Below are 95392 nucleotides of genomic sequence, written 5' to 3' on the forward strand. Positions count from 1 at the left end.
TGGCGTCGTCAGCATCAGGCCGTAGCCAGGCGTTGCCATTACAAGCGCAGAGGCGTGCTGCTGGCATGAATTACAACTGTAGTATTAAGACGAAGGAGCCGAACGCCACATACAGGAAGTGGACGCCGGCGAGTCCGAAGACCTCGACCGGGAAGAACGCCGCTATACCGAGCGGCACCATCACCGCGAGCGTGGTGAAGGCTCCGGCGGCGTTGATCCTCCGCCAGAAGAGGCCCACGAAGAAGACGGCGACGACCGGGGGCGAGATGTAGCCGAGCACGGACTGCAAATACTGCACGAGGGTGGGGAAGTTCGCTATCTGCGGGGCCCAGATCATGGCGAAGATCATGAACGCCGCCGTCGAGATGCGCCCGATGTATACGAGCGACCGCTCGGTAGTCTGCGGCCGGAAGCTCCGGACGAAGTCCATCGTCACCAGGGTCGAGAGGGCGTTCAGGATGGAGTCCACGGTGGACATGATTGCGGCCAAGAGGGCGGCCAGAATCACGCCTCTCAAGCCTATCGGCAGCAGATCGAACGCCAGCGAGGGGAAGACGAGGTCCGGGTTGTCCAGATCGGGGTAGAGCACGAGAGCCATCGTCCCGGGCAGCACCATGATGAAGAGTATGGGCAGCTTGAGCAGGATCGCAAAGAGCGCCCCCCACCGGCCGTGGTCCAGGTTGCGGGCCCCCAGCGTGCGCTGCACTATCACCTGGTTGGTGCACCAGAAGTAGAAGCCGAGGATGACGGCACCGGTGAAGATGCCCGGCCAGGGCGTCAGCTCGTCGCCCAGGGGCCGGATCAGGCTGAAAGCCTCCGGGGGTGCGGCCTCCTCTACCGCGCTCCAGGAGGGGATCGCCATGAAGGTCATGACCGCCACTATGGTGCCCCCGATCAAGAGCACTATCCCCTGGATGGTGTCCGTGATCACGACCGCCTGCAAACCGCCGAAGATGGTATACATGCCGGCGAGCGCCGCGATCACGACGATGCTCACCCACAGCGGGACCTCCGGGTAGAGCGTCTGGAGCACGATCCCGCCCCCGTACAGGGCGACGGAGAGGTCCACGAAGACGTTCGTGAAGATCAGGAACCCCGAGAAGGCGAGCCGCGAGTTGTGGCCGTACCGGCGGTCCAGAAACTCCGGCATCGTGTAGACCCGGCTCCTCAGATAGAAGGGAAGGACGAAGATAACGAAGAAGATCAGGGCCACGGCCGCCAGCCACTCGAAGTTGTAGACGGCGATGCCGTTGTTGTACCCGGAGCCCGCAAGCCCTATGAAAGAGGCCCCGGACTGGTTGGTGGCGAGGAGCGAGAGGCCGATCAGCGGCCAGATGAAGTTGCGCCCGCCGAGAAAGTAGTCGTCAGAGTCCTTCTTGCCCCGCCCGACGATAAACCCGATTATCCGCGTGGCGACTATGTATACGAGGATTATCGCTATGTCTATGCCGCCAAGATCGAAATCCGGCATGCTTCCCACCCCTCTCCGTCCGGGCCGGTACTCCACCGGCATCACACATCTTCTCTTTCCCGCTCTCCCGGAGATTTAAGCCCGGCGGTTAGCGGGATATTCGATGCGGGTAAGAACACCTCCGGAGGAACCGGAGCGAGGAGCCGCCCATGGCTGGAGACGACGAGCGCATCATCCTCGACGACCGGCGGATGATGATCCTGACGGCCGCCGGCACGCTGGCCTTCTTGGTGGTGGTGTTCTTCGTGTTGCTGATCGGAGGTGTGCCGCCTTCCACCGCGCTCCTGTGGATCCTCATCATCGCGCTTCTGAGCGCTCCGGTGGAGTTTCTAGTGCTCTCGCGGCTCGGGCGCAGGCTGTAGCTAACCGCGCTCCTTCGTCCACAGCAGGTACCCCAGTCCCGCCCAGGAGAGTCCGAAGAGCACTGAGAGCCCCAGATCCACACCCCGGTACATCCCCCCGAAGAGCAGATCCAGCGGAATGAAGACGGCCACGACGAACGGGTAGAAGTTCCAGCGCGGCAGGGTCTCGTTGTAGAAGGTGGAGTAGCCGATCAGGACGAGTCCGAAGGCCAGGATGAGGAATCCGAAGGAGGATGCTGCCCGCCCGGCTTCGAGCCCGAACGCCTCCGCAACCAGCCCCCCTCCCAGCATCCCGAGCCCGATGAACCCTTGGACGAACCCGGCCTCGCCCACCCCGCCCATGCCCCCGGCGTAGAGCGCGTGGAAGCCGAACATCCCGGCCAGCAGCAGAACTACGGCGCCGATGAGCAGGGCGGCCGCACTCCCCGGAGCCGCCCCGGTGAAGTTGAGAACCGCGCCCGAGCTCCAAAGCAGCCCGCCCAGAGAGCACGCCGGCCCGCTCAGCCGCAGCGATCCTTCCCTCAATTTCTTCCCCGTGCCGACCGGTCCGACTCGCCGGACACCGCCCGGGCGTAGCAGTTACGGAGCACGCTGCGCCGAACCACAAGCCCGTGCATCCGCCACTCCAGATCCCGCAGCATGAGGTGCGCCACCAACGCCGCATACCACCGGGACCGCCCGCGGACCTCGCGGCGCATATCCTCTATCCGGTACCTCTCCTGCAGCAGCGCCTCGATCTCTCCCTCCACGAGCTCCAGCTGCCGGCGCAGCTCCTCCGGGCCGGCCACACCTACCACGCTCCTTCCGCCCCCTCCCCATAAATATATCCTACCGCTACAGGCCGAGGCTCAGGCCGTAGCGGTGGGCGGCGGTGCTCTGCACGTCCTGCACGGTCTGGAAGACCACCTTGAGCATGCTCTGCTGCGTCCTGGTGAGCCGGTCGGGATCTATGCGGTTGTTCGGCTCCTCTCCGCGCTCTATGGCCTCCAGGTGGTGCACGAAGCGCAGCTCCGAGAGGTAGTTGTAGGCGTCCAGAGCGTTCTCGGCGGTCTGGCGCATCTCCGGCAGCGTTCGGGCCACGTGCCGGAGCCGGTCGGCGGTGTTGGCGGAGTCCAGATAGAGCACCTGCATGGCGAACGCCCGCGCGAGGTCCACCACCGGCCGCAATCCCTGCGCCTTGACGTCGAAGGTGTGGCGGTACCGGCCGCTGCGGTCCAGCACGAAGCGCCGGAAGAAGGAGAGCGGCGGCCGGTGCGAGAGGGCGTTGCGCACCATGAACGGCAGGAAGAGGCGCTCCCGCTCCAGAGCGGCTGCGATCCCGGCCTTCAGCTCCTCGACCAGCGCTCCTTCCCCGTAGAGCCCGCGCAGATCGAAGAAGATTCCGGCCTCCATCAGTTCCTGCGCCTCGGACTGCAGCACCCACCGCCGGAAGGTCTCCTTCCAGCCGGAGAGCGTTCTGCGCCACCTGGGGTTGCGGGCCATCACTTCTCCCGCGCAGAGCGCGAATCCGGCCTCCGCCAGCGCAGCGTTCGCCCTTTCGGCGAACGACCGGAACCAGCTCTCCGCGGCCTCCGCCTCCCCGGGCGAGGCCGGGTCGGCGTAGATGAGGGCGTTATCCTGGTCGGTCAGCAGGCTCATCTCCCGCCGCCCTTCGCTTCCGAGCGAGAGCCAAGCCCACGGCAGCGGAGGCGTCCCCGCCTCCTCCTCGACCAGCGCCAGCACCCGCAACATGAGGCGGTCGTTGATCTCGGTGTTGATGGTTATGAGATCATCCGGCTGCACGCCCTGCCGGTAGAGCCGGATGAGCAGCGCGGCCTTCTCCGCGTGCATGCCCTGCAGCTCGGAGGCCGAACCCGCCCGCTCTATGCGCTCGACCATGAACGCCGGGCTGTGCCCTTGGGCCCGCGTGATGTCCTGATCGGAGACGACCCCGATCAGGGCCGATCCCCCGCCGTCCGTGACGACCACGTGCTCCGCCCGGCGCTGCATGATGGCCATGAGCGCCTCGAAGACCGGAGCGTCCTCCCGCAGGCGCACCACGTCCCGGTTCATAACCAGCTCCACGGGTGTTCCGGCCGGGGCCGCCTCGGCCACGACCCTGTTGCGCAGATCCGCGTCGGAGAGAACGCCGGCCACCCGGCCATCCCGCACGACCACCGCCGCGTCCGCCCCCCTCTCCCGCATGGCGCGGGCCGCTTCCCGCACCGGCGTCCCCGGAGAGCAGATCACGGGGTCCCGGCGCACCACCTCTCCCAGCCGGGTTCCGAAGAGCAGCCGCGCCCCGGAGGCGTCCAGCGGCACCCGGCTGGCGCGGATGTAGGCGCTGAGATCGCTGTCGAAGAAGGCAGCGAAGGCGTCGTGATCCTCATACAGCCGGCGGAAACGCTCCGCACCCAGCAGGCAGCAGACGGCCGGCTCAACGACCCGGGCCTCGTAGGGCAGAGGACCGCCCCGGACCAGACCATAGGAGCCGAAAACGTCCCCCTCGCCGCACTCGTCCACCAGCCTACGGGTCTCCGAATCCGTCAGGCGCACGACGCCAGACTCCACGAGGTACAGGTAGTCGTGGGCGGTCTGCCCCGGCTGCAGTATGACCTCTCCGGGCTCGAAGTACCTGATCACGACCTCGCCCAGCAGCGAGCGGCGTTCCCCGGGCGGCAGGCGGTCGAAGGGCGGAGTACGGTCGAGCAGCCCCGCGACGCGCTCTGCTATGGCGGAAGAGCCCACGCGGTCTTTACGGCCGGGGGGAGATCAGCGCAGAACCGTGCTGTCGTCGGGTATGACCTCGACCGCGTCCGGGTCGGTGTGGAAGACGCGTACCTGCACGGTAGAAGCAGCGAGCAGCACGCCCACAAGCCCGCCGCCCCCGAGCTCCTGCGGCCGGGCCGGCTCGACCCACCCCACCTCGGCGTTGCTGAGATCCTGGTCCGTGGTCACGAAGCGCTGCAGGAAGAGGCTCGCCGGGACGCGCAGCAGGAACGAAGCTGCGATGCTGGCCAGGATCAGCAGGTACAGGTCCCACCCGGAGGTGAGGCCCAGGTACAGCCCACCCCCGATGAACGCCAGGAAGAAGAGCGCAGCCAGCAGGTTGGCGGCCACGATCGTGGTCCCGCAGTTGCGGTGGATGGCGAGCTTCCTCTCCCCGGCCCGGAGCCGCCTGAGCGCCTCGCGCGCAGCGCTCTCGACCTCCTCCATCGAGCGAACGCCCTGCACGAAGAACCCGTCGTCGGTGGAGAAGCCGTTGAACCGCCGGTGCGGCTCGCGCTCCATCATCACGGCTATGGTGGCGTGCTCCAGGGCGTGGTTGCGGCGCAGGATCCTGTTTCCGAACATGCTCCTGAGCTGCTTCGGGTAGACGAAGAGGCTCCCCACTGCCCTCAGCGAGTAGAGCACCGGCAGGATCAGCAGGAAGGCCACGAACATGACCGCGAGGAACACAAAAACAACGAACAGCGTCATCGCCTCACCTAGCCTCCGAAGTTTGCCGCCGCAGGGAGATTATACCCGCCGGGACACCACATACCGAGAGGAGATTCACCCTCGCCACGAAAAGGGCAGCGCGACCTCTCCCGGCGCGCTCAGATCCTCGGCCAGCTCCAGCGCCGCGAGCGCGACCTCCCGGTGCTGCGTCCGGTCCCCGGGCCGTCCCATCGGGTGGTTGTAAGGGAACGGAACGCGGGCGACCCGCGGGGCCCCCACCCCATCCTCCATGGCTACGGTCACGGTCGGTATCCCCCGCGCCTCCACCGCTCTCGCTACCAGTCCCACGGACCGGTGACAGAGCGGTCACGAGGGGGTGAGGAAGGCGAGGTGCACACCGTCGTCCGCGAGCTTCCCCGCCACCTCGGGTGCGGTCTCCTCGGCCAGCGGGACGGGATCGTGTATGGCACCCATGAAGCTGAAGTGCCGCCGGTTGAGCCGTCCCACCACGCCCTTGCGCTCCAGCCCCCGGAAGGTCCACAGGGGGAAGACGCCGTCCAGATCCTCGCCACGCTCCGGGGCGTGGTAGGCGTGGGTCCAGGTCAGCTCGCCGGCGTCGTTCGGGATCTCGCGGTACGAGCAGTCCCCGAGAGGGTCGTCTATGTCGAAGCGGGGCTGATCCGGCAGGTGCACCCCGCCGGTGGTGACGAGCGCCACCTTGCAACCGGAGAGCGGGCGCCGCAGGGGAGCGAACGGCAGCTCAGACATTGAAGCGGATGAGCAGCACGTCGCCGTCCTCCACGACGTAGTCGCGGCCCTCAAGCCGTATCTTCGCCGCCTCCCTCGCCCGCGCCCAGGAGCCGGCCTCAACCACGTCCTTCCAGTGGCCCACCTCGGCCGCGATAAAGCCGCGCTCCATGTCGGAGTGCACCCTGCCGGCCGCCCGCCGGGCGGTCGAGCCCCGGGCGATGGGCCAGGCCCGGCACTCGTTCTCGTTGGCGGTGAAGAACGTGATGAGCCCCAGCAGCCGGTACGCCGCCCGGATGAACTCCTCGAATCCGGTAGACTCCACCCCCACGGCTGCAAGATACTCCCGGGCCTCCTCCCCGGGCAGCTCGGCCAGCTCGGCCTCCAGCCGGGCCGAGATCCGCACCACTCCCGCTCCCTCCTGCGCGGCCAGCCGCTCCACCGCGGCGCTGTGGGCGTTGCCCCCGGCTATGGAATCCTCGTCCACGTTCGCCACGTAGAGCACGGGTTTGGCGGTTATTAGCGTGCCGAGAGCCTCCTCCAGCGGCCCGGACGCCGGGTAGGTGCGCGCGGGCCTGCCGGCGGCGAGGTGCTCCCGCAGCCCGGCGAGCGCCTCGGCCTCGGCGACCGGCTTCCTCTCGCCGCTCTTGGCGGCGCGGGAGACGCGCTCGATGCGGCGCTCCACCGTGTCCAGGTCCGCCAGCACCAGCTCGGCGTTCACGGTCTCGATATCCTCCACCGGGTCAACCCGGCCGGCCACGTGCACCACGTTCTCGTCCTCGAAGCAGCGCACCACGTGCGCGATGGCATCGCACTCCCGGATGTGCGCCAGAAACCGGTTGCCCAGTCCCTCACCTTCGCTCGCGCCCTTCACGAGCCCGGCGATATCCACGAAGTCCACCGTCGCCGGCACGACCCTCCGGCTCCCGATGGTCTCCGCCAGCGCTTTCAGCCGCCCGTCCGGCACGGCGGCCACACCCGGGTTGGGGTCTATCGTGGTGAACGGGTAGTTGTGCGCCTCGGCCCCGCCCCGGGTGAGGCTGTTGAAGACCGTGGACTTGCCCACGTTCGGCAGCCCGACTATCCCTACCCGCATACCGCGTTTAGAGTAGCTGCGATCACCCGGCTATTGTAGCAACCGGAAGCGCTTGGGAAGCGGTATCCGGCCGGTCACCCCCGCGACGCCGAGCAGGATCAGGGCCAGCCCCGCAAGCTTGGGGACCGTAACCTCCTCCCCCAGCAGGAGCGCTCCGTAGAGAAGGCCCATCGCCGGCACCAGATACGTGACCATGAGGGTCTTCGTCGCCCCGACGTTCGCGATCAGGCGGAAATAGATTATGTAGGCTATGCCGGTGCTCCCGATCCCGAGCCCCAGCAGAGCCGCAACCGCCACAGCCCCGGGCCGGCCGTCCGGCAGCCCAAAGAGCAGCGCGAACGGCAGCACGACCAGGAACCCGGCCAGGTTCTGCCCCACGGCGGGGATCAGCGGCGGCACGCCCTCCAGGCGGGCGCGGGCGTAGAGGCCGCCGGTGGCGTAAGCCGCCGCACCCAGCAGAACGGCCAGATGCCCCAGCAGGGCCCACACCCCTCCGGCTCCGCCCCCGCCGCCCCCGACGAGCACGGCCACGCCCGCCACCCCGATCAGCAGCCCCGCGAACCCGGCGACGCCCAGCCGGTCCTCCGGCAGGCCGGGCAGGAGCAGTACCAGCGTCGCGGCGAAGAGCGGCGTGGTGGAGTTCAGGATGGCGGCGGCCGAGCTTGAGATCCAGAGCTCCCCCCACGAGATGGCGAAGAACGGCAGCGCGGAGTTCACCACCCCCAGCAGGAGCAGCGGCTTCCAGAGCGAGTACATGCGCTTCGCGCTGAATCCCGGCTGGCCCGGGAAGAGGCGGCTCAGCAGCGGCAGCAGCGCCAGGACGGCGCAAACGCCGAGGAAGGTACGCGCGGCGACCAGAAAGACGGGCGTCACCTCGGCCACCGCGACCTTGATGAACATGAACGAAGCCCCCCAGAGGGCCGCCAGGGCCAGCAGCAAAACGAAGTCCTTAAGCCTCATGCGCAGAACGATACACCCGCCCGGCAGCGACAACCACCCGGTTCTTGCCGCGCCCGGACCGGGCTACTGCTTCATCCCCTCCCGCTCCCGGCGCCTCAGGGCCAGCGCCCCGCCCAGCGTGGAGAAGAGAACGAGAACCGCTGCCTGGACCACCGCCGCAACGAGCAGGCTCAGCAGGAAGAACAGCCAGGCTTCATCCGGGGTAATCGGGGCACCCATCCACTCTTCTATGGTGCGCGCGACCTCCTCCATGCCCAGGCCCCGCACGGCCACGGTAGATCCGACCGCGGCCCCCATCACGTAGACCGGGGTTGCGATGCAGCCGGCGACCAGTCCGGCGGAGGCTCCCCGGCCCGGACTCTCCCCCCGGGCGGTGCCCGCGGCCCGCTTGCCGCAGTAGTAGCCGATGAACCCGGCTATCAGGATGGCGGAGAACGCGCCGAGCAACCCGGAGACGAACCCGGCTACCCCGCCAATGGCTCCCCAGTTGAGCCCGACCCGGACGGTCTCGTTCTGTGTCAGACGGTTCACCGTTCCCATTCTACAGCCACCGGTTACCTTACGGGCGGGCCACGGCCCGCCCGGCGAACGCACCCAGCCCGAAGGCCGCCAGAACCCCGAGGAGCGAGAGGTACCCGCCCAGCACCTCTCCCGCCCCCAGCAGGCCGGCGGGCGCCACAGGCCGCAGCGTGAGATACACGCCGCCGGCCACAGCCCAGAGTACCAGCGCCGCCAGAACGGTGTGTCCCGCCATGGGCCGGGTGAGCACCCAGCCGCCGGTCCCGGCCAGCAGGAAGCAGGCCGCGTAGAGGGGCCAGCCCGCCACGTACCCCGCGAGCGTGCCCGCGCCCCAGCCCGCAGCAGCCCCGAAGAGCAGGGCGCGCAGCAGGTGGCTCAGGAGCAGCGTCCCGGAGCGCGGTCTCTCGGAAGATCGGCTCATGGAAGCGGAGGATACAGCAGAGGCGGCACACCCCGCCAGCGGGTAAAATACCTCTGCGGTATAAGAGGCGACGCGGGGGATAGACGACGGAAGCGACCGAAGCAGGGAACCCGAACGAGAGCATCCGGGTAGCGATAGTGGACGACCAGCACCTGTTCACGAGCGGATTGGGGCGTCTCGTCGCCGTGCAGCCGGACATGGAGGTGGTCGGGGAAGCGCACAACGGGGAGGAGGCCGTCGCCCTGTGCCAGGAACTCACCCCCGATGTGGTGCTGATGGACATCTCCATGCCGGTCATGGACGGCGTCAGCGCGACCCGCAGGATAAAAGAGCTCGTCCCCTCCACCAAGATCCTCATCCTCACCGTGCACGCCGACGACGCGCACGTCTTCCGGGGCATCCGGGCCGGGGCGTCCGGGTATCTGCTCAAGGACTGCACGCCGGAAGACCTGGCGCGCGCCATACGCACCGTGCATGCCGGAGACACGATCATGGCCCCGGACATAGCGCGCAAGATGCTCGCGGCCTTCGAGCACATCGGCAACCGGAATGCGGGTCTCACCCCCCGCCTGACCGAGCGGGAGATGCAGGTGATCACGGCCCTCGCCCAGGGCAAGAGCAACAAGCAGATCGCTCACGCTCTGGGCATCTCGGAGAAGACCGTGCGTAATCACGCCTCCAACCTGTACAGGAAGCTGCACCTCTACGACCGCACCCAGGCGGTGCTCTACGCCATCCGGGAGGGGCTGGTGGACCTGAACAGTCTGGACGATCCCAATAAGAGGTAGCGAAGCGGCGCATTTTACAGCCCACCGGGCGAGGTAGTAAGCTTTGGATTCCGGAGCGAGCAGAGAGGAGACTGATATATGAGCGAGCCCCGCCTCGTATGCAGAGTGTGCGGCATCGTTTTCTCCGAGCGGCAGGCCCGCATAAACGTCGTGGACCCGGAGGAGGATAGCAAGGACCGGCTCCAGTGCCCTAGATGCGGCTCCCTTCAGATCGAGCCCTACACCTTCGACCCCGAAGCCCCGATGCCGGATCTCTACGAGGAGGAGCAGTAGGCGCCGCCTACCCCTCCCGGTTCCTCAGCGCTACGGTGGTGGTAAGCCTCTGGCTCCCTTCGTCCGCCACGACCTCCAGCGTTATGCGAACCATGCGCGCCGATGCGGGGTCTACGGGTGCGCCATTCTCGCTCAGGTACTCGAAGGTGAGGGAGCCTATGGACTCGGCGACTGCATCGGGATAGGCGGGCCGGCTGCGCGCGAGCCCGGCCTCCGTAAAGAAGCTCCGGTACCGGCTGTACCGGCCGAGCGCGTCGGTGCTGTTGCCGGCCGGCCTGTAGAGCCCGTAGCCTATGAGCTCGCACCGGGAGCCGGGAACCACGGCCGGGTCCGGACACTCGACCCTCCGGTCCCCGTTCAGATCGTTCCCGAAGACGATCAGCTCCGAGTTCGACTGAGCCAGCAAGACCCGCCCGTCTCCGCCGGCTTTATCCACCGGGTAAGCGGCCCGGATCTCGCGCCTCATCCACTCCAGCCCCACGCGCGCATTCTGGACGGTCTCGACCTTGTCGTTGCCGACCTTGAACACCCGCAGGCTCATATCGAAGACGGCGTAGAGGGCGAACATGGACGCCGTCATGAGCAGGATCGTTACCAGCAGCTCGGCCAGGGTGAATCCCGTCTCGCTCTTCAGAAGACGCTCTTTCACCCGGCACCTCCGGCTATATCTCCTCCACGGGTCTCGCCACAGTCGCCGTCTTTCATCGAGACGCGCGAGGTGGCGGAAGACACCGTCATGCGGCGTTCTGGATGCGGACTGCCCCTGACCGTCACGCAGATGGAGGCGCTCGGCGACATGTAGAAGGTCATGGCCCCGTAGGGCTTGAAGCCGAGGGTGCGGGTGGGCGCGCCGCCGGTCTCCGGAATGTCCTCTGGGGCCGGCGAGACCCACCAGCCCTGGTTCTGGTCGTCGTTGTTGAGCGGGTCGTGATCCCGCACCTTCACGTTGGCCGGGAAGTAGCGGGGGATGCTCTCGGTCACGTTGCCGGCGGTTACCGCGTCTCCCCCGGCGGAGTAGGTGCGGTCCAGCTTCACCAGGTAGTAGTCCGGCCCTTCCTCTTCGCCCGCGCGCTCCGGCACCAGCACGACGCGCCACTCGACGAGCTGGTTGGTCGCCCGGGCATGGGCCAGCCGCAGGTCCGCCTCCAGCTGCCGGGCGGCGGCCTCCACCCGGCGGGCCTCCAGCAGGCTCAGCCACCAGAGCACGGCGATGGCGATCAGGACCCCCATGATGGCGATCACGGCCAGCAGCTCCGGCAGGGTGAAACCGCCCTCACCCCGCCGGAGGCGTGCGCCAGTCCGAGAGACCCGGCATCCCATGCATAGAACATCGGTCCGCGAAGTGCGCAACTTTAACTGCACCGGGACGAATGTCCCGGGCGGATCCGGGTCTCCTGCTCTATGTACTCGTCCTCTCTGACTGAATAGATTTAGATGGAGAGGAAACCTCCGGAAAGGAAGCGCCATGACCAATCAGCCGTTCGCGGTGCCGCCCACGAGCACCGCAGCCCGGGACACGAATGTGTTGGGCCAGAGAGTGGTGGCGACCATCATAGACGCCGGGATAATCACGGTCGCGATCTTCGTGATCTCGTTCGTGCTGGGGATTCCGGCCGCGATCATCGGCAGCGACGCGTTGCTGGTGCTGGTGAACCTGCTCGTCTTCCTGCTCTCGTTCGTGATCGCCTTCGGCTACTACATCGTCCTGGAGGGCAGGTCCGGACAAACCATCGGGAAGAGGATCTGCGGGATCAAGGTCGTGGACGCGGACACCGGCCAGGTTCCGGGCATGCAGGCCGCCGTCCTGCGCAACGTGCTGCGCGTAGTGGACGGCTTTATGGCCTACCTGGTCGGGTTTATAGTGGCCATAACCAACGACCAACACCAGCGACTCGGGGACAAGGTAGCCCGCACGCTGGTAGTCCGGGCCTAGCAGCGCCAAAGTCCAGGGCGGGGGGGCTGCGCGGAGCCCCCGCTCTTTTTACCTGCGCTCCAGGAACTCTATGCGGTAGCCGTCGGGGTCGCGGACGAAGAAGAGCCGGGTGCCGCTGCTGCCCATCTCGTGCGGCTTGCTCTCGAAGTCCACGCCGCCGGCCCGCTCCAGCCGCTCGGCCAGCGCGTCGAGGTCCTCCACGGCGAAGGCGACGTGGCTGTAGCCCTCGCCGAGCTCGTAGGGGCGCTCCCGGTCGTAGTTCAGGGTCAGCTCCAGCCGCGGCTCGGGCTCGCCGGGCACGGCGAGGAAGGCGTTGACGGCCTCGTCCCCGATCGGGCTCTTGCGCACGAGCTCAAGGCCCAGCTTGTTGACGTAGAAGTCTATGCTGCGGTCCAGGTCGTAGACCCGGTAGCAGGTGTGCAGGTACTGCATAAACTCCGGCCTCCTCTCGTTCTCCTCCACCGGACAGTATAAGCGGTCCGCAGGTTCCGCACCTGCGAATAGCTGGGCACCGTCTTTTGAAGTATCCTTTCCGGGACATGGAACCCGGCCGCAGCATAAGGGGAATCGCGGGCGTTCAGGCCCGGCGGGCGACCAGGATCGCCCAGGTCGGGGCGCGCTACGGCTTCGGATACATCTTCGGCCGGCGCCTGCTCCCGCCCTTCCGCCGCCGGCAGGACCCGGGCCGCCTGGGTCTGAGGATGAGGCTGGCTCTGGAGGAGCTGGGACCGATCTTCGCGGAGTTCGGGAGGTTCCTGGGCGCCCGGGGGGATATAGTTCCTCCGGACGTCGCCCGCGAGCTGAAGCGCTCGGAGACCGTGGTGAAGCCCGAGCCTTTCAGCCGCGTCCGCCACCATCTGGAGCGCGAGCTCGGCAACCGGCTGGAGCGACTCTTCGTGGCGTTTGAGGAGGTCCCGATCCGGGCGGGTTCCCTGACCCAGGCACACCGGGCAGTGCTGCCCGGCGGCCGGCCGGCGCTGGTCGTGGCGGCCCGTCCGGGCATCCGCGGCGACCTGCTGGCCATGCGCCCGGTGGCGGAGCTGGTCCGCCGGCAGCAGGGCGACCGGCTCCCGGTCAACCCGGTCGAGCTGGTGCAGGAGTTCATCTCGCACGTCAACCACCGCCGGGATATGCACCTCGCCGGGCGCACCGCGATCCGGCTGGCGGAGCTGGAAGGCGTGTCGCTGCGCGTTCCTGCCTTCTACCGGCGCTACACCACCGCCCGGGCCATAACGCTTGAGGCCCCGGACGCCCGCCCCGAGCCGCTGAACCGGGAGGCGGCCGGGAGACTGGGGCGAATCCTCATACGTCTGGCTCTGTTGGAGGGCATCTTCTTAGCGGACCCCGCGCCGGAGAGGTTCGTGCTCGCCGCGGGGGAGCTGTGGCTCGCCGATCCGACCGAGACCCTCGCCATAGACCCGGAGAGGATGCGCGGCCTCGCGGAAGTCCTGGCCGCGGTGCGGCGGGGAGACGCCGCCGGCATAACGCCCGTGCTGCCGCTCACCGGCTGCCACGTGCCCCGGGACGCCTACCTCTTCAACCGCGAGATGCGCGAGACGCTGGGGTTTTTCGGAGGACCGCTGTGGCGGGAGCATCCGCTGGAGCGTATAGCCTCCCGTGCTCTGGAGTCTGCCCGGCGCGGCGGCGTGCGGCTGCCGCCGGATCTGGCCCTGATGCTCGACTACCTGGTGAAGGTCGAGGAATTCGTCCGGGAGCACGAACCCCGTTTCTCCGGTGTGGAAGCCGCGGCCGGAGCGGCCGAAGAGCTCATCTCGCGCTACCGCGATCCGCAGTACCTGCTGGCGCGCACGGCCCGGCGGCTGGCCCAGTTCGACACCTATACCGACTACCCGCGCCAGATTCACACCGTTCTCAACGAGCTGCGCGACGGGGAGATCCAGGTCCGGTTCCGCCATCAGGGGCTGGAGGAGCTGATCTCGCGGGTAGACATCCTCGCCAACCGACTGGTCTTCGCGCTCCTGATAGCGGCGCTGATCGTCGGGTCGTCACTCATCGGGATCTTCGGCGAGGCAGATATCAGGGTTCTGGGCATCAACATCTTCGGCCTTCTCGGGTTCGTGCTCGCGGCCCTCTTCGGGCTCTTGCTGCTGGCCGGAATCGTACGGTCGAGGCGGCTCTAGGGGCCGGAGGCCGGACGGAAGAGCCCGAAAACGGCGGAGTAGGCGTGCAGGCGGGTGCCGCCGGCGGCGGGACCGATCTCCCCGCCGCTGAAGCAGCCGCCCGCCGGAACATCTCCGACCAGCTCCCGGAGCACGCCGGTCTCGAAGCCCGGCCGTCCGTACAGCCCGCGCCCCCGGGCCACGCAGGAGAACAAGAGAGCTCCGGAGAAGCCGCCGAGACCGCCGAGCGCCTCCCGCAGGTCGGCAGCGGCAGAGGCGGCGTCCCGCAGGTGGAGCCGGAGGCGGGCTCCCTCAGAGACCCGCTCGGAGACGGCTATCGCCCCCGAATTTGGGTCCGCACCGATGAGATCCCGGATCAGGAAATCTCCCCGTCCCGGACGCTCCAGAAACTCGTCTCCCGGAATGCCGGCGTACAGCGCGGTCCGGGCGAGCTCCCGGTCCCTCCCGTCCAGGGACCGCAGCACCTTCCGCAGCGCCTCCAGCGCCTCCGTCCCGTCCAGCTCGTAGATGATGTTGCCCTCCGAGCGCGTCACCCGCATGAGGGGTCCTACCGGGCGGCAGCCCTGGGAGGCTACCGCCTCCACCTCCACATCGCCCGAGAGCGCCACGCCCACCGTGCCGTCGAAGAAGACCCGGTCCCCCAGAAAGAGAGCATTGCCGCCGCGGGCGGAGGAGCCGCTGGCCAGACCGCCGATCTTCGCCGGGCCGGGGTAGGCGTAGTCCAGCCCGGCCAGCAGCTCCGGCCGGAAGGTGAACGGGTCCGCCAGCAGTACGAAGTGCCGCTCGCCGGCCGGCACCCCGAGCGCCTCATGCCAGCTTCCGGGCGGTCCGTCGAGGTCGGGGAGCGTGCTCGGGTTCAGGCGGAAGGGGAGTACTTCCACCCCGGGCAGCCGGGCCGCGACGAGCGAGACGGCGGGACGGTGCTCGATCTCCTCCCCGCCCCCGACCACACCCGCGGCCGAGCAGCCGGCGAGCACCCGCGGCGACAGGTGCTCCGAGAGCTCCTCGCAGACCCGGGGGAAGGCGTCGGCGAAGCGCGGGGAGATGAAGACGAAGAGCAGATCCGGAGAGCCCGGCCCCAGCTCCTCCCTTATCTGCTCGGCGCACTCCCGGATCGCGATCTCGGCCGTGATCCAGCGCGAGACCGCCGACGCCCACCTCATCTCCACCACCGCTTTCTCCACCGCCGGGAGAGCACCGCACGCCGCCGCAGAAAGAGGATGAAGAGCACCCCTCCGAGCAGCGCCGGAAAGGGGAGCCCGGCGGCTGCCGTGACGGCCGCCCAGAAGGCGAGCGAGATGAGGGCGCTGTCCAGCAGCATGGGACGCGGGACCGTGCCCCGCCACCAGCCTCCTAGCGCCAGGAGCAGCGCCGCGGCCAGAGTCCCGGAGAGCGCCCACCCCAGATAGTTCTCCACCGGCACGCCGTAGTACGCGCCACCCTCCGGCCACACCCAGAGCCCCAGCCGGACCGCCCCGGGGTCCAGCACGCCGTCGAGGGCGACGAGTAGCAGCGCCGCCGAGAACACCCAGCCGGCCCTGCGGCCGGGGGTGTCGGAGGCGCGCGGCTCCGCAGCGGCCACGGCCCCGATAACGAGCGGGACGTAGGCGACCGGCAGCGCGTACGGCACCAGACCCGCCAGCTTCGGCCCGAGCCCGGCCCCGTAGGAGAACTCCCCGTAGGGGAAGCCGGTGAGCACGCCCGTGATCTCCACGGCGAACGCGAAGAGCGAGAGCCCGGCCAGCGAGATCACCGCCCGGCGAACGCCGAGGCGCAGAAAGAGAGCCGCAATAGCCGGGGCCGCGATCACGGCGACGGAGATCACCGAAGCGGTGCCAGAACCGGGGGTCTCCGGGAAGCGGACGGCCAGAACGCCCGCCAGGAAGAAGGCCGGGCACAGCACGAGCAGGTGCCGGGGCAGAACTCCGCGCATATCTCTACATGGTAGCCCAACACCGGCGGGCTGGTATATTTGAGGCGTGACCGCCCGGCTCTTCCATATCTCCCGGCCCGTGCTCTGGATTAACGCCCTCGGCACGGGCGTCATCGGGATGTGGCTCTCGGGCCACCTCTGGACGTGGGCGGCGCTGCCCGTCCTGCTCTGGCTGACCCTGCCGTTCAACCTCCTGATCTACGGCGCAAACGACATCTTCGACCGAAAGACCGACGAGAAGAACCCGCGCAAGGGCTCCTTCGAGGGCGCGCGCATCACCGGGGCGGAGATCCCGAAGATATGGACCGGGATCGCCGCCCTGAACTTGCCCTTCCTCGCCTACTTTGCGCTGGCACTGCCGCCCGCATCCCTCCTCTGGGCGCTGCTCTACACTGCGCTCTTCGTGCAGTACTCGGCCCCGCCGCTCCGCTTCAAGTCCCGCCCGTACCTGGACTCACTGAGCAACGCCGCCTATGCCTTACCGCTCATCTTCGTGCCGCTGGCGCTGGGAGATTCGCCGGTGTGGCCGGCGGCGCTCGGGCTTATGGCCTGGAGCGCGGCCAAGCATACCTTCGACGCCGTGCAGGACATCCGGGAGGACCGGGCGGCGGGCATACGCACCACGGCCACGCAGCTCGGGCCGCGCGGCGTGGTGCTCTGGAGCGGGGCGTGGTGGGCGCTCTCCGCCCTCCTCTTCGCGCTGGTGAACCTCCCGGTGGCGCTGGTGAGCGGCGGCTATGCCGCCGCCCTCCTCTACGCTCTACACCGGCGCCCGACCCCGGTGAATGCGCACCGGCTCTACCCCCTCTCCATAGCCTTCCCCTACATCGCCGGGACCGTTGCCGGGGTGCAGCTCGTGGCCGCCCTCTCGCTGGGGCTGTACCCGTGAAGATAGTGGTGGTGGGCGGCGGGATCGGAGGACTCGCCGCAGCGGCCCTCCTCTCCCGCGCCGGACACCGGGTAACCCTGCTGGAGGCCACAGAGCGGCTCGGCGGCAAGAGCCGCCGCATCGAGCTCGACGGACAGATAATCGATACCGGTCCCTCGTTCCTAACGCTGCCGGGCGTCTGGAAGGAGTTCCTGCGGCGCTGGGACGCTCTCGGAGGAGGCAATCCCCCGGCGGCGGAGGTGGCGGCTCTAAAGCTGCGGCGGCTGCCGGGACTCGGGACCTACTACCACCGCGGCGGCGCGGTCCCGCTGCCGGTGCCGGAGGGTCATCCCTGGCACCCAGCGTGGCGGCGCTTCGAGGAGCTGCACGGTCCACTGGGGCCGGAGATCCTGCACCTGCTCACGCTGCACCCGCTGGACCGCCGGACGCTTCCGGCCCTGAAGAGGCTGCTCGGCATCTACGGACCACGCCTGACCACCCGGAGCTATCTGAACGGTCTGGGCTGGCTCCCCGGCGGGCTGCGTGAGATCCTGGCCATACACACCCTGAATGCCGGTGTAAGCCCGGCGCGCACCCCGGCCCTCTTCGCCAGCCTCCCGGCGGTGATGGCACGGGAGGGCATCTGGGTCCCGCACGGCGGCGTGTACGAACTCGTGCGGGCACTGGAGCGCCTCTGCCGCGCGGGCGGGGTCGAGATCTTCACGAACGCCCCGGCAGAGCACCTCTCCGAGGGAGAGGTGCGGGCGGCCGGGGACGTATATCCGGCGGACGCGGTGGTGAGCGCGGTGGACGAAGATCGGCTCGCGCGGCTGCTGGAACCGGGGAAGAAGATTCCCCGCCGCAAAATGTCTTGTTCGGGAGTGGCCATATACGCCGCGCTGCGCGAAGGGCTCCCGGAGAACCTCCCCCCGCACACCGTAATCCTCCCCGAAAATCCGGACGAGCTGTACCGCAACCTCGAGGCCCGCACCGAGCCGCACCAGGCGATGGCGTTCGTCAACTACTACCGGCCCGGCGAGGTGTACCCGCAGAACGAGAAGCCCGTGCTGGCGCTGCTTCTCACCGCCCCGGCGAACGGCCGGGAGTACGGACTGGAGCGCGGTTTCGTGCGGCGCGAGGTCGAGCGCGTGAGCCGCCTCCTGGGACTCTCCGGGCCGCTGGCGGAGCTGTTCAGGGAGTACGCGATCCTCGACCCCCGGTACTTTGGCGCGTGGGGCAGCCCAGGCGGGGCTCTGTACGGCCCGGCGCGGCCGGTGTGGAGGAGCGGCCCTCTGCACCGCCCGCGGTACACCGACCGCCGACGGCCCTGGCTCTGGAGGGCCGGGGCCTCGGTGCATCCGGGCGGGGGCCTTCCGGCGGTGCTGGGCGGGGTCCTGGTCTCTACCGAGCTGCTGCTCGAAAGGGCGGGTTAGCCCCACTCCGTGTGCAGGTTCGGAGGCTCCCGCAGCGTCCGTAACACCACGCAGTACTGCTCGGTCTTCTCCCGCAACGCCGCCAGCTGTTCGGGTGCAGCCTCCGGGGCGTCTATCTCGAACCGGGTCCGGATCTCCTCAAACCCGACCGGTACGTCCCTCGAGACGCCCAGCGTTCCGCGCAGGTCCAGATCCCCCTCCACCGTCACCTCTATCCGTCTGACCGGTACGCTCATGGCCTCGGCAACCATCTGGCAGGTGACCTGAGCGCAGGCGGCCAGCGCTCCGAGCAGGAGGTCTCCCGAGCAGGCGGCGGTCCCGGCTCCGCCCACCCCACTGTGCGCCTGCGCCTCATAGACGGCGCGCCCGATGTCTACCGAGCAGGCCATGGACGTGTCCGCCTGACTGCCCCGCGCCGTCAGGGTTATCCGGGAGGCGCCGGGGTCGCGGCGGTACCTCTCCTTCAGCGGTTTCTGGATCGATCTGAGATCACCCATTCAAACCTCCTCACTCATTTTTCCACCTCGGGGAGCGTGCGGGAGGCGAGGAGCAGCAGGACGAGACCGTAACCCGCCAGCACCGCGAAGTTGACCCACACGTCAGCCAGCGTCCCGCCCGGCTCTATCATCTCCTGGATGACGTTGTTGGCGTAGAGCACCGGGAAGGCGTGCCCGAGCCATCCGGCCCAATCTGGCAGCTCGCCCACATCCACCAAAAAGCCGGAGAGGAAGACGGAGGGGAGTATGATCAGGGGCACAAACGGGAAGACCTGCCCCTCCTTGCGGGCGAAGGTCGAAACGAAGATGCCGAGCATGACGCTCGCTATGGCGAGCAGCCACACGACCGCAAAGAGCGTGGCGAGAACGTCGGCGTCGTAGTCCAGCTCGAAGAGCCACAGCACCTCTCCCAGCGCGACGGCGGCCTGAAGCGTCGCCAGCCCCAGAAACCCGAGCACGTACCCGCCGATGACCTCGGCCCGCCGGAAGCCGTTTATGAACATCCGCTCCATGGTGCCCGCCGTCCGCTCCTGCACGAGCGCTATGGCGCACAACAGGAACGCCAGGAAGTGGACGATGAAGGCCGCCGCCGGGACGGCGTAGCGCCCGGTGTCGAAGCCCTCCGGGAAGGTGTCGAAGAAGAGCTTGAGGAAGTACACGATGACCAGCGGCCCGACTATGGTGAGCACCAGGAACCGCGGGTTGCGCCGGAGCTGCCCCAGCACCCGCCTCCCGACGACGAAGGTCCTTCTCATTACGCCTCCTCCCCGATGATGGAGAGCACGACCTGCTCCAGCGAGTCGGCCTCGACACTCACGGCGGAGACGCTCTCGCGCAGCCCGTAGGCGTGCAGCGCCTCCGCCAGGTCCTCGGCCCGCCCGCCGATGATGCGCTCCTCTTCTCTCTCGTCTTCCCGGACGAGGAGGCGGGTCCTGCCGCGCTGCAGGATCTCGCGCGGCTCGTCGCAGACGACGACGCGCCCCTGCCGGAGGACCGCCACCCTATCGCACAGAATCGCTTCGTCCATGAGGTGCGTGGTGATGAACAGCGTGGCGCCTCCCCGCGCGAGCTCCCGGAAGGCGGCCCAGAAGCGGCTCCTCAGCCGCGGGTCCACCCCGGCCGTCGGCTCGTCCAGGAAGAGCATCTCCGGCCGGTGGACGAGCGCGCACGCGAGCGAGACCCGGTTCTTCATGCCGCCGGAGAGGGTGTGGACGGGATCATTCGCCCTCTCTTCCAGCTCGACGAACCGCAGCGCCTCCCGCGCCCGCTCCCGCAGGCCCCGGACGCCGTGGGCCGCCCCGAAGAACTCGACGTTCTCCAGGGCCGGGAGATCGTCGTAGAGCACGGGGGACTGGGGCATGTACCCGATCCGGCGCCTCAGCTCCGGCCTGTCCTTCAGCGGGTCGAGCCCGAGCACCCGCGCCCGGCCCCCGCTGGGACGCAGCGCTCCCACGAGCGCCTTTATGAGGGTGGTCTTCCCGGCACCGTTCGGCCCGACGAGCCCGAAGACCTCGCCCCTGCCCACCGAGAGGTCCACGCCCCCGAGCGCCTGGACCTTCTTGCCGTACCGCTTCTCGAGCCCCTCTACCTCTATGGCGTCCATCTTCACTTCCCTTCCGGCCTCAGCCCTTCCAGGAGCATCCGTACCGCGTTCTCTACGTGCTCTTCGTCGGTGAGGCCGTCTTCCCTTATCGCGGGGAAGAAGACCTTGCCGCCGACCTGCGGGAGCAGCATCCCGATAAAGGCCCGCGCGCTGGACCTGACATCGTGCGGGCGGAGCCTGCCGAGCTCGACCTGGTGGGCCATGTAGCTCTTGAGGAAGCCGAGGATCCGCTTTATGACGGCGTTGCCGAAGACCTCCGCGATCTCGGGCCGCCGCATGGCCTCTCCCACCAGCAGCCGCGCCATCCTCTGGGCCGCCGGGTTGTCGAAGGTGGAGAGATACCTCTTGGCTATGAGCGGCAGCACCTCCTCCGGCGGGCGGTCGAGCAGCCGCGCCGGATCCCGGACCGCGCGCAACACCGGTATCCTCGCCCCCAGAACCTCCCTGAAGAGCGCCTCCTTGTCCGGGAAGTACCAGTAGATCAGGGCCGGAGACCGCAGCCCCGCAGCCCGCGCAATGCTCTTTATCGTGGCCCCCCGAAACCCCTTCGTCGCAAACTCCTCAAACGCCGCATCCAGAATCCGCTCCCTCCGCCCCACTAACCCTCCGCATACACGCCCGATCGACTATCCAACCAACAGTCTGCCACTGATTGAACGATTAATCAAGTAGAGGTTTTGGGGTTGGGGGACAAAACGGGTAACATTTGGCACCGGGGGAGCTAGAGAGCACGGGAGCGAGAGATGGAGTTTCCCGCCAACCGTCCGGACCTACCGGACATACTGGTTGAGGAGGATCTGGGTTCGGAGGACACGCCGCGCGAGCTGCAATTCTTCAGCCGGGGGATCATGACGCAGAGTCTGATGCGGCTGGGGCTGCCGCCGGAGCGGGCTCTGGAGCTGGTTTTGAGCATCAAGTCGGAGCTACAGGAGCGGGGGATCAAGCGCATCCCCCACTCCAGGCTGCGCCGGATGATCCTGGAGCGTCTGGAAGATCTGGAGCCTGAAGAGGCGCGTTATCCGGACCGGTTCCGTTATCTGGAGGAGCAGGGCGGTGCGCTGGTCGTGCTCATCGGGGGGACCACGGGGAGTGGGAAGACGACCGTGGCGGTGAAGGTGGCGCACCGGCTGGGGATAGAACACGTGGTGGGCACGGACTCTCTGAGGGAGGCGCTGCGTTCGGCCATCTCGCCCGGCATCGCGCCGGCGCTGCACGAGTCCAGCTACACCGCCTGGCAGACGCTCGCCAAGTTCGCCGGGGACGGCCCGGAGGTGCAGCGGATGGGCTTTCTGGAGCATGCCCGGCCCGTGGCGACCGGGATCAACGGTCTGCTGCGGCGGGCGCGGGCCGAAGACGTCCGCATCGTCATAGAGGGCGTGCATGTGGTTCCGAGCCTGCTGGAGGACACCTTCCGGGAGGCTCCGAACGTGATGATGGCGGTCGTCAACGTTCCGGACGAAGAGGAGCACCGGGAGCGCTTTCAGTCCCGCTCGTATGAGAAGTCGCTCAGGAAGTCGGCGGCGGAGTATCTGAAGCACTTCCCGGCCATCCGCGAGATCCACGACTTCATAGCCGAGGACGCCCAGAAGCACGGTTTTCCGGTCATAGACTCCCGGGATCCGGAACGGGCGGCTGCGTTGATCATCGAGCGGCTGTGGCGGCGCATTCTGGCCGCGGATCTCTGAGCTAGCCCTCCTCGCTCCTCAGCTCCGAGAAGGCGAGGCTCCGCGCCAGGTTCAGAGCGGCGCGGAGGCTGGACGGGCTGGCTTTACCGGTCCCGGCGATATCGAAGGCGGTGCCGTGATCCACGCTGGTGCGAAAGAACGGCAGTCCGACCGTTACATTCACGCCGGCATCGAATCCGGAGAGCTTGACGGGGATGTGTCCCTGGTCGTGGTACTGAGCAACCACGATATCGAACTCGCCCCGCGCTGCGCGCATGAAGACCGTGTCGGGCGGCCAGGGACCGCTGGCCTCTATCCCCTCTTGGCGCGCCCGGTCCACGGCCGGAGCGATGTGCTCGGCGTCCTCGCTTCCGAAGAGGCCGCTCTCGCCCGCGTGCGGATTGAGGCCGGCTACGGCGACCCGGGGCCGGTTGAAGCCCAGCCGCAAGAGCGCCTCGTGCGCGAGCCGGATCACGGCCAGCTCCCGTTCTTCCCGCACCCGCTCGATAGCCTCGCGCAGCGAGACGTGGGTGCTGGCATGGATCACCCGCAGGTTATCCGCCACCAGCATCATGGCGTAGTCGCGTGTCGAGGTGAGTTCGGCCAGGATCTCGGTATGACCCGGGTATCTGTGTCCGGCCAGGTGCAGAGCCTCCTTGTTCAGCGGAGCGGTCGCGATGGCCCGCACCCGGCCCTCCAGCGCCAGCTCCGTCGCGAGCCGCAGGTACTCAAAGGCCGCAGCCCCGGCGCGCGCGTCCAGCTCGCCGAACGGCAGGTCGCGCGGCAGGCGGGTAGGGGAGATCACATCCACGCTCCCCGGCTCGAAGGCGGCTTCTTCCGGACCGGAGACGGCGTTGATGCGCAGGTCCGTGCCCACGACCTCCGCGGCCCGCTCCAGAATGCGGGCATCTCCGACGACCACGGCCCGGTTCTCCCGGTGCACGGCGGGGTCGGCGAAGACCCTGGCTATGATCTCCGGCCCGATGCCGGCCGGATCCCCCATGGTTACGGCCACGAGCGGGTGAGACAAGGCTACTCCTTCCTCGCTCCGGTGAGAATCCGCAGGGCCCGGCGCAGCGTGTCCGGCCCTCCGAAGGCCCCGGCCTTCGTAACGACCGGCCGGGCCCGCGGCCCGATAACCGTCCCGGCCGGTACTCCGGCCTCGATCTCGTCCGCTAGAAGTATACCCCGGCCCCCGAGCCGCCGAACGACCTGCACCGCCGTGTCCCCGCCGGTCAGCACCAGCCCTTCGAAAACCTCCTCGTCCGAGAGACCGGATACGACCTCGGCGAGGGCTCCGGAGATGACCGCCGGGTCTCCACTGTCATCGGTCGAGTAGAGAGCGGCGCTCTTCCCGGCCGCCAGCGCTCCCCGCGCCCGTCGACGAGCGGCCTCCACCGCAGCAGCTTGCCCGCTCCCGGAGGCCCGCCGTGAGTCCAGTGGCACCGGCTCCACGTCCGGCGCCTCCAGCAGGCGTCGAAGCTGTTCCCGCGACACGTCGCTGAGGCTGCCGACGACCACCAGGGCGTTGCGAACCCGCGGAACCCCTGTGTACCCGGCGCCCGGCCCCGGGTACACCGCGCCGAGCGCCAGCGCCAGCCCCGCGGACCCGGCCCACAACACCTCCTCCGGCTCGGGGACGACCCGCACCAGCGCCTCCAGATGCTCCTGTGCCTCCGCGTCGGCCACCACCCAGACTGCCTGTGAGAGGGCGCGCCGCACGGCGGCCGGGTCCGCGAGCTCCGGGGTCTTTAGGAGGGAGATCCGCTCCAGACCGCCCGCGGCGAGCAGCGCCGGGATGCGGCTCTCGCGCACGGGCGTGCGTGGGTCGCGGGCGAGGTCGGTCTCGTGCACCGGCACGCCACGCAGAAGCTGCACCCCGCCGCGGGTGGTGCGCCCGCCAGCGGGGAAGGCCGGAGCGACGATCGCCCGCTCCCGCCCGCCGGCCGCAAGAGCCGCCGCCAACTCGGCCGCCACCGGGCCGCGCAGGGTCGAGTCCAGCTTCTTGTACGCGATCCCGGCCTCCCGCAGCACCGCTCCGGCTTCAAGGACCCGCTCGCGGGCCGCCTCCGGAGGCAGAGCGCGCGAGTCGGTGTCCACCACCGCTGCGTCCAGATCACCGGGCGGGCTCTCTCCCCTGAAGACGACGGCGGTGCGGTAGCCGGCCCGGGCGAGCTGCACACCTGAATCGGCGGCGCCGGTCAGGTCGTCGGCGACCATCCCGAACCTCAAGGCCGACCGCTCCCTCCCGGGATTAGCTCCTCGAACTCCTTGCGGGGATCTACACCCCGGCTCATCTGCCAACGATAGATCAAGATGACAAAGACAGGCGTCAGGATCGCCGTCGTGACCGTGGAAGCCGCAACCTGCGCCGTTGCAACCTCGGCTACGGCCTCGTAGGCCGGGTCCGCCAGCGCAACGGCGGCCGGAGTCGCCACGGCGTTGCCCGCGGTGGAGGCCTCGGCCGCCCCGGAGACAACGTTCCGCTGCCGGCGCGGCCGGCGGCGGATCAGGTACCATCCGTAGAGGAAGGCTATGGCGCCAAAGCCGGAGATCACGACCGTCATCACCCCCAGCAGAATACCCGGCGGCCCGGCCGTCAGGATGGTCCCGAAGTCTATGCTCGCTCCCAGCGGGAAGGCGAAGAAGGGTATCAGCAGCCGCTGGCCGGGCTTCAGGAAGTTACGGATGTCCTCATCCAGATTCCCCAGCACGAAACCTGCCAGTATCGGCACCAGCACGGCCACCAGGGCCAGCAGCGGTATGTCCGCCAGCCCTGCCACACCGAGCGCCACCAGCGTAAAGAACGGACCGTCGTTTATAGAGATCACCGAGACCGCACCGGTATCGGTTTCGTTGCCGAACTCCTCGGTGAGGGCTACGAAGAGTCCGCCGTTGGAGTTGGTCATCGCAGCGATTATGGCGACGGGGACCAGCCCGAGCAGAGTTCCGTCCGGCATGAGTGCGGCGACCGCCAACCCCACGGCGACCCCCGCCGCCAGCTTGCCGAGCAGGATCGCAGCTCCCTTCTCCAGCGGCACCCCGGCAGCACGCGCCGGGATCTGAGCCCCCATACAGAACAGGAAAGCCCCGATGAGCGCCAGGGCCCCCTCCTTAAAGAGCGCGGTGGTGAAGCCCCCGATCTCCAGGGCCTCGGGGAAGAACGTATTGAGCGAAGCCCCCAGAAGCAGCGGGACGATCATCAGCCCACCGGGGATACGCTCTACCGTAGCGAGTATCCTCACCCGTCCCTCCTAACCGAAGATCGCATTCGCGATTAGCAGTGCGACTAGCGAGACCGCCCACACGATGGTGGTCGGAACGGACCAGGTGAGGATCTGCTCCTTCACGTCCCTGATACCAAGCGAACGATTAATTACCCAGAACATACTGTCATTAAAGTACGAGAAGACTATGGAGCCGAGGCAGGCCGCCTGCGCCGCCAGAATCAGGTTCACATCCAGCCCGGAGACGATGGGGGCCGAGATGGAGGCCCCGGTTATCATGGCGACCGTGCCGCTGCCCTGAATTATCCGCACCAGACTGGAGATTACGAACGGCAGCAGGATCGCCGGCAGCGCCGTAGCCGCGACGAGCTGCCCCAGCTCGTCTCCGGCGCCGCTCTCCCGCAACACGTTCCCCAGAGCGCCGCCGGCTCCCGTCACAACGAGTATGATCCCTGCCGAGCGTATCCCCTCCTCCATCCGATCCAGAGCGTTGGAGCGCTGCACGTGCCCGAACAGCCCGTAGATAGCTATCAAAAGACCTATCCCCACGGCTATTACCGGATTACCGAAGAACTGGGCGTACTCGAAGACTCCCCCCTCCAACTCCAGCGCAGCAACGGTCGTGTTGGCGAAGATCAGGAATATGGGGACCAAGATGGGAGCGAGCGATCGGCCCAGCGGCGGCAGATCCTTGGCCTCCTCCTGCTCGACGAACTCCTGGAAGGTCCGTGGCCTCTCGGGACGCACCCAGCCCTCGCCGGTCTCATCCGGGAGTTGGTAGATACGGCGGCCGAGCCACCGGGCGTAGAGCACGCCCGTTATGGCTATGGGAATCCCGAATGCCAGCCCCGCGAGCAGCATCGTCCCGACGTCCACGCCGTAGATCCCGGCCACCCCCAGCGGTCCGGGGGTCGGCGGAACGGCGTGGTGGGTGGCCGTAAGCCCGATCCCGAGTGCCACCCCGAGCGCGATCACGGACTTGCCGGTCCTGGTAGAGAACGCCTTGGCCAGCGGCGTCAGGATCACGAATGCCGAGTCCACGAAGACCGGTATGGAGACGACATAACCGGTGAGCGCCAGCGCCCACTCCTCCTTCCTGCGCCCCAGCCATCTCAGGAAGCTGTAGGCCAGCCGCTCCGAAGCGCCCGAAACCTCCAGAATGCGCCCCAGCATGACGGCCAGCCCGATAACGAGTCCTATCACCGCTAGCGTGTTGCCGAACCCCTCGGTTATGGCGGTGGCAACCTCCACCGGCGCGAGCCCTCCGATGAGCCCGGTGAGCGACGCCGCGATCAGGAGTGCCGGGAAGGCATGCACCTTCGTGCGCACCACCAGAAAGACGAGCGCGAATACACCTATGAGAAGACCTAAGGCGGCTTGTACTCCCGGATCCAAAACCCCTCCTCGATCTACGCTGCCTTACGAATCACCAAACGGCGTTAGATACCCTTCCGTGTCGAACTCCAACTCCTCCGACTCCCCGACACGCCGGGCACCTCCGGTAGCCAGAGCCTCGTCTAACAGATTCTCCGAGACGTATACGTCTCGGAGGTGCAAGGTGTTCGGGATGCGCACGAAGCGGGTCTCCTCCGGCGGCACGCCCCAGTTGCATCGGATGGCGGCCTCTATCGCGGCGCGGTCGCTCTCCAGCACCGGCGGTATCTTGCCCCGCTCGACGAAGGTGCTGGTCAGGACGTTCTCGTTGGTGACACCAAAATCTATACCCTCGAAGAGGCGGCGGGTGGTGAAGTCCGCGAGTCCCACGCCCAGCGCGTTGCCCCCGGTCTGCTGGCTGAGCCGGCTCACGATGAGATACTTCACCCGCGGGCTCTCAGGTTCCTCCACGCCGGGTATCTTGAACCGCCCGATGATGTTGGTGTCCATGCCGGTGCCGGAGTAGTTCTTGCCCAGCTCGTCCACGAAGAGTACGTCCACATCTTCCACGGGCAACTTCGGCATCATGGCCGCAGCTCTCCGTAGCAGCTCCGCCTCGCGCCGTGGTATCTCCTCCGGAGGGATGGCCTCCAGTACCGAGATCTCGTCGTAGCCGTTCTCCACGATGCCCACCCCGAAGAGCACCCGTCCCGACTCCAGCACCCTGCACCCCGCCTCGACCATGAAATCCCTGATGCCCCGTACTCCATGGGAGTGCAGAACCAGCGCCTGCTCGTGCTTGCCGAGCCCGATGGAAGCCATCTTCAGAAGTCCGCTCTCGATCTCCGCCCGGAAGTCGGTGTGGGGCTTGATCCTCCCGACCAGAACGACGCCGTCGGCCCCGGCGGCGAGGCGGTCCATGTATACCGGAATACCGTGCCCGGTCTCCCCGATCCTCACGACCTCCATCGAGGACCGGATAGGGGCACCGCAGAACTTCTCCGTGATCCCGAGGCTCCTCAACACCTTCACCTGCCCCGCAGCGGTGGCCCCGCCATGGCTCCCCATCGCCGGGACGATGAACGGTTCGGCCCCCCTCTCCCCGAGAAAGCGCACCAGAGCCCGCAGGATGATCGCCACCCCCGCAATTCCCCGGCTCCCAGCGGTGACGGCGACGCGCATGCCGGGCCGTATGCGCCTGGCTATCTCCTCCCGCGCACACTCCCGCCGCAGCGCAGCCTCTACGTCCCCCACGCGCTCGCCGGAGAAACGCTGCCTGACCCTCACGACCCTGGGAAACTTCATGGCGCCCTCCTACACCAAATGGATCCTCGCAGAAGTAGCCTCCCGGAGAGCCTCCAGAGCCTCCTCCGGCACGGCCCGGTCGGTTATGAGATCGTCCACGACCTCCACCCCGGCTACCTCGAAGAAGGCCGGATCCCCGAACTTGCTGTGGTCGGCGAGCAGCACAACCCTCCGGGCAGCCCGGATCATGGCCCGCTTGATCTCGGCCACGCCGATCCCGGCCTCGCTGAGCGACCCGTCCACCACAGCGTGGATGCCAAGCAGGAGTACGTCCACATGCAGCCGGCCCAGGAACTCCCGCGCCACAGGACCCACCAGCGTGAAAGACCCCTCCCGAACCTCGCCGCCGGTGACTATCACGCGAGACCCGCCACCGGAAGCCAGCGCCGCAGCGATGCCGACGTCGTTGGTCACCGCCGTGACCTCCGGCCCTCCCTCCGCCACCGCCTCGGCCGCACAGAGCACGGTTGAAGAGGAATCGAAGATCACGCTCTGCCCCGCCTCCAGCAGCGAGACGGCATGCCGGCCTATGCGCCGCTTCTCATCGGGATTCTGGCGACTGCGGTCCGCGAAGAGCGGCTCGAAGGCCGTGCGCCCGGAAACCACAGCCCCCCCGCGCGTCCGGCGTACCCGCCCACCAGCACTCAGCTCGTCCAGATCCCGCCGCACAGTAGACTCGGAAACCCCGATCTCACCAGCCAGCTCCGAGATCGAGGCCGCCCCCCGCCGCAGCAGAATCGCCAGCAACTCCGCCCGCCGCTGCGCCGGTATCTTGTGCAAAGACCCCCTCCCCAAATCCACCAACCTCCTGACTCCGGCAATATATCATTTTCTGTCATTATCGATCAAGTTATTCCAGAATTAGCCATCCTTTGGCAAGGAGGGGTTGCGGGGATAATCCCCGGGTCCTCCCGGGGGGTTTTTGCGCCGGGCTATCTCGGGCGTTCGGGGGTTGGGGGAGTAGCGGCTGTGACCAGGTTACGGATCTCGCGCAGGGCTACAGAAAGGGTGGAGAGGTCGAAGACGCCGCCGGAGTTTATATCGGCGAGCACCTGCAGGGTACGGTCCACGGCCCGGCGGTTCTCCTCGGCCCAGGCCTCGATACGCTCCGGGGCGGGGCGGTTTTCGGGGGCGGTGAGGAGCACTTCGGCGGTGAGTTCGGCCTGCAGGTTGTATAGGTCGTCGCGCAGGGCGGCGCGTGCGAGCGTCTGCCAGCGGGTATCGCGGGGCAGCGCCTCGATATGTTCGCGCAGCCAGTGCAGGCGGAGCCGGTCGCCCAGGTGGAAGTACACGGCGGCGGAGGTCGCCACCGGGTGGCCGGTGGCGGCCGCCACGTCCACGATATCCAGTGCGGAGAACATGGCGCTAAGGGTTGCGAGCCGGTTGGCGAGATCGGCCGGGACGCCGTCTTCGGCGAGCTGCCGGGCCCGCCTTTCCAGTACCTTCCGGTCGCCATCGAGCATGAACTGCGGGATATGTTCGGCGAGTTCGGCCGCGCCGGGAGCGAAGTACGCGATCGTCTTCCGGATCTCCAGCGGGGGGCGCCGGTTGCGCAGGAGCCAGCGCGTGGCGCGTTCGACCAGCTTGCGCGCCTCGAGCAGCATGCGGGTCTGCGTTGTGGCCGGGATGCGGCCGTCCAGGGCTTCGATCTCGGCCCAGAGCTCGCGCATGCTGAAGATCTGGCGCGCTGCGGTGTAGGCGCGGGCTATGTCCGGGAGGGCCGCGCCGGTCTCCTCGCTCATCCGGTAGGCGAAGGTGGTGCCGGCCCGGTTCACCATGCCGTTGGTGACGTGGGTAGCCGTGATCTCGCGCCGCAGCCGGTGCTCTTTCATCCGCTCCCGGAAGCGTTCCTGTAGCGGGTGCGGGAAGTAGCGGATGAACTCGTCGAAGAAGTAGGGGTCGTCCGGCAGGTCGCTCTTCAGCAGCCCGTCGTAGGTCGAGATCTTAGTGTATGAGAGCAGGACGGCAAACTCCGGGGCCGCAAGCCCCCCGCCCTCCGACTTGCGTTCGGCGATCTCCTCCTCCTGCGGCAGGAATTCCAGCTCGCGGTTCAGCACCCCGGAGCTCTCCAGGGCCCGGATGTAGCGGGCGTGCACCTCTGCCATCGAGTTCGCCTGAGCCACGGAGTTGCTGATCGCCTGCGTCTGCAGGTAGTTGTCGCGCAGCACGAGGGAGGCGACCTCCTCCGTCATCTCCTCCAGCAGCTCGTTGCGCTGCTTTTCGGTCATGTCCCCGCTCTCGACCACTGAGTCCAGCAGGATCTTGATGTTCACCTCGTGATCGGAGCAGTCCACTCCGGCGGAGTTGTCTATGGCGTCCATGTAGATGCGGCCGCCGCCGAGCGCGTACTCTATGCGGCCCCGCTGCGTGAAGCCCAGATTGCCGCCCTCGCCCACGACGCGGCACCGGAGGTCGGCCGCATCGACCCTGACCGCGTCGTTGGCCTTATCTCCCACCTCGGCGTGCGTCTCGCCGGAGGCTTTCACGTAGGTACCGATGCCCCCGTTGAAGAGCAGGTCCACCGGAGCCTTCAAGAGCGCGCTTATGAGCTCGTTCGGCGTCATCCGCTCGGCGTCCACGTCCAGAAGCTCCCTCACCTGCGGCGAGAGGGGGATGGACTTGGCCGTCCGCGGCCACACGCCGCCGCCCTCGGAGATCACGCGCGGGTCGTAGTCCGCCCAGGTGGACCGGGGCAGCTCGAAGAGGCGTCTGCGTTCTTCGTAGCTCCGCTCCGGGTCGGGGTCGGGGTCCAGGAAGATGTGCCGGTGGTCGAAGGCTCCGACCAGCCGGATATGCCGGCTCTGAAGCATCCCGTTGCCGAACACATCCCCGGACATGTCTCCGATCCCGACGACGGTGAAGTCTTCCTCCTGGACGTTCATCCCCAGCTCGCGGAAGTGCCGCTTGACCGACTCCCACGCGCCGCGCGCGGTGATACCCATCGCCTTGTGGTCGTAGCCTGCCGATCCCCCGGAGGCGAAGGCATCGCCGAGCCAGAATCCGTACTCTTCGGAGATGCCGTTGGCTATGTCCGAGAAGGTCGCGGTCCCCTTGTCCGCGGCGACCACCAGATAGGGGTCGTCGCCGTCGTAGCGTACCACCCGCTCGGGCGGCCGGACCTCGCCGTCCACGAGGTTGTCCGTCACGTCGAGCATCCCGCGCACCAGGGTCTTGTAACACTCAACGACCTCCCTCTGGAGCGCCTCGCGCCCGCCGTCCGCGGGCGGCCGCTTGACAACGAAGCCGCCCTTGGCGCCGACGGGCACGATCACGGCGTTCTTGACCATCTGGGCCTTCATGAGGCCCAGGATCTCGGTCCGGAAGTCCTCCCGCCGGTCGGACCACCGGATGCCGCCGCGCGCGACCCTGCCGCCCCGCAGGTGCACGCCCTCGGTGCGCGGCGAGTAGACGAAGATCTCGAACATCGGCCGCGGGAGCGGGAGCTCGGGTATCCGCGAGGGGTCCAGTTTGAGCGAGAGATAGGTCTTGGGCTCCCCGGCGCGGTCTTCCCGGAAGTAGTTGGTGCGCAGGGTAGCCTGAATGAGGTTCAAAAAGCTCCTGAGTATGCGGTCCTCGTCCAGGCTCGCGACGTGCTCCAGAGCGGACTCTATCTCGCCCCGGAGCCGTTCGGACTCCTCCGCGGCCCGCTCCCGCCGCTCCGGATCGAAGCGGGCCTCGAAGAGCTCTATCAGGAGCCGGGCGATGCGCGGATTGGCAGAAAGGGTGTCCTCCATGTAGTTCTGGCTGAAGGTGGTCTCCGTCTGGCGCAGGTACTTGCAGTAGGCGCGCAGGACCGTTATCTCGCGCCAGGTGAGCCGGGCGCCGAGCACGAGCCGGTTGAAGCCGTCGCTCTCCGCGGCCCCATGCCAGGTGCGGGCGAAGGCATCCTGGAAGATCTCCCGCACGCCGTCGGCCCGGAACTCGCCGTCCCCGCGGTGGATCAGACCGAAGTCGTGGATCCAGACCGGCTCCCCGCCGGCGGGTTCTATCCTGTACGGGCGCTGGTCCAGCACCTTCACGCCCATGTCCTCCAGCAGCGGCATGACTTCGGAGAGCGAGATCTGGTCCCCCCGCCGGTAGAGCCGGAAGCGCAGGAAGTCTTCGGGCTCCTCCAGCCGGTGGTAGAGCCTCATGCCCAGGTCCTCCCCGGACCCCAGACTCTCCATCTGCTCGATGTCCGCCGCGGCGGTGCGGGTCAGATACTCGTCGCGGTAGCCGGGCGGGAAGGCGTTGCGGTAGCGGTTGAAGAGCTCGGTGCCCCGCTCCTCGCCGAAACGCTCCACGAGCGCGCCGTAGAGGGTGTCCGGCCACTCGCGGGTGGCCTCCACTATCCTGGCTTCTATCTCGTCTATGTCGTAATCCCGGGGTGCGCCCGAGTCGGTGTAGACGATAAAGTGCAGCCGTGCCAGCACCGACTCCGAAAGGTGCACCGAGAACTCCACGCTCCGCCCGTTAAACTCCCGCTGCAGGATCTCCTGGATCCGCTGGCGGGTCTGGGTGTTGTGGCGTTCGCGCGGCAGATAGACCAGGCAGGAGAGGAAGCGGCCGTAGGTGTCGCGCCGCACGAAGAGCCGCACCCGCTGGCGCTCCTGCAGATGGACTATGCCCAGCGCGATGTCGTAGAGCTCCTCCTCGGAGATTTGCAGGAGCTGGTCGCGCGGGAAGGTCTCGAAGACCTCCAGCAGCGCCTTCTCGTAGTGGCTGTTCGGCGGGAAGCCCGTCCGCCGCATGACGTTCTCGATCTTGCGCCGGATGAGCGGTATGTCCCGCGGGTTCATGCTGTAGGCCGCCGAGGTGTAGAGCCCCAGGAAGCGCCGCTCGCCGCAGACCTCGCCGTTCTCGTCGAACCGTTTGACACCCACGTAGTCCAGGTACGAGGGCCGGTGCACCGGGGAGCGGGAGTTGGCCTTAGTCAGATTGAGCAGGTGCCTGGAGCGGGCCAGCCGCCGCACCTCCGGCGGCAGCTTGGCGAAGCTCCGGGATCTCGGCTCCCGGCCCTCCTGCCGCAGGATGCCCAGCCCCGTGCCCGGCACGGTGCGCAGCACATCCTCGCCGTCCTCGACGGCGAGCTCGTACTCCCGGTAGCCCAGGAAGGTGAAGTGGTGGTCGTCCAGCCACCTCAGGAAGGCGCCGACCTCGGAGACCTCCTCCCGGTCTACCGGCGGCGGGTTCTTCTCGAACTCCTCAACGATCTCGCGGATCTTCCGGCGCATCCTGGGCCAGTCCTCGACCGCCGCCCGTACCTCGCCAAGGACGCGCTCCAAGTTCCATCGCAGCTCCTCCAGCGCCTCCGGCTCGGTGCGCCGGTTGACCTCGATGTGTATCAGGGACTCCTGAAGAGCATCCTCAGCGTCCGGCGGCAGCAGCTCCAGCAGCCTCCCCCGGCCGTCACGCCGCACCCGGACGATGGGGTGGTTCATGAAGTGGATCTCATACCCCAGACGCGTGATCTCCATGCTTGTGGAGTCCACCAGAAACGGCATGTCGTCGTTTACGATCTCGATCGCCGTGTGAGTGGACTGCCAGCCGTACTCCTCGTGCCGCGGGTTGTACACCCGCACCTTCGCCTCGCCGGGTCTCCGCTGGCGCATGAAGTTCCAATGCGCTACCGCCGCCCCGTATATGTCCACCGGCGAGCGCTCTACCAGATCCTCCTCCGCGGTCCAGCCGTAGTACTGGCGCACGAATTCCTCAACCCGCGGGGCCTGATCTTCCGGCAGCAGCTCCCGGACGCGGGCCGCTACCTTGTCTAGAATCTCTTTCTTGGTCGGCACTCTGCAAAACCTCCTTTGCGGCCCGTAGCTTATCCTCCGCGCGCCGCCGCGTCATCCGGCGGCGAGCCTGGCCTCCGGAGCGCCCCGTTTCTCGTCTAGCATCCCCTCCTCCGTCTGGGCCACGAGGCGGGTCCCGGTCAGGTCGCCGGTCACGTTGCACATGGTGCGCGCCATGTCCAGGATGGCGTCTATCCCGGCCACCAGCGCGACCGCCGCGAAGGGCAGCCCGGCCTGAGTGATGGCGAGCGAGAGCATGATGAGCCCGGCCCCCGGCACGCCCGCCGTCCCGATGGAGGCCAGCACACCCACCAGCACCACGCCGAGGAGCTGCCCGAAGCCGAGCTCCACACCCGAGACGCCGGCCACGAAGACGACCGCGGCTCCGACGTAGAGCGCCGTGCCGTCCATGTTCACCGTCGCGCCGAACGGCAGGGAGAAGCCGTGAACGCCCTTCCTGACCCCCATGCTCTCCGCCGCGCGGATGCTCACCGGCAGCGTCCCGCTGCTGGAGCGGGTGACGAAGGCGGTAAGCATCGGTTCCCTGGCCGCGAGGAAGAAGCGCCGCAGGCTCACGCCGAAGAGCAGCAGGAGCAGGGCGTAGAAGCCGATCTGAAGCGCCACGCCACCGTACACCACGCCGGTAAGCCGGGCGAGGGGGAGCAGCGCCTCGGCGCCCACCTCTCCGAGCGTCACCGCGATGAGGGCGAAGACGCCCACAGGAGCGTACTCCAACACGCCGCGCACGATGAGGAACATGACCTCCGCCCCGGCGTCGAACAGGCGGCGGGCCAGGCCGGCGAGCTCGCGCAGACGTTCGTCTGCGCTGCTCTGCATCGCGCCCAGCGCCAGCCCCACGAGAACGGCGAAGAAGATCACGGCCAGCACGTTCCCCTCCACCATCGCCGCAAACGGGTTCTCCGGCACGATGTTCAGCAGCGTCTCGCCTATCGGGGGTGCCTCGGCGGGCTCTTCTCCGGCCGCTCCCGGCATGCTCAGCCCGCCGCCGGGCCGCACGAAGAGCGCCAGTGCTATCCCGAGCGTGATCGCAACGACGGAGGTGAGCATGTAGTAGAGAAAGACCTTGCCCCCGATCCGCCCGAGCCGCGCCGGGCCGATGGAGGAAACCCCCACCACCAGCGTGAAGAGCACCAGCGGCACGATGAGCATCTGCAAAAGCCGCAGGAAGAGATCTCCGAGCGGCTGCAGCACCTCCGCCCGCGGCCCCAGGATGAGCCCGGCCGCCGCGCCGAGCACCAGTGCGATGAAGAGCTTCCAGATCAGGGGGAAGTCGAGGTACCGCCGCAAGAGAGATCGTCTCTCCCCGGATTCCATCCCCTTCACCTCCTCTCCTGCAGAGCCTCGAAACTATTGTCTCATATCCCCGTCCTCTCGTACCGCTCTATCCGCTCCCGCACGCGGTCCGGGACCGGGATGGCCCGTCCCTCCTCTACGCAGTAGGAAACGTAGATTATCTCGGCCTCCAGGTAGGGGCTGCCCGGCCGCTTGTCTTCGTGCGGGTAGATCTCGAATCTCGCCGTGAAGCTCTTGTTGCCCAGGCGGGGAACGGCGACGTGCACATCCAGCAGTTCGTCCAGCCGGGCGGGGCGTTTGAACTCCAGCGTAGCCCTGACGAGCGCGAACTCGAATGCATCATCCCCCACGACCAGGATACCCAGGTTTCTGAAGTACTCCGTGATGGCCACGTCGCAGTAGGTCATATAGTGGCTGTTGAAGACGATCCCCTGGCCGTCGATCTCCGAGTACCGCACCCGCAGAGTGTGGTAGAAGCGCGCCGGTTCGGCCAAAGCTCCCTCCTCTCCCGAAGACACACATCGCCCCCAGTATAGGCGAGGGGCACACCTCACCCGCCCGGTGCGGACTTGCGCCGGACGGTGAGCAGCACCAGGCCGGCCAGCAGCAGCCCGCTCCCCAGCAGCGCCGGGCCGGTGAGCCGCTCGCCGAGCACGAGCACGCCCAGAAACCCCGCCGTGAGCGGCTCCGCGAGCGAGAGGGTCGCGGCGGTCGCCACCGGGATATACCCGAGCCCCCGGCCGAAGAGCAGGTACGCCACGGCCGTCGCGACGAGCCCCAGGTGCAGGGCGACGGCCGTTCCACGGGGCTCCACCACCCAGCTCAGGTCCCCGGCCAGCAGGAACGGCGAGAGCAAGACTCCCCCGAGGCTGAAGGTAACGGCCACCACGGTGACGGAGGGGATCACGTCCAGCAGCCGCTTGCTCGCCGTGGCGTACGCCGCATAGGAGAGCCCCGCTCCGAGCGCCAGCAGAACTCCGGCGGCATCCACGGTTATCCCGCCTCCGGCCCCCACCAGAAGCCCGCAGCCGAGCACGGCCAAGACGGTCGCCGCGGCCCAGCGGGCCCCGGGACGCTCGCCCCGGAAGAGAAAGCCGAGCAGACCCCCGAAGACCGGTGCGCTCCCGATGGCGACGATGGTACCCGCGGCCACGCCGGTGAGGGCGACGCCGTTGAAGAAGCAGATCTGGTAAGCCGCTATGGCGCCGGCGGCCACGGCGGTCGCCGGACGCGTCCAGCGGTGTCCTCCTGTGCGCAGGCTGCCGCTAAAGAAAGCGAAGGCCAGCAGAGCGGCCCCGCCGAGCGCGATCCTCACCGCCCCGACCGTCTCCGGCTCCGCACCGGCCGGGGCGAATGCCTGTGCCGTTCCGGTTGTGCCCCAGAGCACCGCAGCCGCCAGCACCAGCCAGCGGCCCGCAGCCTCGCTGGACACGCGCATACCCGCTCCCGGCATCACCCGGGTATTCTAACGAGGATCAGGGCCGGCGTTTGCCGTTGCGGGAGATCTCGGCGACGAGGTCCAGAAGCTCGTCCGGGCCGTAGGGCTTGCGCAAGATCCGGGCGGAGCCGTGAGAGCGGTCCTTCAGAGACTTCGCCTCCGGGTCCTTCTTGGCGGCCGTGAGGACGACCGGGATCCTGTTCGTCTTAGGCATCGCCTTGAGACAGTGACAGGTCTCGACGCCGTTCAGCTGCGGGATGGAGACGTCCACGATGATCAGGTCTACCCTGTGGGAGATGGCCTCCTGTATAGCCCGTCGGCCGTCCGGGACCCGGATCACCCGGTGCCCGGCTCCGGTCAGCGTAGCGGCGGCGTTCTCCAGAGCCTCTGGATCGTCGTCCGCGACCATGATGGTCATCCGCTCCATACTTAGCGCGTATTTATACACCCTGGCGAGGTGAATTGCACAACCCTGGCACTTCATTTATACGCCGGGGCAGAGCGCGCTACACCCTCCAGAAACAGGAAAGACACGGAAATTAAGATAAACTTAACCTCGGCAGATAAGAGCTAAACTCAAAAGAGGGCAAAGGCGTGGCACGCAAAACGGCGGACGAGAAGTACCACCGGCGCGGATTCAAGCTGCGCCGGGAGATTCAGGCGCTACTCGACCGGGACTACCGCTCGGAGATCGTGGACCACATCAGGGAGCGCGGCAACGTCCTGCAGGCGGACGGCCTGACGCTGCGCATCGCCGATGAGTTCGGGTTCTGCTACGGCGTGGACCGGGCGGTGGACTATGCCTTCCAGACCCGGGCCAGGTTCCCGGACCGCAGGATCTTCATCACCGGGGACATGATCCACAACCAGTCCATGAACGACCGGCTGCGCGAGATGGGCATCGAGTTCCTCTCGCAGGGCTTCGACGGCCGTCCGGATGAGGCGTTCGAGCGGCTGACCCCGGAAGACGTGGTCCTGCTCCCCGCCTTCGGTGCGCCGGTGCAGTGGGTTAGGAAGCTGCGTGAGCGGGACTGTATCATCGTAGACACCACCTGCGGCTCGGTGCTCGCCGTCTGGAAGCGTGTGGCGCGCTACGCCCAGAAGGGCTTCACCAGCATCATCCACGGCAAGTACTACCACGAGGAGACCAGAGCCACCGCCTCCCAGACCACCAGGGACGGCGGCAACGGCAAGTACCTCATCGTGCGAGACCTCCGGGAGACCGGCTACGTCACGGAGTTCATCCGGGGCCGGATGAGCGCGGATGAGCTACGCGAGAAGCTCGGCCACGGCATGAGTCCCGGCTTCGATCCGGAGGAGGATCTGCAGCGGGTCGGCGTCGCCAACCAGACCACGATGCTCATGACCGAGACCATGCGGGTCGGCGAGGAGATCCGGCAGGCGATGGCCGACCGCTACGGCGAGGAGAACCTGGCCGAGCACTTCGAGCTCTTCGACACCATCTGTTCGGCAACCCAGGACCGTCAGGACGCCCTCTTCCGGCTGCTAAAACACCCGCTGGACGTGGTGGTGATCGTGGGCGGGTACAACTCCTCCAACACCAACAACCTGGCGATTATCGCTGCAGAGCGCGTGCCGCGCAGCTACCACATCGCCGCGGGGACCAACATCGAGGGAGACGTCATCCGGCACAAGCCTCCGGGCACGCCGCTCGACCCGCGCCAGGAGGTCGAGGAGCGTGGCTGGCTGCCGGAGGGAGAGGTGAAGATCGGGCTCACCGCCGGAGCGTCCACCCCCAACTCCCAGATCGGGCTCGCCATAGAGCGCATCCTAAAGGCCCGGGGGCTTGCGCCGGCGGATGTCTTCGCCGCAAATAGCTAGCCCCCGCCCCTGATAGAATCAGGGGTATGGCAGAGAGCGAGAGAGACCAGAACAAGAAGTTACAGCTTCCCGTAATCCCGATCCGGGAGATGACCCTCTTCCCCGAGATGGTTACCCCCGTGCTGGTCGGACGCCGCCCGTCCAAGGCCGCCCTGGAGGAGGTTGGGGAGGATGGCCCGATCCTGCTCGTCGCCCAGAAGGACTCTCAGGGCCCGCCCGTCCCGGAGAACATGTTCGAGTTCGGGACGACGGCCGTAATCCAGCAGATCATAAGGCTCCCCGACGGCTCGCTCAGGATACTCGTCGAGGGGCAAAAGCGCGCCCGGGTTACGGGCTGGGTGCAGACGGAGCCGTATCTGATCGCGGAGCTGGAGGAGATCGAGGAGCCCGAGCTGCCGGAGGAGCTGCCGCGGGAGCTCTCGGCGCTCATGCGCACCGTGATCCAGCAGGTGCAGCAGATGAGCGAACTGGGCGGCCAGGTGCATCCGGACCTCGTGGTTGCGGCCATGAACATAGAGGAGCCGGGCAAGCTCGCGGATCTTATCGCCAGCCAGCTCATCTCCAAGCTGGAGGACCGGCAGGAGATCCTGGAGCGGGTGGACTACGCCGGGCGGCTGGAGCGCGTAAGCGTCGCCCTCTCGGAGGAGCTGGAGGTCCTGAAGCTGCGCAGCCAGGTGCAGCACCGGCTGCAGGAGCAGATGCAGAAGGGCCAGCGGGAGATGCTCCTGCGCGAGCAGCTCGCCGCCATCCAGCGCGAGCTGGGCATCATGGACGAGCGCAGCGAGGAGATTGAGGAGCTCCGGCGGCAGATAGAGGCCGCCGGGATGCCGGAAGAGGTGAAGAAGAAGGCGGAGAAGGAGCTGGACCGCTACCGCAGGCTGAACCCGGCCTCCGCCGAAACGGGTGTGATCCGCACCTACCTGGACTGGATGACGAGCCTGCCCTGGAGCAAGTCCACCGAGGACCGTCTGGACCTCGAAGAGGCCCAGAAGCTGCTGGACGCCGATCACTACGGGCTCGAAGAGGTCAAGGACCGCATCCTGGAACACCTGGCGGTGCGCAAACTGGCCCGAAAAGAGCGCAGCAGCATCCTCTGCTTCGTCGGGCCGCCGGGAACCGGGAAGACCTCCATCGGCCGGGCCATCGCGGACGCTCTGGGACGCAGATTCGCCCGCATCTCTTTGGGCGGCATCCGGGACGAGGCTGAGATAAGGGGCCACCGCCGCACCTATGTGGGCGCGATGCCGGGCCGCATAATCCAGGCCATAAACAACGCCGGGACGCGCAACCCGGTCCTGATGCTGGACGAGATAGACAAGGTAGGCGCGGACTTCCGGGGCGACCCGTCCTCCGCCCTGCTGGAGGCTCTGGACCCGGAGCAGAATCACGCTTTCAGCGACCACTACCTGGAGGTGCCCTTCGACCTCTCGGACGTGCTCTTCATCGCGACGGCCAACGTGCTGGAGACAATCCCGCCGGCGCTCCGGGACCGGATGGAGGTCATCCGCTACTCAGGCTACACCGAGGACGAGAAGACCGAGATCGCGCTCAGGCACCTGATCCCGAAGCAGATCGAGGCCCACGGGCTGCCCGAGGGCTCGCTGAAGATAACCGAGGACGCCATCCGGCGCATCTTGCGCCGTTATACCCGCGAGGCCGGCGTGCGCAACCTGGAGCGCACCATCGCCACGCTCTGCCGGAAGGTCGCACGCAGGATAGTGGACTCCGGGGACGGAGGCGTCTCGGTCACCATAACCGGGGACGACCTGGAGGAGTACCTGGGGCCGCCGCGCTTCCGCTACGGCGTGACCGAGGAGAAGGACGAGATCGGGGTCGCCACGGGGCTGGCCTGGACTCAGGTTGGCGGCGACATCCTGTTCATCGAAGCGACGACGATGCCCGGCAAGGGCTCGCTAACGCTCACCGGGCAGCTCGGGCAGGTGATGAAGGAGTCGGCGCAGGCGGCGATGAGCTACTGCCGGGCGAACGCCCGGCAGCTCGGCATAGAGCCCGAGGACATCTCCAGGCAAGACGTGCACATCCACGTCCCCGAGGGAGCGGTGCCAAAGGACGGCCCCTCGGCCGGTCTGGCCATGACGGTGGCCCTCATCTCGGCGCTCACGGGCCGGCCCGCAAAGCGGCAGGTGGCGATGACCGGTGAGATCACGCTGCGCGGAAGGGTTCTGCCCGTCGGAGGTATCAAGGAGAAGGTGCTCGCGGCCCACCGCGCGGGGGTCAGGACCGTAATCCTGCCGGAGGAGAACCGCAAGGATCTCGTCAAGATCCCGGAGAACGTCCGGGACGAACTCGAGTTCGTCTTCGCCGAGCGTATCTCAGACGCCACGAAGGTGGCACTCGGCCGCCGGAGAAGGAAGAAGCCGTCCCGGCCGGAGAAGGAGCCGGCCGGGACGGCCCTCTAGATGCCCTGGCGGCCGTCCGCCAGAGCTATCTCCAGCACCTTGTGCGCTATGTCCTCGAACTCCTGCGCCCTGACCGAGTCCCCGGTCAGGGTGACGCTCGACCCGTCGTCGAAGAACATCTGCGCCACCTCGGTGCGGGAGCCGCTCTTCTCCAGATAGCTTCTGGCGAGCGCTACCAACCCCGCCAGCGCGGTCAGAGCGAGCAGATACTTCAGAACGCTACGCCTCACCCTCTTCCTCCTTCAGGATACGCGAGATCTCCCGCCCCGCGTTGCGCATGTCGTAGAAGATCAGACCTATCCTCGCCTCCGTTCCGGTAATGGCGGCCAGAACGGTCTCCCCGTCCACCCGCGAGAGCAGCACGTACCCGAGCTCGTTGCGGACCTTCACGTTGCGCGGAGCATCCCGGCCCTGCTCGCGGGCGGTGCGCCCGGCCAGATTGAAGAGAGCCGAAATCATCGCCGAAACCCTCTCCGAGTCCACGCCTTCGGGGAGCGTGGAGGCCAGCGTCTCACCGCCGGAGATAACCACCCCCGCCTTCACGTCCGGCGAAAGCGACTGCAGCTCCCCGAGGACTCGCCTCAAACGCTCTCCTCTGCTCCTCTCCGTCACTCGCCTCCTTCCGGACGCGTACAGCACCACTCTTCTGATCCTCCCGGGATTATACCGGCTTAACAAACGGTCCGCGGAATGGTAATATTGCTCCCGCAGTCCCCGGGGCGATTAGCTCAGCGGGAGAGCGCTGCCTTCACACGGCAGAGGTCGCTGGTTCGATCCCAGCATCGCCCACTTTGAAAACCCTCCCTCCGTCTGGGGGAGTTCGGATTATTCCGTACCGTTTCCACGATAGAGGGCGGCCGAGTCACATACCGCCGGGGCGGGCGAATACGACCTGCACCTCTTCGGTAGTCACCAGTCCTTTATCGATCATCTCGTCTAGTCTGGGGAGTATCGCCTCGATCTTCTCCGGGCGGTCGATGGCTATGATGACCACGGGCAGGTCGCCGGAGAGATCCAGGATCCTGGCCGTGTGTATTTGCTTGTCCGCACCGTAGCCTTCTATTCCGTGAATTACCGTGGCTCCTGCTATCCCTCCCTCGTGCAGAGCTTCGACTATCGCGCGGTAGAGGGCTTTGTGTCCGTACCGGAAGGAGTCACCTATGTAGATGGTCAGCCTGGTGGCGCGCAGCGTGTTCATTTGGATCCTCTCCCGGTTCTCCACACGCGGCGAGTGCCGCGAGCCATAATCACTCCTAGGTAGACGGCAAGAAGCCCTAAGAGCACCTGACCGAATGCATTCAGCATATACCCGGCAAGATTCCCGGCGGAGAGGAGCTGCAGGGACTCGTAACTGAAGATCGAGAAGGTCGTATATCCACCGAGCATGCCCACAGCGAAGAAAGCTCGAGATCGATTCGAGAGCACTCCCTCTTCTACGTAGTGTAGCACCGCGCCGATCAAGAAGCATCCGGAGACGTTAATGATAAAGGTCCCCCACGGAAACGCGGTCCCGTAGAGAGATGTGATCCAAGAATCCAACAAGTAGCGGCTGCCAGCCCCGACCGCGCCTCCCAGAGCTACGAAGAGAGTGTTCATATCCCTGCGGGCTGGGATACCCGGATATGGCTGCGTACGCTATCCGCCGTCACCTATTCTCCCACCAGGCCCCGGACAAGAACGACCCCCAGATACACGGCAGCGAGGCATATGAGGAGCTGACCGAGCGCATTGAACAGGGTGGCCCTGGCGCTCCGGAACCGGAGCAGTTGCATGGTCTCGTACCCGAAGGTAGAAAAAGTTGTGTATCCGCCCAGGATACCCACGGCGAGGAGGTGCCGCGCTCCTCCCGGAAGTCCTCCACTCTCGATAAAAGCCAGGACCACGCCTATCAGAAAAGACCCCGATACGTTTACGAAGAAGGTCCCCCAAGGGAAATCCGTATCGAGCCGGGTCATGATCCAGACCCCCACGAGGTACCGCGCAGCAGACCCGACGGCCCCGCCGAGGGCCACGTAGATCAAGCTCTCCAGCATGCAACACCGGTGCCCAGCCTCTTCAGAGCTCCGCCAGAACGCACGATCTACACACTCAGGGCCCCCGTGAGGAGAAGGTAACCCGGTATCCAGGCCGTAACCACGCCTATTATTATCGTGAAGATCCCGCTAAAGCGCAGCAGCTGCGTCATCCCCAGAGCCAGCAGCAGCCAGTAGACGAACCACAGCACCGCCCAGGCCGCCCAGTTGAGACCCAGCCAGAAGGGGCCCTCGCCCGCAAGAGTGGTAAAAGCTATCGGCACCGCTGTTAACGCCACGAAGAGACAATACCAGCCGAGACCTCGGCCGTCGACGTCCAGAAACCGGTTGATACCCACCCACAGGTACGTAAACGCGAATAAGAGAAACTGCGCCGATGCCAGCACGCTGAACTCGTCTGCTCCGGGACCGAAGGCCGAGTAAAGCGCCACAAGCAGCACCAGCCCCCCGGTAAAGATGTTCATGACCCAGATCTCTCGATCTTGTATGTAGCCCAGAAGCCATATTCCGTTCAGGACGAGAACGGCACCCACATAGAGCAACCCGAGACCAAGATACATCGATGCACCACCTCTCTTATCGCTGTGAAGAGTTCCTCTGCAGCGATATTCGATCGGTGTTCTGGCGGTGTACGTACACCGCCAGAACACCGGGCTACTTACTACTTACCGCGACGAACCTCCGGCTATCCCTTATGCGACCGTCAGCCTCTCTCTATCCCCGGAACTCCACCCTTGTCTGGTTGATCTGCGGCTCGCCCGGAGCATGAGGCAGCCGGGCCTCCCGTGCCACCCGGCTGGGAACGTCCTGCGGGATGACGGGCCGCTTGAAGATCTCGGTCGGTATGTAGAGCGAGACGCACGCATTCGGGATGTCGACGATGCCGCTAACCCGTCCCTCCACCGGAGCCGTACCGATTATGATGTAGGCCTGCTCGTCGGTGTACCCGCAGGTCTTGAGGTACTCGATGGCGTTCAGGCAGGCCTGACGATAAGCGACGGTGAGGTCCAGATAGTGCTGGGTGTTGTCCTCGCTGACCCCGACACCCTCGAAGACCAGGAAGCTGGAGTAGCGGGGCTGGAGATGACTCAGCTCGAAGATCGGCATGTGCGTCGGGCGGGTCATGCCATACTTCTCCATGCCGCCCTTGATCAGCTCCACTCCGAGATCTATGTACCCCGCCATCTCGATCGCCCCGCAGAAGGTGATCTCGCCGTCCCCCTGCGAGAAGTGCAGATCGCCCATCGAGAGCTTGGCACCCTCCACATAGACCGGAAAATAGATGCGCGACCCGATGGTGAGGTCCTTTATGTCGCAGTTGCCGCCGTGCTCCCGCGGAGGAATCGTCCGACACGCCTCCCCGGCGACCCGCTCAAACTCGCTCCCGGTGAGCGTACCCAGCAACGCGTTCTGAGGAAGCGGTGGCAAGGCCAGCGGCGGCACCCGGTCCGGATTGGTGTCGATCAGAGCCTGTTCCCGGCGATTCCACCGGGCCAACAGATCGTGTGAAGGGGCACACCCTATAAGTCCCGGGTGCTGGATCCCCACGAACTCAACATCCGGAACGTGGCGCGAGGTCGCATAAAGGCCGCGCAGGTCCCAGATCGCCTTGTGAGCATCAGGGTAAACGTCGGTGAGAAAGCCGCCCCCGTTCTGCTTGGAGAAGATGCCAGTGTAGCCCCACTGCTGCCCCGGCCCGGAAGGAGGCCCCATGTCAAGGATATCCACAACCAGGATATCCCCCGGCTCCGCACCGTTGACGTGTATCGGGCCGGAGAGCACGTGGCACGGAGTAAGGTCAATGTCGCGGATGTCGTCCGCAGAGTCGTCGTTCCTGACCTGCCCGTTGGTCCAGTCCAGACACTCGATGCGGAAATCCGTCCCCGGATCGGTCGACGCCGCCGCCGGAATGTCCGGGTGCCAGCGGTTGTGCCCGGGCACTTCCTGTTCCTGCATCGGCTTATTCACGTCGACCTTGAACAAGGTTTCGGGCATGACTCCTCCTGTAGTCGCCGAACTCTTCCGAGAAACGCTGGCAGCTCTGCCTCCGGGCCCTGCCCGGTGCTCCTTTCCGCTATCCAACCTCCTTCCCGGAGCCCGATGTGCACAAATGAATGTGCATATCTCACCCCAATATCGAGAGCGGGGGATTATAGTCACGGATCGTGCGGGGTGTCAATGATGCAGGTGGATAGAAAATGAACTAATATGGAAATTGAAACCAGAGGCATCGAAGAGGAGGCGAGGTGCCCGTCTACGAGTTTGTCTGCGAGAGCTGCGGTCCGTTCGAGCAATGGCGGAGCATGGGAGAATCCGGAGCAGACATGAGTTGTCCGGAGTGTGGAGAGGCGGCGCGCAGGTTGTACACGGCGCCCGCGATCAGGAGGATGTCCGCGGGCCTCTACAGGGCTCTGGATCGGGCGGAGAAGAGCGCGAGCGAACCGGAGGTGGTCCGGAAGCCCGGCAAAGGAAGAGACCTCAGAAGCGGACATCGCCACGGTCCCGGGAGACCCTGGGCCCTGGGGCATGGCTGATCTCTCAGTAGGGGCGGTGGGATTCGAACCCACACTGTACGGATTTTAAGTCCGCTGCCTCTGCCGGTTGGGCTACGCCCCCGCACTCATCGCTGTGAAAGTATACCAACTCCGTTTTTCAGGTCGTGCGCCGTGCCGTCGAGGAGGTCTTTCTTCGAAACGGTGAAGCTCTCGTGCCCGCAGGCCCGGACGGCGGAGGCCAGCAGCGTCAGGCCCGCGCGGAAGACCTGGGCTCTCAGGAGCGGTACGGCGTAACGGGAGGAGATCTCTCCCGGACTCAGCGGCTCCAGCTCATCCAGCAGCGTCTCTACGTCGTTCAGGCCGATGCGGTGGATCTCGAGCGAGTCGCCGCCGGAGAGGAGGCCGGCCAGCGTGGTGGCGGTCCCGCCGGCGGCGATGAGCCGGTCCGCGCGGGCGGCGGGTGGGAGGTGGAAGGTCTCGAGCGCGAGTGCGGCCAGCCGCTTCCGGTCCGCACGAGTAAAGCGCTCGTAGTCCCGGGTGCAGCGGACGCTTCCGAGATCGAAGCTCCTGAGCCACTCCGGGTTCCATCCGGCGCGGCCGGAAGATATCTCGGTGCTGCCCCCGCCCACGTCCACGACCGTGGCGCGCTCTCCGGGCCTCAGGTCCAGCGTTGCGCCCGCGAAGGTCAGAGCGGCTTCCTCCTCTCCGGTGAGCACGTAGAGTTCGACACGCCGCCGCTCCAGTTCGGCCGCCAGCGCGGCCGCGGCGGGTCCGGCATCGCGCACGGCGCTGGTGGCGACGGCGGCCACCCGCTCTACATTACGCTCCGCCGCCAGCTCCAGGTACTCGTCCACCGCGGCGAGGGTGCGTTCCAGCCCGGTGTTCCCGAACCCGCTGCGTCCGAGGCCGGTTATGCGCTCGCGGCGCTCGCCGGGCGGGATCAGGAGCCGGGTGGAGTTTGAGCCCAGGTCTATGATCGCGAGGCTACTCATCCGGGGTGCAGCAGCGGTCCTCCGGGTAGGGGTTTCCGAGGCGCTCCAGAGTCCACTCGGCGACCGGGTTCGGGAGCGCCCCGGAGAGGTGGAGCGCCGTAAAGGCGTGCAGGCACTTCACGTGCCCCCCGGACCGTACCCCGGCCACCCGCGTCCCGAAGAGCCGGGCGTGACGCTCGTGGATCTCCTCCACGGCGCTCTCGCCCAACGTCTGCTGCGCCTCGCGCACCCCGCCCGCGGATTCCACACGCGAGATGGCGGCCACCAGCTCGGGGCAGGTCACCCAGAAGCTGGTAGGCATCTCGCGGGTGCGTTCGTTCTCGATCACGCTCGGGCGCCCGAACGGACAGCGGGCGGCGACGCGGAAAGGTCTCGGCCTGCGCCCCAGCTGGCGCGCGACCGCCTCACGGTCGTCCATCGTCCTCCGGGATTATGTAGACCTTCTCGCCGGGGCGGACCATGCCGTACCGCTCCCGGGCCGTACGCTCCAGCCCCTCCGGGGTCTTCAGAGATTCGATGGCATGTTGCTGGCGCGCGTTCTCCCGCTCCGCCTCGTCCAGCCGCTGCTCCAGCACCGCTATCTGGGAGCGACTCTCCATGATCTGCTGCAGCGGCGCTATATACGCCGCGAGCAGGAGTCCGATCAGGGCCGCATAGAGAATCACGAACAGCGGCCGGAGCTTCATCTACTCCTCTCCTATGGTGTACACCTGGAGCATGTTCGTGGACCCCGGCGTGGTGTTCAGCACGCCGCCCGTGATTATCACGCGGTCGCCCTTGCGGACGAACCCGGCCCCCTCGGCCGCCTCGATAGACATTCGCACGCGGGCCTCCATGTTCCCCACCTGCTCGCCCGAGATGGCGTCCACGCCCCAGACGAGCGCCAGCATCCGTACCGTGCTCTCCTCCGGGCTTACGGCTATGATCCTGTTCGACGGGCGGAAGCGCGCCACCCGGATACACGAGAGCCCGCTCTGGGTGGAGGTGATAATAGCCTCGGCGGCCAGGTCCTCGGCCAGCTCGCAGGCGGCATGGGTAAGCGCGTCGTACTTATCCCCCCGGCCCCAGGCGGTCGAGGCCGCCAGATCCTGACCGTAGGCTATCGCGGACTCGGCCGTGCGGCAGATGCGGTCCATCTCCTGCACGCTGCGCAGCGGATAGCGCCCCACGGCCGTCTCGCCGGAGAGCATCACCGCGTCCGCCCGATCGAAGATCGCATTCGCCACGTCGGAGACCTCGGCCCGCGTCGGACGGGGGTTGCGGATCATGGAATCCAGCATCTGCGTCGCGATGATCACCGGCTTGCCCGCCCGCCGGGATCGGGCCACTATGCGCTTCTGCTCTATCGGGACCTGCTCGGCGGGGAGCTCTATGCCCAGATCGCCCCTCGCCACCATGATCCCGTCCGCCGCCCGGATGATGCGCTCGATGTCTCCCACGGCCTCGTGCTTCTCGATCTTGGCCACGACCGGGGTCTTGCCGCCGAACCGGCGGATGCGGTCTTTGAGGTCCAAGATCTCGTCCCCCGAGCGCACGAACGACATCGCCACCCAGTCGGCCCCGATCTCCCTCACGCCGAACTCCAGATCCTCGATGTCCTTCGGCGTGAGCCCTCTGATGCTCAGAGAGGAGTCCGGGAAGTTCAAACCCTTGTGCGAGAGGACCAGCCCGCCGGTGATCACCTCGCACTCAAGCTCGTTCTCCCCGACGCGCACGACCTTCAGATCGAGCAGGCCGTCGTCTATGAGGATGCGGTGCCCCTCCCGGACGTCCTGAGCGATCCCCTCGTAGGAGACCGGCAGGCGGCTGGCGTCGCCCAGGAAGTCTCCCGGCGCGATGGTAACCCGGTTTCCGGGCACAAGCTCCGTTCCCCCAACCACGTTCCCCACCCGTATCTTCGGCCCCTGGATGTCCTGCAGGATGGCGACGTTGCGGCCCATCTCCCGGGCGAACTTGCGGATCAGCTCCGCGCTTCGCGCGTGATCTTCGTGCTCACCGTGTGAGAAGTTCAGGCGCGCCACGTCCACCCCGCTCCGGATGAGGCCCTCGATCATCTCCGGCGTCGAGGTGGCCGGTCCCAGCGTGGCGACTATCTTAGTGCGGCGCACTATCCTCCTAAACCCCCGCGTTGAAGGCCGCCCGGCCGGGGTAGGCCGCGAGCTCCCCGAGCTCCTCCTCGATCCTCAGGAGCTGGTTGTACTTGGCGACGCGGTCGCTGCGCGCAGGGGCTCCGGTCTTGATCTGCCCGGCGTTCATCGCCACCGCCAGATCCGCGATGGTGGTGTCCTCGGTCTCGCCGCTGCGGTGGCTGACCATCGCCGTGTACCCCGCCCGGTAAGCCAGGTTCATCGTCTCCAGGGTCTCGGTGAGCGTCCCGATCTGGTTCACCTTGATGAGGATCGAGTTGCCCACACCCTCTTCTATGCCCCGGGCGAGGATCTTGGGATTGGTCACGAAGAGATCGTCCCCGACCAGCTGCACCCGGCCGCCGAGCCGCTCCGTGAGCAGCCTCCAGCCCTCCCAGTCGTCTTCGGCGAGCCCGTCCTCGATGCTGAGGATGGGGTACTGGTCCGCGAGCTCGACCCAGTAGTCCACCAGCTCTTGGGAGCTCAGCTCGCGCCCTTCGCCTTCGAGCACGTACCGGCCGCCCTCGTAGAACTCGGAGGCCGCCGGATCGAGGGCGAAGGAGATCTGATCCCCGACCGAGTAACCGGCCCGCTCCACAGCGTCCGAGAGTAGGGCCAGCGCCTCCCGGTTGCTGTCCAGGTCCGGAGCGAACCCGCCCTCGTCGCCCACACCGGAGGCGAGCCCCTTCTCCGCGAGCAGCTTCTTGAGAGCGTGGTAGGTCTCAACCACCGCCCGCAGCCCCTCCCGGTAGCTCTCGAACCCCACCGGTACGACCATGAACTCCTGGAAGTCTACGTTGTTTGCCGCGTGCGCCCCGCCGTTGAGGATGTTGGCGCAGGGAACGGGCAGCGTGTGCGCTCCGGCCCCCCCAATGTACCTGAAGAGCGGCAAGCCGGTGGCTCCGGCCGCGGCCTTCGCCGCCGCCAGCGAGACGCCCAGGATGGCATTCGCCCCGAGCCGGCCCTTGTTCTCCGTGCCGTCGGCCTCGATGCAGGCCAGATCCACCGCCCGCTGGTCCGTTACCTCCAACCCCAGCACGGCTTCGGCCAGCTCGGAGTTGACGTTCTCGACGGCCTGCATCACGCCCTTGCCCAGATAGCGCTCTTTATCCCCGTCCCGGAGCTCCACCGCCTCGTTCTGCCCCGTGGAGGCCCCGGAGGGCACCAGCGCCCTGCCGGCGTACCCGCTCGCCGTCACAACCTCCACCTCCACGGTCGGGTTGCCCCGGCTGTCCAGCACCTCCCGGCCATGCACGGCCACGATCTCGGTCATCCGCCGACTCTCCCCTCTTCTGTGCCACCACCGAACTCAACGAGCTCTCAGCCTCTAACTCTACGCCCCAGAGGCTGATCGCACAAGCTAGCCGGGTATGTTACTGCTGTTCTTCCGGCAGTCTCGGACGGTATTCAGGAAGGTACCGGGCGTCGCGCTCCTCCAGCTGGTCGAGCACCCACCGGTTGAAAGCCTCGGCCCGCTGCTCCTCGGTCAGGCTGTCCACGATGGTCTGCCGGGCCTCCTCCAGCGGGGTGACCTCTTCCTCCCGGATCTCAGTGACCTCCAGCACGTGGTAGCCAAACTCGGTCTCGACCGGGCCGACGATCTCGCCCTCCTGTGCCTCCCAGACGGCCTCGTCGAAGTTCTCGACGTAGGAACCCCGCGGCTGGCAGCCCAGATCTCCGCCCTGCTCCCTGCTGCCCGGGTCCTGCGAGTGCTCCGCGGCGAGCTCCTCCCAGTCGCCGCCATCCTCGAGCTGCTGCCGAACCTCCTCGGCGAGCTGCTCCTGCTCCCGGGTGAAGAGGATGTGCCGGACGCAGCGCTGCTCGGGCGTGGTGAACTGGGCCTCAACGTTCTCCTCGTAGTAGGTCCGGACCTCTTCCTCGGTCGGCTCAACACCGGCCGTCACCCGTTCCTGTACCTTCTGAACGGTGAGCCCCTGGCGCACGAACTCCCGGAACTCGCCCTCGGTGAACCCGGCCTGGGAGAGGGCCTCCTGGAAGATCGTCTCGGGCGTCCCTCCCCGCCCGGCCTGCCGGGCCTGATCGAAGAGCTGCTCCCTCGTCTGCCGGACCTGCTCTTCTACCTCCCGGTTCGTGACGGTAATGCCCTGCTCCTCGGCGTAGGTCCCGGCGATCTCGGCCGTAAGCAGGTGCAGCATGACCTGATCCCGCACCGCCGGCCACTGCGGAGACTCGGGCGTTATGCTGCCGGCCCCGCTCCGCTGCGCGAAGCGGTCTATCTCGGCCTGGACTTGGCCCTGCGTGACCTCTCCTCCATCGAATCTGGCGACCACCTGCGCCCCGGAGGGCCGGTTCGGCTCGGCCGGAGCCGGCGAGCAGCCCGCAACGCCCACCAGCGCCACGGCTGCGGCGGCCAGAAACACCTTCGCACGCCTGCTCATGGTCTCTCCCAAAGCGATCGCACCTCGCTATCTGGGTAGGGGTAGTTCATGCAGAAGTCGCGGGGATTATAGCACGAGAGCTCGCAGGGCCGTCTCCGCCAGCTCCAGACCCCGCAGCTTCGAGCCGCGCACGGTCACGCCCCCGGAGCGGTTCTGCACCACGCCCCCGGTCGCGCGCCGCAGCTTCGCCGCTTCCGCCGATCCCGCCCGGTAGCCCGTGAGGCTCAGCGCCCCGGAGCGGCAGCTCACGGCGTTCGCTCCCAGCTCGCGCGCAAGCAGCTTGACGCGCGAGATCCCGAGCAGGTTCTGCGCCGGCACCGGCAGCTCCCCGAAGCGCTCCTCCAGCTCCTCGGCCAGATCTTCGAGCCCGGCGAGCGAGTCGGCCTCCGACGCCCGCCGGTACAGGTTCACCCGCTCCACCTCGTCCTTTACGTAGTCCGGCGGCAGGTAGGCGTCGAGCGGTACCTCCACGATCACGGACCTCCGCTCCTCCCGCTCGACCGGCTCGCCCTTCGCCTGAGCCACCGCTTCCCGCAAGAGCTGCAGGTACATCTCGAAGCCGACCGCCGCGATGTGCCCCGACTGCTCCGCCCCCAGCAGGTTCCCCGCGCCCCGGATCTCCAGGTCGCGCATCGCCACCGCGAAGCCGCTGCCGAGCTCGGTGAAGTCCAGCAGCGCCTCCAGCCGCCGCTGAGCCTCCGGTGTTGCTCCGAGCGGCGCGAAGAGATAGGCGTACGCCTGCCGGTCCGAGCGCCCGATCCTGCCCCGCAGCTGGTAGAGCTGCGCCAGCCCCATCGCGTCTGCCCGGTCCACTATGAGGGTGTTGGCCGTAGCGATGTCCAGCCCGCTCTCCACGATCGTGGTCGAGACCAGCACGTCCGCCCGGCGGTCCAGGAAGGTCTGCATCACGTCCTCTAGCGCCCGCTCGGACATCTGCCCGTGCCCGACCACGAAGCTAGCCTCCGGCACCAGCGCCCGCAGCCTCTCCGCGACAGCATCTATGCTCTCCACCCGGTTGTGGACGAAGAAGACTTGCCCGCCTCTTGCGATCTCGCGCAGGATAGCCCGCCGCACCAGCTCCTCGTCGTACGGCCCCACGTGCGTGAGGATGCTCTGCCTCCCCGCCGGAGCCGTCTCTATGATGCTGATATCCCGCAGCTCTGAGAGCCCCATCTGCATCGTGCGCGGGATGGGGGTGGCGGTGAGCGTCAGCACGTCCACGCTAGTCTTGATCTCCTTCAGGCGCTCCTTGTGCGCCACCCCGAAGCGCTGCTCCTCATCCACGATCACGAGCCCGAGGTCTTTGGGGCGCACCTCCGGGTTCAGCAGCGCGTGCGTCCCGATGAGCACGTCCACCTCTCCCGCCCGGAAGTCCCGGATTATCCTCTCCCGCTCGGCGGGGCCGTCGAAGCGCGAGAGGCTCTCCACGCGCACGGCGAAGCTCTCCAGCCGCTCCCGGAAGGTCCGGTGGTGCTGCTGCACCAGGATGGTCGTCGGGGCGAGCATCATCACCTGCTTGCCCGCCAGTGCCGCCTTGAACGCCGCGCGCACGGCGACCTCGGTCTTCCCGAAGCCCACATCGCCGCACACCAGCCGGTCCATAGGCCGCGGCCGCTGCATGTCCCGCTTGACGGCCTCTATGGCGGCGGCCTGGTCCGGCGTCTCCTGGTACGGGAAGCTCTCCTCCAGCTCCCGTTCCCACTCACCGTCCTCCGGGAAGGCGTACCCCTCCGCGCCGGCCCGAGCCACCTGCAGCAGTAACAGATCCCCGGCCAGCGCTTTGACCCGGCGGCGAACCCGGTCCGTAAGCTGCTCCCAGGTCTGGCCGCCGAGCCGGTCCAGCCGGGCCGTACCCCCGCCGACGTACCGGTGCAGCAAATCCATCTGCTCGTAGGGCACGAAGAGCGTGTCCCCGCCCCGGTAGGTGACCTGCATGTAGTCCCGGACGGCCCCCAGAGCCTCTTTTGCGACCAGCCCCTCGAAGCGCCCGATGCCGTGCACCAGGTGCACCACGAGATCTCCGGGCTTGAGGTCCGCGAACGCCCCGACCGCCCGGCCCGGACGGCGGCGCTCCGCGGAGCGCCGCCCGAAGAGCGCATCCCGCCGCACCACCGCGAGGCCGCCCTCCGGGTAGATGAACCCCTCCTCTATCTCGTGCGGGATGGCGTAGATCCCCGGCCCCAGACCCGCGTCCACACGCTCCGCCTCCCGCACCCTCCTCCCGGCCCGCTCGAAGGCGTAGACGGCGCGCCGGGCTTCTCCGGCAGAGCCGCAGGCCACGAACACCGCCAGTCCGTCGCTCACCATCGCGTCCAGCCGGCGACCGGCCTCCCGGACCGTGGTGCTCAGGTGCGCCGCAGGGGGTGCGGAGATCACCTCCCCCTCCCCGCTCCCGCCGAACCGCAGCGCCACGTCCTCCGGAAGCTCCGGCTCGTAGAGCTCCGGCACGAAGCCGTCCACCTCTTCGAGCCCTTCGCGCTCCTCTTCGGCCCAGACCTCGGCGTCTTCCGGCAGCCGCTCCAGCGGCGAGATAGGGTCCAGCCCCAGCAGCAGCCGGTCCAGCCCCGGCACACGCACGCCCCGGCCGACCTCCTCCGGCCACTCCTCCCCGCTGCGGGCCGCGAGTACCGGCAGGTCCCCCTCCCTCACCGCGTACGCGCTTACGCCCTCCAAATCCCGCACGACCCGCTGGGTTGCCAGGGAGACGGCCCGCACGCTCTCCACCTCATCCCCCCACCACTCGACACGCACCGGCGACCGGCGGGTGCCGGGGAAGAGGTCCACGATCCCGCCCCGCACCGCAAACTCCCCGGGGCGGCTTACCCGGTCTACCCGCTCGTACCCGAGCGCCGCCAGCCGCGATAGCGCCTCGTCCATCTCCAGCGGCAGATCCGGCTCCAGCAGCAGCGGCTCGTGCAGCGGCGTCCGCTCCCGCAACGCCACCGGCCCGGCGACGATCAAGCGCGCCTCCCCCATCGCGTGCAGCGCCCGCTGCCGCTCGCTTACCCGCCGCGCACCGGGACCGAACACGTCCCCGTACACCGGCCCGCGCGAGGGCAAATGCACGACACCCTCCACAAAACAGCGGGCGTCGCGCGCGTAGCGCGCGGCATCCTCCTCCGAAGAGGCAACGAGCAGCACCGGACGCCCGGCGGTCGCCGCCAGATATGCTCGGAGGCGCCGGGGAGCCTGGATGTTCTTCAGCCGGGTCTCGGGCACCGGGTAATTCTACCGCTCCCGCGCCGGGTTCCAAGCGGCAACGCCGCACGAGAAGGGGAGCCGGCCGGCTCCCCCTTCCGCACGACGGGTGTTCTTACGAATGCAGCACCTCTACCAGCTCGCGCACGGCTCCGGCGCTCTTGTGGAGATCCTGCAGCTCCTCCTCGGTGAGGTCGAGCTCTATGATCTCCTCTATCCCCCCGCTCCCGAGCTTGACCGGCACGCCGACGAAGAGCCCGTCTATGCCGTACTCGCCCTCAAGATATGCGGCGCAGGGCAGGATGCGCTTCTGGTCCAGAACGATGGCGTCCACCATCTCCACCGAGGCGGCCGAGGGCGCGTAGAACGCGCTCCCCTTCTGCAAAAGCTTGACGATCTCGGCCCCGCCGTCGCGGGTGCGCTGCACGATGGCCTCCACCTTATCTTTCGGCAGCAGCTCGGTGATGGAGACGCCGCCCACCGTGGCCATGCTCGGAAGCGGGACCATGGTGTCGCCGTGGCCGCCGAGCACGAGCGCGAAGACGTCCTTGACCGAGACGTTCAGCTCCTCGGCGATGAAGGTGCGGTAGCGGGCGGTGTCCAGGATGCCCGCCATCCCGATCACGCGCTCCTTCGGGAAGCCGCTGGTCTCAAGCGCCACGTGGCACATCGCGTCCAGCGGGTTGGCCACCACGATGATTATGCACTCCGGAGAGTACCGCACGACCTCTTCGGTGACGCTCTGCACGATCTCCTGGTTGTTCTTCAAGAGGTCGTCCCGGCTCATCCCCGGCTTGCGCGGCATGCCGCTCGTGATGACCACCACGTCGGAGTCCGCCGTCTCCTCGTAGCCGTTGGTACCGATGACCTTCGACTCGAACCCCTCGACCGGACCGCTCTGCAGGATGTCTAGCGCCTTGCCCTGCGGTAGCCCCTCCACGATGTCCACGAGAACCACGTCGGCGTAGTTGCGCTCCGCCAGCCGCTGCGCCGTCGTGCCCCCGACGTTGCCGGCACCGACCACCGTAACCTTGCTGCGGCCCATCGACCCTCCTCGGTTGTAGCTCTCTCGCACCGCAGGGCATTATACCCATCCAGCGGGCCAGGAATCCCACCCGCGACCAGATGTCTCTATAGATGGCCTCCTGCTGCATCGTCCGGTACCGCACCCGGGCGCTCCGGCGGAGAAGGCCGGTGTGAGCGGCGGTCCTTTCTCTTAGAATCCGGGTATGCGAGACGGGGAAAAGGGCTCTTCTGAGGAGTATCTGGCACTCCACTCTCCGGCCGTCGAGCGGGTCATCGCGGCGATGCGCCGGAACGAGGCGGGGGCCCTCTCGCTGAGGACGATGGGCGAGATGGCCCACCTCAGCCCCTACCACTTCGCGCGCACCTTCAGGAAGGTGACCGGTGTGGCGCCCGGCGAGTTTCTGACGGCCGTGCGTCTGGAACGGGCCAAGAAGCTGCTTTTGAGCACGGACTTGAGCGTAGCCGAGGTGTGCTTCGAGGTCGGCTACGGGAGCCTCGGGACGTTCACGACCCGCTTCCGGGAGCTCGTCGGCCTGACACCGGGCCGAATGCGGCGGCTGCCCGAGGAGCTGCACGAGGCTCTGGCTCGCACCGGCGGGAGGACCCGGGGGATGTCCCCGGAACGGCCGGGGCCGGGCGTCGCCTTCCGGGTCCGCGGCTGCGGGCTCGCCGGGACTTTGATCTTCGCCGGGCTCTTCCCCTCGGCCCTCCCGCAGGGCCGGCCCGTGGCCGGGGAGATCCTGGAAGCTCCCGGAGATTACCGGCTGGCCCCCGTCCCCGACGGCCGCTACCACCTCATGGCCGCCGCGCTCCCCTGCTCGGGAGGCCCCTCCTCGCTGCTGTTCCCCGGCGACGCCCTGCGCGTGGGACGCGCTCCGGCCACAGTCGAGGTACGGGGCGGCAGAGCCGCCGGAAGGATCGAGGTAGAGCTACGCCCCCCGCGAAGCACCGACCCGCCGGTACTCATCGCCCTGCCGGCGCTGCTCCTGGAACGGCTCGCTGCCCGCTGAGGCAAAGAGCAAGATAAGAGAAGTCTCCGGCCGTACCCCCGATTACGCTTGCTCCGGAACGAAGAAGAGGAGAGACAAGATGAGGGTACTACTCGAGCCGGAGGCGGCAGAGTTGGAGAAGATCTCCGGGCTGCCCGTAGAGACAGCCCTACCGCGGGCCGCCCGCTTCCTGAACCGCCTGGCAGAAGACCGGGCGTTCATCGAAGAGGAGGTCCTACCGCTCCTCCGGGAGGCGCAGGGCGCGCAGGAGGAGTGGTACGTAGCCCGCCGCTACGACGACCCGGACGGCTCCTACTCGCTGCAGCTCTTCGTCTGGCCTCCGGGAACGGGGACCAGGGTCCACGACCACTCCTCCTGGGGAGCCTACCGCTGTCTCGCCGGCACCGTGCTCGAGGAGCGCTACGAGCGTCTCGACGACGGCTCTATCCCGGACCACGCCCGCCTGAAGCGCGCTTGGCGGCTCGATTGGGGACCGGAGCACGGAGCCTCGACCGTGCTGCCCGGGGATGGGGGGATCCACCGGGTTAGCAACCCCGGCGAGGAGGTGGCGGTCAGCGTGCACCTCTACGGGCCGAGGTTGCGGGAGGTGGACGGGCGGGACTACGACCCCTCCCGGGACTACGTCTGCGACCGGCGAGATTGAGGTCCCGATCAAAGGACCGCACCGGGCGCCGAAAGAGCAAGATAGAAGAAGTGCCGGCGCTGCGGTCCGGGTACGCTTGACCCGCAAGCGAAAACCTGCAGAAAGGGGAGGAAGTGATGGAGCACATCCACTCCGCAACGCTGACGGTCAGAGGCCCTGCATCGCAGCCGGAGAGGCGTGAGAGTGTCGAAGAAGGAGGGCGATGAGCGGTAGAGCAGGCGGGCTGGCGGTCCACGCGGAGGGTCTGGTCCGCCGGTTCGGGGACAACGTCGCGGTAGACGGTGTGGACCTGAGGGTGCGTCCGGGTGAGATCTACGGCTTCCTCGGTCCCAACGGAGCCGGCAAGACCACCACGATCCGCATGCTCGCCACCCTGCTCCGCCCCGACTCCGGCACGGCGCGGGTGCTCGGGCACGACGTCGTGCGCGAGGCCGGCGCGGTGCGAGGGAGGGTGAGCCTCACCGGCCAGTTCGCCTCGGTGGACGAGGACCTGACCGGGCTGGAGAACCTCATCCTGATCGCCCGCCTGTTGGGCTACTCGCGCAAGGCGGCCCGGGTACGGGCCGGAGAGCTGCTCGAAGCCTTCGGGCTGGCCGAGGCGGCCGGCCGGCAGGTAAAGAAGTACTCCGGGGGCATGCGCCGCCGGCTGGATATCGCGGCGAGCATCGTCGTCACGCCGGACCTCATCTTCCTCGACGAGCCGACCACCGGCCTCGACCCGCGGAGCCGCAACCAGGTGTGGGAGATCATCCGCACCCTCGCCGCCGGGGGCACGACGGTGCTCCTGACCACGCAGTACCTCGAAGAGGCCGACCGGCTGGCCGACCGGATCGCCGTCATCGACCACGGGCGCGTGATCGCCGAAGGTACCCCCGGCGAGCTCAAGTCCTCGGTCGGCTCCGGCGCCCTGCACGTGCGGCTGCGCGACCCCGGGGACCGGCCCGAAGCCGAGCGGATACTCTCCCAGACGCTCGGCGCTCCCGTGCACCGGGAGCCCGACCCGGCCGCGCTCTCGGCCCGCGTCTCTGACCCGGAGCGCGTGGCCAATGCGCTCGCGGAGCTCTCCCGCTGTGGCGTCGCGGTAACGGACTTCTCCCTCGGCCGGCCGAGCCTGGACGAGGTGTTCCTGGCTCTCACCGGCCGCCCGGCCGGCGAAGACGAAACCGCTACCGGTGAGGAGGACGCGGCATGACCACTGAGACCACCCCGACACAGACGGTCCGCGAAGAGACGCTGCGCTCGGCGCTGGCGGCGGGTGGCCGTCCGAAGCGGCCGGGAGCGCTCTCCGCCTCGCTCACCTTCGGGTGGCGGGCGCTCTTGAAGATCAAGCACGTCCCCGAGCAGCTCTTCGACGTCACGGCGTTCCCGATCATGTTCACCCTCATGTTCACCTACCTGTTCGGCGGGGCCATAGCCGGCTCTACGTCCGAGTACCTGCGGTTCCTCCTGCCGGGCATCCTGGTCCAGACGGTCGTGTTCATCACCATCTACACCGGGTTTACCCTGAACACCGACATCTCTCGGGGTGTCTTCGACCGCTTCCGGTCGCTGCCGGTCTGGCGTCCGGCGCCCCTCGTCGGCGCGCTGCTCGGCGACGCCGCGCGCTACACGATGGCCTCGGCGATGGTCCTCGTGCTGGGTCTCATCCTGGGCTTCCGGCCGGAGGGCGGTCCGCCCGGCGTGTTGCTGGCGGTGCTGCTCGTCCTGGTCTTCTCGTTCAGCCTGTCCTGGATCTGGACCGCCCTCGGGCTCGTCCTGCGGACGCCGAACTCGGTCATGGGCGTGAGCATGATGGTGCTCTTCCCGCTCACCTTCGCCAGCAACATCTTCGTGGACCCGCAGACCATGCCGGGCTGGCTGAAAGCGGCGGTCGGCGCCAACCCCATCACCCACCTGGTGACCGCCGTGCGCGGCCTGATGCACGGGACCGTGACGGCCGGGCAGGTAGGCTGGGTGCTCCTGAGCTGCGCGGCGCTCGTGGCCATATTCGCCCCTCTCACCATGCACCTCTACCGCAACCAGAGCTGAGGCGGTTCGCGGAAGTTTGCTTCCGCGAACCCTGCGGCTTCATGCCTCAGGCGTCAGCTCCTCCAGCTCGGCGAGCACGGCGCCGCCGGAGACCATGGAGCCTTCGCGGAAGGGAAGCCGGGTGACCACCCCGGCGTAGGGAGCCACGATGGGCTGCTCCATCTTCATCGCCTCCAGCACCAGGAGCGGCTGCTGCGCCCGCACCTCTTCGCCTTCCTCGACCAGGACCTTGATCACGATCCCGGGCATGGGAGCCTCCAGACTGGTACGTCCGGACTCGCCGGAGCCTGACTCCATATCCTCCAGGTTCAAGGCGGGCGGTCTGGCGAGCGTGTGCTCGCGCCCCCTGCACGAGACCCGCACCTCGCTCCCTTCGCGCTCGACCCGGGCCGCGACCGGGCTGCCGTTCGCCTTCAGGTGCAGCTCGTTGCCCGTCCGGGCCAGAAGCCCGACCTCATACTCCTCGCCATCCAGCCGCAGCCGCCAGAGCCGGGCACCGTTCCGTTCGGCTTCGACCGTCCGCTCCCGGCCGCCGTCCAGGTAGCGGATGCGAGCGGCTCCGCCGGCCCGCCAGATCCCCAGCTCGAAAGGATCGCGCGCCGGGTTCCCGCTCCCGGAGAGCTCCTCGACCGCCGCCGCGAGCAGCGCCTCTGCAGGAGCCTCCCCGGGACGACCGACGAGCCCGTGCGTCTCCAGGAAATCGGTCGAGGTGTCTCCGGCCGCGAAGGCGGGGTGCCCGGCCACGCGCCGGAGCAGGGGCAGGTTGGTCACGACCCCCTCGATCACGTAGCTCCTGAGCGCCTCTTGCATCCTTGAGACGGCCGCCGGCCGGTCCGGGGCGTAGACGATGAGCTTCCCGATCATGGGGTCGTAGTTGACCGGGACCTCGTCGCCGGACTCCACCCCGGCGTCGTTGCGGATGCCCGGCCCCTCGGGCGGCCGGAAGAGCAGGATCCGGCCGCCGGTCGGCATGAACGTCTCCGGGTCCTCGGCGTAGACGCGGGCCTCGATCGCGCTGCCCGTAAGCTCCACGCTCTCTTGCGCGAACGGCAGCCGCTCCCCGGCAGCGACCCGGATCTGCAGCTCCACCAGATCCCGGCCCGTGACGAGCTCGGTAACCGGGTGCTCCACCTGCAGGCGGGTGTTCATCTCCAGGAAGTAGAAGCGGTGGCCCTCCAGCATGAACTCCACCGTCCCGGCGTTGCGGTAGCCGGCGGCCTCGGCCAGCCGCACGGCCGCCTCCCCGAGCTCCTCGCGCTCCTCTGGCGTCAGGGCCGGAGACGGAGACTCCTCGATGATCTTCTGGTGCCTACGCTGGATGGAGCACTCCCGCTCACCCAGGTGCACCACGTTGCCGTGGTTGTCGCCGAGAACCTGCACCTCGATGTGGCGCGGCCGCTCTATCAGCTTCTCCAGGAACACCCGGCCGTCGCCGAAGGCCGAGAGGGCCTCCCTCTGCGCGCTCTCCACGGCGTCCGGGAACTCTCCGGGGTCGCGGACGGCGCGCATCCCCCGCCCGCCGCCGCCGGCGCTGGCCTTGATGAGCACCGGAAAGCCGATGCGCCCGGCCTCCTCCGCCAGCTTCTCCACGCTCGTATCATCCCCGGTATATCCGGGCACGGTGGGAACGTCCGCCTTCTCCGCCAGCCGCTTGGCCGCCACCTTCGATCCCATGAGCTCCATAGCCTCCGGGGGAGGCCCGATCCAGACGGCTCCCGCCTCCTCCACCGCCCGGGCGAAGTCCGCGTTCTCGGCCAGAAACCCGTAGCCGGGGTGCACGGCCTCCGCGCCGCTCTCCCGGACGGCGTCCAGGATGCGTTCGATGTTCAGGTAGCTCTCCGCGGGTGCGGCGGGGCCGAGCAGGTAGGACTCGTCCGCGAGCCGCACGTGCAGGGCCCCGGCATCGGCCTCCGAGTAGACCGCGACGGCCGCTATCCCGAGCTCGCGGCAGGCGCGGATTATCCGGACCGCGATCTCACCCCGGTTCGCGATGAGGATTCTGGAGAACATCAGGCTCGTATCCAGCTCGCCCGGCGCTTCTCCAGGAATGCCCGCAGCCCTTCCTGCCCCTCTTCGCTCGTGCGGGTCCGGGCCATCTGCCGGGCCATCGTGTAGGTCTCTTCGGAGATATCTATGCCGCGCAGCGCGCGCACCAGCCGCTTGGCCTCCGCGAGCGCGTTGGGCCCGCCCTGAAGCAGGGCATCCACCTTCTTCCGCACCGCAGCGTCCAGCTCGCCCTCGGGGACCACCTCGTGCACGAGCCCGATCTCCCGCGCCCTCTCGGCCCCGAAGCGCTCGCCGGTCAGAAACAAAGCGGCGGCGGCCGAAACCCCGATCTTGGCCACCGCGACCGGAGCGATGGTGGAGGGCGTGATGCCGAGCCGCACCTCGGTGAACCCGAACCGCGCGCCCTCGGCCGCAACCACGATGTCCGAGGCCGCAACCAGCCCGCAGCCGCCGCCCAGCACCGCGCCGTGCGCCCGGGCGACGATGGGCTTGGGGCACTCGTCCATCGCCACCAGCATTCCCGCCAGCCTCTGCATGTCCTCCACGTTCTCCTCGTAGGAGAGCTCTATGCTGCGCCGGAGCCAGTCTATGTCCGCTCCGGCGCAGAGCGAGCGCCCCGCGCCGGAGATGACGACGGCGCGGACGGCGCCGTCCCGCCCGGCCTCTTCTATGGCCTGCCGGATCTCGTCTATAAGGGCGTTGTTGAGCGCGTTGTGCACCCCGGGCCGGTTCAGCGTGAGGCGGGCGACCCCGCCTTCGACCTCGTAGCGCAGGTTCTCGTATGGCATCAACCCTCCCTCTCTACATCCGGAACACGCCGTAGGTCGTGTCTTCTACGGGCGCGTTGGCTGCGGCGGAGAGCCCCAGAGCCAGCACCATCCGGGTGTCGGCCGGGTCTATCACCCCGTCGTCCCAGAGCCGGGCGGTCGAGTGGTACGGGTTGCCCTCGCGCTCGTACTTCTCCAGGATCGGGCGCTTGAACTCCTCCTGCTCCTCCGGGCTCATCTCCTCGCCCCGGTCCAGCCGCACCTGCAAGAGCACGTTCGCCGCCTGCTGGCCGCCCATGACGCTGATCCTGGCGTTCGGCCACATAAAAAGAAGGCGCGGCGAGTAGCCCCGGCCGCACATAGCGTAGTTCCCGGCCCCGAAAGACCCCCCGATGATCACGGTAAAGCGCGGCACGCGCGCGTTGGCGACCGCCATGACCATCTTCGCCCCGTCCTTGGCGATGCCGCCGTTCTCGTACTCTTTCCCGACCATGAACCCGGTTATGTTCTGCAGGAAGATGAGCGGGATCTTGCGCGAGGAGCACAGCTCGATGAAGTGCGTGCCCTTGAGGGCGCTCTCGGAGAAGAGGATGCCGTTGTTGGCGATTATCCCCACCGGGATGCCCATGATCCGGGCGAAGCCGCAGACGAGCGTCTCGCCGTAGAGCGGCTTGAATTCGTGCATCCGGCTGCCGTCCACGATGCGGGCTATGATCTCGCGCACGTCGTAGCTCTTGCGCGGGTCGCGGGGGATGATGCCGTAGATCTCGCGTGCGTCGTACAGCGGCTCCTCGGGCTCCGCCATCTCCCAGGGCCACTCCTTGCGGGTGTTCAGATTCTCGACGATCTGGCGCACGATGGCCAGCGCGTGCTCGTCGTTTTCGGCGTAATGGTCGGCAACACCGGAGATCCTGGTGTGCACCTCCGCCCCGCCCAGCTCCTCGGCCGTGACCTCCTCACCGGTCGCCGCCTTCACCAGCGGCGGGCCGCCGAGGAAGATCGTGCCGTTCCCCTTGACGATGACCACCTCGTCGCTCATCGCCGGGACGTAGGCCCCTCCGGCGGTGCAGCTCCCCATGACCGCAGCGATCTGCGGGATCCCCTTCGCGCTCATCCGCGCCTGATTGTAGAAGATGCGTCCGAAGTGGTCCCGGTCCGGAAACACCTCGTCCTGCAGCGGCAGGTACGCCCCGCCGGAGTCCACGAGGTAGATGCACGGCAGGCGGTTCTGCTCGGCGATCTCCTGCGCCCGCAGGTGCTTCTTGACGGTCATCGGGTAGTAGGTGCCGCCCTTGACCGTAGCGTCGTTGGCCACGATCATGCACTCCCGCCCGGCCACCCGCCCGATGCCCGTCACCATCCCGGCCGCCGGGACCTCGCCGCCGTACAGCCCGTAGGCCGCGAGCGGCGAGAGCTCCAGGAAGGGCGTGCCGGGGTCCAGCAGCAGCTCTATGCGGTCGCGCACGAGCAGCTTGTTCCGCTCCCGGTGCCGCGCGCGGGCCTTCCCGGGGCCGCCCTGCCGGACCTCCCTCGTCCGGGCGCGCAGCTCCTCCAGCAGCTCCTCGTAGGCCCCGGCGTTGGAGCGAAACTCCCCGCTCCTGGGGTCCACGTAGCTGCGGATCTTGCTCATGGCTCGCCTCCGGCAGCCCCCATCAAGTGTTTCTCCGTCTCAAGATCCGATAACACGCGCACCGGTATGGTAGCCACCCCGTCCGGTCCGCGCCACCATCTACGCCCCAGACGCCGAGAGCCCGGCGAGCACCTGCGCGAGCTCGTAGAGCTCGGGATCCAGCGGACGGATCTTGCCGGCTACCTCCGGAAGGGGGATGCGCTCCATCCGGCGGCCCTGGAGCCCGATCATGACCCCCGTCTCTCCGCCGACCAGCGCCTCGACCGCGGCGGCCCCCATGCGGCCGGAGAGGATGCGGTCGTAGGCGAGCGGGCTCCCGCCGCGCTGCACGTGCCCCAGCACCGTGAGCCGGGACTCGAACGCCCCAGGCGTGCGGTTTATGTACTCGTGCAGCTCCGCGGCCGTGAGAGCGGCACCCTCCGCCGCCACGACGATGAAGTGCGGCTTGCCCCTGGCGTAGGAGCGCCTCAGCGCCTCGAGGATGCCCTCCGGGTCGGGCTCGAACTCCGGCACCAGCACGGCCTCGGCTCCGCCCGCGATGGCGCTCATGAGCGCGAGGTAGCCGCAGTTGCGGCCCATGACCTCCACCACGTGCGCCCGCTGGTGCGAGCTGGCGGTGTCCTTGATGCGGTCTATGGACTCCAGCGCCGTGTTGAGCGCCGTGTCCACCCCGACGGCCATCTCCGTGTGCGGCACGTCGTTGTCTATCGTTGCGGGGATGCCGATGGTACCGATCCCGAGCTCGAAGAGCCGCTGCGCGCCGGCCAGGCTCCCCTCGCCCCCGATCACGACCAGGCCACCGATCCCGGCTCCGAGGAGGTTCTCCGCCGCCCGGCGCTGCCCTTCGGGCGTCACGAACTCTTTAGAGCGGGCCGTTCCGAGCACCGTCCCGCCCCGGTGCAGGATGCCGCCTACGGAGCGGTCGTCCAGCCGGCGCCTCCTGTCTTCCAGGAGCCCCTCGTAACCGTTCTCCACGCCCCAGACCTCCCAGCCGCGCTCCAGAGCCGTGCGCGTAACGCCCCGGATGGCCCCGTTCATCCCCGGCGCGTCGCCCCCGCTGGTCAGGACCGCGATCCTCACCGGGGACCGGCCTGCCCGCTCTCCGCGCGGCGGCGCCAGCGCTTCTCCAGGTCCACGACGGGCAGGACGACGAGTCCGAAGAGCGCCGCAAGCAGCCACTCCGCCGCCCCCAGCGGAGCGGTGTGGAAGAGGAAGTTCATGAACGGCAGGTAGACGAAGGCGAGCTGGAGCAGGAGCAGCGCTCCGATGCCAACGAAGATCCACTTGTTGGTAAACAGCCCGACCTCGAAGACCGAGCCGCGCAGGGAGCGGCACTCTATGAGGTAGAAGATCTGGTAGAAGATGATCGATGTTACGGCCATCGTCTGGGCCGCCTCGATCCCGCCGGACCGGAAGCCGTACTCGAAGAGGAAGAGCCCCACCCCGACCAGCGACATGATCAGCCCCACCACGGCGGTCCGGAGGAGCAGGATTCTATCCAGAATAGGGGCGTCCGGGTCGCGCGGCGGCCGGCGCATGGCGTCCGGCTCCAGCACCTCGAAGGCGAGCGGCAGAGCGAGCGCCACCGCAACCACTAGATTGACCCACAGAACCTGCGTCGGCAGCATCGGCAGGAGCGCCTCCCCGCCGACGACCGGGAAGAAGGCCACCCCGATCAGGATAATAAGCGCCTGCCCCACGTTGGTGGGCAGCAGGAAGGTGAGCGCCTTGCGCAAATTGTCGTAGACGCGGCGGCCCTCCTCGACCGCCGCCTCTATGGAAGCGAAGTTGTCGTCGGTGAGAACCATGTCGGCCGACTCCTTTGAGACGTCGGTGCCGGTGATCCCCATCGCAACCCCGATATCCGCCTGCTTGAGGGCCGGCGCGTCGTTGACGCCGTCGCCGGTCATGGCCGCCACCTCGCCCCGGGCCTGCAGGGCCTTGAGGATCCGCAGCTTGTGCTCGGGAGCGACGCGGGCGAAGACGTTCGTCCGCTCGACTTCCCGTATAAGCTCCTCGTCAGAGAGCTCGTCCAGCTCCTTCCCCGTGAGCACCGGCCCGTCTCCCTCCAGCAGCCCGAGCTGGCGCCCGATGGCCGCGGCGGTGGCCTTGTGGTCGCCCGTGATCATCTTCACCGTGATGCCGGCCCGGTGGCAGGCCTCGATGGCCTCTATGGCCTCCTCCCGCGGAGGGTCGATCATGCCCGCGAGCCCCAGCAGCTCGAACCCTCCTTCTACGTCCTCCTCGCTCAGCTCCTCCAGCTCACCCGGCACCTTGCGGGCGGCGAGCGCCAGGACGCGGAGCCCCTCGCCGGCCATGCTCTCGGCCCGCTCCAGAACCTCGCCGGCATCCGGCTCGCAGCGCTCCAGCACCACCTCCGGAGCACCCTTCAGGTACACGATCTGCCCGCCCTCCGGCAGGCCGTGCAGGGTAGCCATGTACCGGCGCTCGGACTCGAACGGGATGGCGTCCCGGCGGGGCCGGAGCTCGCGCACCTCGTCCGCCGTAAGGCCTGCCTTCCGGGCCGCCACGAGCAGAGCGCCCTCGGTCGGGTCTCCGGTGATCCGCCACCGGTCCTCTTCCCGCCTCAGCTCGGAGTCGTTGCAGGCGACCCCCGCCAAAAGCAGCTCGCGCAGAGGCTCGGGGACCTCCTCAATCCTCTCCCCGTTCCGGGAGAGCTCCCCCTCGGGAGCGTACCCCACCCCGCTCAGCTCGTAAGTCTCTCCGCTCCCGGGCGCCCAGAGCTGCCGGACGGTCATCTCACCCCGGGTCAGCGTACCGGTCTTGTCCGTGCAGATCACGGTCGAGCTGCCCAGCGTCTCGGCGGCCGGCAAATACCGGATCACGGCCCGCCGGGCGGCCATGCTCCTGACCCCGATGGCCAGGGTTATCGTGATGACGGCCGGCAGCCCCTCGGGTATGGCGGCGACCGCGAGCGCCACCGCTGCGAGCACCGCGTCGGCGAGCGGGAATCCCCGGAACAGCCCCAGAACGAGCAGCAGGAGGGCGACGGCCAGTATGGCGACCGCGATCCACTTCCCGACCACGGCTATCTGCTTTATCAGGGGCGTCTCGACCTCCTGGGCCTCCTCCAGCATGGCGGAGACCCGGCCGAGCTCCGTGTCCCGGCCCGTCGCGGTGATTACCGCCGTGGCGGTCCCGCCGGCCACGAACGAGCCGTTGTGCACCATGCTCGTCCGGTCGGCGACCGGCGTATCCTCAGCCACCGGCTCCACGTCCTTGGAGACCGGGACCGACTCGCCGGTGAGCGCCGCCTCGTCCACCTGAAGCCCGCGGACCTCCAGCAGCCGCGCGTCGGCCGGCACCCGGTCCCCGGCCTGCAGCAGCAATATGTCTCCGGGGACCAGCTCGGCGGCGGGCACCATCTCGCGCCCGCCGTCTCTTAAGACCAGCGTCTCGTCCGGGACGTAGCTGGCGAGCGCCTCAATCTCCTTGCCGGCCCGGTACTCCTGCATGAACCCGATCAGGGTGTTCGCCACCACGACCGCCAGGATCACCAGAGCATCGATGGTCTCGCCCAGAACCAGCGCCAGAAGCACCGAGGCCAGCAGCACCCAGATGAGGGGGTTGTTGATCTGGCGCCAGAGGATCTCGAGCACCCCCTCGCGCGAGGTGCTCTCGATCACGTTCGGCCCGTATTTCTCCAGCCGGCGGGCGGCCTCCCCGGAGGTGAGCCCCCGTCCGGCGGAAACCCCCAGCTCCTCCAGCACCCGCTCGGCGGGAAGGGAGGCCGGATGCTCCTCGATCTTCTCCGTCAGCAGGTCAGCCATGACCCCTGAGTCTACCCCTCCCCCGGGCTCACCGGTGTTGAAACGCTCACCCTCCCGGCACGACGAGCACCGGACAGCGCGCCGCCCGCAGCACCTTCGTGGAAACGCTGCCGAGGCGCCCGCGGTCAATCGTCCCCGGACCACGGGCGCCGACGGCGATGAGGGCACAGCCCGGCCCCTCTTCTGCGGTCCGGATGATGGACGTCGCAGCATCGCCCACGAACGGCCTGACCCGGATCCGCAGCTCCCTCCCGCCCTTCGAGAGCTCCGCCGACCGCTCCTCAAGAGCGGTCCCGGCATCCCGCAGAAGCTCCTCCTCCCGTCGCTCCGTCAGGTCCCGGTCCGAGCGCGCCGGCAGCGAAAGTGCCGGGTGAGAGCGCACCAAGATCAGCTCCGCGCCGAACGTCTCCGCAAAACGCGCCGCCAGCTCCACGGCTGACCGGGCCTCATGCGAGCCATCGTCCCCGGCGACTACTCGCTGCGGCGGCCACGCCTCGCCGTCTCTCAGAACCAGCACCGGGCAAGCCGCCCGGTGAGCTATGCCCTCCGAGACGCTGTCCAGAGCGAGGCGTTTGAGCGTGCCGAGCCCCCGGCTCCCCACGACTATGAGGTCCGCCCGGAGCTCTTCGGCCAGCTTCAGCACCGTCTCAACCGAACGCCCCTCCCTGAGATGGGCTCCCGCCACTTTCCCGCCCAGCTCCTCGACGCGCCGGACCTCCGCCTCTAGCACCTCCCGTCCCTGACGCTCCAGTTCACGCCGGATGAAGCCGCGGGCGTGCGGCGAGGGGATGTCGTGCCAGACGTGGACGACGTGCAGCCCGGCCCCGAGCCGGCCACACAGGTCCACCGCCGCCCGGGCGGCCAGAGCCGCGTCCTCAGAACCATCGGTGGACAGCAGGATCTCACCCAGGGGTGCTTCGCTCATTGAGGCTCCCTTCTCTCTCGACCCGGAGCCGGGGATCCGTTCCGGGCACAGTACGGCGCAGCAGCCGCTCGGCCCGCTCGAAGAACCGGGTCCGGTCGAGCAGCGGGTTCCAGACCCCGACGGTGATGCAGTAGTAGGTGTCGTAGGGGCTCTCGTGATGGATGTCGTGGTGCCGCTTGGAGAGGATCACACCCCAGTCCTGGAGCCGGGCCACCCAGGCCGGAGGCTCGTCCATGTGAGCCCACTTGTGGAACTGGTTGGTCAAAAACACGGCCCCGGCCAGCAGGAGGAAGAAGGTGCCGAAGAGAAAGCCCCACACGGTGGTGCTCACCGGCACGGCGAGCCAGACTACCAGCATGAACGGGACGCTCACCAGGCTGTTGTTGCCGTTGGTGTCCACGAAGTCGTGACGGACGATCCCGGTGGGATCCGTGTGGTGGTCGCGGAAGGGCTTGATGAAGTTCGGACCGAAGACCGGCGTCTTTGCAGAACCGAAGTTGTCCAGCAGGAAGTGCACGAACCCGGAGAGCAAATCCGCCACCAGGTAGGCCGCGACCGCCAGCAGCGGCAGCGCCAGCAGGTAAGCGGTCCCAGGCACACCCCGGTATATCTCCGCTCCGATCAGAGCCGCCAGCAGGAAGAACGCCGCGATGCCCAGGTACTCCAATACCCGGTGCCCCGGAGAGGTTCCGGACCGGCTCTTCGAAACCGAACTCTGACTCATACTTTGCCTCCCAACACTAGACTTCAATTTACCCGATCCTACGTCTTTGGACATGCTCCCGATCACGAGTCTCCGCGCATGAGAACAATAGCCGGAAGCAGCGGAACGCCACTCCGGCCTGCGGCTTGACACGCACCGGGCGGCGGATACCCTGACCCCGGGAGAGTCTCCCCGAGGAGGTGCAGGCCGCATGGAGTGGGGCTTCGTGGTTCTGACCTTGCTCGCCGCAGCACTGGCGGCAGGCGGGGTGCGAGTTCTCGGCGAGCACGAGCGGGGCGTGGTCTTCCGCCTGGGCCGGCTGCGAGGCGGGGTCCGGGGTCCGGGTCTCACGTTCCTGATCCCGGCCGTAGATCGGATGTTCCGGGTGCACGTGGCCCCGGAGGAGCTCGCCATCGGCGAGCAGAACCTGCCCACACGCGACGGCGGGCTGCTCTGTTTGAGCACCGGTGTACGCTACCGGGTGGCCGATCCCATAAAGAGCGTCAGCACGGTCGCGGACGCGCGAACCTCCGTGCGCCACGCGAGCGAAAGGGGCCTGCGGAGCCTCTCGGCCCGCCGGAACCTCGAAGATTTCTTCGAGCGCCGGGACGTGCTGGAGGGCGAGCTGCAGGATATGCTCAGCGAAGCGCTCCGACCGTTCGGCGTCGCAGTGATGGCCGCGACGCTCCACACCGTCGAGATTCAGAAGAAGCCGGAGTGAGCCTCACGTGAAGAAGTCCACAAGCTGCAGGTTCTCGAACTCGGCGGCGAGAGCCGGCGGCAGCTCGGCCCGCTCGGGGAGCGGGCTGGCACTCCGGGCAACCTCCAGGAAGGCGGCCACGGCCCCCACCACCGGTACGTCCTTGCGCAGAAAGACTACTATGGGACGGCGTGGCGGCTCGGCATCCTCTATCCGCACGAGCGCAAGACGCCCGTTCTCCAACATCCGGGCGACCGACGAGCGCGGCAGGAGGGATACCCCCAGCCCCCGCTCGACCATGCGCTTGGCCGCCTCTATGTTATCCAGCTCCATGACCCGGGGAGCGGAGACGCCAGCGGTCCGGAACATGGCCCGGGTGAGATCGTAGTAGCTGGAGGTGCGGTCGAAGAGGATCAAATGCTCCCGCCCTACCTCCTCCAGCGTCACCTCACCCCGCTCAGCGAAGGGGTGGCCCGGGCTCACGACCAGCACGAGCTCGTCCTCGTAGAGCGGAAGACTCTGAATGTCCGGATGACGCATCGCCCGGCCGAGCCCGAGCTGCACCTCCTCCCGCAAAACCATCTCCAGCACCTCCTCAGAGTGCCCGGTCCGTACCGAGACCTCCACCCCCGGGTGCGCCTCAACGAAGCTCTCCAGAAGCTGCGGCAGCGCATACGTGCTCACCCCCGGCGAGGCCGCAACCGTAAGACGGCCGCTCTGAGCCTCCCTCAGCGCCTCGATCCGCTCCCGCCCCTCCCGCAGCGACGCCACCGCCCGCTCCGCATACGGCAGAAAGACCCGCCCGGCATCCGTCAGCCGCATCCCGCGCCCGGTGCGCACGAAGAGCTCCTCCCCCAGCTCCTGCTCCAGCGCCTTCAGGCGCGCCGTGAGCGTCGGCTGCGTCAGAAACAACTCCTCCGCCGCCCGGCTCAGATTGCCCAGCCGGGCAACCGCCAAAAACCCCTCTATCTGCCTCAGAAGCACATCCACTCCCCATAAACTTTTTCTATAAATATAATTTAAGCAAACAATTGGAATTATATCAATGTGTGGGTTAGAGTCCCTGGCAGTTGCAGGCGGGCATTTCGAGAAAGGAGGCGAGACGGATGATTCCCATCCACTACAGGGACTCTGAGACGGAGGAGGAGTTGGGTCGCGGCTTTGAGGAGACGCTGCCGCGGGTAGGGCAGTCCGTCTTCGTCGAGGACGTTGGGGAGTGCCGGGTGGTCTACAGGTGGCAGTGTGGTCCTGGGGCGAGCGTGGCTTACGTGCGCAGGGTCTTGCCCGAGGAGAATTACTCGGCTTAGAATCCCTTTTAGCTGCTGTAGAGTCGAGTTGTTAGAAGGGAGTGAGGGGCGCTCCCGGCACCTTCGGCGCTGGGAGCGTCGGAAGTCTTATGAGCCACCGCGAGCGCAAGTTCCCAGCAGGCATTGAGTTTCCGGCGGGCATCTACGAGGAGTACGCGGAGATCCTTTCGCCCGAGGCGGCGGGCTTCGTAGCGAAGCTGGCCCGGGAGTTCACTCCGCGGGTGCACGAGCTGCTCCGGAGGCGTGAGGAGCGTCAGCGGGAGTTCGACGCGGGCGTAAAGCCGGACTTCCTTCCGGAGACGCGCGAGATCCGTGAGGGGGATTGGACCATAGCCCCCGTGCCCGACGACCTGCAAGACCGGCGGGTCGAGATCACGGGTCCTCCGGACCGCAAGATGCTCATCAACGCGCTCAACTCCGGGGCGAGCACCTACATGACGGATCTGGAGGACGCCAACTGCCCCACCTGGCGCAATATGCTGGAGAGCCAGTACAACATCCGGGATGCGGTGAACCGCACCATCACCTACGACGATCCGGAGACGGGGCGGCACTACGAGCTCAACGACGAGGTATCCACCCTCATCGTACGTCCGCGGGGCTGGCATCTCTTCGAGAAGCACATGCTGGTGGACGGTGAGCAGGTGCCCGCTCCCCTCTTCGACTTCGGGCTCTGCTTCTTCCACAACGCCGGGAGGCTCATCGAGATGGGCTCGGGCCCGTACTACTACCTGCCCAAGATGGAGAGCCACCTGGAGGCGCGCCTCTGGAACGACGTGTTCAACATGGCTCAGGACGAGCTCGGCATCCCGCGCGGAACTATCAAGGCCACCGTACTCATAGAGACGATCCTGGCCACCTTCGAGATGCACGAGATCCTTTACGAGCTCCGGGAGCACGCGGCGGGTCTCAACTGCGGCCGCTGGGACTACATCTTCAGCTTCATCAAGAAGTTCCGCAACACGGACATAATCCTGCCCGACCGGGCCCGGATAACGATGACGGTCCCGTTCATGCGGGCCTACACCCTGCTGACCATCAAGACGTGCCACAGAAGGGGCGCGCACGCCATCGGCGGCATGGCGGCCCAGATCCCGGTCAAGGGGGACCCGGAGCAGAACGAGAAGGCGTTCGCCGCCGTGCGCGCGGACAAGGAGCGCGAGGCGAAAGACGGCCACGACGGGACCTGGGTGGCTCACCCCGGCATGGTCCAGACCGCCAAAGAGGTCTTCGACCAGTACATGCCACAGCCCAACCAGATAGACAAGAAGCGCGAGGACGTCCACGTAACCGCCGAAGACCTGCTGGAACCGCCGGAGGGCCCAATCACGATGGAAGGCTTCCGCAACAACGTGAGCGTGGGCGTGCAGTACCTCGGAGCCTGGCTGGCCGGCCGCGGCGCGGTACCCATCTTCAACCTCATGGAGGACACGGCTACGGCCGAGATCTCCCGCGCCCAGGTGTGGCAGTGGATCCACCACCCCAAAGGCATCCTGGAAGACGGCACCGAAGTCACGGTGGACCTGTTCCGCCGGGTGCTGGCCGAGGAGCTGGAGAAGATCAAGAACGATATAGTCGGGCCGGAGCGGTTCGAGAGAGACGAATTCGGTAAAGCCGCCGAACTCTTCGACAGACTCTCCACCCAGGATGAGTTCGTCGAGTTCCTCACCATCCCCGGCTACGACTACCTGGAGTAGAAAGGAGCCAAAAGAGAGAAGACCCCAGGCGGAAGCGGCCCGAAAAAACCCGGCGGCCCGCTTCCCCAGCTTCGGATTCCTATTGTAAGTGCATACAGCAGATATATTCTGGAAGCATGGGAGGAGAGAGATGAGTACGACGAACGGGAAGGCGGATGCTGTGCGGCGGATAGCCGAGAGCTGGCGTTCTGAGCGGTGGGAGGGGATTGAGCGTCCCTACAGCGCTGAGGACGTGGAGCGTTTGAGGGGATCGGTCGTGATCGAGCACACGCTCGCCCGGCTGGGTGCGGAGAGGCTGTGGTGGCTGATGCGGGAGCGGCCGTTCGTGCGGGCGCTTGGGGCGCTCACGGGGAATCAGGCCGTGCAGCAGGTCAAGGCGGGGCTGGAGGCGATCTACCTCAGCGGCTGGCAGGTGGCGGCTGATGCCAATCTGGCGGGGCACATGTACCCGGACCAGAGCCTGTATCCGGCCAACAGCGTGCCGCACGTGGTGCGGCGCATAAATCAGGCGCTGCAGCGGGCGGATCAGATCGAGCACGCCGAGGGTGAGAACGGCAGGTACTGGTTCGCTCCCATCGTGGCCGATGCTGAGGCCGGCTTCGGTGGGGCGCTGAACGTGTTTGAGATCATGAAGGCCATGATCGAGGCCGGGGCTGCGGGGGTGCACTTCGAGGACCAGCTGGCTTCGGAGAAGAAGTGCGGGCACATGGGCGGCAAGGTCCTCATCCCGACCGCGCAGGCGATCCGGAACCTGATCTCCGCCCGGCTCGCCGCGGATGTCTGCGGCGTTCCTACGATCCTCATCGCCCGCACCGACGCCGACGCCGCCAACCTCATCACCTCCGACGTCGATCCGGCCGACGAGCCCTTCCTCACCGGCGAGCGCACCATGGAGGGCTTCTACCGCACGAAGGCGGGCCTCGAGCAGGCCATAGCCCGCGGCCTCTCCTACGCCCCGTACGCCGACGTGGTGTGGTGCGAGACCTCCACCCCGGACCTCGGAGAGGCCCGGGAGTTCGCCGAGGCCATCCATGAGAAGTTCCCCGGCAAGCTGCTGGCCTATAACTGCTCACCCTCGTTCAACTGGAAGAAGCACCTCTCCGAGGAAGAGATGGAGAACTTCCAGGAGAAGCTCGGGGAGCTGGGCTACAAGTTCCAGTTCGTGACGCTGGCCGGGTTCCACGCGCTCAACTACTCGATGTTCGAGCTGGCGCGCAAGTACCGGGAGCGCGGCATGGCCGCCTACTCCGAACTGCAGCAGGCAGAGTTCGCAGCCGAAAAGTACGGCTACACCGCTACGAAGCACCAGCGCGAAGTCGGCGCCGGCTACTTCGACGAGGTGGCGCAGGTAGTCGCAGGCGGCATGGCCTCAACCACCGCCCTCACCGGCTCCACCGAGGAGGCGCAGTTCAACGACTAGCGAGAGGGGGCGGTAACCCGCCCCCTCCCCTACATGACCCCCGCGGGGCCTCCGGAGACGTAGAGCGTCTGCCCGCTGATATAAGACGCCTCGTCGGAGACGAGGAAGGCGACGGCGTTGGCGATGTCCTCGGGGGTGCCCATCCTGCCGAGCGGGATCTCCTTGGAGATGATCTCCTTCATCTCCTCCAGCGTGATCCCCATCCTCTCCGCCGACTGCCGGACCATGTCGGTCTCGATCCAGCCCGGAGCCACCGTATTTACCGTGATGCCGAACCTGCCGAGCTCAATCGCCAGCGTGCGGGCCATGCCCTGTAACCCCGCCTTCGCCGAAGCGTAGTTGGTCTGCCCCCGGTTGCCGAGCGCCCCAATGGAAGAGGTCATGATGATGCGGCCGTAGTTCCGCTCCACCATGTGCTTCTGAGCCGCTCGCGAACACAGAAAGCTCCCCTTCAGATGTACGTCTATCACCCGGTCCCAGTCCTCCTCACTCATCTTGAAGAGCAGGTTGTCCCGGATGATGCCCGCGTTGTTGACCAAAATGTCCAGCCGCCCGAAACGGTCCACGACCCGCTGCACAGCAGCCTCCACCTGCCCGGCATCGGATACGTCGCAACCGATCGCAATCGCCTCCCCACCAAACCCCCGAATCTTCTCCACCGTGCCGCGCGCAGCCTCCTCCGTGATGTCCAGCACGGCGACTTTCGCCCCCTCCTCAGCAAGCTTCACAGCCTCGGCAGCCCCAATGCCCTGACCAGCACCAGTCACCAGAGCCACCCGGCCATGTAGCCTTCCCGCTCCGTTCTTGCTCGTCATGCCTCCCTCTTCTAGAGAAGTAGCCTGCAAGATCTGCTCATATCTTCTAACTAGATAAATATACCATGACTATATATATGCCAAACCATGATAGCGGTTTCCGGGGGTGTTCATGCGCTTAAGACCCGCGGGAGAGATCTCTCCCGCGGGTCTTTAAGGGCGGGGGTTTACTATTTACATGTAGATTCCGCCGTTGATATTGAGGGTCTGGCCGGTGATGTAGTCGCCGTCCACGACGAGGTAGCGGACGGCCCGGGCCACCTCTTCGGGTTTGCCGATGCGGCGCAGGGGGATGCGCTTGAGGATCTTCTCCTGCACCTCTTCGGGGACGCTGGAGAACATATCGGTCTCGATGAAGCCGGGGCAGACGGCGTTGACGGTGACGTTGTAGCGGGCGAGCTCGATGGCGGCGGTCTTGGTGAACCCGATGATACCGGCCTTGGCGGCCGAATAGTTCGCCTGTCCGAGGTTGCCGGCCTGTCCGACGAACGAGCTTATGTTGACGATAGCACCGCTCTGCTGCTCCATGAAGTGCGGCAGGGCGGCTTTGACGGTGTAGAAGCAGCTATTCAGGTCCACCTGCACGACCCTGTCCCATTCTTCGGGGGTGAGCTTCTTCATCGTGCGGTCTATGTTGATACCGGCGTTGTTGACCAGCACGTCTATGCGGCCGAACTCGTTCACGGTATCCTCTATGAGGCGGGCGGCCTGTTCGGCGTCGGCCACGTCGGCCTGGATCGCCACGGCTTTTTGCCCTCCGTTGCTCTTGATGCTCTCGACCACTTCCTGGGCCGGCCCCTTGCTGCGGGAGTAGTTGACGACCACCTTCGCGCCCCCGGCGCCCAGTTCCTCCGCGATAGCCCGCCCTATGCCTCTTCCGGCACCCGTAACCACGGCTACCGCGCCCTCGAGTCTCGCCACGGGCTCCTCCTTTCGACACGTTTTCCCCGGCTTACGGCCAGCATATTAACGAGCCCGGGGGTTCCGGACTAGATGTGATGGGCACCTAACTGCGGAAGCGCTGCGGGCGCCTACTTCGAGCGCGGCCCCAGCCAGCCGCTCACCTTCGGCCAGAGTCCCTTCTTCGCACCGCGACCGGTCATAAGCCCGACGTGCCCAGCATCCAGTACGAAGAACTCCTTATCCTCGCTGGAGATCAGGTCCATAGCCGCTTCGGCCTGCGGGATGGTGCAGATGTGGTCCTTCTTGCCCGCGATAGAGAGGAACGGGCAGCGGATATTGGAGAGGTCCACCCGGCGGCCGCGGAGCCGGATCTCCCCTTTGACAAGCTTGTTCTGCTGGTAGAAGTCCCGGATCCACATCTTAAACGCCTCGCCGGGGAAGGGGGGGCCGTCGTTGACCCACTTGTTCATGGCCAGCCAGGTCTCCATCGGCTTGTCCTGCATGATACGGTCCCACATGGTGACGTAGGTGCCGATGTAGTTGGTGACGGGTTTCAGCATCCGGTTGCCGGTATCTATCATCTCGCCCGGAATGTTACCGAAGGCGTCCACGAAGTCGGCCACATCCATGTACTTCTCGCCGGTGAAGAGCCTGTAGAGCCCGATGTGTTCGGTGGCGAAGTCCACCGGAGCGGTGAGCAGGATCAGGTTCCTCAGCCTCTCCGGGAAGAGGGCGGCGTACATGGCGCTCATCGTGCCGCCCATGCAGTAGCCAAGCAGGGAGAACTCCTCCGTACCGGAGGTGCGCATCACCTTGTGGGCGGCCCGGCGCATGTAGTCCATGACGTAGTGCTCGAAGGAGAGCCCCGCGTCCTCGTCGCCGGGGATGCCCCAATCGAGCATATACACGTCGAAGCCCTCGTCGGTCAGGTACTCGATAAAGCTGTTACCTGGGAGCAGGTCGAGCACGTAGGGCCGGTTTATGAGGGCGTAGACGATGAGGAGCGGCACCCGGTGCCGCTTTTCGGCGTACGGCTGGTAGCGGTAGAGCTTCGCCTTGTTCTTGGTCCAGACGACCTCTTTAGGGGTCTGGCCGGTCTCGGCGCGCGCACCTTCCAGGACTATCTTCATCCCCTGCCGGTACTTATCCAGAAAGTCGTCGAAATCTCCGGGGATGATGCTCTGCGGCTCGATCATCTCCTAGCTCTCTCCCTTCCTGCGCACGTCCTCGACCGTGATCTGGCCCTCGGCCCCCGTTCCCCGGACCTCCCGGAGGTCCACCCCGAGCTCCGCGGCCCGGCGGCGGGCGGCCTCGGTGGCCCGGATCTCGCCCCCGTTGCTGCTCTCAAGCCGCTCCACGGCGGCGAGCAACCGGTCCAGCTTCTGCTCCACCCGCTCTATGCGCCGCTCCATATCCTCCATCCGGCCGGAGCCGGCGGCTTCGGTCTCAAGTTCCTCCTCCATGCGGTCTACCTTGTCCTCCAGCGCGATGACGAGGCTCGCCACCCGCGCTATGTCCGAGCGGGTGGGGAGCTGGAGATTCCTCCAGTACTCCTCCGAGGTGCGGCGCATTACCTTATACGCGCTCGTGTAGTGCTCGAAGAAACGGCTGGAGGCCTCCAGAAACTCCTCGCGCTGGATCACGTCCTCGAGGAATCTGGAGAAGGGACCGCTGGTGGCGTTGTACCACTGGAGCATGGCGGCCATGGGATCGGCCGGAAGGCTCTCCGCCTTCATCAGGTTCTCCCGCACCTCCTCCATCATCTGCATCCAGCGCGGAGCCAGCTTCAAGGCGTCCAGAGAGGCGGACGCCGTCTCCCGGTAGGTCTCGGCAGACTTGTCCATCCAGCGCTTCATGCTCTCCCGGACCTCGGTGCCATCCGGCCCCGGAACGCCGCCCATGCCCGGCATGCTGCCCGCGCCGACGCCCTCCTCCACGCGATCCCGGCTCCGCTCCATAAGATCGAACCAGTAGCGGTAGAGACCGTAGGGATCGACGAGCATACGACTCCACATCCTGGATGCGGTTTCATACCACTCCTTCCAGAGATCCGCATGGTTATTCCCCTGCTTCGCCTCGGGCATTATTACCGCCGCTCCTTTCGGAATCCGCTACGAAACCGTGCCGCTCTGCATTCTACCGCGCCTCGACAGGAAAAGGCGGGAGCGCATACTCGATGCGCTCCCGCCCCCGCGCCGGCAACGGGCTCTAGCTTCGACCGCCGGCGTGCGCCCTGAGCGTCTCCACGACGCTCGGATCGGCGAGCGTGGTCGTGTCCCCGAGGTCCTCCTGCCCCTCCGAGAGCCTGCGCAGGATGCGGCGCATGATCTTGCCGCTCCGCGTCTTCGGCAGGTCGGGGGTGAAGATGATCTCCTGCGGCCGGGCGTGGGCCCCGATCACCTTCCTCACCTGCTGCCGGAGCTCCTGAGCCATCTCGTCATTCCCCTCATGACCACCCTCGAGGATCACATAGGCCACGATCGCCTGACCGGTCTCCTCGTCGTGACGGCCGATGACCGCCGCCTCGGCGACCGAGGGATGCCCGACGAGCGCGCTCTCGACCTCCGCGGTAGAGATGCGGTGGCCGCTGACGTTTATCACGTCGTCTACCCGGCCCGTGATCCAGAAGTAGCCGTCCTCGTCGCGCCGGGCTCCGTCGCCAGCGAAGTACACATCACCGTACTTCTCCCAGTAGGTCTCCCGGTAGCGCTGCGGGTCCTTATACAGGGTGCGCAGCATCCCCGGCCACGGGCGCTTGATGACCAGATTCCCCGAGCCCTCACCCTCGATCTCGTTGCCGGCGTCATCGTAGATGCCGGCGAAGATGCCGGGGAAGGGCCGCGTGGCACTCCCGGGTTTGGTCGTCGTGATCCCGGGCAGCGGCGTGATCATGATCCCACCCGTCTCCGTCTGCCACCAGGTGTCCACGACCGGACAGCGGCCGCCACCGACGTGCTCGTGGTACCACTCCCACGCCCTGGGGTTGATGGGCTCCCCAACGCTCCCCAGGAGCCGCAGGCTGGAAAGATCGTGCTTCTCAATGTCGGCCGTCCCCTGCTTCATGAACGCCCGGATGGCCGTCGGAGCAGTGTAGAGAATGTTCACCCGGTGCCGCTCGATTATGTCCCACCAGCGGTCGCTCGCCGGATAGGCCGGCGTACCCTCGAACATCAGGACCGTCGCGCCGTTGGAGAGCGGCCCATAGACAATGTAGGAGTGGCCGGTGACCCACCCGATGTCCGCCGTGCACCAGTAGATGTCGTCTTCCTTGAGGTCGAAGACCCAGTCGGTAGTGGTGTTCACGTGGGTCAGGTAGCCGCCGGTGGTGTGCACGATGCCCTTGGGCTTGCCCGTAGAGCCCGAGGAGTAGAGGATGTAGAGGATGTCCTCCGAGTCCATCTCCTCGGCCGGACACTCCGGATCGGCCCCGGCCATCAGCTCGTGCCACCAGTGGTCGCGCCCCTCGACCATGCTCACGTCGTCCCCGGTGCGCCTTACCACCACCACGTTCTCCACCGACGGCGCATCCTCCAACGCCTCGTCGGAGTTGGCCTTGAGCGGCGTCCTCTTGCCGCCGCGGGGACCGCTGTCGGCAGTCACAAGCACCCGGGCCTCGCAGTCGTTGATCCTGTCGCGCAAAGAGTTGGCACTGAAGGCCCCGAAGACTACCGAATGCGGAGCCCCGATCCTCGCACAGGCCAGCATGGCTATGGGAAGCTCCGGAATCATGGGCAGGTAGATGGAGACCGGATCCCCCCGCCTCACCCCTAGAGACTTCAGCACATTGGCAAACTTCTCGACCTCGGCCTTCAGCTCCGAGTAGGTGAGCGTGCGGGTGTCCCCCGGCTCATCACCCTCCCAGATAATGGCCGTCTTCTCACCCCGCCCCTGCTCTACCTGGTAGTCCAGGCAGTTGTAGGAGGCATTGATCTTGCCGCCCACGAACCACTGCACCTCGGGCGGGTCCCACCGGAGCACCTCATCCCACTCCCTGAACCAGTGCAGCCGCCGGGCCCTCCCGGCCCAGAAAGCCTCGGGATCCCGCGCCGCCTCCTCGTAGATGCCGGCGTCCCTGACGTTTGCCCGAGCGGCGAATTCCTCCGGCGGCGGATAGGTGCGGACCCGCGTCTGCTCCTCCGTCATCTCTAAAACCTCCTTCTCCCTGAGAGAACATGCGACCGGAGGACGCCTCCCCCGCTCTATCGGTTTTTAAGTATACCCGAATGCAAATGCGGCAAACACCCGCAGCAGAATACCCCCCGCCATCAAAATATTCACACCGTCCTGTGAATATGTGCACAACACATATAGTGGTTTGGCGGCAGAATTCCGGGTGAGATGAGAAGCGTGGCCATACATTCCGGGATCTTGCGCGGGCATGTGGAAGCACTGGCCGGGATGGCGGCTGCCGGCCGGGGGATGCGGCGGGCGGTGACGGAGCGGTTGCTCGCGGAGAGCGTCTTTCTGGGCGGGGCATTGAGGGCTCCGCCGAGCGTTGCTGTGGCGTTGTTCCGGGTGCGGGAGAGCGTGGGTTCGCAGCGGAAGGTGAGGCTGAGGGATGGTCTGGAGGTACCGGTGCGCGAGATCCGGCCCGAGGACGCGGCGGCGCTGCGGCGGTTTCACTCGCGGCTGAGCGAGCGTTCGATCCGGCTGCGTTTCTTCGGGCCCAAGCCCGAGCTCACCGGAGAGCGGGCGCGCTACTTTGCCGAGGTGGACGGCGAGGACCGGTACGCGCTCGTCGCGCTGGACCCGGAGGATCCGGACGAGATCATTGGGGTCGTGCGCTTCGACCGCGACCGGGAAGACGGGGAGGCCGCCGAGTACGCCGCCGTCGTGGAGGACCGCTGGCAGGGCAGGGGTCTGGGCTCCGCCCTGACGCGCGAACTCGTCGGGGCGGCACAGGAGCGCGGCGTGAAGCGCCTGAACGCGCTGGTGATGCCCGGAAACCGGCCGATGATCCGGCTCCTCCGGCACCTGGACCTGCCCGAGAAGATGTACCGGGAGGATGGCGTGGAGCGGGTCGAGATCTCGCTCAGCCAAGAGGCGAAACGTCAGAAAGTTCTGCGGGAAAACACGAATTATAACGCCTGAGCCCTTCCCCATCACCACCTCCAAATGGAATAATTAGCCGCACAGGTAGTAGGCTACGTAGCGAGAGGGGGCAGAGCGGGGCTGTATCGGTCGCGGCAAAGACTCTGTCCCCTCTCCCGTGCTTGCGGAAGGAGGTGAGATCGGTGACCGGGTTCGGCAAAAATCGTCTTTGGTAAGAGTCGAAATTCTTTAAATATTTATAGAAACCCTGGCGCGTGAGGCATACTCCGGTCTAGAATTCCCGGATATAGTTAGGGTGGTTTCGCTCATCCCAGAAAGGCGGGGGTTGGACGGCTCGCAGCGCAACAGGGTAGTCAGTGCATACATATACGGGCTGGCCGTCGTTGCCGTCTCGTTGGTTTTGTATTGGCTCTACTCCTTCGGCCTGACCGTCACGTGGACGGCTCTGGGCGCGGCGGTGACCCTTCTGGTCGTTTGCGCCGTCTCCCGCCGCTTCCCCGTGACCTTTGGCAGAAACACGGTCGAGGTGGTAGATATAGTCGTGCTGGCGGCTCTGGTATGGCTGGGCCCGCTCTGGGCGATCTTGGTTGCGGCACCGTCCATGATATGTCGGGAACGACTCCGGGCGGTATACGATGCCGCCAACCACCTTATAATCATCTTGGCTGCGGGCTACGCTTTCCAAGCTTTTGCCGAACCTTTGATTTCTTCCTCCCAGCCTTTTGATGACTCCTTCGCGTATGGAGTTATAGCCGCTAGTGCTGTCTACTACATAACAGACGACGTAATTACCTTATTTCTCGGGCGTTTGAAATATAGAATGCGCGCAACTCAAATCCTCTATACCTCTATGCTACCAACAGTTCCTTCGGACGTAGCGGCCATCCTTACCGTCCTCGGGGCGTCTTACATGTTGGCCGTCTTCGGTCCGGCGGCGTCGCTCGTGCTCTTCGCCGGCGGGTTCGGGGCGTTGACCTCTCTGCACCTCATCTGGCACCGGCAGAAGGAGAACGAAGCGCTCAGAGCAGAGAACCGGCGGTTGCGAGAGAGCCTGAAGACCTCGAATCTGACGTTCGCGCTGCAGCTGGTACGTCTGCTGGGCGAGGAGGATGGCACGATACCGGCGCGGGCGGCCGCTGCGGCCGTCTACGCGGCGGATCTCGCACGCAGGCTGGGACTGGACGCCGAGCGCGCAGAGAAGGTGCGGCTGGCGGCGCTGCTGCGGGACGTGGGGCTAGCCGGGCTGCCGGGCGAGGTTCTGGGTGCTCCGCTCGAGCGGCTGAATCCGCTCGGCAGGCGGCTCTATCGCGGGCATCCGGTGCGCGGAGAGCAGGTACTCGCGGCCGCCGGTCCAGAGTTTGAGGAGGCTGCGAAGTGGGTGAGGTGGCACCACGAGCGGGTGGACGGGACCGGATACCCCGACCGGCTGCGCGCGGAATGGATCCCGCTCGAAGCCAGGATCCTGGCCGTAGCGGACGCTTACGTGGAGAGGATTCTGGGCGGGGCGGGTGAGACCGCGGCCCCGGAAGCCCGCCGCGCCCTCGCCGATGCCGCCGGCGGGGCGCTGGACGGCAATGTGGTGCGGGCATTCCTGTCCGTGCTGGACGCCGGAGGCGAAGACTACGTCCGGGCCGCCGGCGAGCGCTTCGCCTTCCCCGATGACGCGCGGCCCGAGACGCCGGGGAGCGGCGTTCCGCAGCTGCGGGTCGTATAGACTCGGGTTTGACAGTTGACGGCCCTGCTCGGTGCCACGCCGCCCCAAGAACCCGCATGAATCAAGGGGTTTCCATGGGGCGGCGGTTCTTTTGGGCCAAAAGTGTAGTGCCACGTGTATTCGTGAAACACTTGTATGGTAAGCATGAACGTGCTATGATGGTTGTGCCATGTTCATCCGCCAGAAGACCTTCAAGAACAAAGACGGCTCCACCCGCACCTACCTCCAACTCGTCGAAAGCGTGCGCCAGGGCGTCCGCGTCCGTCAGCGGGTGGTCGCCACCCTGGGCCGGCTGGAGGATCTCCAGGACGGCCGGCTCGATGCCCTCATCGAGAACCTGGCCCGCTTCTCTCAGAGCACCTGGCGCCGGCTCGAAGAACAGGCGGAGCGCCTGAACGTCCGCTGGTCCAAGCAGTGGGGTCCGGCGCTGATCTTCGAACGGCTGTGGCGAGAAGCCGAACTGGACAAGGCCTTCGAGGCCCTCCTGCAAGATCGCCAGCTGGCCTTCGACGTGGCCGAGGCCGTCTTCACCATGGTGCTGAACCGCCTCACCGACCCCTGCTCCAAGCGCGGTCTGGTGCGCCAGTGGCTGCAGGGCGTCTACCGGCCCCAAGCCGAGCAGCTGGAGCTGCATCACTACTACCGGGCGCTGGACGTCCTGGCCGAGCATAAGGAAGCCCTCGAAGACCGCCTCTTCGCCCGGGCCCGCGACCTGTTCTGGACCGAGGTCGACGTGGTGATGTGGGACACAACATCCAGCTACTTCGAGGGCGGGGGCCCCGAGAGCTTGGCGGCCTACGGCTATTCCCGGGACAAGCGCCCGGACCGGCCGCAGCTGGTGGTCGGCGTGCTCATGACCCGGGACGGCTACCCCATCGCCCACGAGGTCTTCCCGGGCGACACCGCCGACAAGGCCACGGTGGAGACCGTCCTTGACGCGCTCAAGAGGCGTTTCCACCTACGCCGGGTGATCTTCGTCGCCGACCGGGGCATGGTCAGCCGCCGGATCCTGCGGGCCATCCAGGAGGCGGGGATGGAATACATCGTCGGCATGCCCCTACGCCGGCACCGAGAGGCCGAGGCGGTCTTGAGCCAGCCGGGGCGGTATCGCAAGGTGAACGACCAGCTCCAGATCAAGCAGGTGGTCCACCACGGTCAGCGCTACATCCTCTGCTACAACCCCCTCCAGGCCGAGCACGACCGCCAGGCCCGGGAGGCGGTCCTGGCGCACCTGAAGCAGCGGATCGAGCGCGGCCAAGCCAAGGATCTCCTGCGGAACCGCCTCGTGGCCCGTTACCTCAAGGCCCTGCCCCAGGGTGCGTTGGTGGTCGACACCGATGCCGTGAAGCGGGCGGCCCGCTACGACGGCAAGTACCTGCTGCGGACCAACACCGACCTCGACCCGGAGGCCGTGGTGCGGGCCTACAAGGATCTCTGGCGGGTCGAGCGCGCCTTCCGTACCCTCAAGTCCGCCCTGGACCTGCGGCCCATGTTCCACTGGACGGAGCGGCGGGTGCGGGGGCACGTCATGGTCTGCTTCCTGGCGCTGGTCCTGGAGAGCCTCTTGTTGCGCAAGCTCCGCCAGCAAAACCCCGATGTGAGCTACGAGGACGTGCTCCACGACCTCTCGCAGCTGCACGCCGTGGCGGTGGAGCTGGACGGCGAGGCCTACCTCACCCGCACCGAGCTGGTCGGGCAGGCCTACGAGGCCTTCAAGGCCGTGGGCCTGCGGCCGCCGGCGCGGGTCCAGCCGATGCCACGTCCCGCCACGACCCCCGCCGGGTAGTGTAGTGGTACGCAGCCCCCGTGCGCCCAAGAAAGCCTTGTGTTTCAAGGGTTTTCAAGGACCAAGGTGTCAAAGTCGAGATAGAAGAAGGGCGGCCGGAAGGGCCGCCCCCGAAAGAACCCGCTGCGCTTCCCGTCAGCCTTCCAGCAGCAGCGCCTCCGGGTCCTCGATCAGCTCCTTGACGCGCACCAGGAAGCTCACCGCTTCCCGGCCGTCCACGATGCGGTGGTCGTAGGAGAGCGCCACGTACATCATCGGACGGATGACAATCTCGCCATCCACCACGACGGGGCGCTCCTCCACCTTGTGCATGCCCAGGATGCCTACCTGGGGGGCGTTCAGGATCGGGGTCGAGAGCAGCGAGCCGAAGACGCCGCCGTTGGTTATGGTGAACGTGCCACCCTGCAGCTCCTCCAGACCCAGCCTGCGCTCGCGGGCCTTCACGCTGAGCTCGTAGATCTCGCGCTCCAGCTGCGCGAAGTCCTTGCGGTCGGCATCGCGCACCACGGGGACTACCAGCCCTTCCTCGGTCGAGACCGCCACCCCGATGTCGTAGTAGCGCTTGAGGACGATCTCGTCGCCCTGGATCTCGGCGTTCAGCTCCGGGAAGGCCTTGAGCGCCCCGATCACAGCCTTCGTGAAGAACGACATGAAGCCGAGCCTCACGCCGTGCCGCTCTTGGAACGCTTCCTTCCGGCGCGCCCGCAGATCCATCACGGCACTCATGTCCACCTCGTTGAAGGTGGTGAGCATCGCCGCGTTCTGCTGCGCCTCGACCAGCCGCTTCGCGATGGTCTGGCGCCGCCGCGACATGCGAATGCGCTCCTCGCGGCCGTCGCGGGCGGGCTGCGGAGCGGGCTTCTCCTCGGCGGCGGGCTCGGCGCGCTTGCCGTCCTCCTCCGCAGGCGGAGCCGGAGGCTTCTCTTCCTCTTCGACCCCGATGCGCTGCTCCACATCCTCGCGCGTAATCCTGCCGCCCGGACCGCTCCCGGAGATCTCCGAAAGGTCCACGCCGTGCTCCTCGGCCAGCTTCCTCACCGACGGAGCGGCCCGGCCCCCGGCAGCGGCCTCCCGGCCGTCCTCCACAGGCTCCTCGGCGGCCTCCGGTTCCTCCGCTTCGGCCTCCGGCCGGGGCGCTCCGTCGCCCTCGCCCAGAGTACCGAGGACATCCCCGATGCCGACGGTCTCACCCTCCTCCTTCAGGACGCTGGCCAGCACCCCGTCCTGCTCGGCCTCAACCTCGAAGTTGATCTTGTCCGTCTCCAGCTCCACCAGCGGTTCGCCGGCGGTTACGGCCTCGCCCTCTTTCTTGAGCCAGCGGCCTACCGTGGCATCGACTACCGACTCGCCGAGCTCGGGGACCCGGATCTCAACCGACACTTCTCACCTCTCGCTCCCTGGAACTCTTTACATTATCGAAGGCCGCCCGCACGATACCGGCCTGCTCGCGGGCGTGGAATCTGGCCGACCCCTGAGCCGGAGCCGGCCGGGCCGGCTTGCCGATGTAGGAGATGGGAAGCTCTCCGCCCACGAGCTGCCGCAGGCGGGGCTCCATGAAGAACCACGCTCCCATGTTCCTGGGCTCCTCCTGAACCCAGACGATCTCCCGCAGGTTGGGGTAGCTATCGATGACCCTCGCCAGCTCCTCCTCCGGGAAGGGGTAGAGGAGCTCGACCCGCGCGATAGCCACATCTTCGGCCTCCTCGCGGTGGTCGCTGGTGTCCATGTCCACGTAGATCTTGCCGCTGCACAGCACCAGCCGCCGCACCGAATCCCGCCGGTCCCGAGCCTTCGGGTCGTCTATGACGGGCCGGAAACGCCCCTCGGCCAGCTCCCGGATGTGGGACGAGCTGGCCGGGTGCCGGAGCAGGCTCTTAGGGGTCATGAGCACCAGCGGCCGCGGGTTCTCCCGCAGCAGCGCCGCCTGGCACCGGAGCAGGTGGAAGTACTGCGCCGCCGTCGTGCAGTTGGCGACCCGCATGTTCTCCCGCGCGCACAACTGCAGGTAGCGCTCCAGCCGCGCGCTGGAGTGCTCCGGCCCCTGCCCCTCGTAGCCGTGCGGCAGTAGGAGCGTCAGGCCGGAGGACTGCCCCCATTTCGCGTGCCCGGAGGAGATGAACTGATCTATTATGGCCTGCCCGACGTTGGCAAAGTCCCCGTACTGGGCCTCCCACAGCACCAGCGCCTCCGGCGCATTCAGGCTGTAGCCGTACTCGAAGCCCAGGGTGGCAGCCTCGGTGAGCGGGCTGTTGTGCACCGCGAAGGACGCCCTGGCCTGTGGCAGCGCCTGCAGCGGCACGTGCCGGCCGCCGGTCTTCACGTCGTGCAGTACGGAGTGCCGCTGGGAGAAGGTGCCCCGCTCGGTGTCCTGGCCGGTGAGCCGGATCGGCACGCCGTCCGCGAGCAGCGAGGCGAAGGCCAGTGCCTCGGCGTGCGCCCAGTCCACCCGGCCCTCCTCGTCCAGACCGCCCCGGTTCTTCTGCATCAACCGCCACAGCTTGGGCTCCGGATTGAAGCCCTCGGGCAGCTCCAGCAGCGAGCGGTTGAGCTCCAGCAGCTTCTCCACCGGGACGCCGGTCTCCGGGATCTCGGCCAGCGGCGTGTAGGGCTCCTCGATGGTCTCGGAACCCAGGTCCTCCTCCGCAGAACCCTTGCGGATCTCGTCCATCCGCTCGTAGAACTCTCTTGCGATCCGCTCGGCCTCCTCGGCGTTGATGATGCCCCGCTCCTCCAGCTTCCGGGCGTAGATCTGCCGCACCGGCGGGTGGTTGCGGATCTTCTCGTACATCTCGGGCTGGGTGAAGGCCGGCTCATCACCCTCGTTGTGTCCCCACCGCCGGTAGCCGATGAGGTCGATCATGAAGTCCTTGTGGAAGGTCTCCCGGTAGGCCCAGGCCATGCGCGCCGCCGCAAGGCACGCCTCGGGATCGTCAGCGTTGACGTGCACGACCGGGATCTCAAACCCCTTCGCCAGGTCGCTCGCGTAGTTGGTGGAGCGGGCGTCGCTGGGCTCGGTCGTGAACCCGAGCTGGTTGTTGATTATGATGTGGATCGTGCCGCCCGTCGTGTACCCGGGCAGGCGCGAGAGGTTGAGCGTCTCGGCCACGATGCCCTCACCCGGGAAGGCCGCATCCCCGTGCAGCACGATGGTCATGGAGGCCTCGTCGCTTCGCTCGGGCGGCCCGGCGGCGTCCCGCTTCTCCTGCGCGGCCCGCGTGAGCCCCTCCACGACCGGGTTGACATGCTCCAGGTGGCTCGGGTTCGGCGCCAGGTTGATGAGCACCTTGGAGTCCTCCTCGCCGTCCTCCAGGTAGAAGCCCCGGATGCCGAGGTGGTACTTCACGTCGCCGACCCATCCCTGCCCCTCGTTCTCGGAGACGGCCGAGTCCCCACCCTTCTGCTCGAACTCGCCGAAGATCTTCTGGTACGGCTTGTTCAACACGTGCGCGAGTACGTTGAGCCGTCCCCGGTGCGCCATACCCATTACGACCTCCGGGATCTCGGCCTCGTTGGCGGCCCGCACGAGCGTGTTGAGCATCGGCACCACCACGTCCGTGCCCTCGACGGAGAACCGCTTCTGGCCCAAGAAAGTGCGGTGCAGGTACTTCTCGAAGGTGTCCACCCGGGTCAGACGCCTCAGGAGCCGCAGAGCGTCTTCGCCCTGAAGCTCCTCCTTGAATCGCTCGGACTCGACGGCGTCCCGCAGCCAGGTGCGCTCTTCCGGCCGGTAGATGTGCGAGAAGTCGTAGCCGGTCGTTCCGCAGTAGATGCGCCGGAGCTCCCGGGCGGCCTCGCGCGCATTCGAAACCCGTCCGGAGACCGGCCCCCCGGGGATGGTGGCCGGGAGATTCTCAAGCTCGCCCTCGGTGATGCCGTGAAACTCGGGGTCGAGTGTGGGATCTCCGGCCGGCTCGCTGCCTAGAGGATCGAGCCGCGCCGCCGTGTGGCCGAAGTCGCGGATGCACCGGAAGTAGCGGGCCGCGGCCACCACCTTCTCCACATCCACCCCGGCCCGTACCCCGTCCGCCGCCGGTTCGCCGGGCACCCAGCCCTCGAAGAACTCCCGGAGCTCCTCGTCCACGGCGGCCGGGTCCCGCCGGTACTCCTCGTAGAGTTCCAGCACGTAGCCCAGATTCGGCCCGTGAAACTCTCTGCCAGTCAGACTACTCAATTTACATCACACCTTACGCGCTCTGATAGACCGTCTTCTGCCTTTTATACCTTGCGCCCGCCGGGGGAAAACTATAGCAGGAGCACGCCGGAGGGAGGATCCACACCGGACCCCGGCGTGCCTCTCTCCACTTCCCCTCGGGGGAATGACAGCATCATAACCTTCCCTAATGATAACCGATACCCGGCTCGTTGCAGCGCTACTCCAGCTGCTCCAGCGCGAGCCGCATCTCCCCGGCCAGCTCGCCGTGCTCGTGCGCCAGCGCCCGCTCTATCCCGCGCCGGTAGACCTCCTTCGCCTCCTCTTCCCGGCCGAACTCGACCAACGCCTCACCGAGCCGGGCGTACGCGTTTCCCTCGTCTTCGTGCGACGCTATATAGCGCCGGAGCACCCGCACCACGTCCTCCGGCCGGCGGGCCTTCTCGTACTCGTTGGCCAGTGCCAGCAGGCCGGTGGGGTTCTCAGGGTCTCTCTCGAGCATCCGCTCGAAGTAGGATATGCGGCTCTCCACGTAGACCACCTCCCGTTCCGGCCGTTAGTATACGTCAGAAGAGATCTGACGCTTGCGAAGAGAGAGGGAGGCACCCGTGGCGCACTTCGACACCCGCGCGGTCCACGCCGGAGAGCGGCTCCCGCTCAGAGACCACTCCCCGACCGCAACCCCCATATACTCATCCACCACCTTCTCGCACCCGGGCATCGCCACTACCGACCGGGTACTGGGCGGCGAGGAGCCCGGCTACAGCTACACTCGCTACGGCAACCCGACCGTGACCGCTTTCGAGCAGGCCATAGCCGCGCTGGAGGGCTCCGGGCGGGCGGTGGCCTTCGGCTCCGGGATGGCGGCGGTGCACGCCGCCCTGCTGGCGGCGGGCGTGGGAAGCGGGAGCCGGGTGCTGGCGGCCGAGCAGATCTTCGGCTCTACCTCCTCCCTGCTGGTGAAGGTCTTCGACGCTCTGGGCGTGAAGACGCGCTTCGTGGACGCCTACGACCTGGAAGCGATCGAGGAGCAGCTGAAGGGCTTCTCCCCCACCGCCCTCTTTCTGGAGTCGGTCTCGAACCCGCTGCTGCGGGTGGCGGACGTGCCCCGCATAGCGGAGCTCGCCCGTGATGCCGGGACCGCCGTGCTGGTGGACAACACCTTCCTAACCCCCTACCTGCAACGTCCTCTGGACCTCGGAGCGGACATCGTGATCTACAGCGCCACCAAGTTTTTGAGCGGCCACGGCGACGTCACGAGCGGGGCCGCCGTCGCGGACGCCCCCTACGGGGACGCCCTCTACGAACTGGCCAAGCTCGTCGGCGGCATCCTGGGCCCCTTCGAGGCCTGGCTCTCCCTGCGCGGTCTCAAGACCCTCTCGCTGCGCATGCAGCGGCAGTGCGAGAACGCCGCCGAGATCGCCCGACACCTAGCAGAGCACCCGAAGGTCTCCCGCGTCCATTACCCGGGCCTCCCGGATCACCCGGACCGTGAGGTCGCAGAGCGCGTGATGGACCGCCCCGGAGCCGTGCTGGCCTTCGAGCTGGCCGAGGACAGCCGGGAGGCGGCCTTCCGCTTCCTGGACGCGCTCGAGCTCTGCGTGCGCGCTCCCACCCTCGGGGACGTCTACACTCTGGCCATCCATCCGGCCACTACCTCCCACCGCGACCTCTCGCCCGGCCGCCGCGAGCGGCTCGGGATCCGGGAGGGCCTCATCCGCCTCTCGGCCGGCATCGAGAATCCGGACGACCTGCTGGAAGACCTCGAACGCGCCCTCCGGGAGGTGTAGCTACTTCGGGCGCAGAACGGAGTCCAGCTTCGGGAAGGGGAGCGAGCTGACCATCAGGACCGCGAGCACGCCCGTCACACCCAGAGCGACGGGCGGCGGAGCGGCGAGCACGGCCAGCATCGCCGCCACGCCTGCGGGCGGGATCGGGAGTCCCAGGAACACTCCGGCATCCCTGAGCGTCGAGAACCGGGCCAGCCGCCACGCCCCGCAGACGAGGTACAGAAGAGCGATCAGCAGGGCCGGAATTCCTCCCGAGGCGCTCACGTACAGCGCCAGCGCCGGCACCGCGCCGAAGGAGACGAGGTCGGACAGCGAATCGAGCGTGGTGCCGAACTCGTTCTCCTCCAGCTTCTCCCGAGCGACCCGGCCGTCGAGCGAGTCCAGCGCAGCCGCGAGCACGACCAGCCCGACGGCCGGGAGCAGCCGGGAGTGTGCGACGAGCGCCAGCGCCAGAAAGCCGGCCGCCAGATTGCCCGTCGTGATGAGGTTCGGCAGCGTGACGAAGCGCCTCATGCATCGCCCCTCCGGTAGCGCGCCAGCGGCGTCGCACCCGCCCTGACCCGCTCCCCCGGCCTCACCAGCACCTCGGCGCTCCCGTCCGGCAGGAGAACGTCCGTACGGGAGCCGAAGTGGATGAGCCCGATGCGCTGCCCGGCACGCAGGCGGTCGCCCGCCCCGACCCAGCAGGCGATCCTGCGCGCGATCATGCCCGAGATCTGCACCACCACCACCCGTCCGAACTCACCGTCTATGGCGATCCGGTTCCGGTGGTTCTCTCCGGAGCGCTCGAAGAGCGCCGGGAAGAATCCGCCCTTTACCTCTTCTACTCCCACAACCCGTCCGCTCACCGGACTGCGGTTGACGTGCACGTCGTGTAGCGAGAGGAAGGTGGAGATCCTGACCGCCTCCCCGCCCGGCAGCCAGGGGTCGCGCACCTTCTCCACCCCGGTCACAGCGCCGTCCGCCGCGGCGTACACCACCCCGGGCTCCGGGACGAGCGGCCGCTCCGGGTCACGGAAGAAGAGGGCGGCGACAGCCGCCGCCAGAACGCCGAGCCAGCCCGACCTGCGCCCGAGCGCCAGCAGCAGCGCCCCGGCGAAGAGCGGGGTCAGCACGTAACGCTTCGCCTCGTTCCAGCTCTGCCGGGTCACCGGGGAACCTTCTCACAGGCGAAGAGGAAGGCGGGCGGGACGTTGAGCGGAGAGAAGCGGAACCTCACCCCGCCGAAGAGCGCCTCGAGTTCGGCCCTGATTAAGGGCGAGTACTGGAGCACCAGGAAGATGCCGCCCGGCGCAAGCGCCCGGTGCGCGGCTCCCAGGACGCTCCGGCGCAGCTCCGCCGGAAGGGTGGTGAAGGGCAGCGCCGAGACGATCACGTCCGCGGGCTCGTCCTCCAGATAGAGCGTGACGTTCTCCGCCGAGTCGTTTATGACGCGGAGGCGGGGGTCGCTGCCGAGCTCCTCAGAGACGAGCCGCGCCAGGCTCCGGTCCAGCTCGAAAGCCAGAAGCCGGGCATCGGGCCCGAGCCGCTTCAGGATCTCACGCGTACAGACGCCCGTGCCCGCCCCGAACTCCACGACCGTGCGGGCGCCGGAGAGGTCCGCCGGATCCAGCAGATCCCGGACCGCCCGCCGCGACGTGGGCAGCACGGCCCCGACCTGCCGGGGATTGGCCAGGAAGGATCGGAGGAAGCTGATGCGATCTTGTATGGAGCTTCTCACGAACCGGTGAAGGAGTCAGGCAGCATAGAATCTAATTTACAATCGACCCTGCCCCGGATCAACCGGGTTTGAGGGCACCGTCGCACGGGAAATGTAATCCGTACGGTCGTGCTGTGGCGATGAAGGAGGTCACACCCTGTATATCGCGAGCGTCATCGGCTGGATCGTGATCGGCCTGCTGGCCGGAGCTGCCGCCCGCTTCCTGATGCCGGGCCGGGACCCCATCGGGTGCTTGGGAACGCTGCTGCTCGGCGTGGCAGGAGCTCTGCTCGGCGGCTTCCTCTACACGCAGGCCACGGGCCGCCCCCTGGCCATAGGGTTCGATCTGGCGAGCTTCGGCGTCGCGGTGGTGGGCGCCTTCATCGTGCTCCTGATCTACCGCCTCGTCGCCGGCCGCCGCGTCTAGCTGCGGGCGAAGACGCTCAGCAGCACGCCCCCGAGCCGCCGTTCGACCCGCTCCACTTCGAAGCCGGCCTCCCGTACGTACTTCAGCGTCTCCCGGTCCAGGTGGCACCCGCCCGCGACCCGCTTCCAGACCGGCGTGGCCAGCTCCTGCAACCGGCCGATACGGTCCGCCCGCACGTGCTCCAGCAACCGGAGCTCGCCGCCGGGCCGCAGCACCCGGCGGGCCTCTCTCAGAGCCCGCTCCGGGGCGGGGACGGTGCACATCGCCAGCGTCGCCGCCGCCGCGTCGAAGCTCCCGGCCTCGAACGGCAGATCTTCGGCCGCAGCCACCACCAGCCGGACGGGGAAAGGAGCTCCCCGGGCCCGTTCCCGGGCCCGGCCCAGCATGGACTCGTCCGGGTCCACCCCGACGAGTTCGTCCAACTCCGGCGGGTATAGCGGGAAGTTCAGGCCGGTCCCGACCCCAAGCTCCAGCACCCGGCCCCGCAGTCCGGCGAGAACCTCCCGCCGCAGCTCCCGCAGCCCGGCCCTCTCCGGAACGGCGAGTGCGGCGTCGTAGAGTCTGCCGTACATCTTGTCTCCGTTATATCAGGTTAGCCTCCCCCGCGGAGCGGGTACGTTCCGCCTGGAAGGCCAGGTGCGTTTGCAGGAGGTGTCCACGCCCATGAGTAAGAGGAGCACGCACCGGGGAGGACGATCATGAAGAAGGCCCTGATAACGGCGGGCGGCGCTCTGGCCGCCGCGGGGGCGGTACGGGCCCTGAGACGGTCCCGGGAGGGCTTCCCCCAGCCGCGCTCCGGAGGCCGGCGGGTCCTGATCCTCGGTGGCGGATTCGGAGGCTTCTACACCGCGCTCAGGCTCGGCGAGCGCCTGAAGAGCTACGCCGGGACCTCGGTGCTGCTGGTGGCCCGGGACAACTTCTTCACCTTCCAGCCGCTGGTGCCGGATGTGATCTCGGGCAACACCGAGGTGCGGCACATCGCCATCCCGCTGCGGCGGCACCTCCACCGCGCGGGCGTCAACTTCCTGCGGGCCGAGGTGGAGGGCATAGACCTCGAAAACAGAATCGTACAGACCTCCCGGGGACCGCTGGAGTACGAGCTTCTGGTCATAGCCCTCGGCGGCCAGCCCGCCTACTTCGGCGTCGAGGGGGCCGAAGAGCACTCCCTCAGGCTCTGGGACATCCGGGACGGGCTTAGGATGCGCAACGCGGTCATCGGGCGGTTCGAGGAGGCGGCCGCCCTGCGCCCCGACGACTACCCGCCCGGCCTGCTCACCTTCGCCGTGGTCGGCGGCGGCTACTCGGGCGTGGAGGCCGCGGGCCAGATCCACAACCTCATCCACAAGGGCATCCGTCCCGACTACCCCTGGGTAGACTACGGCCAGGTGCGCCTCGTTCTGGCCGAGGGCCTGCCGGAGATACTGCCCGAGATAGACCCGGCCCTGCGGGAGGTCGGGCGGCGGCGGCTGACGAACCTCGGCATCGAGGTGCACACGGGAGACTTCGTCTCCGAGGTCTCCCCCGAGGGTCTTAGCTTCCGGAGCGGGGAGTTCATCCCCGCCCGGACCGTGCTCTGGAGCGCCGGAGGCCGCGGCTCGGAGGTTCTGGAGAGCATGACCGCCGAGAAGGATAAGATGAACCGGATCGTCGTGAACGAGCGCCTGCAGCTCCCGGGACACGAGGGAGTGTGGGCGCTCGGAGACGCGGCCTCGGCCCCGGGACCGGACGGGAACCCCGTCCCCCCGACGGCGCAGGGAGCCGTCCAGGAGAGCGAGGTCGTGGCGCACAACGTCTACGCCAGCCTCACCGAAGGAGAGCCGCGGGAGTTCGAGTACCGGCCGCTCGGCCAGCTCATCGAGATCGGCGGCGCGTTCGCACTCTCCGAAGTGATGGGCTGGAAGCTGAGCGGCACTCTGGGACACGCCCTGGAGCGCGCGGTGCATCTGCAGCGCCTCACCGACCGCCAGAAGCGCGTGCGGGTGCTGATGGACTGGGCGCTGGACTACGTCTTTCCCCCGGACACCTCGGACCTGGGGCTCTGAGCGGGCTACCTGACCGCCGCCGCGGCATTCAGCCGGCCGTGCCCGTAGTAGGGGTCCTTGCCGCGCGGTCCTAGATCTACGGCGGTGTCTAGGATGCGGTTGCGGATCTGGAACTTGCCGTAGCCCCTGCCGGCCAGCAGCCCCGCGGTCCCGGAGACGTAGGGCGCGGCCATGCTGGTGCCGCTCAGGCTCCGGTAGCCGCCGGGGAAGGTGGAGAGTATCCCGACGCCGGGGGCGGAGATGTCCACCCAGCTCCCGAAGTTGGAGAAGCGCGCGCGGCCGTCCTTCTGATTGGTTGCGGCTACCGCCACGGCGTTGCCGTAGGCCGCCGGGTAGATCGGCGTGTCGGTGCTCTCGTTCCCGGCGGCCGCCACGATCACCGCCCCCCGCCTCCAGGCGTAGTTCACGGCCCGGGCCTCGGCTGCCACGTAACCGGGGCCTCCCAGGGAGAGGTTTATGACCCGGGCTCCCCGATCCGCCGCCCACTTCATGCCTTCGATCCCGTCCGCCACGGAGGCCCCGTACGGGCCCACGATCCTCCCCACCATGAGCCGACAGGCCGGACACGTCCCGGCCACTCCCTGCCCGTTGTTGGTAACCGCGGCGGCTATCCCGGCCACGTGCGTGCCGTGTCCGTCCCGGTCCTCGGCCACCCCGTCACCGTCCACGAAGTCCCGCTGGAGAACGACCTTCGGTCTCAGCTCCGGGTGCCCCTGAGCAATGCCGGTGTCCAGAACGGCGATCCTAACTCCCCCGCCCCGGGCCCGGTCCCAGGCCCGCGGCAGGCCGACCTTCCGGTGCCCCCACTGCTCCCGGAAACGCGGGTCGTTGGGAACCCAACCCGGCGTCCGGAGGTAGTTGTAGTCCGCGGCCGCGACGGCCGGACTCCGCTCCAGCGCCCGCCGCACCCTCTCGAGCGCCTCCTGCCGCCTCTCCTGCGAGCGCCGGTTCTGTATGGCGGGGACGGAGAGAACCTGAACGCCCAGCGCCGGCAGGTCCTTCTCCACCTCGACGGCGGTAGTGATCCCGCCGAGCCGGGTCTCGACGGTGTTCAGCACCTGCGCGGGATTCGCCCCCGCCCGGTACGCCACGACGAGCTCTCCCGCTACATAAGGGATTCCCCGGGCGTCCCGGTCCACCGCGGGCTCCGCCTGTCCCCGGGCGGCGGAGGCGAGAGCGAGCAGAGCGGCCGCCACCGCCGCGGCCGTAACCAGAACCCACAGGTGACGCCTGCTGCGTATCACGATCCCCCCTTCGCCTTAGGTGAAGCGGCGCGGCACCGGACTCCCGCCGGTGC

At 67.4% G+C, this 95392-nt stretch carries 92 protein-coding genes and 2 tRNA genes; 26 read left to right on the plus strand and 68 right to left on the minus strand.

Translation table 11 applies throughout. The features are described from left to right. Positions 1–70: 70 nt before the first annotated feature. Positions 71–1471, minus strand: coding sequence for an SLC5 family protein (locus E0L93_RS10500; protein WP_165874298.1), 1401 nt, complete (start codon positions 1469–1471; stop codon positions 71–73). 149 nt (positions 1472–1620) lie between these two features. On the opposite strand from E0L93_RS10500, the gene E0L93_RS10505 reads away from it, so the two are divergent. Next, on the plus strand, positions 1621–1833 hold the full coding sequence (locus E0L93_RS10505) for a hypothetical protein (RefSeq protein WP_132691675.1): 213 nt from the start codon (positions 1621–1623) through the stop codon (positions 1831–1833). Here E0L93_RS10505 and E0L93_RS10510 read toward each other — a convergent pair whose 3' ends face one another. The 10 genes from E0L93_RS10510 to E0L93_RS10555 form a co-directional block, all read right to left on the minus strand. Further along, positions 1834–2358, minus strand: a complete 525-nt coding sequence (locus E0L93_RS10510) for a hypothetical protein (protein ID WP_132691677.1) — start codon at positions 2356–2358, stop codon at positions 1834–1836. Beyond that, entirely contained in the window at positions 2355–2630 is a 276-nt protein-coding gene (locus tag E0L93_RS10515) for a hypothetical protein (RefSeq protein ID WP_132691679.1), read from the minus strand. The genes E0L93_RS10510 and E0L93_RS10515 overlap by 4 nt, the downstream gene beginning before the upstream one ends. Positions 2631–2667: 37 nt before the next feature. Further along, positions 2668–4560, minus strand: a complete 1893-nt coding sequence (locus E0L93_RS10520; protein WP_132691681.1) for a DUF294 nucleotidyltransferase-like domain-containing protein — start codon at positions 4558–4560, stop codon at positions 2668–2670. A 24-nt stretch (positions 4561–4584) separates the two neighbouring features. Continuing rightward, complete coding sequence (locus tag E0L93_RS10525; protein WP_132691683.1) at positions 4585–5292, minus strand: DUF6391 domain-containing protein; 708 nt, start codon at positions 5290–5292, stop codon at positions 4585–4587. Positions 5293–5367: 75 nt separating this feature from the next. Next, positions 5368–5556: a hypothetical protein gene (locus E0L93_RS10530; protein WP_132691685.1), complete on the minus strand. Its 189-nt coding sequence runs from the start codon at positions 5554–5556 to the stop codon at positions 5368–5370. 63 nt (positions 5557–5619) lie between these two features. Further along, positions 5620–6021: a glycine/sarcosine/betaine reductase selenoprotein B family protein gene (locus E0L93_RS10535; RefSeq protein WP_132691687.1), complete on the minus strand. Its 402-nt coding sequence runs from the start codon at positions 6019–6021 to the stop codon at positions 5620–5622. Beyond that, positions 6014–7096: a redox-regulated ATPase YchF gene (ychF, locus tag E0L93_RS10540; RefSeq protein ID WP_132691689.1), complete on the minus strand. Its 1083-nt coding sequence runs from the start codon at positions 7094–7096 to the stop codon at positions 6014–6016. Before ychF ends, E0L93_RS10535 begins: the two co-directional genes overlap by 8 nt. 30 nt (positions 7097–7126) lie before the next feature. Continuing rightward, entirely contained in the window at positions 7127–8056 is a 930-nt protein-coding gene (locus E0L93_RS10545; RefSeq protein WP_132691691.1) for a DMT family transporter, read from the minus strand. A 63-nt stretch (positions 8057–8119) separates the two neighbouring features. Continuing rightward, on the minus strand, positions 8120–8587 hold the full coding sequence (locus E0L93_RS10550) for a hypothetical protein (protein WP_132691693.1): 468 nt from the start codon (positions 8585–8587) through the stop codon (positions 8120–8122). Between the two features lie 28 nt (positions 8588–8615). Next, complete coding sequence (locus tag E0L93_RS10555) at positions 8616–8996, minus strand: hypothetical protein (RefSeq protein ID WP_132691695.1); 381 nt, start codon at positions 8994–8996, stop codon at positions 8616–8618. Between the two features lie 137 nt (positions 8997–9133). Here E0L93_RS10555 and E0L93_RS10560 point away from each other — a divergent pair, with 137 nt between their 5' ends. Together E0L93_RS10560 and E0L93_RS10565 are read left to right on the plus strand one after the other, a co-directional pair. Then, positions 9134–9784 (plus strand): response regulator transcription factor, encoded by a 651-nt coding sequence (locus E0L93_RS10560; RefSeq protein ID WP_132691697.1) that lies wholly within the window; start codon positions 9134–9136, stop codon positions 9782–9784. 78 nt (positions 9785–9862) lie between these two features. Beyond that, complete coding sequence (locus E0L93_RS10565; protein WP_132691699.1) at positions 9863–10057, plus strand: hypothetical protein; 195 nt, start codon at positions 9863–9865, stop codon at positions 10055–10057. A 7-nt stretch (positions 10058–10064) separates the two neighbouring features. Here the strand turns inward: E0L93_RS10565 and E0L93_RS10570 are convergent, their stop codons facing one another. Further along, positions 10065–10706 carry a PulJ/GspJ family protein gene (locus tag E0L93_RS10570; protein WP_132691701.1) on the minus strand — a complete coding sequence of 214 codons (642 nt, stop codon included), beginning with the start codon at positions 10704–10706 and terminating at the stop codon, positions 10065–10067. Beyond that, the gene (locus E0L93_RS10575; RefSeq protein WP_132691703.1) at positions 10703–11377 is read right to left on the minus strand and encodes a prepilin-type N-terminal cleavage/methylation domain-containing protein; all 675 of its coding nucleotides are present in this window, start codon (positions 11375–11377) and stop codon (positions 10703–10705) included. The genes E0L93_RS10570 and E0L93_RS10575 overlap by 4 nt, the downstream gene beginning before the upstream one ends. 145 nt (positions 11378–11522) lie before the next feature. On the opposite strand from E0L93_RS10575, the gene E0L93_RS10580 reads away from it, so the two are divergent. Then, positions 11523–11990 (plus strand): RDD family protein, encoded by a 468-nt coding sequence (locus E0L93_RS10580; protein WP_132691705.1) that lies wholly within the window; start codon positions 11523–11525, stop codon positions 11988–11990. A gap of 48 nt (positions 11991–12038) precedes the next feature. On the opposite strand, the gene E0L93_RS10585 is transcribed toward E0L93_RS10580, so the two are convergent. Further along, entirely contained in the window at positions 12039–12422 is a 384-nt protein-coding gene (locus tag E0L93_RS10585) for a VOC family protein (protein WP_132691707.1), read from the minus strand. Between the two features lie 107 nt (positions 12423–12529). Here E0L93_RS10585 and E0L93_RS10590 point away from each other — a divergent pair, with 107 nt between their 5' ends. Beyond that, positions 12530–14131 (plus strand): AarF/UbiB family protein, encoded by a 1602-nt coding sequence (locus E0L93_RS10590; RefSeq protein WP_132691709.1) that lies wholly within the window; start codon positions 12530–12532, stop codon positions 14129–14131. Here E0L93_RS10590 and E0L93_RS10595 read toward each other — a convergent pair. Together E0L93_RS10595 and E0L93_RS10600 are read right to left on the minus strand one after the other, a co-directional pair. Next, a complete protein-coding gene (locus tag E0L93_RS10595) occupies positions 14128–15294 on the minus strand; it encodes an FIST signal transduction protein (RefSeq protein WP_132691832.1) in 1167 nt (388 codons plus the stop codon). The two genes, E0L93_RS10590 and E0L93_RS10595, sit on opposite strands and share 4 nt — an antisense overlap. Further along, positions 15291–16064, minus strand: coding sequence for a carotenoid biosynthesis protein (locus tag E0L93_RS10600; protein WP_165874299.1), 774 nt, complete (start codon positions 16062–16064; stop codon positions 15291–15293). The genes E0L93_RS10595 and E0L93_RS10600 overlap by 4 nt, the downstream gene beginning before the upstream one ends. Before the next feature lie 46 nt (positions 16065–16110). Between E0L93_RS10600 and E0L93_RS10605 the strand changes: the two genes are divergently transcribed. Beyond that, positions 16111–16953 (plus strand): UbiA family prenyltransferase, encoded by an 843-nt coding sequence (locus E0L93_RS10605; protein ID WP_132691713.1) that lies wholly within the window; start codon positions 16111–16113, stop codon positions 16951–16953. Further along, positions 16950–18365, plus strand: a complete 1416-nt coding sequence (locus E0L93_RS10610; protein WP_132691715.1) for a phytoene desaturase family protein — start codon at positions 16950–16952, stop codon at positions 18363–18365. The genes E0L93_RS10605 and E0L93_RS10610 overlap by 4 nt, the downstream gene beginning before the upstream one ends. Here the strand turns inward: E0L93_RS10610 and E0L93_RS10615 are convergent. Genes E0L93_RS10615 through E0L93_RS10630 form a run of 4 tightly spaced genes read right to left on the minus strand, consistent with a single transcriptional unit; the run spans position 18362 to position 21064 of the window. Further along, complete coding sequence (locus E0L93_RS10615) at positions 18362–18862, minus strand: OsmC family protein (RefSeq protein ID WP_132691717.1); 501 nt, start codon at positions 18860–18862, stop codon at positions 18362–18364. The genes E0L93_RS10610 and E0L93_RS10615 overlap by 4 nt on opposite strands. Before the next feature lie 14 nt (positions 18863–18876). Next, positions 18877–19617 carry an ABC transporter permease gene (locus E0L93_RS10620; RefSeq protein ID WP_132691719.1) on the minus strand — a complete coding sequence of 247 codons (741 nt, stop codon included), beginning with the start codon at positions 19615–19617 and terminating at the stop codon, positions 18877–18879. After that, entirely contained in the window at positions 19617–20465 is an 849-nt protein-coding gene (locus E0L93_RS10625; RefSeq protein ID WP_132691720.1) for an ABC transporter ATP-binding protein, read from the minus strand. The genes E0L93_RS10620 and E0L93_RS10625 overlap by 1 nt, the downstream gene beginning before the upstream one ends. 2 nt (positions 20466–20467) lie before the next feature. Continuing rightward, the gene (locus E0L93_RS10630; protein WP_165874300.1) at positions 20468–21064 is read right to left on the minus strand and encodes a TetR/AcrR family transcriptional regulator; all 597 of its coding nucleotides are present in this window, start codon (positions 21062–21064) and stop codon (positions 20468–20470) included. A 144-nt stretch (positions 21065–21208) separates the two neighbouring features. On the opposite strand from E0L93_RS10630, the gene E0L93_RS10635 reads away from it, so the two are divergent. Beyond that, on the plus strand, positions 21209–22150 hold the full coding sequence (locus tag E0L93_RS10635; protein WP_132691722.1) for an AAA family ATPase: 942 nt from the start codon (positions 21209–21211) through the stop codon (positions 22148–22150). A 1-nt stretch (position 22151) separates the two neighbouring features. On the opposite strand, the gene pdxA is transcribed toward E0L93_RS10635, so the two are convergent. From pdxA to E0L93_RS10690, 11 genes are all read right to left on the minus strand, one after another. Further along, positions 22152–23159 (minus strand): 4-hydroxythreonine-4-phosphate dehydrogenase PdxA, encoded by a 1008-nt coding sequence (gene pdxA / locus E0L93_RS10640; protein ID WP_207890439.1) that lies wholly within the window; start codon positions 23157–23159, stop codon positions 22152–22154. A 2-nt stretch (positions 23160–23161) separates the two neighbouring features. Then, positions 23162–24361, minus strand: a complete 1200-nt coding sequence (locus E0L93_RS10645) for a four-carbon acid sugar kinase family protein (RefSeq protein WP_132691723.1) — start codon at positions 24359–24361, stop codon at positions 23162–23164. Next, positions 24358–25374: a 2-keto-3-deoxygluconate permease gene (locus E0L93_RS10650; RefSeq protein WP_132691724.1), complete on the minus strand. Its 1017-nt coding sequence runs from the start codon at positions 25372–25374 to the stop codon at positions 24358–24360. Before E0L93_RS10650 ends, E0L93_RS10645 begins: the two co-directional genes overlap by 4 nt. Before the next feature lie 9 nt (positions 25375–25383). Beyond that, positions 25384–26751 carry a GntP family permease gene (locus E0L93_RS10655; protein WP_132691726.1) on the minus strand — a complete coding sequence of 456 codons (1368 nt, stop codon included), beginning with the start codon at positions 26749–26751 and terminating at the stop codon, positions 25384–25386. Between the two features lie 24 nt (positions 26752–26775). Beyond that, positions 26776–28035, minus strand: a complete 1260-nt coding sequence (locus E0L93_RS10660) for a nickel pincer cofactor-dependent isomerase, group 22 (protein ID WP_132691727.1) — start codon at positions 28033–28035, stop codon at positions 26776–26778. A 9-nt stretch (positions 28036–28044) separates the two neighbouring features. Then, positions 28045–28815: a DeoR/GlpR family DNA-binding transcription regulator gene (locus tag E0L93_RS10665; protein ID WP_132691729.1), complete on the minus strand. Its 771-nt coding sequence runs from the start codon at positions 28813–28815 to the stop codon at positions 28045–28047. A 152-nt stretch (positions 28816–28967) separates the two neighbouring features. Further along, on the minus strand, positions 28968–33809 hold the full coding sequence (locus E0L93_RS10670) for an NAD-glutamate dehydrogenase (RefSeq protein ID WP_132691731.1): 4842 nt from the start codon (positions 33807–33809) through the stop codon (positions 28968–28970). Positions 33810–33860: 51 nt separating this feature from the next. Beyond that, positions 33861–35141, minus strand: a complete 1281-nt coding sequence (locus E0L93_RS10675) for a dicarboxylate/amino acid:cation symporter (RefSeq protein ID WP_132691836.1) — start codon at positions 35139–35141, stop codon at positions 33861–33863. 41 nt (positions 35142–35182) lie between these two features. Beyond that, a complete protein-coding gene (locus tag E0L93_RS10680; protein ID WP_132691733.1) occupies positions 35183–35614 on the minus strand; it encodes an acyl-CoA thioesterase in 432 nt (143 codons plus the stop codon). 56 nt (positions 35615–35670) lie between these two features. Beyond that, positions 35671–36558 (minus strand): DMT family transporter, encoded by an 888-nt coding sequence (locus tag E0L93_RS10685; protein ID WP_243638202.1) that lies wholly within the window; start codon positions 36556–36558, stop codon positions 35671–35673. 37 nt (positions 36559–36595) lie between these two features. Further along, positions 36596–36976 carry a response regulator gene (locus tag E0L93_RS10690; RefSeq protein ID WP_165874301.1) on the minus strand — a complete coding sequence of 127 codons (381 nt, stop codon included), beginning with the start codon at positions 36974–36976 and terminating at the stop codon, positions 36596–36598. 176 nt (positions 36977–37152) lie between these two features. On the opposite strand from E0L93_RS10690, the gene E0L93_RS10695 reads away from it, so the two are divergent. Together E0L93_RS10695 and lon are read left to right on the plus strand one after the other, a co-directional pair. Next, positions 37153–38400 (plus strand): 4-hydroxy-3-methylbut-2-enyl diphosphate reductase, encoded by a 1248-nt coding sequence (locus tag E0L93_RS10695; protein ID WP_132691739.1) that lies wholly within the window; start codon positions 37153–37155, stop codon positions 38398–38400. A gap of 26 nt (positions 38401–38426) precedes the next feature. After that, entirely contained in the window at positions 38427–40820 is a 2394-nt protein-coding gene (gene lon, locus E0L93_RS10700; protein WP_132691741.1) for an endopeptidase La, read from the plus strand. On the opposite strand, the gene E0L93_RS10705 is transcribed toward lon, so the two are convergent. Both E0L93_RS10705 and E0L93_RS10710 read right to left on the minus strand, forming a co-directional pair. Next, positions 40817–41050 carry a hypothetical protein gene (locus tag E0L93_RS10705; RefSeq protein WP_132691743.1) on the minus strand — a complete coding sequence of 78 codons (234 nt, stop codon included), beginning with the start codon at positions 41048–41050 and terminating at the stop codon, positions 40817–40819. The two genes, lon and E0L93_RS10705, sit on opposite strands and share 4 nt — an antisense overlap. Further along, complete coding sequence (locus tag E0L93_RS10710; protein WP_165874302.1) at positions 41040–41405, minus strand: roadblock/LC7 domain-containing protein; 366 nt, start codon at positions 41403–41405, stop codon at positions 41040–41042. The genes E0L93_RS10705 and E0L93_RS10710 overlap by 11 nt, the downstream gene beginning before the upstream one ends. 132 nt (positions 41406–41537) lie before the next feature. On the opposite strand from E0L93_RS10710, the gene E0L93_RS10715 reads away from it, so the two are divergent. Continuing rightward, positions 41538–41609 (plus strand) — tRNA-Val (locus E0L93_RS10715). A gap of 73 nt (positions 41610–41682) precedes the next feature. Here the strand turns inward: E0L93_RS10715 and E0L93_RS10720 are convergent. The 5 genes from E0L93_RS10720 to fmdA form a co-directional block, all read right to left on the minus strand. Continuing rightward, positions 41683–42018 carry a DUF190 domain-containing protein gene (locus tag E0L93_RS10720; protein ID WP_132691747.1) on the minus strand — a complete coding sequence of 112 codons (336 nt, stop codon included), beginning with the start codon at positions 42016–42018 and terminating at the stop codon, positions 41683–41685. Continuing rightward, entirely contained in the window at positions 42015–42416 is a 402-nt protein-coding gene (gene crcB / locus E0L93_RS10725) for a fluoride efflux transporter CrcB (protein ID WP_132691749.1), read from the minus strand. The genes E0L93_RS10720 and crcB (E0L93_RS10725) overlap by 4 nt, the downstream gene beginning before the upstream one ends. A gap of 53 nt (positions 42417–42469) precedes the next feature. Beyond that, a complete protein-coding gene (gene crcB / locus E0L93_RS10730; RefSeq protein ID WP_207890441.1) occupies positions 42470–42853 on the minus strand; it encodes a fluoride efflux transporter CrcB in 384 nt (127 codons plus the stop codon). Between the two features lie 47 nt (positions 42854–42900). After that, positions 42901–43413 carry an AmiS/UreI family transporter gene (locus E0L93_RS10735; protein ID WP_132691751.1) on the minus strand — a complete coding sequence of 171 codons (513 nt, stop codon included), beginning with the start codon at positions 43411–43413 and terminating at the stop codon, positions 42901–42903. A 154-nt stretch (positions 43414–43567) separates the two neighbouring features. After that, positions 43568–44848 carry a formamidase gene (gene fmdA / locus E0L93_RS10740; protein ID WP_132691753.1) on the minus strand — a complete coding sequence of 427 codons (1281 nt, stop codon included), beginning with the start codon at positions 44846–44848 and terminating at the stop codon, positions 43568–43570. A 251-nt stretch (positions 44849–45099) separates the two neighbouring features. Between fmdA and E0L93_RS16645 the strand changes: the two genes are divergently transcribed. Continuing rightward, complete coding sequence (locus E0L93_RS16645) at positions 45100–45387, plus strand: FmdB family zinc ribbon protein (RefSeq protein WP_132691755.1); 288 nt, start codon at positions 45100–45102, stop codon at positions 45385–45387. Positions 45388–45395: 8 nt separating this feature from the next. Here E0L93_RS16645 and E0L93_RS10750 read toward each other — a convergent pair. From E0L93_RS10750 to mdh, 9 genes are all read right to left on the minus strand, one after another. Continuing rightward, a tRNA-Leu gene (locus tag E0L93_RS10750) sits at positions 45396–45469 on the minus strand. A 4-nt stretch (positions 45470–45473) separates the two neighbouring features. Then, positions 45474–46340 (minus strand): Ppx/GppA phosphatase family protein, encoded by an 867-nt coding sequence (locus E0L93_RS10755; protein WP_132691757.1) that lies wholly within the window; start codon positions 46338–46340, stop codon positions 45474–45476. Further along, on the minus strand, positions 46333–46758 hold the full coding sequence (locus E0L93_RS10760; RefSeq protein ID WP_132691759.1) for a DUF501 domain-containing protein: 426 nt from the start codon (positions 46756–46758) through the stop codon (positions 46333–46335). Before E0L93_RS10760 ends, E0L93_RS10755 begins: the two co-directional genes overlap by 8 nt. Beyond that, positions 46745–47026 carry an FtsB family cell division protein gene (locus tag E0L93_RS10765; RefSeq protein WP_132691761.1) on the minus strand — a complete coding sequence of 94 codons (282 nt, stop codon included), beginning with the start codon at positions 47024–47026 and terminating at the stop codon, positions 46745–46747. The genes E0L93_RS10760 and E0L93_RS10765 overlap by 14 nt, the downstream gene beginning before the upstream one ends. Then, the gene (gene pyk, locus E0L93_RS10770) at positions 47027–48448 is read right to left on the minus strand and encodes a pyruvate kinase (RefSeq protein WP_165874303.1); all 1422 of its coding nucleotides are present in this window, start codon (positions 48446–48448) and stop codon (positions 47027–47029) included. Positions 48449–48455: 7 nt separating this feature from the next. Beyond that, complete coding sequence (eno, locus tag E0L93_RS10775; RefSeq protein ID WP_132691765.1) at positions 48456–49739, minus strand: phosphopyruvate hydratase; 1284 nt, start codon at positions 49737–49739, stop codon at positions 48456–48458. 100 nt (positions 49740–49839) lie between these two features. Then, entirely contained in the window at positions 49840–50865 is a 1026-nt protein-coding gene (locus tag E0L93_RS10780; RefSeq protein WP_132691767.1) for a peptidylprolyl isomerase, read from the minus strand. 66 nt (positions 50866–50931) lie between these two features. After that, positions 50932–54084, minus strand: coding sequence for a transcription-repair coupling factor (gene mfd, locus E0L93_RS10785; protein ID WP_132691769.1), 3153 nt, complete (start codon positions 54082–54084; stop codon positions 50932–50934). A 94-nt stretch (positions 54085–54178) separates the two neighbouring features. Further along, on the minus strand, positions 54179–55108 hold the full coding sequence (mdh, locus tag E0L93_RS10790; RefSeq protein WP_132691771.1) for a malate dehydrogenase: 930 nt from the start codon (positions 55106–55108) through the stop codon (positions 54179–54181). A 184-nt stretch (positions 55109–55292) separates the two neighbouring features. Here mdh and E0L93_RS10795 point away from each other — a divergent pair, with 184 nt between their 5' ends. The 4 genes from E0L93_RS10795 (at position 55293) to E0L93_RS10810 (ending at position 58770) form a co-directional block, all read left to right on the plus strand. After that, positions 55293–56099, plus strand: coding sequence for a helix-turn-helix domain-containing protein (locus E0L93_RS10795; RefSeq protein ID WP_132691773.1), 807 nt, complete (start codon positions 55293–55295; stop codon positions 56097–56099). Between the two features lie 79 nt (positions 56100–56178). Then, positions 56179–56742 carry a cysteine dioxygenase family protein gene (locus E0L93_RS10800; RefSeq protein WP_132691775.1) on the plus strand — a complete coding sequence of 188 codons (564 nt, stop codon included), beginning with the start codon at positions 56179–56181 and terminating at the stop codon, positions 56740–56742. Between the two features lie 202 nt (positions 56743–56944). Beyond that, positions 56945–57934 (plus strand): ATP-binding cassette domain-containing protein, encoded by a 990-nt coding sequence (locus E0L93_RS10805; RefSeq protein WP_132691777.1) that lies wholly within the window; start codon positions 56945–56947, stop codon positions 57932–57934. Continuing rightward, entirely contained in the window at positions 57931–58770 is an 840-nt protein-coding gene (locus E0L93_RS10810; RefSeq protein ID WP_132691779.1) for an ABC transporter permease, read from the plus strand. The genes E0L93_RS10805 and E0L93_RS10810 overlap by 4 nt, the downstream gene beginning before the upstream one ends. 39 nt (positions 58771–58809) lie before the next feature. Here the strand turns inward: E0L93_RS10810 and E0L93_RS10815 are convergent, their stop codons facing one another. From E0L93_RS10815 to E0L93_RS10845, 7 genes are all read right to left on the minus strand, one after another. Continuing rightward, positions 58810–60780, minus strand: a complete 1971-nt coding sequence (locus E0L93_RS10815; protein WP_132691781.1) for an acetyl-CoA carboxylase biotin carboxylase subunit — start codon at positions 60778–60780, stop codon at positions 58810–58812. After that, a complete protein-coding gene (locus E0L93_RS10820) occupies positions 60780–61565 on the minus strand; it encodes an enoyl-CoA hydratase-related protein (RefSeq protein WP_132691783.1) in 786 nt (261 codons plus the stop codon). The genes E0L93_RS10815 and E0L93_RS10820 overlap by 1 nt, the downstream gene beginning before the upstream one ends. Positions 61566–61578: 13 nt before the next feature. After that, on the minus strand, positions 61579–63174 hold the full coding sequence (locus E0L93_RS10825) for a carboxyl transferase domain-containing protein (RefSeq protein ID WP_132691785.1): 1596 nt from the start codon (positions 63172–63174) through the stop codon (positions 61579–61581). A gap of 99 nt (positions 63175–63273) precedes the next feature. Further along, the gene (gene pfkA / locus E0L93_RS10830; protein WP_207890442.1) at positions 63274–64254 is read right to left on the minus strand and encodes a 6-phosphofructokinase; all 981 of its coding nucleotides are present in this window, start codon (positions 64252–64254) and stop codon (positions 63274–63276) included. Continuing rightward, positions 64251–66965 (minus strand): cation-translocating P-type ATPase, encoded by a 2715-nt coding sequence (locus E0L93_RS10835; protein ID WP_132691787.1) that lies wholly within the window; start codon positions 66963–66965, stop codon positions 64251–64253. The genes pfkA and E0L93_RS10835 overlap by 4 nt, the downstream gene beginning before the upstream one ends. Before the next feature lie 46 nt (positions 66966–67011). Further along, complete coding sequence (locus E0L93_RS10840; RefSeq protein WP_132691789.1) at positions 67012–67890, minus strand: universal stress protein; 879 nt, start codon at positions 67888–67890, stop codon at positions 67012–67014. Continuing rightward, complete coding sequence (locus E0L93_RS10845; RefSeq protein WP_165874304.1) at positions 67868–68614, minus strand: fatty acid desaturase CarF family protein; 747 nt, start codon at positions 68612–68614, stop codon at positions 67868–67870. The genes E0L93_RS10840 and E0L93_RS10845 overlap by 23 nt, the downstream gene beginning before the upstream one ends. 190 nt (positions 68615–68804) lie before the next feature. Here E0L93_RS10845 and E0L93_RS10850 point away from each other — a divergent pair, with 190 nt between their 5' ends. Further along, positions 68805–69314 (plus strand): SPFH domain-containing protein, encoded by a 510-nt coding sequence (locus E0L93_RS10850; RefSeq protein ID WP_132691793.1) that lies wholly within the window; start codon positions 68805–68807, stop codon positions 69312–69314. A 3-nt stretch (positions 69315–69317) separates the two neighbouring features. Here E0L93_RS10850 and E0L93_RS10855 read toward each other — a convergent pair whose 3' ends face one another. Continuing rightward, positions 69318–70277 (minus strand): LysR family transcriptional regulator, encoded by a 960-nt coding sequence (locus tag E0L93_RS10855; protein WP_132691795.1) that lies wholly within the window; start codon positions 70275–70277, stop codon positions 69318–69320. 122 nt (positions 70278–70399) lie between these two features. On the opposite strand from E0L93_RS10855, the gene E0L93_RS10860 reads away from it, so the two are divergent. The 3 genes from E0L93_RS10860 (at position 70400) to aceA (ending at position 73717) form a co-directional block, all read left to right on the plus strand. Further along, positions 70400–70600 carry a hypothetical protein gene (locus E0L93_RS10860; protein WP_132691797.1) on the plus strand — a complete coding sequence of 67 codons (201 nt, stop codon included), beginning with the start codon at positions 70400–70402 and terminating at the stop codon, positions 70598–70600. An 89-nt stretch (positions 70601–70689) separates the two neighbouring features. Next, on the plus strand, positions 70690–72297 hold the full coding sequence (gene aceB, locus E0L93_RS10865; RefSeq protein ID WP_132691799.1) for a malate synthase A: 1608 nt from the start codon (positions 70690–70692) through the stop codon (positions 72295–72297). Between the two features lie 130 nt (positions 72298–72427). Then, complete coding sequence (gene aceA / locus E0L93_RS10870; protein WP_132691801.1) at positions 72428–73717, plus strand: isocitrate lyase; 1290 nt, start codon at positions 72428–72430, stop codon at positions 73715–73717. Positions 73718–73746: 29 nt separating this feature from the next. Here aceA and E0L93_RS10875 read toward each other — a convergent pair whose 3' ends face one another. The 5 genes from E0L93_RS10875 to acs all read right to left on the minus strand — a co-directional run bounded on the left by E0L93_RS10875 (position 73747) and on the right by acs (position 79578). After that, positions 73747–74532 carry a beta-ketoacyl-ACP reductase gene (locus E0L93_RS10875; RefSeq protein ID WP_132691803.1) on the minus strand — a complete coding sequence of 262 codons (786 nt, stop codon included), beginning with the start codon at positions 74530–74532 and terminating at the stop codon, positions 73747–73749. Positions 74533–74706: 174 nt separating this feature from the next. Next, complete coding sequence (locus E0L93_RS10880; RefSeq protein WP_132691805.1) at positions 74707–75453, minus strand: 3-oxoacyl-ACP reductase family protein; 747 nt, start codon at positions 75451–75453, stop codon at positions 74707–74709. Positions 75454–75563: 110 nt separating this feature from the next. Then, positions 75564–76631, minus strand: coding sequence for a class III poly(R)-hydroxyalkanoic acid synthase subunit PhaC (gene phaC / locus E0L93_RS10885; protein ID WP_132691807.1), 1068 nt, complete (start codon positions 76629–76631; stop codon positions 75564–75566). A gap of 3 nt (positions 76632–76634) precedes the next feature. Next, positions 76635–77438, minus strand: coding sequence for an E3 binding domain-containing protein (locus tag E0L93_RS16140; protein ID WP_207890443.1), 804 nt, complete (start codon positions 77436–77438; stop codon positions 76635–76637). A gap of 205 nt (positions 77439–77643) precedes the next feature. Next, on the minus strand, positions 77644–79578 hold the full coding sequence (gene acs / locus E0L93_RS10895) for an acetate--CoA ligase (RefSeq protein ID WP_132691809.1): 1935 nt from the start codon (positions 79576–79578) through the stop codon (positions 77644–77646). Positions 79579–79773: 195 nt separating this feature from the next. On the opposite strand from acs, the gene E0L93_RS10900 reads away from it, so the two are divergent. The 3 genes from E0L93_RS10900 (at position 79774) to E0L93_RS10910 (ending at position 83987) form a co-directional block, all read left to right on the plus strand. Further along, positions 79774–80526 carry a GNAT family N-acetyltransferase gene (locus E0L93_RS10900; protein ID WP_132691811.1) on the plus strand — a complete coding sequence of 251 codons (753 nt, stop codon included), beginning with the start codon at positions 79774–79776 and terminating at the stop codon, positions 80524–80526. 871 nt (positions 80527–81397) lie between these two features. Next, positions 81398–82201, plus strand: a complete 804-nt coding sequence (locus E0L93_RS15855) for an HD-GYP domain-containing protein (protein WP_165874305.1) — start codon at positions 81398–81400, stop codon at positions 82199–82201. A 169-nt stretch (positions 82202–82370) separates the two neighbouring features. Beyond that, a complete protein-coding gene (locus tag E0L93_RS10910; protein ID WP_132691815.1) occupies positions 82371–83987 on the plus strand; it encodes an IS1634 family transposase in 1617 nt (538 codons plus the stop codon). Between the two features lie 135 nt (positions 83988–84122). Here E0L93_RS10910 and odhB read toward each other — a convergent pair whose 3' ends face one another. The 3 genes from odhB to E0L93_RS10925 form a co-directional block, all read right to left on the minus strand. After that, the gene (gene odhB, locus E0L93_RS10915) at positions 84123–85367 is read right to left on the minus strand and encodes a 2-oxoglutarate dehydrogenase complex dihydrolipoyllysine-residue succinyltransferase (protein WP_132691817.1); all 1245 of its coding nucleotides are present in this window, start codon (positions 85365–85367) and stop codon (positions 84123–84125) included. Continuing rightward, entirely contained in the window at positions 85357–88158 is a 2802-nt protein-coding gene (locus tag E0L93_RS10920) for a 2-oxoglutarate dehydrogenase E1 component (protein WP_207890444.1), read from the minus strand. Before E0L93_RS10920 ends, odhB begins: the two co-directional genes overlap by 11 nt. 199 nt (positions 88159–88357) lie before the next feature. After that, on the minus strand, positions 88358–88669 hold the full coding sequence (locus tag E0L93_RS10925; RefSeq protein ID WP_132691819.1) for a hypothetical protein: 312 nt from the start codon (positions 88667–88669) through the stop codon (positions 88358–88360). A 52-nt stretch (positions 88670–88721) separates the two neighbouring features. Here E0L93_RS10925 and E0L93_RS10930 point away from each other — a divergent pair, with 52 nt between their 5' ends. Next, a complete protein-coding gene (locus tag E0L93_RS10930; protein ID WP_207890445.1) occupies positions 88722–89927 on the plus strand; it encodes a trans-sulfuration enzyme family protein in 1206 nt (401 codons plus the stop codon). Here E0L93_RS10930 and pssA read toward each other — a convergent pair whose 3' ends face one another. The 3 genes from pssA to E0L93_RS10945 are packed head-to-tail and all read right to left on the minus strand — an operon-like array spanning position 89928 to position 91575. Continuing rightward, positions 89928–90440: a CDP-diacylglycerol--serine O-phosphatidyltransferase gene (gene pssA / locus E0L93_RS10935; RefSeq protein ID WP_132691821.1), complete on the minus strand. Its 513-nt coding sequence runs from the start codon at positions 90438–90440 to the stop codon at positions 89928–89930. Next, positions 90437–91078, minus strand: coding sequence for a phosphatidylserine decarboxylase (locus E0L93_RS10940; protein ID WP_132691823.1), 642 nt, complete (start codon positions 91076–91078; stop codon positions 90437–90439). The genes pssA and E0L93_RS10940 overlap by 4 nt, the downstream gene beginning before the upstream one ends. Then, positions 91075–91575: a class I SAM-dependent methyltransferase gene (locus E0L93_RS10945; RefSeq protein ID WP_243638203.1), complete on the minus strand. Its 501-nt coding sequence runs from the start codon at positions 91573–91575 to the stop codon at positions 91075–91077. The genes E0L93_RS10940 and E0L93_RS10945 overlap by 4 nt, the downstream gene beginning before the upstream one ends. Positions 91576–91813: 238 nt before the next feature. Between E0L93_RS10945 and E0L93_RS10950 the strand changes: the two genes are divergently transcribed. Continuing rightward, positions 91814–92053 carry a GlsB/YeaQ/YmgE family stress response membrane protein gene (locus E0L93_RS10950; RefSeq protein WP_243638204.1) on the plus strand — a complete coding sequence of 80 codons (240 nt, stop codon included), beginning with the start codon at positions 91814–91816 and terminating at the stop codon, positions 92051–92053. On the opposite strand, the gene E0L93_RS10955 is transcribed toward E0L93_RS10950, so the two are convergent. Beyond that, positions 92050–92625 (minus strand): class I SAM-dependent methyltransferase, encoded by a 576-nt coding sequence (locus tag E0L93_RS10955; RefSeq protein WP_132691827.1) that lies wholly within the window; start codon positions 92623–92625, stop codon positions 92050–92052. The genes E0L93_RS10950 and E0L93_RS10955 overlap by 4 nt on opposite strands. A 126-nt stretch (positions 92626–92751) precedes the next feature. On the opposite strand from E0L93_RS10955, the gene E0L93_RS10960 reads away from it, so the two are divergent. Continuing rightward, entirely contained in the window at positions 92752–94095 is a 1344-nt protein-coding gene (locus E0L93_RS10960) for an NAD(P)/FAD-dependent oxidoreductase (RefSeq protein ID WP_132691828.1), read from the plus strand. A gap of 5 nt (positions 94096–94100) precedes the next feature. Here E0L93_RS10960 and E0L93_RS10965 read toward each other — a convergent pair whose 3' ends face one another. Next, on the minus strand, positions 94101–95339 hold the full coding sequence (locus E0L93_RS10965; RefSeq protein ID WP_165874306.1) for a S8 family peptidase: 1239 nt from the start codon (positions 95337–95339) through the stop codon (positions 94101–94103). Between the last annotated feature and the right edge of the window lie 53 nt (positions 95340–95392).

The organism is Rubrobacter taiwanensis (assembly GCF_004337705.1).
In the GTDB taxonomy this organism is placed as follows: Bacteria; Actinomycetota; Rubrobacteria; order Rubrobacterales; family Rubrobacteraceae; genus Rubrobacter_C; species Rubrobacter_C taiwanensis.

Excerpts from the sequence above, each read along its gene's own strand:
- E0L93_RS10500 (WP_165874298.1), bottom strand. The coding sequence starts at position 1,471 with ATGCCGGATTTCGATCTTGGCGGCATAGACATAGCGATAATCCTCGTA.
- E0L93_RS10505 (WP_132691675.1), top strand. The coding sequence starts at position 1,621 with ATGGCTGGAGACGACGAGCGCATCATCCTCGACGACCGGCGGATGATG.
- E0L93_RS10525 (WP_132691683.1), bottom strand. The coding sequence starts at position 5,292 with ATGACGCTGTTCGTTGTTTTTGTGTTCCTCGCGGTCATGTTCGTGGCC.
- E0L93_RS10535 (WP_132691687.1), bottom strand. The coding sequence starts at position 6,021 with ATGTCTGAGCTGCCGTTCGCTCCCCTGCGGCGCCCGCTCTCCGGTTGC.
- ychF (WP_132691689.1), bottom strand. The coding sequence starts at position 7,096 with ATGCGGGTAGGGATAGTCGGGCTGCCGAACGTGGGCAAGTCCACGGTC.
- E0L93_RS10545 (WP_132691691.1), bottom strand. The coding sequence starts at position 8,056 with ATGAGGCTTAAGGACTTCGTTTTGCTGCTGGCCCTGGCGGCCCTCTGG.
- E0L93_RS10555 (WP_132691695.1), bottom strand. The coding sequence starts at position 8,996 with ATGAGCCGATCTTCCGAGAGACCGCGCTCCGGGACGCTGCTCCTGAGC.
- E0L93_RS10565 (WP_132691699.1), top strand. The coding sequence starts at position 9,863 with ATGAGCGAGCCCCGCCTCGTATGCAGAGTGTGCGGCATCGTTTTCTCC.
- E0L93_RS10575 (WP_132691703.1), bottom strand. The coding sequence starts at position 11,377 with ATGGGATGCCGGGTCTCTCGGACTGGCGCACGCCTCCGGCGGGGTGAG.
- E0L93_RS10580 (WP_132691705.1), top strand. The coding sequence starts at position 11,523 with ATGACCAATCAGCCGTTCGCGGTGCCGCCCACGAGCACCGCAGCCCGG.
- E0L93_RS10585 (WP_132691707.1), bottom strand. The coding sequence starts at position 12,422 with ATGCAGTACCTGCACACCTGCTACCGGGTCTACGACCTGGACCGCAGC.
- E0L93_RS10590 (WP_132691709.1), top strand. The coding sequence starts at position 12,530 with ATGGAACCCGGCCGCAGCATAAGGGGAATCGCGGGCGTTCAGGCCCGG.
- E0L93_RS10595 (WP_132691832.1), bottom strand. The coding sequence starts at position 15,294 with ATGAGGTGGGCGTCGGCGGTCTCGCGCTGGATCACGGCCGAGATCGCG.
- E0L93_RS10600 (WP_165874299.1), bottom strand. The coding sequence starts at position 16,064 with ATGCGCGGAGTTCTGCCCCGGCACCTGCTCGTGCTGTGCCCGGCCTTC.
- E0L93_RS10615 (WP_132691717.1), bottom strand. The coding sequence starts at position 18,862 with ATGGGTGATCTCAGATCGATCCAGAAACCGCTGAAGGAGAGGTACCGC.
- E0L93_RS10620 (WP_132691719.1), bottom strand. The coding sequence starts at position 19,617 with ATGAGAAGGACCTTCGTCGTCGGGAGGCGGGTGCTGGGGCAGCTCCGG.
- E0L93_RS10625 (WP_132691720.1), bottom strand. The coding sequence starts at position 20,465 with ATGGACGCCATAGAGGTAGAGGGGCTCGAGAAGCGGTACGGCAAGAAG.
- E0L93_RS10635 (WP_132691722.1), top strand. The coding sequence starts at position 21,209 with ATGGAGTTTCCCGCCAACCGTCCGGACCTACCGGACATACTGGTTGAG.
- E0L93_RS10660 (WP_132691727.1), bottom strand. The coding sequence starts at position 28,035 with ATGAAGTTTCCCAGGGTCGTGAGGGTCAGGCAGCGTTTCTCCGGCGAG.
- E0L93_RS10675 (WP_132691836.1), bottom strand. The coding sequence starts at position 35,141 with ATGGAATCCGGGGAGAGACGATCTCTCTTGCGGCGGTACCTCGACTTC.
- E0L93_RS10685 (WP_243638202.1), bottom strand. The coding sequence starts at position 36,558 with ATGCGCGTGTCCAGCGAGGCTGCGGGCCGCTGGCTGGTGCTGGCGGCT.
- E0L93_RS10690 (WP_165874301.1), bottom strand. The coding sequence starts at position 36,976 with ATGACCATCATGGTCGCGGACGACGATCCAGAGGCTCTGGAGAACGCC.
- lon (WP_132691741.1), top strand. The coding sequence starts at position 38,427 with ATGGCAGAGAGCGAGAGAGACCAGAACAAGAAGTTACAGCTTCCCGTA.
- E0L93_RS10720 (WP_132691747.1), bottom strand. The coding sequence starts at position 42,018 with ATGAACACGCTGCGCGCCACCAGGCTGACCATCTACATAGGTGACTCC.
- crcB (WP_132691749.1), bottom strand. The coding sequence starts at position 42,416 with ATGAACACTCTCTTCGTAGCTCTGGGAGGCGCGGTCGGGGCTGGCAGC.
- crcB (WP_207890441.1), bottom strand. The coding sequence starts at position 42,853 with ATGCTGGAGAGCTTGATCTACGTGGCCCTCGGCGGGGCCGTCGGGTCT.
- E0L93_RS10735 (WP_132691751.1), bottom strand. The coding sequence starts at position 43,413 with ATGTATCTTGGTCTCGGGTTGCTCTATGTGGGTGCCGTTCTCGTCCTG.
- fmdA (WP_132691753.1), bottom strand. The coding sequence starts at position 44,848 with ATGCCCGAAACCTTGTTCAAGGTCGACGTGAATAAGCCGATGCAGGAA.
- E0L93_RS10755 (WP_132691757.1), bottom strand. The coding sequence starts at position 46,340 with ATGAGTAGCCTCGCGATCATAGACCTGGGCTCAAACTCCACCCGGCTC.
- E0L93_RS10760 (WP_132691759.1), bottom strand. The coding sequence starts at position 46,758 with ATGGACGACCGTGAGGCGGTCGCGCGCCAGCTGGGGCGCAGGCCGAGA.
- E0L93_RS10765 (WP_132691761.1), bottom strand. The coding sequence starts at position 47,026 with ATGAAGCTCCGGCCGCTGTTCGTGATTCTCTATGCGGCCCTGATCGGA.
- eno (WP_132691765.1), bottom strand. The coding sequence starts at position 49,739 with ATGACCGAGATCGTGGCCGTGCATGGCCGGGAGGTGCTGGACAGCCGG.
- E0L93_RS10780 (WP_132691767.1), bottom strand. The coding sequence starts at position 50,865 with ATGAGCAGGCGTGCGAAGGTGTTTCTGGCCGCCGCAGCCGTGGCGCTG.
- mdh (WP_132691771.1), bottom strand. The coding sequence starts at position 55,108 with ATGGGCCGCAGCAAGGTTACGGTGGTCGGTGCCGGCAACGTCGGGGGC.
- E0L93_RS10795 (WP_132691773.1), top strand. The coding sequence starts at position 55,293 with ATGCGAGACGGGGAAAAGGGCTCTTCTGAGGAGTATCTGGCACTCCAC.
- E0L93_RS10800 (WP_132691775.1), top strand. The coding sequence starts at position 56,179 with ATGAGGGTACTACTCGAGCCGGAGGCGGCAGAGTTGGAGAAGATCTCC.
- E0L93_RS10805 (WP_132691777.1), top strand. The coding sequence starts at position 56,945 with ATGAGCGGTAGAGCAGGCGGGCTGGCGGTCCACGCGGAGGGTCTGGTC.
- E0L93_RS10810 (WP_132691779.1), top strand. The coding sequence starts at position 57,931 with ATGACCACTGAGACCACCCCGACACAGACGGTCCGCGAAGAGACGCTG.
- E0L93_RS10815 (WP_132691781.1), bottom strand. The coding sequence starts at position 60,780 with ATGTTCTCCAGAATCCTCATCGCGAACCGGGGTGAGATCGCGGTCCGG.
- E0L93_RS10820 (WP_132691783.1), bottom strand. The coding sequence starts at position 61,565 with ATGCCATACGAGAACCTGCGCTACGAGGTCGAAGGCGGGGTCGCCCGC.
- E0L93_RS10825 (WP_132691785.1), bottom strand. The coding sequence starts at position 63,174 with ATGAGCAAGATCCGCAGCTACGTGGACCCCAGGAGCGGGGAGTTTCGC.
- E0L93_RS10835 (WP_132691787.1), bottom strand. The coding sequence starts at position 66,965 with ATGGCTGACCTGCTGACGGAGAAGATCGAGGAGCATCCGGCCTCCCTT.
- E0L93_RS10840 (WP_132691789.1), bottom strand. The coding sequence starts at position 67,890 with ATGAGCGAAGCACCCCTGGGTGAGATCCTGCTGTCCACCGATGGTTCT.
- E0L93_RS10845 (WP_165874304.1), bottom strand. The coding sequence starts at position 68,614 with ATGAGTCAGAGTTCGGTTTCGAAGAGCCGGTCCGGAACCTCTCCGGGG.
- E0L93_RS10850 (WP_132691793.1), top strand. The coding sequence starts at position 68,805 with ATGGAGTGGGGCTTCGTGGTTCTGACCTTGCTCGCCGCAGCACTGGCG.
- E0L93_RS10860 (WP_132691797.1), top strand. The coding sequence starts at position 70,400 with ATGATTCCCATCCACTACAGGGACTCTGAGACGGAGGAGGAGTTGGGT.
- aceB (WP_132691799.1), top strand. The coding sequence starts at position 70,690 with ATGAGCCACCGCGAGCGCAAGTTCCCAGCAGGCATTGAGTTTCCGGCG.
- aceA (WP_132691801.1), top strand. The coding sequence starts at position 72,428 with ATGAGTACGACGAACGGGAAGGCGGATGCTGTGCGGCGGATAGCCGAG.
- E0L93_RS10875 (WP_132691803.1), bottom strand. The coding sequence starts at position 74,532 with ATGACGAGCAAGAACGGAGCGGGAAGGCTACATGGCCGGGTGGCTCTG.
- phaC (WP_132691807.1), bottom strand. The coding sequence starts at position 76,631 with ATGATCGAGCCGCAGAGCATCATCCCCGGAGATTTCGACGACTTTCTG.
- E0L93_RS16140 (WP_207890443.1), bottom strand. The coding sequence starts at position 77,438 with ATGCTCGTCGATCCCTACGGTCTCTACCGCTACTGGTTCGATCTTATG.
- acs (WP_132691809.1), bottom strand. The coding sequence starts at position 79,578 with ATGACGGAGGAGCAGACGCGGGTCCGCACCTATCCGCCGCCGGAGGAA.
- E0L93_RS10900 (WP_132691811.1), top strand. The coding sequence starts at position 79,774 with ATGAGAAGCGTGGCCATACATTCCGGGATCTTGCGCGGGCATGTGGAA.
- E0L93_RS15855 (WP_165874305.1), top strand. The coding sequence starts at position 81,398 with ATGTTGGCCGTCTTCGGTCCGGCGGCGTCGCTCGTGCTCTTCGCCGGC.
- E0L93_RS10910 (WP_132691815.1), top strand. The coding sequence starts at position 82,371 with ATGTTCATCCGCCAGAAGACCTTCAAGAACAAAGACGGCTCCACCCGC.
- pssA (WP_132691821.1), bottom strand. The coding sequence starts at position 90,440 with ATGAGGCGCTTCGTCACGCTGCCGAACCTCATCACGACGGGCAATCTG.
- E0L93_RS10955 (WP_132691827.1), bottom strand. The coding sequence starts at position 92,625 with ATGTACGGCAGACTCTACGACGCCGCACTCGCCGTTCCGGAGAGGGCC.
- E0L93_RS10960 (WP_132691828.1), top strand. The coding sequence starts at position 92,752 with ATGAAGAAGGCCCTGATAACGGCGGGCGGCGCTCTGGCCGCCGCGGGG.